The following is a 113765-nucleotide window of genomic DNA, read 5'->3' as shown; positions in this document are numbered from 1 at the left end:
TCGTCAGCGTTTCACCGAAGTAGAGGTACTTGTCGTCCGGCGAAACGGTGAGCCCACCGGGGAACGCGCCCGGGGTCGGGATCGTGTACTCGGTGAACTCGTGGGTGTAGATGTCGAACAGGGCGATCTTGTTGCCGATCGCCTCGGTGAAGGCGATCGTGTTGGCCGGGCCCTTCTCCATCGCGATCGGCCCCGACAGCGGCGTGGGAATGTCGTAACGCTCCCACTGGCCAGTGGCCGGGTCGTAGCTGCCGAAGATGTTCAGTCCGATCAGGGCGAAGTAGAGCTTGCCGTCCTTGCCGAAGCTGTTGTCGAACGGAACGCCCAGCCCGGTGTTGATGGTGGGCGTGGCGGGCAGGTTGATCGGGCCGATGTTGCCCCAGGGGAAGGGGTAGGTGTCGATGTGGAGGGTTTCCGGGTTGAGCCGACCGAGGGCGTTCCCGGTCGCCTCGACGAACCAGATGCTGCCGTCGGGCCCCTTGTTCTGCCCGCCGGGCAGGCCGGCCAGGTTCGGCAGGGGTGTTTCGCTGACCTGGCCGGTCTCGGGGTCGACCCGCCCGTAGCGGTTGCCGATGAACTGGTCCGTCCACAACTTGCCGTTGTTGTCGACGATGACCTCGCACGGGTAGCTGACCGGCGTGGGGAACGGGGCGTACTCCTTGATGGGGCCCGCCCCGCCCACCGTGCCGTCCGCCGCCGACGCCGGGATGGCGGCGGAGCTCGCGAGCAGGGCGGCACCGGCGACGGCGGTGAGGACTCTGCGTTTCTTGGTGACCGAACGTGGCACTACGGCGTCCTTCCGTGGCTTCGTTGACAGGGAGCGCAGGACCGGCGGCGTCACGTCCGGACGGCCGGTCGCGAGCACGATAGCACATTAACTTTGTAAAGATTAACTGCTTACCTGCGCGCGCGTCCGGCCCTGGTGACGCCTGTCAGAGGCGCTCGACGATGGTCGCGTTGGCCATGCCGCCGCCCTCGCACATCGTCTGCAGCCCGTACCGGGCGCCGGTGGCCTGGAGGTGGTTGACCAGCGTCGTCAGCAGTCGTGTGCCGGAGGCGCCCAGTGCGTGACCGAGTGCGATCGCGCCACCGCGCGGATTCAGCCGTTCGGGGTCCGCGCCGAACTCCTGCTGCCACATCAGTGGGACCGGTGCGAACGCTTCGTTCACCTCGTACGCGTCGATGTCCTCGATCGTGAGTCCGGAGCGGTCCAGCGCCTTACGCGTGGCCGGGACGACGCCGGTGAGCATGAGCAGGGGATCGCTTCCCGTCACCGCGAACGTGTGGAACCGCGCCGTGGGCTGGAGGCCGAGGGCGTTCGCCTTCTCCTCGCTCATGATCAGCACCGCCGACGCGCCGTCGGTGAGCGGCGAAGAGTTGCCCGGCGTGATCTTCCAGTCGATTTCCGGGAAACGCTGGGAAAGGCGTTCGTCGGCGAAGGACGGGTCGAGTCCGGCAAGACCCTCCACGGTGGTCTGCGGGCGGACCGTCTCGTCGGTGCTGATCTTCGTGTTACCTGAGACGACCGGGACGATCTCGCGGTCGAACCCGCCCGCGGACGCGGTGGCGGCCGCCCGGGCGTGGGAGCGCGCCGAGTACTCGTCCAAAGTGGCCCGGTCGAGCTTCCACCGCGCGGCGATCAGCTCGGCCGACACGCCCTGGTTCACCAGGCCCTCGGGGTAACGCGCGCCGACGGCGGGGCCGAACGGGTTCTTGCCCTGTGCGGCGAAGCCCATCGGCACCCGGCTCATCAGTTCGACACCACAGGCGATCACGACGTCGTAGGCGCCGGAGAGCACACCTTGGGCGGCGAAGTGCGCGGCCTGCTGACTGGAACCGCATTGGCGGTCGATGGTCGTGGCCGGTACGTGCTCGGGGAATCCGGCGCCGAGCACGGCGCTGCGGGTGATGTTGATCGCCTGCTCACCGGCTTGGCTCACGCAGCCGCCGATGACGTCGTCGATCAGGCCGGGGTCGATTCCGGTGCGCTCCACCAGCTGCCGCAGCACCTGGGAGAGAAGTTCGGCCGGGTGGAGTCCGGACAACTGGCCGCCGGGCTTGCCCTTCCCGGATGCGGTGCGGACCGCGTCGACGATGACAGCACTGGTCATGATGAGTCTCCTGTGGATGGTCGGCGCGAGTGCGCGCCGGGACTCCTCGACGATCGGAAGAGACGTCCGTGCTGTCAAGCGTTTCCTGGAGACGAGATGTGGCTCACGGGGTTTACGTAGCGCTCGTTCAGGGAGCTATGGTTCTCCTGGACTCGTGATCAGGAGGACTTCTGCAATGGTGCGCACGCGGTTCTGCGACGTCTTCGGAGTGGAGTACCCGATCGTGCAGGGTGGGATGCAGTGGGTGGGCCGCGCGGAGCTGACCTCGGCCGTCGCGAATGCGGGCGGGCTCGGGTTCCTCACCGCGCTCACCCAGCCGACTCCCGAGGATCTGGCGAAGGAGATCGCGCGCTGCCGGGAGATGACCGACAAGCCGTTCGGCGTCAACTTGACCATTCTGCCTTCGATCAACCCGCCGCCGTACGCCGAGTACCGCGACGTGATCGTGGAGTCCGGGGTGCCGGTGGTGGAGACCGCGGGCTTCAACCCGGCCGAGCACCTGCCGGCCTTCCGCGCGGGCGGGGTCAAGGTGCTGCACAAGTGCACCAGCGTCCGCCACGCGGTGAAGGCCCAGGAGCTGGGCGTGGACGGCATCTCGATCGACGGGTTCGAGTGCGCCGGGCACCCGGGTGAGGACGACATCCCCGGCCTGGTGCTGATCCCGGCCGCCGCGGAGAAGATCACCATCCCGATGATCGCCTCGGGCGGGTTCGGTGACGCGCGTGGTCTGGTGGCGGCGCTGGCGCTGGGCGCGGACGGCATCAACATGGGCACCCGCTTCCTCGCCACCGCCGAAGCCCCGGTGCACGACAACGTCAAGCAGCGACTGGTCGCCGCCACCGAGCGGGACACCGAGCTGATCTTCCGCCCGCTGCGCAACACCGCCCGCGTGGCGAGCAACTCCGTCTCCCGCGAGGTGGTCGGCATCCTGGACCGGGGCGGGAAGTTCGAAGACGTGCGCGACCTGGTCGCCGGCGCCCGCGGCCGCAAGGTCTTCGAAGACGGCGACCTCGAACTGGGTATCTGGTCGGCGGGCATGGTGCAGGGCATCATCAACGACGTGCCCACCGTCGCCGAGCTGATCCAGCGCATCGTCACCGAGGCGCGCGAGCTCATCGCCGGCCGGCTGGCCGGCGTGCTGAACTGAAAGGGGTGTTGTGACATGGAGGTCGGCAACGCGGTCGCGCTGGTGACCGGTGGCGCGTCGGGGCTCGGGCTGGCGACGGTCAGGGAGCTGCACGGCAAGGGCGCGAAGGTCGTCATCGTGGATCTGCCCTCGTCGCAGGGTGAGGCGGTGGCCAAGGAGTTGGGCGACGGGGTGGTGTTCGCCGCGGCCGACGTGACCGACGAGGCTCAGGTGTCCGCGGCGCTGGACGCGGCGGAGGCGCTGGGCACGCTGCGGATCGCGGTGAACTGCGCGGGCATCGGCAACGCGCACAAGACGGTGGGCAAGCAGGGGCCCTTCCCGCTGGACGGGTTCGTCAAGGTCATCAACGTCAACCTGGTGGGCACGTTCAACGTGATCCGGCTGGCCGCGGAACGGATCGCCAAGGCCGAGCCGGTGGGTGAGGAGCGCGGTGTCATCGTCAACACCGCGTCCGTGGCCGCCTTTGACGGGCAGATCGGGCAGGCGGCGTATTCGGCGTCCAAGGGCGGCATTGTCGGGATGACGTTGCCGATCGCGCGGGATCTGGCGAGCCTGCAGATCCGGGTGGTGACGATCGCGCCCGGCCTGTTCCACACGCCGCTGTTCGCGACCCTGCCGGAGGAGGCGATCGCGTCGCTGGGCGCGCAGGTCCCGCACCCGTCGCGGCTGGGCGATCCGACCGAGTTCGCGGCGCTGGCCCGGCACATCGTGGAGAACCCGATGCTCAACGGCGAGACCATCCGGCTCGACGGCGCCATCCGCATGGCCCCGCGCTGACCGTGCGCGCGCTTCAGCTCACGGAACTCACCGGGCCGGAGGGCTTGCGGCTGGTGGATTTGCCGGAGCCGCAAGCCGGTGGCGTGGTGGTGGATCTCGTCGCGGCCGGTGTGTCGTTCCCCGACCTGCTGCAGACGCAGGGGCTCTACCAGGTGAGACGGCCACTGCCGTTCGTGCCCGGGGCGGAGGGCGCGGGCGTCGTCCGCGCCGCCCCGCCAGGCAGCGGTCTGCGGGCGGGCCAGCGGGTCGCGGTGCTGTCGTTCGAAGGCACCTGGCAGCAGGTCGCGGCCGTCGACCCGGCGCGGGTGCTGCCGTTGCCGGACACCGTGTCGCCGGCGGCCGCCGCCGGGCTGCCGGTGAACTACCTGACCGGGCACTTCGCGCTGCGGCGCCGCGCGAAGGCCGAGGCGGGCGAGACGGTCCTGGTGCACGGCGCTGCGGGCGGTGTCGGCATCGCCGCGCTGCACCTGTGCCGGGCATGGGACCTGCGGAGCGTCGCGGTCGTGAGCGACGCGCGGAAGGCCGAGGTGGCCGCCGCGGCCGGTGCCGACCACGTCGTGCTCGTGGACGGCTGGCTGGACGAGGTGCGCCGGTGGACCGGCGGGCGCGGGGTCGACATCGTGCTCGACCCGGTGGGCGGTGACCGGTTCACCGACAGCCTGCGCAGCCTCGCGCCCGAGGGGCGCCTCGTGGTGCTCGGCTTCAGAGGCGGTTCGATCCCGACGGTCAAGGTGAACCGCCTGCTGCTGAACAACACCTCCGTGCTGGGTGCGGGCTGGGGCGAGATGCTCCGCCAGGAGCCCGCCTCCCTGCGGCGGCAGTGGGACGAGCTGTACCCGCTGCTCGAGCACGGCACGCTCACCGCTGCCGAGCCGACCGTGTACCCGATGGCAGAGGCCGCAGACGCGCTCGGCGCGCTGGCGGACCGGACGGCCACCGGCAAACTCGTGCTCGACCTGCGCTGAGGCGGTTCCGGCGTCGTTCGGCGGGCGGCCGTGCTGCCGGTTGCGCCGCCCTGCCGCAGCTCAGCGCTGGACGGCGCCCCGGAGGAACGAGCGGATCGACTCGGCGAACAGCTTTTCGCCGGTCCGCCACTCGTTGGCCTTCACCGCGCTCGCCAGGGCGGGCTCCTCCTCGGCGTCCACGTGCGGAGAGATCCGGTTCCGGATGTCGGCCGGCTTGACGGCCTGGGTGAGCGCCGCGCCCAGGGTCAGGTTCTCCAGCCCGTCCAGGATCAGCACGTGCACCTCCGCCGGCACACCGGCGTCTCGCATGAGTTGCGTCGCGTCGTCGTAGCGTGCGCTCAGCAGCTCGTGGCGCCGGTGGTCAGGTCGATTGCGCGGCCGGCATCGATCTCGGTGGGATCTCAGGGATGAGCGGGTGGCCGCAGTCGAGAACGTCCCCCACAGCGGCGGTGAAGGAGGTGGTCACGGCGGTATCGGTCCCTGTGCGTACCGGGCCATGCTCGAACCGCGTTCCCACCGTCCCGCCCTGACCGCGAAGGCGGCTGCCGGCGCGCTGCACGGCGAGGTCCGGGCCGGGCGTCTCGACACCGACGCCGCCCACGCTGTGCTGACCGCGGCGGGCGTGGAAGGGCGTCAGGCCCCCCGGCCCGGGCCCGCGGGCCTGACGCCGCGCGAGGTGCACCGGCGACGTGGCCGCGCGCCTGGGGATCTCCCGCAAGTCGGCGGGCACCCACATCGAGCGGATCCACGCCAAGACCGGCACGTCCTCCCGGGCCACGGCGACCCTGTTCGCGTTGCGCAACGGGCTGCTCGGCACGCTCGATCTGTCGGGAGAACACCCGACGACACGGCCTTTTCCCGCGCCTACGGTCCCCTCATCCGATTCTGACGAGGGGCCACGCCCAGCAAATCGGTCATCAGCCTGAGCGCCGGACTGGAAGATCCGGAGAAGGTCACCGTCGCGTTCCTGGGCAGGCGATCGGCGACGAGCCGGCCACCACGTTCAGCTACTGAGCCGCGCACGTTTCAGCGGTAGCAGTACGAGTCCGAGGACGCGTCGCCGCCTTGGAGGCGCACCTGGTGCGCCCGCAGCCCCCGGAAGTCGTCGCCGTGCGGGAAGACCCGGGTGTCGATCGTCAGGCCGCCCCCGGCGTCCGGGTCGGTGTCGAACTTCGCGAGCCACGCCCCGACTCCGTCGGGGTAGAACTGGTCGTCCCAGGAGCCGTACAGCGAGTTCGTGACGTAGATCCGCGACCCGTCCCGGCTCACCTCCACCATCTGCGGTCCACCGGACAGGGGCTCACCAGGAGCCGCGGGGTGCGGGACCCGTCCGGTGATCCCGCCGAGGCGTACGGACCCGGTCTCGCGCGGGTGGGCCGGATCTGTCACGTCGAACTGCTTCAGCTCACCGGTTCCCCAGCAGGACACGTACAGGAACCGGTCGTCCACGGACAGGTCGATGTCGCTGATGAGAGGCGGCACCGCCCCGAACGGTTGCAGCGCGGGCGGAAGGGTCGCGGGATCGGCCGGTTCGGCGGGAACTGTGATCACCTTGTCGGCCTGCCAGGTGCCGCCGTCGCGGTGCCAGCGCCACACCGAGGCCGACAGATCCTCCGTGCTCACCACGACTCCGACGAACCCCCAGGTCGCCTCGGGGTCGTGCGACGGCCGCAGCTCCAGCACCATCTGGTACTGCCCGCCGAGCTCGACGCGCTGCAGGTGGCGGCCTTGATCGAGGTCCCAGAAGTGCAGCGCGTGGCCGTACTCGCCGCCGAGCAGCAGTTCCGGGTTGAGCCCGTCCTCGATCATCGACGGGGTGCCCCACTCGCTCGTGACCAGCGTGTTCTGGTTCAGGTGCCACCACGCGTCGTAGGCCAGGTACTGGGGTCCGCGCTCGGTCTCCCACGCGCGCACGACGTCGAACGTGTCATGGTCGAGCAGCGCTATCCCGCCGGGGCCGTCCTCCCCGGCCCCGCCCAGGCAGGACAGGTACACCCCGTCCGGCCCGCAGTGCAGGGTGTGTGGCCGGGAGTAGCCGGCCTTCGCCGCGAGCTCGTCGGCCGCCACGGTGCGCACCAGCCTCGGATGCCGCGGGTCAGGTTGGGTGTCGTAGACATGCACGTTGGACGAACGCAGCCCGGGCAGCAGCAGGTAGCGCCGGGAAAGTCCGCCGGTGTCGTGTCCGGCGTGCGCGTACGCGCTGCTGCAGGCGTTCCACCCGAAGTGATGCAGCTCGTCGCCCCGTGTGGGCAGGTCGGCCCAGCCCACGATCGTGCCGTAGGCAGGTGATCCGGGGTCGGTGTCGAGCACGGTGAGTGCGTCCGGCCGCTGGGCACTGCGGTCGAACGCGACGATGTAGGCCAGGCGTTCGGCGGGTGCGGCGATCGCATCCGCGGGGCTGCGGTAAAAGGTGGGGTCCAGAGTCATCGGTTCCTCCACGGCCGGCGGTTGCGGAAGACCCTCCACGCTGCCACCGCGCCCGCTCGCGCAGAAGAGGCTTTCGCACCTGGTGATGAGTTTTCCGGCCCGCGGCCGTCACACCTGCAACGGGAGACCACGAGGCGGAAGGATGACGTCATGGGTGCGGACACGCGGACGGAGCTGGGCGTGACCGGGATGGGCGAGGTCGACGACGCGGCGTTCTCGGGGCTGGCGGAGCGGCACCGCCGGGAGCTGCACGTGCACTGCTACCGGATGCTCGGCTCGTTCGAGGCCGCCGAGGACACCGTGCAGGAGACGTTCCTCCGCGCGTGGCGGCGGCGGGAGACCTTCGAGGGGCGGTCGACGTTCCGGGCCTGGCTGTACCGGATCGCCACCAACGCCTGCCTGGACCTGCTCGCCAAGTGCCGCCCGGAGCCCGCGGCAGGCGGCGAGGTGCCGTGGCTGCAGCCCTACCCGGACCGGCTGCTTGACGAGCTGCCCGCCGGCGGCGCGGACGAGCCGGAGACCGTCGCCGTCGCGCGGGAGACGATCGAGCTGGCGTATCTGATCGCGGTCCAGCACCTCGCGCCGCGGCCGCGGGCCGTGCTGATCCTGCGGGACGTGCTCGGCTGGTCGGCCAAGAATGTCGCGGAGCTGCTCGGGGACTCCGTCAACTCGGTGAACAGCGCGCTGCAGCGGGCCCGCGCCGGCATGCGGGAGCACCTGCCCGCCGATCGGCAGGACTGGACCGGCGGCGACCAGGACGCCGGGACGCGCGAGCTGGTGCGCCGCTACACCGAGGCCAGCGTGGCCACCGACATCGACAAGCTCGCCGCGCTGCTGCGCGACGACGTCCGGTCCTCGATGCCCCCCACTCCGGGCGTCTACGTCGGCCGCGACACGGTGGTGAACAGCTGGGTCGAGGACGGCTTCGCGGACATGGAGCACCTGCGTGCCGTCGGCACGTCGGTGAACCGGCAGCCCGCCGTCGCCTTCTACCACTGGCGGGAGAAGGAGGGCGCGTACCTGCCGCTGACGATCGACGTCCTGCGTATCAGCGCCGGAGCGATCACGGAGATCATCACCTTCCACGACGACCAGTTCCCGCGGCTGGGACTGCCGGAGCGGCTACCGGGGGACGGCACGGAGTAGCGCGACCGGCAGCGCACAACCGGACAGCCGAGAAACCCCTTGCCGCGCGGTCGATCGTGCTGTCGGACCGGCGGTGCGCTGCTGGACCGCTGGGACCGCCGGCGGACGAGGGGGTCGTGGACGCGGCGCGTGCGGTGCTGCTCGCGCTCGGGCGGGCGGTTCCGCTACGGCTTCGGCCTGCTGCGCACCGCGGAGGCCACCGGCGGCCTGCTCGGCGCGGGCATCGCCTCCCGGCTAGGCCGGAGGCTCGGCACCGGCACCGCACTGACCGGCACGGCCGCGGTCGAAGGACTGGCCATCCTGGGCCTCGCCTCCGCCTCGAACCCGTACGTGGCCGGGTTGGCGCTCGCCGTCTGCGGGGCCGGAATGGACGCCATGATCGTGCTCCTCTATGCCGCCGCCCCCGCCGAAGGCCCGGACCACCCGGCGTCCGCGGACCACGCACCCGGCTTGGTGTGCAGGAGCCGGGCGGCATGGGTATGACGATTCGCGAGTTGCTCACGTTCTGGCTGACCGACGCCGAAATCGGGGGTAGCTCTGCCGGAATTTGGGCCTACCCTGGGCTGTGCCGGTCCGGTACCGGCCCTGACACGAGTGGTGAAGCGGAGGACGCACGACGCGGTGCGCGGCCGGGACGAGCCGTGGGACGGCGCGCACGCCGCCGGGCGTTGGGAGGGACCAAGGGCGGTTCTCCACGATGAGGGATGCGCATCGGCACGAGCCCGTGGCTGGGAACCCGGGCGGCGGCACCGTGCTCGCGGCGTGGGAACGGTTCGTGCGGGGTGAGGATCAGGTTCCCGGTGTCCGGCCCGTGGTGGCGATCTCCTGGTATCGCTGCCGGGACCAGTACCGGGTCGACCCCCACCTCAGGGAGGTCCCGGTGGCTGTCGCGAAGCCCGACCCCGCGCCCGAGCATGATGTGGTGTTCGCGGAGCTGGGTTTTCGCGCCGCCTCCGTGGCACATGAAGTGGGCAACCTCGGTGGCGTCGTCACCGTCACCGACGCGACCGGCCGGATCCTCGCGGAGTGGGGCGACCAGGCCACGCTCGCCCGGGCCACCGACGCCAACCTGGCGCCCTGGTTCTGCTGGTCCGAGTGCGCGGCCGGCACCAACGGCATGGGCACGGCGCTCGAGGCGCACGGCCCGGTGCTGATCCGGGGTGCGGAGCACTGGTGCCAGGCGTTCCACGACTGGTTCTGCGAGGGCGTCGCGGTGCGGGACGTGGTGACCAGGGAACCGATCGCGGTGCTGAACATCTCCTGCTGGCGCAGCCAGCTGCCCGCCTCCGCGGGAAGCTGGCTGGCGAACGCGGTCACCAGGACCCAGCGCATGCTGACCAGGCGGGCCCGGGACAGCGGCGCGGAACTGGTCGCGGCGTTCAGCCAGGCCAGGGCCCGCTCGACCGCGGGCCTCGCGGCGCTGGACAACGCCGGCAAGGTGGTGATCGCCGACGAGACGGCAGGCGTGCTCATGGGCGTCCCGGCCGCCACTCCGGCGGTCGACCCCACGCTGCGGTGGCGGCCCGGGCTGCCGGAACTGATCGGGGCCGTGCGGTACGCCAGCAAGCAGGCGGCCCGCAATCCCGGCTGGGTCGGCTCGACGCAGATCTTCACCCGCCTCGCCGACGAGCCGACCTCGATCACCATCCGGCCTGTCTTCACCTCCGGTCACCTGATCGGGAACCTGGTCTCCTTCGGCGATGCCGACGGGGCGCCGGTGCCCCGGGCGGACGGCGCCGCGCAGCCTCGACCGCGGCCGCGCCGCGTGGTCGCGACGCGCGACAACCGGATGGTGCTGTTGCGGCTGCCGGAGGTGTCCTTCGCCGAGTCGGAAGGCAACGACGTGTGGCTGTCCACCGACCAGGGGCGGTTGCGTGCCGCGTCCGCGGGCCTGGACAAGTTCGACGGGGAGCTGGCCGACGCCGGTTTCCTCCGGGTGCACCGCCGGTACGTGGTCAACCTCAGCCGCGTCCGCGAGGTCGAGCGGGGCGTCAAGGGTGAGCTGTCCCTGGTCATGGACGACGGGGGGAACACGATGGTGCCGGTTTCCCGGCGGAACGTGCCGGCCGTCCGCCGCGCGCTGGACATCTGAGCTCCGTACCCGGAAAGGATTCCCATGGCTGAGAGCGCGGACGCCCCCGCCGCCCCCGCGACTGCCGGCGGCGGCCTCGGCCTCTCCGTCCCGTCCGAGCCGCGCACCAACCGGGCCACGGGCGCGCGCCTGCGCGACTGGTGGCCGGAGCGGCTCGACCTGACGGGCCTGCGGCGAAACCACTCCGTGGCCGAGGACTTCGACTACGCCGCGGAGTTCCGGACGCTCGACCTCGACGCCCTGGCGCGGGACGTCGACGCGGTGCTGACGACCTCGCAGGAGTGGTGGCCCGCCGATTTCGGCCATTACGGCCCGCTCGTGATCCGGATGGTGTGGCACGCCGCGGGGACGTACCGGATCGACGACGGGCGGGGCGGCCCGGCGGCCGGCTTGCAGCGCTTCGCGCCGGTGAACAGCTGGCCGGACAACCGGAACCTCGACAAGGCGCGCCGGCTGCTGTGGCCGGTGAAGCAGAAGTACGGCCGCAAGGTGTCCTGGGCCGACCTGATGATCTTCGCGGGCAACCGCGCCCTGGAGACGATGGGCTTCACGACCTTCGGCTTCGCCGGCGGCCGTGCGGACGTGTGGGCGCCCGACGAGGACGTCGACTGGGGTCCCGAGCCCGTCTGGCTCGGCGATGGACGCCACCGCGGGGTCCGGGAGCTGGAACGCCCCCTGGCGGCCGACCAGATGGGCCTCATCTACGTCAACCCGGAGGGTCCGAACACCGTCCCGGACCCGCTCACCTCGGCGCGGGACATCCGCGAGACGTTCCGGCGCATGGGGATGAACGACGAGGAGACCGTCGCGCTGATCGCGGGAGGGCACACGTTCGGCAAGACCCACGGGGCCGCCGACCCGGAACGCCACCTCGGCCCCGAACCCGAGGGCGCGCCGATCGAGGAGCAGGGCCTGGGGTGGAAGAGCAGCTACGGCACCGGAAAGGGCGCCGACACCATCACCAGCGGGCTCGAGGGCACGTGGACACCCACGCCGACGAGATGGGACAACAGCTTCTTCGAGACGCTGTTCGGCTACGAGTGGGACCTGGTGCTCAGCCCCGCCGGTCTGTGGCAGTGGATTCCGGGGGACGGCGGCGGGGCCGGCACCGTGCCGGATGCCCACGACCCGTCGAAACGGCACGCCCCGACGGTTCTGACGACGGACCTCGCGCTGCGGTTCGACCCGGTCTACGAGCGGATTTCGCGGCGCTTCCTCGACAACCCGGACCAGCTGGCGGACGCCTTCGCCCGGGTCTGGTTCAAGCTGACGCACCTGGACATGGGCCCGATCCAGCGCTACCTCGGCCCGCTGGTGCCGCGGGAGCGGCTGCTGTGGCAGGACCCGATCCCCGTCGTGGACCACGAACTGGTCGACGCCGACGACGTCGCCGCCCTCAAGGCAACGATTCTCGGCTCCGGGCTGCCGGTGTCACGGCTGGTGTCCACCGCGTGGGCGTCGGCCTCGACGTTCCGCGTCAGCGACAAGCGTGGCGGGGCCAACGGGGCGCGCATCCGCCTCGAGCCGCAGCGCGGCTGGCAGGTCAACGACCCGGACACGCTCGCGCAGGTGCTGCGCACGTACGAGAAGATCCAGGAGTCCTTCGACAGCACCGAAACCGGAGGCAAGCGGATCTCGCTGGCCGATCTCATCGTGCTCGGCGGATGCGCCGCGGTCGAGCAGGCCGCCAGGGCCGCCGGCTTCGACGTCGAGGTCCCCTTCACCCCGGGGCGGATGGACGCCTCGCAGGAGTGGACCGACGTGGAATCCTTCGCGGCGCTCGAACCGGCCGCCGACGGGTTCCGCAACTACCGTGGGAAGGGCAGCCGGCGGCCGTCGGAGCACCTGCTCGTCGACCGGGCGAAGCTGCTGAACCTCACCGCGCTCGAAATGACCGCCCTGGTGGGGGGCCTTCGCGTGCTGGACGCGAACTCCGGGCAGTCCCCGCTGGGCGTGTTCACGTCGGCCCCGGGGACGCTGACGAACGACTTCTTCGTCAACCTGCTCGACCCGGGCATCGAGTGGACGGCGGCGGCCGGGTCCGTTCCGGGCGCGGAGACGTTCGTGGGCCGCGACTGCGCCACGGGCGGGGTCAGGTGGACCGGCAGCCGCGTCGACCTCGTGTTCGGCTCGAACGCCGAGTTGCGGGCTCTCGCCGAGATCTACGCGAGCGACGACGCCGGGGAGAGGTTCGTGCGCGACTTCGTGTCCGCGTGGGACAAGGTCATGAACCTCGACCGGTACGACCTCGCCTGAACCCGCCGGCGGCGGCGAATCGGGTACGAGCGGTAGCCGGTGGCGGACGAACGGCGTGGTGCGCCCGACTTCGCGCGTGCCCTTGTCGGTGCGATTCCCGCCGCGTAGGGTTTTTCCCGGTTGGTGATTCGCAATTCGTGAATAGTAATCGCCAGGTCGGGCTGCGTGCTTCTTGTGCTAATGATTTGCGATTCTGGATGAGGAGGTGAAGCCCGGTGACGACCACTCAGGAACGGGTCGACCTGCTGAACGAGCTCGGGTTGGACGCGCAGAACAAAGCGGCACTGGGTCAGGTGCTGGGGACCGGGAGCATCGGGAAGGCGACGGAGCGGGCGGACGGCCGGATGGAGGCGACGATCCGGATCCGGCCCGACGAGATCAGCTGGGACCCCTCCATTCTCGTCATGCCGCACGGCGGTGATATCGAACTCGAACTCGTCAACGACGACCTGAACACGCATTGCGCGCTGCTGCCGAGCAACGGCGACCGGAAATTCATCTGGCTGGTGAACCATTCGAAAGGAAAAGCGACACTCAACCTCGACGGCCCTGGCTACTACTGGTTCAGCTCGCCCACGGGCAACGACGAGGGCCGGGGACTGACCGGCGCCATCGTCGTGCTGGGAGACGTTCCGCCGGAGGCTCGCCTCGACCGTCCCGACCAGCCGCGGCCCTAGATTGGAGGAGACACGATGACGGTCGAGTACGTGGACGCGGGCGAGGCCATCGACCAGGGAAGGCTGAGCGGCAAGGTCGCCGGCGGAGAGGTCGCGCCGCCGGTGGTCCGCGACGTCGGGTACGAGCGCATCCTGAACGCCCGGTCCGAGCCCCAGAACTGGCTCACCTACTACGGCGCCTACAACGGCCAGCGGTACAGCCCGCTGGACCAGATCAACACCGAGAACGTCAAGCGGCTCGGTCCCGCGTGGGTGTTCCAGGCCGGTACGACCGGCCTCATCGCGGGCGCGTCGACCTACTCGTTCGAGGCCGCCCCGATCGTCGTCGACGGGGTCATGTTCCTCGCCGGCTGGGACGGCTGGGTCTGGGCGCTCGACGCGAAGACGGGTGTCGAGATCTGGCGGTACAAGCACGCGGTCCCGTTCGACGTGTCGCTGTGCTGCGGGAACGTCAACCGCGGGGTCGCCGTCGCGGCCGGGAAGGTGTTCTTCGTAACGGCGAACGCGCATGTGCTCGCGCTCGACGCCACCACAGGCAAACGGGTCTGGGACCAGACCTACGGTGACGTGCGGGCCGGCGAGAGCGCCACGGTCGCGCCGCTGGTCGTGAAGAACAAGGTCATCGTCGGCAGCTCCGGCGGGGAGTTCGGCGTGCGCGGCCACCTGGACGCGTTCGACCTCGAGACCGGCGAGCACCAGTGGCGCTGCTACACGGTTCCGAAGCCCGGGGAGCCCGGCTCCGACACCTGGCCCGCGGACGGCGAGGCGTGGGCGCGTGGCGGCGCGAACTGCTGGATCACCAGCACCTTCGACCCGGAGACCAACCTGCTGTACGTGGGCACGGGCAACCCGGCGCCCGACTTCGACGGAGGCGTGCGCGAGGGCGACAACCTCTACACCGACAGCATCATCGCCGTCGACGTCGACTCCGGACAGATCCGCTGGCACCACCAGTGCACCCCGCACGACGTGTGGGACTACGACAGCATCGGTGAATGCATCCTGTTCGAGTCGGAGGGGCGCAAGCTGCTCGGTCACTTCGACAAGAACGGCTACTTCTTCGTCCTGGATCGCACCGACGGCGCGCTGGTCCAGGTCACTCCCTTCGTGGACCGGATCACGTGGGGGGCGATCACGCGGGACGGCAAGGTGACGGCCAAGGTGTACCCCGACGAGGAGGGGGTGCCGGTCCACTTCTACCCGGGGCCCGCCGGCGCCAAGGAATGGACCCATGCGGCCTACAGCCCCAGGACCGAGCTGTTCTACGTCCCGGTGCAGGACGTCGGTGCCACCGCGACCCGGCGGCGCCGGGAGTTCAAGGAGAGCATTCCCTATTGGGGCGCCGGTGTTCAGGTGGACATCGAGGACATGACGGGCAGCATCAGCGCGTTCGACGCCAACGGCGAGGAGAAGTGGCGCTGGCGCAACGAACTCCCGATGTGCGCCTCGGTGCTGGTGACCGGTGGCGATCTGGTGTTCGCCGGTGAACCCTCCGGGGAGTTCAACGCCCTCGACGCCCGCACGGGGGAGCTGCTGTGGCAGTTCCAGTGCGGGAGCGGTCACCACAGCAACCCGACGACCTACATGGTCGATGGCAGGCAGTACGTCGCCGTGCCGGTCGGATGGGGCGCCTGGTCGGAGGGATTCCTCCCCGGCATGCTCGGCGCCGGTCACGGAAGCGCGCTGATCGTGTTCGCTCTCCCGGAGACGTCGTAGCGCCGTGGGACAGCTGCCGGAGTGTGGCGGAGAGGAGGTGGATCCATGGAGTCCGAGCTCGTTGTGTGGGAGACGCCCGAGTTCGAGGAGATCGGAGTCGCGCCCGAAGTGACCATGTACGTCGCGCAGATGGAGGACTGACGGGACGCGGAGTGGCGCTGGACCGCGGGTCCGGCGCCCTCCGGCGGCCCGGCCGGCGAGGAGACGGAGGGCGTGGTGTTGCTGCGGGTGCTGGGCTCGGCTGCGGGGGGCGGCTCCCCGCAGTGGAACTGCGGGTGCCCGGTGTGCACCGCGGTGCGCTCCGGGGCCGGCCCCGCGCGGACCCAGTCGTCGGTCGCGGTCAGCGCCGACCACCGGCGCTGGTTCCTGATCAACGCCTCACCCGATGTGCGAACACAGATCGAGGCGTTCCCCGCACTGCACCCGCGCGAGGACCGGACGACGCCGCTCGAGGCGGTGTTGCTCACCGATGCCGAGCTGGACCACACGCTCGGCCTGCTGATGTTGCGCGAAGCCCGCGCGGGCCTTTCGTTGTACGCCACGCCCGCGGTGCACAAGACATTGCGGGACGGCTCGGGGCTGTTGCCGGCACTCGAGCGCTACTGCCCGGTGCAGTGGCGGGCGGTGGTCCCCGGCGTGGGCATGTCCCTGGACGGCGGGCTGTCCTGCCGGGCGTTCGACGTGCCCACCACCAAGCGGAGCCGGTTCGGGCCGGGCGAGGACCACGGCCGCGTCGTGGGCTACCGCCTGACCGACGAGCGCAGCGGGGGCACGCTGGTGTACCTGCCGGGAGTGCAGGCGCTCACGCCGGAGCTCGCCGCGGAAATGCAGGGCTGCCAGTGCCTGCTGATCGACGGGACGTGCTGGCGTGACGACGAGCTGGTGCGGCTCGGGCTGGCCGGCAAGACGTCCCGGGAGATGGGGCACCTGCCGATCGACGGGCCCGACGGCAGCCTGGCGCTGCTCCCCGCACTCGGTGTGGAGCGGACGATCTTCGTGCACCTGAACAACACCAATCCGATCCTGCTGGAGGACTCGCCCGAGCGGCGCGTCGTGGAGGGCAGCGGCATGGAAGTGGCCCGGGACGGCCTCGAGGTGGAGGTGTAGGCCGTGACGGCGACGAGCGGGACGACGAGAACCGATGCCGACGGCTTCGTCGAGGCGTTGCAGGCCCATTCGCGGCGCTACCACGACCGGCACCCGTTCCACGTCCGGATGAACGCCGGCCGCCTGAGCCGCAGGCAGATCCAGGGCTGGGTGGCCAACCGCTTCTACTACCAGGAGAACATCCCGCGCAAGGACGCGGCGATCCTCGCCAACTGCCCCGACATCGAGGTCCGGCGGCGCTGGATCCGGCGGATCGTCAACCACGACGGCCGGCGCCCCGGGGAGGGCGGCGTCGAGGCGTGGCTGCGCCTCGCCGAGGCCGCCGGCCTGGCCCGCGAAGAGGTCCAGGACCACCGGCACCTGGTCCCCGGCGTGCGGTTCGCGGTCGACGCCTACGTGGATTTCGCCCGGGCCCGCCCGTGGGTGGAGGCGGTGGCCTCCTCGCTCACCGAGCTGTTCGCACCGGACCTGATGGCGGAGCGGCTGGCCGCGTTCGAGCGGTGGTACTCCTGGATCGAGCCGGCGGGCCTCGCCTATTTCCGGGCCCGTCTGGAGGAGGCCCCCCGCGACTGCGAGCACGCTCTCGAGGTGGTCACCGCGTACTGCCGGTCACCGGAATCCCGGACGCGTGCCGTCGATGCGTTGTCGTTCAAGTGCGATGTCCTGTGGAGCCTGATGGACGCCATCGACCAGGCCTATCCGGAGTGAGCGTCATGCACCCGTCGACCCGACCCGATCTGTCCACAGTAGACCGGCCGAGGCTGGCCCGCCACGTCCGGTTGTCCTTCTGCCGGACCAGGCAGCGTCCGATCCTGCTGCTCCCCGAGACGGTGGTGGTGCTCAACGGCAGCGGCGCGGACATCCTCGGGCTGTGCGACGGCAGGCACACGGTGGCCGAGATCGTCGCCGAGCTGGGCGCACGCTACCGGAGCGTCCCCGGCGACGAGGTGCGGCGGTTCCTGACGCGGCTCGTCGCCCGGCGCTGGGTGGAGGCCGGCGATGGATAGTCCCTTCGGGTTGCTCGCCGAGCTGACCTACCGCTGCCCGCTGGCTTGCCCGTACTGCTCCAACCCGGTGAACCTGGCCGGCTACTCCGGCGAGCTGACCACCGACGAGTGGCGGCGGGTGCTGGCCGAGGCCAGGGATCTGGGTGTTCTGCAGTGCCATCTGTCGGGCGGGGAACCGTTGCTGCGACGCGATCTGGTGGACCTCGTGGCGCACGCCCACGGCCTCGGCCTCTACACCAATCTGGTGACCAGCGCCTTCGGGCTCTCGCGGCCGAGGGCCGAGCAGCTGCGGGCCGCCGGTCTGGACCACGTGCAGATCAGTGTCCAGGCCGACGAGCCGGCCGTGTCCGACCGGATCGCCGGAACCCCGTCCTTCCGGCGGAAGATCGAGGCGATGGGCGTGGTGAAGGAGCTGGGCTGGCCGCTGACCGTGAACGTGGTGCTGCACCGGCACAACATCGACCGCGTCGCCGGAGTGCTCGGCCTGGCCGAGGAGGTGGGCGCCGACCGGGTGGAGCTGGCCAACACCCAGTACTACGGCTGGGCCTGGCGGAACCGGGACGCGCTGCTGCCGAGCCGGGCCCAGCTCGCGGCGGCGGAGGTCGTCGTGCGGGCGGCCCGCGAGCGGTTGCGCGACAGGATGGACGTCATCTACGTCCTGCCCGACTACTACAGCCGCTACCCGAAGCCCTGCATGGGTGGCTGGGCGTCCCGGCAGCTGACCGTGACCCCGAACGGCGACGTTCTGCCCTGCCCGGCCGCGCAGTCCCTGCCGTTGCCGCGGGCCAGTGTGCGGGAGGAGTCGCTGGAGCGGATCTGGGCCGGGTCGCCGGTGATGTCCGCGTTCCGCGGGACGGACTGGATGCCGGAGCCGTGCCGGAGCTGCGCCCGGCGGGAGCTGGATTTCGGTGGCTGCCGCTGCCAGGCCTTCCTGCTCACCGGAGACGCCGCCCGCACCGACCCGGTGTGCCACCTCTCGCCCGACCATCACCTGGTCGCCCGGGCGGTGGAGGCCGCCAACGCCGCCTCGCCCGGCGGCGATCGGTCGCTGATCCCGCGCCCGCACCGGGTTCGCCGGGTTGAGCGTTAGCCGCCGAACAGCACCGGCAGCGTCGCGGCGGCGACGATCAGGGCGAGCCCGCTCAGCAGGTCCGAGCGGATGCGGATGAGGCGCGCCGCGGCCCGCCCGAGCTGGAGCCCGACCAGCGACAGCACCGCCGTCATGACGCCGAACACCGCGGCCGAGAACCACGGTGAGAGACCGAGGATCCCCAGGCTCCCCCCGGCGAACAGGTTGTCCAGGCTCAGCGTCAGCGGGATGCCGAACAGCGCCCACGGATGGTCCAGTTCGTCCGGCTCGGGATGGCGCAGGGCGGAGACGAGGAGGTAGAGACCGTACCCGCCGAGGGCGGCGGCGCCCACTACGTTGGCAACGACCCCGAACGCGTCCCCGATCCGCTGCCCGATCAACAGCCCCAGCAGGGGCATGACCGTGTCCCAGAGCCCGAAGACCAGCGCCACCTGCACCGCGCGCTTCAGACCGAACGGGACGGTGCCGAGCGCGATCGAAACCCGGAAATTGTCGAGACTGAGCACAAAACCGAGGACGAGCACTTCCCAGATCACGGCGGCACCACCACCCGATGACGACGATCACCGATGGAGCAGACGCTGTCGCGGCGAGCATCCGCCATAGTGGGAGATGATATCGCAGCCTGGGTGCGAACTACACCTGTCGAGCTGATTTCCGGCGTTTTCCCGGCACTGGACACCCGGTATGATCCGAAGGTGTCCGGCAGTGTCCGACTTGGACATTCGCCGTGGACGTAGTGCTGTTTGCGGACGCTTGCCCCGAACCATGCTCGGCGTTTTCTCTCGATTTCGTATCCCGCGGCGGTTCCGCGATTCCGTGTCGCACCTGCGGGCGTCGAACCGCTTTTCCCGCCCGTTCTCTTGTGCAGGGCGGCTCGGAATTCTGGACGGGGTTCAGCCCGGCGAGCGGCACCCTCTCGCCCCGGCCTGACCACTGCCGATCCCGCCCGCGGCCCAGAAGCCCGTCATGCGCCCGGGCGGCGCGGTGTACACGCCGCCGGGGGAGCACTAGCACGGTGCCGCGCCGGAGCATTTCACGACGCACATCGCGATGTGGGAGGGATCGGCCGAGGACCCCGAAACCGAGTGGGGCGAACACGTCAGCGACGCCAGCCGTAGCCGGGCGGGGCATCACGCCAGGACGAGTCAGTACGGACGCGCCGGCGAACCCCCGTCGAGGAGTTGCCGTTCGGTCCATCCGGTGGGCGGCCTGGCTTCTGGCCGACGGCCAACAGCGGCTCCAGGTCTCCGGTGTTCACGATCGGCTTGGACGTTGATCGATCCACCGGAGACCTCACCAATTTGATCAACGACAGGCCGAAACCCCGGAGCCGCAACACCACCGGTCAACCCGTTGAAACACGCCCTGGTGGCAAGCCGTCGCAGAAGGTCAGCCCATCGCGCAGGGTGAACGTCCAGATTTCGGCGTCCGGCGAGGCCGTCCACCGGGTGGCGAGGTCCGGCACGTACTGGTCGTTCTGGACCCGGACGAGGCGGCCGGCCAGGAGCTGCCTCACCGAACGGATACCGCGCCTCGGGCGCGCCCGCCTGGGACCGCGGCCGGGCCGGCTTGAGTGGTGTTCCGACCACGCACACCCTCGAGCCCAGCAGGCTCGACCGGAGCCCCTCGCTGGTCACGCCGCGGTACGTCCTCCGCGACGCCGCCCAGCGTAGCTCCGGCTTGGCCCACGACTTCTCCCTGGCACGGACCTGGTGCTCCGCTCAACGGCTGCTACGCGCTGTTCCCCGCATAGATCGTCCTGGGCATCAGCGTTATGGGGCGCGAGCGCGTGCGGCGCGGCATGAGTGGTGCCGGCCTCGTCGATTTCAAGATCAACAGGGGCGTGGAGGAGCGAGTCAGGAGTGGATCACGCTTCTGGCGGCGAATGGGGTCGCCTAATCGCTCCTCCTCGGTTGCTCCATCGCCAACTGACGTGAACGAGCCTCGACCCGCGCGAAACCCGGTTCGGGTGCCGTTGCGCACAGCTGACACGCGCGCTGGACGGCTGGGTGTGCTTCGCGGTTGTCCAGCAGGCGAGCCTCGACTTCGGCGGCGACATGGGAGTAGATATCGCTGATCTCGTCGGGAATCCGGTGCCCCAGTCGCCGCGACTGCGCGACCTCGGGGATGCCGTCGGCGATCTCCAGGTCTGTGGCTGTGCCGGAGGTCGGGGAAGCGCAGCCCGGGCAGGATTGGCTGCACTCGCACCTCGGGCCGCACCCGCTGGAGATTCCCGTCCGCGGCGGGCCGCATCGCCCCTGCGCGAGAAGTTCGACCGCCGCAACAGCTGGTGCTCGGCATGCGGATGGTCATGACTGTCGAGGTAGTCCCGCAGTAGCGGAATGAGGAACGGCGGCAGCGAGATGGTGCGGGCGGAACACGCCGTCTTGGGCGGCCCGAGTTCCAGCTGTCCGTTGATTTAGTGCAGCGCACCGATTTGCGGGTCGACGACGATCTCACCGTCGTCGAGGTGGGCGTTGGGGCGTTGCAGTCCGCCGCCGCCCTCACCGCCGGGGCTGACTGGGGTTGACCGGGATGAGCCGCTCGTCCGGGGCGTCGGCCAGCATCATGGTCATCAACTTGACGATCGTGGACACCGTCGAGGTCGCATACCCCTGCCCCGCAGCTTCTTGCCCCGTGGTGTCGCTCGGGCGAGGGTAGTACAGGGCCTGCCCGGGTGCCTCGGCGCAGCTCCTCTGAGTTGCGATGTGGCGAACTCATCTTGCCTGCCATTCCGTCGCGAGGCCTACTCGAAGTTCGGCGTCAAGTAGGACGACTTGGAGGTCATCCAGGACGTAGAGTCCATGTGGAAGCCCGCCGGTGGGGGAAGCGGCTTCGCTGGCCAAAGACGTCTTGCGCGCAATGACCCCGTCCTCTCGGAACCGGGTGCTTCTGAGTCATCTATCCGACGTTCAGGGATAGCTAAGAATGCGCGGAGGACGCGAATAGTATGGGAGTTGGAATCATTGGAACCGGCTCGTATTTGCCGGGTATCGTCCTGAGTAACGACGAGTTGGGAGACCGACTCGGTGTCCAACCCGACTGGATAATGCAAAAGACGGCAATCCGGGAGCGCCGGGTCGCCGCTGCTGACGAGGCGACCTCCGATCTGGCGACCGTCGCCGCCCAGAGGGCACTGGAGTCCGCTGAGGTTCCTGCGGGAGAAGTCGACATCATTGTGCTGGCCACATCGACGCCTGATCAGCCGATGCCCGCCACGGCATGCCTCGTTCAGGCGAAACTGTCGGCCCACCGGGCGGCCGCGTTCGACGTGGACGCGGTGTGCACGGGTTTCATCTATGGCCTCGTCGTGGCTCGAGGAATGCTGCTGGCGGATCCGAGGGCCCGGACCGCGCTTGTGATCGGCGCTGACACCTATTCCCGCATCCTGAACTACGAAGATCGCCGAACGGCGGTCCTGTTCGGCGACGGAGCGGGTGCCGTTGTGCTGTCGAAGACGGAGGGCGCGACCGGGATATCGGTTGCGACACTTGGATCAGACGGCCGCCACGCTGATTACGTGCAAATTCCGGCAGGGGGAAGTCGGCGGCCCCCCAGCCCTTCGTCGATCGCCGCAGGCGAGCATTACTTCGCGATGAGAGGTGGCGATGTGCGACGGCTGGCGAACGAAGTCTTTCCGAATGTGGTGAAAGAGCTTGTCGCAGCCGATGGCACGGATCTGCAGAACCTGGATCTCATCGTTCCTCACCAAGCCAACGGAGTGATGCTCGCTGAGTGGGAACGGGAACTAGGAGTGGTTGCGGGCGTTATGCATCGCACTGTCGAACGGTATGGAAACACCGGAGCCGCATCCGTCCCGGTGACACTCGACGACGCTGTGTGCTCTGATCTCCTGCACGACGGCTCCAGGGTGCTGCTGGTCGCGTTCGGCGGTGGCATGACCTGGGGCGGGGTGGCTTTGACGTGGGGAAACGGGAAAACTCAAGGAGGTTCGGTGTGACAATGTCGGTAATGCCGAGGACCGTCAACATGTGGCCGCGACCTTTCGCGCTCAAGAACCTTGCCGCGATTCTGCGGCACCGGAGGCAGGGCGCCACTGTGAGTATGAACCAGGTTATCGTGGAATCGAGTGTCGTCGAGCGGAACGCACTGATCCTCGATCATGCCCTGGTCCGTGGCTGCTCGATCGGAGCATACTCGCTGATCGGCAGGTTCACATCGTTGTACAAGGTGGATGTCGGCCCGTTCGCCGGAATCGCCGAGAAGACCACTGTCGGTGTGTTGCCGCACTGGCCCGAGCTCCCCACCACTCACGTCTTTCCTGTGAACCACGAGTTCGGTTTCTGCGACGCGCCCTGGCCAGACGTTCCGGCCACCTCGATCGGAGCGGATGTGTGGATCGGTGCGGGCGCGACCGTGCGGGCGGGAGTACGCATCGGTCATGGTGCGATTGTCGCGGCCGGAGCCGTCGTCACCCGCGACGTGGACGACTACGAGGTCGTCGCGGGGGTGCCGGCCCGGCGAATCCGCATGCGGTTCCCAGAGGAGGTCGTTGCGCTGCTTCTGGAGCTCCGGTGGTGGGAATGGCCACCCACTACGCTCAAGGAACACATCGATCTGTTTCAGCAGCCCGCTTCGGTCGAAACGATGCGAGAACTCAAGCGCCGTACCGCCGCGGTTCCCCCTGCCCGGATGCTTCGGAGCGCCTGAGGAGGGTTGAGCAATGGACATCCCTGGTTGTGTCGCGCTCGTGACGGGTGGCAGCTCAGGCCTCGGGCTCGCGACAGTCCGGAAGCTGCATCGGGAGGGCGCGCACGTTGTCATCGTCGGACGGCCCTCGTCTCGCGGCAAGGCGGTCGCCGACCAGCTTGGAGACCGAGCGTCGTTCGCCGCTGCCGACATCACTGACGAAGACCAAGTAGCCGCCGCCGTGGACGTCGCCGCGGATGTCGGTCCTCTGCGCATCGTAGTCAATTGCGCCGGAGTTGGAAGTGCAGCTCGTGTGGTCGGTAAACGAGGCCCCTTCCCGCTCGAGGAGTTCGCCAAGGTGGTGGAGGTGAACCTCATCGGCACATTCAACGTGCTCCGCCTGAGCGCAGAGCAGATGGTGCAAGAGGACCTGGTGGGCGAGGAGCGCGGGGCTATCGTCAACACCGCGTCGATCGCCGCTTTCGACGGTCAGGTCGGGCAGGCGGCTTACGGTGCCTCGAAGGGCGGACTGGTGGCTATGACACTGCCGGTCGCCCGGGAGTTGTCACGTCACCGGATCCGGGTGAACACCATCGCGCCAGGCCTGTTCGACACTCCGTTTCTGGACGGGCTTCCTCCAGCGGTGCGATCCGCGCTCCCGGCGAACGTGCCACACCCGTCGCGTTTAGGCCGTCCGGAGGAGTTCGCGGAGCTCGTGACACACCTCATTCGCAACTCGATGCTCAACGGGGAGACGGTACGGCTGGACGGTGCGTTGCGAATGCCGGATCGATGAGAGCGGCCGCATCGGCGGGGACGGCCGCCGGTGGCGCACCGCGCCACCGGTTGGTCGTCGGCGCGGTCGTGATCGTGTTCATGATGGCCCAGCTGGATGGCAGTGTCGTGGCGGTGGCGAACCCGGTCATCGCAGCCGACCTGGGAGTCGGTGCGAGCGCACTCTCATGGACATTTTCCAGTTACCTGCTGGTGATGGCAATGATCATCGTCCCCGCGGGTGATCTGGTCGACCGAGTGGGCCCACGACGGGCTTTCCAGATCGGCGTGGCGATGTTCACTCTGGCCTCGATCGCGTGCGGATGCGCTGCTTCGTGGGTGCTGCTGGTCTGCGCTCGGGCGGTGCAGGGCGCTGGTGGTGCGCTCCTGCTCGCGAGCAGCGTTGGCGTACTGCGGCTGTGTTTCTCCCCGGGGCGCTTCGAGCGAATTTTCGGCATGGTTGCTGGACTTGCTGCCGTCGCGTTCGCCTCCGGTCCACTGGTTGGCGCGGCTCTCGTGTCCTGGCCAGGGTGGCGGTCGGTCTTCTGGATCAATGTGCCGCTTGGAATCGCTGCTTCCGGGCTTGCTGCCGTCGCTATCCCGAGGGCTTCCGCCCGTGTACGGCGTCGGCTCGATCTGGTGGGCCTGGCGCTGCTCGGTCTTGGCACCGGCGCTTTGGTGTGGGGTGTGACCGCTGCGGGCGGAAGTTCGTGGGCCGTCCCAGAAGTGCTCTGGCCGATCGTGTGTGGCATTGCCCTGGTCGTACTCTTCGTAGTTTACGAGCGGCGACACGCGGTGCGGCCACTCGTGCCCTCAGAGGCGTGGCGGACACCGGACGTTGTCGTCGCCGCTGCCGTCCTGGTTTGTTACGCGTTCATCCTGTTCGGACTGGTCTTCGCGATCACCCTGCAGAGCCAGGTTGATGGGGCAAGTCCGCTCACGCTCAGCATGGTTCTCCTGCCATTGTGCGCCTCGATCATGGTGGCCGGTCCAACCGCCGGATGGGCGACACAGCGATGGGGACCGCGACCGGTGATTCTCATGGGATTCACCTTCGCTGCGGCGGGCAGCTGTGTCCTTGGCGTGGTACCGAACCTACGCTTGTCGCCGGTGAGCGCACTTATCCTGACGGTTGCCGGAGCGGGCCTTGCAGGCGTGCAGGTGGCGTCGAACACGCTGTTGGTGATGGGCTTCGACGAGCAGCGTTCCGGGTTCGCCGGCGCACTCGCGGGGCTGGTCACTCAGGTCGGTGGCGCGTGTGGGGTGGCGGTCGTCGGATCAGTGGCCGGAGCTTCCGGCCCGTCGACGTTGCGGGTGACGGTGGTGATCATGTGCGTCGTCCTCATCCTGGGGAGCACTGTCACCGGCCCCGTCCATGCACATCTGACGCGCAAGATGGTCATGTCGTCGCACGCTCCACGAGCGTAAGTTTCAGCGTGATCTCCTGAAGGCTGCGATCAGGATTGCCGAGCTGTGCGACAAGGGTCCGTGCGGCGACCTCTCCGGATTCCAGGAGTGGCTGACGAATCGTCGTCAGCCCAAGCGCTTCGGCCACGTCACCGTCGTCGAAACCGATGACCGCCAGATCTTCCGGGATCCGCAGATCGCGCTCTCGTGCCGCCTTGAGCACGCCGGCCGCGAGCAGGTCGTCCTGGGCGAACACTGCAGTAGGGCGAGGTTCTGAGCTGAGGAGTTCGACTGCAGCTTGTCGCGCTGCTTCCAGCTGGTGCGGGACCGTGACGATCCGTTGATCCTCGAGCGGATACCCAGCGATACGCAAGGTTTCCCGGTATGCGCTCAGTCGTGATTCTGGCGGCAGCACCACATCTGACGTCAGCTTCCGCTCGCCGATGAAGGCGAACCGCGTGTGCCCGCGCTCAAGCAGGAGGCCGGCGGCAAGCCGGCCGCCCTCCGCGTGATCGATTCCCACGCTGCTGAAACCGGTGCGGGCGGCCTCCACCAGAACTGTCGCCAGGTTCTGCCGGAGCAGCCTGCGAGCCGTGGCGTCGTCGATCGGCAACGACATCACCAACAAGCCATCGAGCTTGTTGGTCAACGGGATGCTGGCCAATGTCGGGAGGGCGGACGCGGCCGACTCCTGGTCGAAGACGACCACTTCCCACCCGTGATCGCGCAGTGCCAGCAGGACGCCCTCCAACCTCCGGGCAAACGTCGGATAGGAGGTGAAAGGCGCCATGACGCCGATACGTCGTACGCCACGACGCGCACGCGCGACCGCCTCCGTTCGGGGGACGAACTCGAGCTGGTCTGCCGCCGCCAGGACGCGTTCCCGCGTCTCTGGGCGCACCCGGTTGGATCCGTTGATGGCCAGCGACACGGTCGAGATGCTCACGCCGGCCAACGCCGCCACATCCTTGATCGTTGCCGCCACGCGGCGCACCTCACAGTTTCGTCGAAGCATTTCGATGGGCTCCCGTGGACGCTACCGCGCGGTCACTCGTTGGACAACGTTCATACTCGAGATGGACAGCAACGAATCGGTTACGTCCGTCTCACGAGGGACACTGCGGCCTTGACGAGCCGATGAAACGACAGTTAGCGTCGCCGGAACCGTTATCGAAATGCTTCGATCGTAATCCTTCGGTCGAGGCGTCGGTGGAAGCGCAACGACGCGCTGGAGGTGCCGATGATCAGCAGTGGTGCACCGGAGACTGCAGTGAGCCCTGTTCGCGACCTGTACGACGTGCGGGTCGTGCGAGATGTCCGGATTCCCACCAGGGATGGCCACGGGTCGTTGGGCGCGGACCTGTTTTTGCCGATTACGGAGGCCCCGGTTCCCGCGCTCGTCACCCTTCTGCCCTATCGCAAGGACGCTTTCGCCGGCATCGGTGGCTTCTCCACGTACCGCTGGTTCGCCCGCCACGGCTATGCCACTGTCCTGGCCGATCTCCGCGGGACCGGGTCCTCTGACGGGCCACGGCACCCGCCCTTCGACCCGCGAGAAGGCGATGACGGCGCTGCCCTGGTCGAGTGGGCGGGCAGACAGGATTGGTGCTCGGGCAGTGTCGGCATGTGGGGGGTGTCCTATGGCGCGATGACTGCTCTCCGTACGGCAGAACGCGGGCCGAAAGCGCTGCGCGCCATCTTGCCGGTCATGGGGATGCTGGATCCCGAACTCGACTTCGTGCACCCTGGGGGTATACGTGGGGCGCTCGGGCCGTTGGGCATCTGGAGCCTCGATACCCTCCTCGGGCACCTATTGCCGCCGTTGTCGCCGGCTGGCGGTGTTGACCGGCGCCGTTGGCTCGAGCGCCTGGAACAAGACGAGCCCTACCTGCTGGACCTGTTCCGCCATGGACCTGGTCATCCGAGTTGGCGGTCCCGTCACATCGACGCCTCCCGCATCGAGGTGCCGACCTTCTGCGTGGCAGGTTGGCGAGATCTCTTTTGTGAGGGAACCATACGCGCGTATGAGGCGATCTCCGCGCCCAAGAAGCTGCTCGTCGGTCCGTGGATGCACACGATCCCGCACGAGTCACCGTTCGAGGCGATCGACTTCCACCGGCTCGCCCTCGACTGGTGGAGCGCCTGGCTCGGCGAGCCGGGCGCGGAGGTGGAGCGGGATGGGCGGGTGGTTCTGTACGTACAGGGGGAACAGCCCCGATGGCAGGTGCAACAGTCTTGGCCCCCGGCGGGTGACTCCCTCACCTGGTGCGCCACCGCAGACAATGGGCTGCAGCGAGTCGATGGCATTTCGTCGATGGCTGAAGCCGCACACCTCGGGGCTGGATATCGTCGGGATCCGACAGTGGGCGCTCTGAGCGGGCTGTGGGGAGTTCCCACCGCCGGGTTCGGCCTACCCCTCGACCAGCACGATGACGACCTGCGCAGCTGTCACTTCACAAGCCGGCCGCTGAGCAACCATCTCACGATCGGCGGACGAATGTCGGTCACGGTCACCCTTCCCAAGGAACCGGTGCTCGATCGGCTGGTCGTCAAGGTCACCGACGTCGACCCCCACGGCCGCTCCATACTGATTGCGGCCGGGGCTGCGGCGATCCACCGCAGTCCCGTGACCAACGGAAGTGCACGCCGCACCGTGCGGATCGAGCTGCCCCCCACGGCCTACGAGGTCGCCGCCGGTCATCGGTTGCGGCTCGTACTGGCCCACGACGATTTCCCACGCCTGTGGCCGGATGGGAGCACCGGTGATGCCTTTGTCCTCATTGGAGCCGAGCTGCGGCTACCCGTCCTCACGGATGAGGGACGAACGGTCATGCCGGCCGCACCTGCCTGCAGCGACCAGAACGAACGGCTGAGCTTGCACAACCGGTCACGCTGGGACCTCGTTCGCAGCCCAATCCAGGATGCCGTGGCTGTCACGATCGTGCACGACACATCGGCGTACACGCCGACGAAAGATCATGTGCTGACTGTTGACAGCCGAGTCACCGCGACCGCGAGCGGGCAAGACGCGAGCGCCAATGTCCACGGCGTCGCCAAGGCCGTTATCCGGTCGTCCCAGCACGAAAGTGCCACCGTACGCGTCGACCTCGTCGTCACCCCGACGTCAGCCACCGCCACTGGTGAAGTGTCGATGGACGGGGTCCGGGTGTTCGCCAAGAGCTGGACGGCATTCACCGACGAGCCAGCCACCCCGAAAGGAGCGATCCCATGACGATCCTGGCTGCCCAGCCCCACGTCAAGGCTCTGCTCGACCAGTATGACGTCCCGTCCGCATCCGCCACGGAGCTGTTGTGCGCACGGCACCCGCGGAAACACACCGCCTTCACGTTCGTGAACGCAGAACTCTCCGCGAGCTCCATCAGTTATGGAGAGCTTCTGGACTCCGCCGAGCGGCTCGCGGCGGCGTTCGCCGAACTGGGGATCGGGCCCGGAGACCGAGTGGCGACGCTGATGGGCAAGACCCGAGACTTCGTGGTCACGCTCATGGCGATATGGCATCTGGGCGCGGTTCATGTGCCGCTGTTCACAGCCTTCGCGCCTCCTCAGATCGAGCTGCGTCTCAACGGCAGCCGGGCGAAAGCTGTGGTCTGCGATGCCGCCAATCTCCCCAAACTGAAGCCCAGTGCCGACCTCCCGGCCGACGGCGGCAGGACTACAATCGTCTCTGGTGCCGCGCCCACATCCCCGGGTGAGGTCGCCCTGGACGCCCTGATGGCCTCCAGCGCGTCCCCCTCCCAGCCGGCGCGACTCGGCGGTGATGCACCGCTGGTGCAGCTCTACACCTCCGGTACCACGGGGGCGCCGAAGGGCGTGCTGGTGCCGATCCGCGCGCTGGCCGCGTTCCACGCCTACCTCCAGTTCGGTTTGGACGTCGTTCCCGGTGACGTGTACTGGAACGCAGCGGATCCGGGCTGGGCCTACGGGCTCTACTACGGGGTGCTGGCGCCGCTGGCCACTGGCGTGCCTGCCCTCATGGTGACCGCCGGATTCTCCCCGGAACTCACGTGGTCGGTATTGGCCCGCTACGGCGTGACGAACTTCGCCGCCGCGCCCACGGTCTACCGGGCACTGCGTGCCGGCACCGACCGTCAGCCCCAGGGCTTGCGGCTGCGCTGTGCCTCCAGCGCTGGCGAGCCGTTGACGCCTGAGGTGAACGAGTGGGCCGTTGAGGCACTCGGCGTCGCAGTGCACGACCACTATGGCCAAACGGAGACTGGCATGCTCGTGAACAATCACCATCATCCCAGCCTCCGAAGCAGCCTCAAGCCCGGCTCCATGGGCAGGCCGATGCCCGGCTGGAGTGTCCGGGTGCTCCGCGACGTCGAGCAGGCGGTGGCAGCGCCGCCCGGCGAGCCGGGCGTACTGGCTGTCGACACAGCCGGCAGTCCGCTTGCCTGGTTCACGGGGTACGTCGATGATCCCGCACGCAGCCGCGAGAAGTTCAGCGCTGACCGGCGCTGGTATCTCACTGGCGACCTCGCGTCCGTCGACGAGGCGGGCCGGTTTCACTTCTCCTCCCGTGAGGACGATGTGATCATCATGGCGGGCTACCGGATCGGCCCCTTCGAAGTCGAGTCGGTGATCGCACGCCACCCGGATGTCGCCGAATGCGCCGTCGTCGCCGCACCGGACGACATCCGTGGTGAAGTCCTCGAAGCCTACGTGGTCACCCGGACCGCGGTGGACAGCAGACAACTGGAAGCCGAAGTCCAAAGGCTCGTCAAGACGGAGTTCGCCGCGCACGCTTATCCCCGTGCCGTGCACGTCGTCGACCATCTACCCAAGACACCCAGCGGCAAGGTGCAGCGGTTCGCCCTGCGCCAGCAGCGGAACGCCGCCTCCGGATAGAGCGCGGCACCTTAACGCCGGTCCTCTTGTCTCGCAGGACGGCCGCTCGGGGAAAGAACCCAACGTCGTGTTCCCTCTTCCGCCGAAAGGTTGGCTCCGATGCACGGAAAGCTCCCACGCACACAACCACCACGCCGCCGCAGGCGCCACTTGTTGTCGACGTGCGCCGCGATCATGGCACTGTCGTTGGCCCTGACCGGTTGCGCCGATCGCTCCAGCGGCCAGGGAAACTCCACAGACAACAATGTCCTGAGCCTGGGTATCAGCTCGGCGCCGAACAGCCTGGATCCTGCCAAGACCGGTTCCGCCTTCCAGTGGTACGTGAACCTTGCTTACGACCCGCTCATCTATCGAGCCGCTGACGGTGCTCTGCAGCCGCGGCTGGCCACATCGTGGTCGTACATCGGCAGCGGTTCCAAGGTTTTCGAGATCAAACTCCGTCCGGATGTGAAGTTCAGCGACGGATCTCCGCTCACCGCGGAAGTGTTGCGCGAAAACCTCACCTACTTCGCCGGCGCGCCGGGTGGATCAGCGCCGTATCTCAAGCAGATCGCTTCCGTTGACATCGTGGACCCGTTGACCGTCCGGCTGAACCTTTCGGCGCCCAACCCGAATCTCCCCGACATCTTCAGCCAGTACTACCTCGCCGGTGACCTCGTCAGCGGGCAGGCGTTGCGCACACCTGACATCCTGGCGACGGAGACACGGGGAGCTGGGCCGTACGTGCTCGATCTCGCCGAGACCGTCCCTAACGACCATTACACGTATACCCCGAACCCCCACTACTGGAACAAGGGCGACGTCAGGTACGGGAAAGTCGTCGTCAAGGTCTTGTCCAACCCCAACGCTGCGCTCGCCGCGATCAAGACCGGCCAGGTCGACGTCATAGCCGGCGACCCGACGACCGCGGACGCGGCCAAGACAGCAGGACTCCAGGTGTTCCAGACACCGCAGATCATGATCGGCCTGGACCTTGTCGACCGCACAGGGAGCATGGTGCCGGCGCTCGGGGATGTCCGGGTGCGGCAGGCCCTGAACTACGCGATCGATCGCGATGCCATGGCGAAATCCCTACTCGGCGGATTCGGCATGCCGACGGAACAGATCGCCCTGCCCGGCACGGACGGGTACAACGAGCAAGTCTTCTATCGCTACGATCCGGACAAGGCCCGGCAGTTGCTTGCCGAGGCCGGGTACCCCAACGGTTTCACAATGTCCGTGATGACCCAGACAACCTATGGCATCGACCAGATCTCCCAGGCCATTGCCGCCGACTTGAAGAAGGTCGGCGTGCAGGTCGAGCTGACCAACGCGGCGGACATGACCCAGTTCGTGCAAGCTATCGCCGCGGGAAAGTACCCCGCCTACGGATTCGGATACGGTTACCAGCCGGTCTTCCTCATGGGACCCGGCCTGTACCTGCCCTCTGCTGGGTTTTTCAACCCGCTGAAGAGCACCGACCCGCAGCTGGACGCGTTGTACTCGCAGGCTGCCACGGCTGATCAGGCGTCGCTCGGGCAGGTGAACAAGCAGATCGTGGGGAGACTGGTCGAGCTGGGTTGGTTCGTGCCCGCGGTGTTCGCGCCCAACTTGTTCTTCGCCCGGTCTGGCGTGTCCGGCATCTCGATCAGTCCCAATGCCCCGATGGCCAACCCGGTGGACTTCCGTCCTGCCACCTCGTGATCCGGCCTGGCCGAAGAGGAGCTCAGTCATGACTCGCTTGGTCTTGCGCAGGCTGACGATCGCCGTGCCGCTGGTCTTCATCGTCTCGGTGCTGACGTTCGTGCTGGAATCGCTCGCGCCGGGCGACACCGCACGCACGATTCTCGGAACCAACTACACGCCCGAAGGGTATGCGCAACTCCACGAGAAACTTGGCCTCGGCGACCCCGTTCTGGTTCAGTACTGGCACTGGCTCACCGACGCTGTTCGGGGTGACTTGGGTGTTTCGCCGATCAGCGGGCTGAGCGTCGGATCCGAAATCGTGAATCGGATGGGCGTGACGTTGTCCCTCATCGTGGGCACGACGCTGGTGTCGGCATTGCTCGGTGTGGCGCTGGGAGTCCTCAGCGCGGTGCGGGGTGGCCGGCTCGGCAAAGCCATCGATGTGTTCTCACTACTGGGATTCGCGTTGCCCAACTTCTGGCTCGGCCTGGTGCTGATCACGGGCCTGGCCGTCACGGTCCGCCTCTTCCCGGCGACTGGCTACGTTCCTCTGACGGCATCACCTTCCGAATGGGTGGCCAGCCTGGTGCTGCCCGTCATCACGCTCGCGCTGGGCGGCGCGGCGGCCGTGGCCAAGCAGACCCGCGACTCGATGTCCGACGCGCTGGACGCCGAGTATGTGTACGTCCTGCGGGCCAACGGAGCATCCGAACGCTCCCTCGTCCTCCGGCACGCGCTGCGCAACGCGGCGATCCCGGTGGTGACGGTCGTCGGGCTGCTCTTTGTCGGGCTGCTCAACAGCACGGTCCTGGTGGAGGGAGTCTTCGCGATGCCCGGTCTCGGCGGTCTGGCAGTGCAGGCCACCACACAGCACGACCTGCCCATGATCCAGGGCGTGGCCGTGACGTTCACCATCGTCGTCGTGATCGTCAACCTGCTTGTCGATCTGCTGTACGGCTGGCTCAACCCGAAGGTGCGTGTGCGATGACGACAATGCCCACCACCTCGGCCCGTGGGCGCGGAGGGGACAGCGCCGGAGTGTGGCGAGCGGTCATCCGGCGCCCCCTCGGGGCCCTCTCACTAGCGTATCTGGCCGTGGTCGCGACAGCCGCGATCGCCGCGCCCTGGCTCGCCCCGTACGATCCCACCGCGACCGACCTGTCACACGTGCTTTCGATGCCCTCGGCCGACCACTGGTTGGGGACCGACCGGCTCGGCCGGGACATCCTCAGCCGGCTGATGTACGGCGGACAGGTGACGCTGCTCGGGGTCCTGCAAGCCGTGGCCACGGTACTCGTCCTGGGCGTCGCGATGGGACTCGCCAGCGGGTTCCTCGGCGGACGGGTCGACCGCGCGCTGAACTGGCTCATCGATGTGGTTCTCGCGATCCCCGTGATCATCACGTTGCTGGTCGTGCTGGCGGTGTTCGGCACCAACGAGACCGCCGCCATGGTCACACTCGGCGTGCTGGGCGCCCCCGGCCTGGCCCGGGTCGTTCGCGGAGTCACGTTGGCTGTGCGGCAGGAGCCCTACATCGCCGCGGCCAGGGTCGCCGGCCTGCCCTCGAGCTACATCGTCCTTCGCCATGTGCTGCCTCGGTGCTACGGCCCCATCATCGTCCAGGCTTCGCTGTTCGCAGGGGTCAGCCTGCTCACCGAGACGGGCCTGGGTTACCTTGGGCTCGGGGTGCAGCCCCCCACTCCGACGTGGGGAGGCATGGTCGCTGACGCATCACAGGTCATCGACCAGCAACCCTGGATGCTTGTCCCGGCGGGCGCCGTGATCGGGCTCGGCATCCTCGCGTTCGGCCTTCTCGGCGACGTCGTGCGGGATGCGACCGGACAACGCGGCAAACGCGCAGCGAGCACCCGGGCCGCCCGCCGCGGCACGTTGCGCGCGGAGCCAGCAGCTCATCCCGCCAGCGCGGAGCCGGCAGCCCTGCTGTCGGTCCGGGGGCTGTCGGTCGCACTGCCTACGGCCCAGGGAACCACCACTGTGGTCGAAGACGTCGACCTCGACATCAACCCCGGGCAAACGGTGGGGATCGTGGGCGAATCCGGGTGCGGGAAGAGCATCACCGGTCGCGCCATTCTCGGGCTCCTGCCGGCCGGGGGCACAATCGCCTCGGGAAGCATTCGCCTTGGAGGCGATGAACTCACGACGATGACCAAGGCCGAGTTGGCGCGGCTTCGCGGCCGGAAGATCGCGCTGATCTCTCAGGAGCCCCTCGCTGGGCTGGATCCCGTGTTCACGGTCGGCCAGCAGATCGACGAACTCGTGCGACGGCACGACCGCCTCCCACGCCGGCACGTGCGCGCCCGGACGCTGGAGTTGCTGACAGCCGTGCGCCTGCCCGATCCGGAGGGGGTTGCTGCCCGTTATCCGTATCAGCTTTCCGGGGGTATGGCGCAACGCGTCGTGATCGCCCTGGCCTTGGCAGGTAGGCCTGAACTGCTGATCGCCGATGAACCCACCACAGCGCTGGACGTCACGGTACAGGCGGAGATCCTCGACCTCCTGCGGCAACTCCAGGGCGAAACAGGGATGGCGATCCTGCTCATCACTCACGACTGGGGTGTGGTCGCCGACCTGTGCGATCGCGCGTACGTGATGTACGCGGGGCACATGGTGGAATCCGCACCGACGGAGGAGATGTTTGACGTCCCGCTGCACCCCTACACCGCGGGCCTCCTCCGGTCCTCACCCCGCCTGGCAGAACCCGGGCTTCCATTGCCCGCGATCGAGGGAACCGTGCCGGAGCCACGCGATTGGCCCGCGGGGTGCCACTTCGCCCCTCGCTGTCCCCTGGCCACAGCTGTCTGCCGCGAAGGAGCGATCGCAGTCGCCGAGCCTGAAGAGAACCGCCGAACCAAGTGCATTCGTTTCGATGAAGTACGACGAGGAGAAGGCCATGACGGAGCGGGAACCCTTGCTCGACGTTGACAGTCTCGTGGTGGAGTTTCCGTCCCCGAGGAAGCGCGAACCAGACTTCCGTGCGGTCGATCGAGTCAGTCTTTCAGTTCAGGCGGGGGAGACGGTGGGGCTGCTCGGTGAGTCGGGGTCCGGCAAATCCACGCTCGGCAACGCCATCCTCGGGCTCGTCCACCCCACCGCAGGCTCCATCAGGTTTCGCGGTTGCGAGCTAATGCGACTCAAGCCCCGTGAGCGACGCGAGCTCAGTGATCATCTTCAGGTCGTTTTCCAAGATCCGTACGGAACTCTCAACCCGTCGCTGACCGTCGGGCAGTCGCTGACCCAGCCGCTTCGTGTCCGCCACCGGCTCTCCCGTGGCCAAGCCCGGGAGAAGGTGGCGGAAGTGCTCGGCCAGGTGGGTTTGCCTCCCGAGGCTATGGACCGGTATCCCGCCCGGTTCTCGGGTGGCCAGCGACAGCGCATCGCCATCGCGCGCGCCCTGGTCGGCGGCCCTGACCTCATCATCTGTGACGAGCCGACCAGCGCGCTCGATCTGTCCGTCCAGGCGCAGGTACTCAACCTCCTCGTCGACCTGCAGCGCGTGCTCGGCGTGAGCTACCTGTTCATCTCCCACGACATTGACGTGGTCCGTTATGTCTCGCATCGCGTCGCGATACTCCGCCGGGGACAGATCGTCGAGCAAGGCAGCACCGAAGAGGTCATCCAGCATCCCCGGCACCCATACACTCGCACGCTGCTCGACGCGGCGCCCATCCCTGACCCGCGGCGCCAAGCTGACCGCCGCAAGGCCGCGCAGGCTTCGACGCTGGCGAGGGCCTCATGACTGTTGGGCAGCACCGGGCGGGCATTCCCGCCGACGCCCCGGTCGCCGCGTTTCCACTTGGCGGCATCGGTACCGGAACGGTATCCGTGGGTGCTCGCGGACAGTTGCAGGACTGGGAGATCTTCAACAGCCCTGGGCGCGGGAACGTCCTGCCATTCACGTTCTTCGCCATTCACGCGCAGAGAGCAGGTGCGGCACCAGTCAGTCGGGTGCTCGAGTCACGCCTCCGCCCACCCCACGGAGAACGCCCCTACGGCTACCTGTGGTGGACCGCCGCCGGGTTGCCCAGGCTGCAAGACTCGGTGATGCACGGCGAATACCCGCTGGTCCGTGTGGCCTTCCTCGACGAAAGCCTACCGGTGTCTGTTGCCTTGGAGGCGTTCACACCGCTGATTCCGCTCAACGCGAAGGAGTCCGGGATACCGGGCGCCGTCCTGCGCTACCGAGTTCACAACCCGGGCGACAAACCGGTCACGGTCACGATTGCCGGTTCATTGGCTAACGCTGTGGGGTTCGAGCCCGGGACCGACGGCCTCTTCCTGCCCAAATTCGCCGGACAGCCGCGAAACGCATATCGCGATGACGGAAACATCAGAGGCCTGTGGTACACCTCATCGTTGCCAACTCACGACATCCGGCATGGCACCATGGCCCTGGCCACGGCGGCACAGGACGTCACAGCCAAGCCCGAATGGCTATCTCAGTTCCACCACGGTTTCGAGGAGTTCTGGTCCGACTTCAGCTCTGACGGCCGCCTGTCCTGCACCGCGGACGACACCGCCGGTGAGAAGAACGGCCTCCGTGTGGGGTCACTGGCGATCACCGCGGATCTCGAACCCGGGGGTGAACGCGATTTCGAGTTCATCCTTGCCTGGCACTTCCCAGCACGCCCCAAGGGCTGGCCCCAACTCGGTGGCTTCGCCGGCGTCGATCCCTACTCCGGGCAGAGCATGCGCAACTTCTACGCCACCTGGTTGTCCGACGCGTGGGACACGGCGATGTACCTGCACCGCAACCTCCCCCGACTGGAGCGAGACACCCGCGCTTTCCACGAGAGTTTGTTCTCCAGCTCGCTTCCGCCGGAGATCCTCGACGCGGCCGCGGCAAACATCGCAGTCCTGCGCAGCAACACATGTTTCCGTCTCGAGGACGGTACGCTGGTCAGCTGGGAGGGAACCGCGGATCACGCCGGTAGCTGGCCTGGATCCTGTACGCACGTCTGGAACTACGCACAGACCGTGGCCTACTTGTTCCCCGAACTTGAACGGTCGATGCGCCGTGTCGAGTTCCAGTTGGAAACCGACCCAGACGGACGCATGAATTTCCGAGTCAACCGCGTCTTCGGTGGGCCCGCGCTGTGGGAAGTCGTCACGCAGAACCAGGAACAGCAGAAGCTCCCCGCCGTCGACGGGCAGCTGGGCACAATCGTCCGGCTGTACCGTGACTGGCGGTTCAGCGGGGACACGGCGTTGATCACCGATCTGTGGTCGCACGCAAAGCGAGCTCTCGAGTTCGCAATCGATCAGTGGGACACACAAGGTGACCACGTCCTGCGGGGACCTCAACACACGACCTACGACATCGAGCTCTACGGACCGAACTCCCTGTCCAGCTCGCTGTTCTACGCCGCCTTGCGAGCCGGCGCGGAGATGGCCGCCTACCTGGGCGAGGACGAGTCGGCTGAACGGTACCGCCAAGCGGCGGAGCGTGGCGCGGAAACCATGGACCGGATGCTCTGGAACGGCGAGTACTACATCCAAGATCTGCCTCATCCTGATGCGCAGCCCTACCAGTACGGGACTGGATGCCTCTCCGACCAGGTATTCGGCCAGATGCTCGCACACATCAGCGGCCTGGGACGGGTACTGCCCGTTTCGCACACCCGGCAAGCCCTGGCCGCGGTGTACCGCCACAACTTCCGCAAACAACTCTTCGATCACCACCACACCCAGGTCACCTACGCGCTCGACGACGAAGGTGGTCTCCTGCTGTGCAGCTGGCCCAACGGAGGCCGGCCTCGTCAACCTCTTATCTACTGCGACCAGGTGTGGACAGGTGTGGAGTACCAGGTGGCGACCCACATGATCTACGAAGGCATGATCGCGGAAGCCCTGGAAATCGTGCGCACGGCGCGTGCGCGGCACGACGGATACCGGCGCAACCCCTGGAACGAGGTCGAAGCCGGACATCACTACGTCCGCTCGATGAGCAGCTGGGGCCTGGTCCTCGCCTACACGGGCATGCGCTACGACGGCGTGACCCGCACTCTCGCTTTCGCCCCCGGCGGCGGGGAGCGGCAACTGAGAACGTTCTTCAGCACCTCGCACGGTTGGGGGACCTACTGTCAGAATGAAAGCTACGTGCGCCTGGAGGTCGCATACGGCCGGATCGCTCTACAGCGGCTCCGCTTCCCCTGTATCCCCAACGCGGCTTTCGACTGCATTGCAGTGAATGGCAGGCGATCGTCGGCAACCTCAATCGCAGATGAAAAAACCGTCAGCCTCGACATCCCGTCGATTGAACTCCGGGCCGGGGACGTCCTCGAAGCCTTCTTCGCCCCGCCGGATCAAGTTGCAGGACAGGGCACGTAGACGAAGCGGGGATCCGCATCCAGAAGCGAGACGAGCTGCGGTGCGTCACCGCGCCGAAGGTACACCGCCACCCACTGGCCGGAACCAGCCTTCTGGAAGGTCGCGATCTCGTACTCCGACAGGAAGCTGGGATTGCCGAACGGGAACCACGGAGGCGCCGGGGAAGGCGGGCGGCATGGCTGCTTGTCCTCATAAAAGTAACCTTCAAGCCGGATCAGCGCCGGTCGACGGACGTCCACCACATAGTCCCAATCAGACGATACGGCTGCGAATCCGGGCGCTGCCGTACGTGAACCACTACGAGCGATGTGCTCATCGGTCAAGCCCAGAGCGTCAACGACGACCAACTTTGGACCTGCCCGGTAGGAGAACGCGCCGTTCCCCATGGTGCTGACGACGGTGCCCTCCGGCAGTCGGGCGCCGATCCACGAGCCAACCTCACCACGATCACGCGCCTCATCCCGCTGGACATGCATGAAGTGCAGTGTCTGCGGATCGGTCACGGACACCACGAGCGACCACCCGCTGATCACCAAAGCTGTTATCGGAAGCCAACGCCCTGTGCTCCGCGGTACCGTGAAACGTGCACCTGGTGTTGCCCTGGTTCCCGAGTAGATGCCTATCGTCGCGGACGTAGCAACGGCCAGCAGTGGTGGAACCAGGGCCAGAAATCGCCAAGCCGGCATCCAGTCTCCGCCCGCGTAGACGACAAATGCGCCGTAACACAGCGCCAGGGTGTATATCAGCGACGGGACAGCGCGGCCATATCGGATCGATGGATCAAGGTCAGGAGGTGCAGCGGGGCGAGCGGCGAGGGTCGCCGCCCCAAAAACGGCGACGATGACAAGAAGAACATTCGCCAACGAGAAGTCAAGGAAATAATCCCACCCAGTCCGCAGCTGCCAGACGAGCGAGTAGCCGGTCTTGGCGGCCGCCGCGTTGGGCAGGAGATGGCCGCCGTAGTACCACAGGCGCCACGCCGTCCAAGGAATGAAGAAGATCAGCGCGGTCGTCGCGTAGGTCAAGAAGTGGTGCAACGGAAGCAGTTTCCGTGCGCGGCTGACCAGTAGCCAGATGCCGGCAACGCCGGCGATCACCAGCCCGTCCGGCCGGGTCATGGTCAAGAGCGCGGCGAGAACGCCCGCGGCGGCGAAACGCTGGGCCGCCATTGCGTGACACATAACCAAGGTGAGGAAGACGAACAACGGCGTCTCCAAGCCGGAAGGACCATATGCGGACAATCCGGTGGCGCCTGCGACCAGTACTGCCGCGATAACGCCCGGGCCGTCTGTCTTTTCAGGCCTTGCTGCGTTGACCAACTTGTTCGTCAGGCTGTATGCCACTGGCACGCAGGCGACAGCGAGGCAAGCCCCGAGCACGGTGGCGAAGGCGACAATCCCGTGGTCGAACAGAGTTTGAGGTATTGCGCAAAGTAACATCCACAGGAAGTTCGAATAGCCCTCGACATGCTCCCCGATGTTAAAAACTGGTCCGTTCCCGGACGCTAAGTTGAGAGAGTAGCGGAAAGTGATATAAGAGTCTTCCATTACTGTCGCGAAGATGAGCTGATGGGCCAGGGAGAACGCCGCTGCCGCGAACAGTAGAACCCTTCGCCAGGATTTCGAGGTGGTGAGGTTGCGCCAACGTGCGATTGTGGCGATGCCTATCGCGCCCCAGATTGTGAAGGCGACCGACGTGGCTGCGGTAGACAAGACTCAGTCCAATCATAGGTGGCGGGTTGCGAGTGGTGAAATAGGATTAGTCGGGCCCAGAGGTACGCGGACCTTGTGAGATTCAGGCAGCTGCGGTGCGCCGGAGCTGCCCTACAGGATGTTGTGCTCGTACGCGTACCGCGCAAGCTGGGTGCGGTCGCGGAGTCCGAGTTTTCGCAGCATTCTCGACACGTGAGTCTTGATTGTCGATTCCGCGAGGGTCAGCTCGCCGGCGATCTCGATATTCGATCGCCCTTGCCCGATCAGTCGGACGACGTCCAGTTCTCGCCCACTCAGGACGGCCGCACCCGGCCTCTCTTGTGTCAAGTCTGCGGTGTTTGATCGAAAGTGTTCAAGTAGAGACTTGGCGAGGGCCGGAGATACCCACGCATGACCCGAAAGTACCGCTGCGATTGCGCTCAGCAGCTCGCTCGTGCCCAATCTGTCATCCACGAACCCTACGGCGCCGGACCGGGCTGCAGCGGGAAGATCGACGAGTTCGGCCGGACCTGAGGTTAACAAAATTGACGAGGTCGAGCCAAGAAGTGGTAGAATCCGTTCATCGAGTCGGTTGTTGTGCGAGTACGTGTGCAAGTGGATGACGACGACGTCGGGGCTGGAATCATTCAATGCTGCGCTCAGCTGCTCGTAGCTGAGGTCAGTTTCGCCGATGAGGTGGAGATCGGTGGCTCCGTCTAACAGTTCTCTCAACGCCTGCCTCAACAGTGACGACTCGCTCGCTATCAGAAGTCTGCGACGAGGCTGAACACCTGCTACCGGCGAACTTTGAGTACCAACGGTTTTTTGAGTTCCAAGGGTTTTTGCAACCGCGCGCGTAGCCGATTTCATCGCGAGGCGATGACCAGTCATGTGTCAAATCTCCGACCCAGATCGTTGTCCCAGAAGTGCACATGGCGGGCAGACTGAAGATCGACGGCTGTCCGGTGCTCCAAAGCGTCGTCACCCCAGTGCGCTACACCGCGCCGAATGGTTCAATGGTGGACCCTGTAGCACGCCCGGGAATCGGCCATTCGAGTGAACTTGCAATTGGCGATACGCAAATTGCATCGGCGGTCGTCGAGGGCCGGCTTGGCGCGCGTGGGCGAGTTCGCCATGCCAGGCATGCTGGCCAATCGACGCTGGATCGGACAGCCGATCCGTATCGCCCAATCGCGGGTAGCTGGCTCCTCGAGATCGACATCTGCGTGGAACGGGTTCCGACGAGAATGGCCGATGGCCTCGGCAACACCGCCACCTATGGACTGGGCAACCAGCGCCGCAAGACCAACCGGCCCGCCCTCTACGGGCAGGCCGGCGGCAGCGCTGATGACGGCCTCTCACAGCACGCGGACCGGGCCGTCTGCGAGGGTGACGCCATGGCGGACCAAGGCAGCCCCTCCGCCATTGCCGGGCCTCGTCGACCGTCGCCGCCCGGTGTGCGGTCGCGGTGAGCAGCGTGTGCCAGATCGCCCGGTCGGGGATCTCGGGGTTGCCGACGGTGGTCAGGAGTTTGACGTCACTCTCCTCGGCTGCCGGGAGCGTGACATCGGCCGAGTGCGGCCGCGATCGCGGGTTCGCTCGAGGAGAGCGCGTCATCGGACAACACTGGCCAACCGGGATGTCCGCCATTGAGCGGTGGTGCGCTGGTCTGCCTGGGCGGACCGGTCGGCAGAGGGTCACTCCGCCCGTTGATCCTCCATTCGGTGCCGGCTACGGCGGCCGCAGCCGGGAAGACCTGTTCGCCGACCGGGACGCGATCGCCAAGGCGAGCGCTTCGAAGGGCAGGTCGCGCTCGTCACCGGTGGTGGCAGCGGAATCGGGCTGGCGGTCGCCGAGGTCCTGGCGGCAGGCGGCGCGTCTGTCGGGCTGTTCGGCCGGAACCTGGAACGCCTGCGCACGGCGGAGAAGAAGATCGTCGCAGCCGGTGGTGAGGCGACGGCCTGCGCCGGTGACGTGCGGGACCTGGATTCGGTGCAGTCCGCGGTCGCCGAGGTGGAGCAGCGGTACGGGCCGATCACCTTCGCGGTCAACGCGGCGGGTACCGGGGTGGGGCAGAAGTACCTGTGCGACGAGGACGAGGAGTCCTGGCTGCGCACGATCGACACCAACCTCAACGGGTCCTTCCGGTTCTGCCGGGCGGTGGTGCCGGGGATGATGCACCGCCGGCGCGGATCGATCGTCCTCGTCTCGAGCGCGGCCGGTAAGCGCGGAGTTCCCGCGAACACCGCGTACTCGGCCTCCAAGTGGGGCCTCAACGGCCTGGTCCGGTCGCTGGCGCTGGAGGTGGGATCCGCACACGTGCGGGTCAACGCCGTCTGCCCGGGCTTCACCGACACCGAGATGGTGCGCGGCGAAAGCCTCTAGGTGGCCGAGATTACGGCCTTCCTGCTCAGCGATCACGCCCGATCGATCACCGGCCAGTCGTACTCCATCGACGGCGGCCTGCCCTGACCCGAGCGCACTCACGAACTGGAGCCGTGATGTTCCCGACCCAAGGCGCCTGGAAACCCGTCACGGTACGGGGAGCCGGTTTCGCGTTGCCCGGTGCGGGCCGCCCGTGCCACGACTACAAGGAGTTCGCCGATTCGGTGATGGCCGGATCCTGCGCCATCACGCCGTTCGAGCTGGCGGGGACACCCATCCGGGTCGCCGGTCAGGTGCCGGGCACCGGGGCGGAGACCCTGGACCTACCCGATCGCCTGGTCTCGAGACTGCCGCGGGCGAGCAGGCTGGCGCACACCGCGGTGGCCAACGCACTCGACCACGCCGAGCTGACGGCCGCCGAGATCAGCCGCCGGGACGCGGTGCTGATCGTGACGTCGTTCCAGTTCGCCCTGCAGGAGACGGCTGTGCTGCTCGACCGGTTCGCCGATGCCGGTCCGGCGGGCGTCACCTTCGATTACTGGTCCAAGGTGGCGCCGGGCAGCATCGCTTCCGGGTTGTGCACCAACCTCGGGCTGGACATCCCCACCCTGACGCTGACGGGCGGGTGCAGCACCTCGTTGCGGGGGTTCGAGCTCGCCGCGAGCATGGTCGCGCGGGGCGAGGTCGAGTACGCGGTCGTCGTGGGTGCGGACACGATCCTGGAGCCGCTCTACCTGTCCGCGACGGGTTACGCCGGCCGGTCCGGCCACCGCGCTTCATCCATTTCGGACGATCCGGCGGACGTCCGGCCGCACGACGCGGTGCAGACGGGCAACGCGCCGGCGGAAGGTGCGGCCGCCTCCGTGCTGACGTCCATCCGGCAACCGGCGGCGGGGTGGACACCAGCGTCGAGTTCATCGGGTTCTCGTCCCGCAACGGTGGCGGCAACTCGTGCCGACGACGCGGCGCTCACGCTGTCCTCGCAGGAAGCGTGTTACGGCCACCGGCCCGGCGTGGCGGGGCGCCCCCACCGCGAACCTGGTGAACCCCTATCCCCGCTTGCCCGCGCGCGCTCTGGCTGGTAGTTCCGAGCGGATTGCCGACAATGGCCGGCGGACGGCGATGACGGTGGGCCTTTCCGGTGGCGGCGACACGACGTCGCTGCTGCTCCGGCTCGCCTGAGGTGCACTCCCGCCGGCCGGACCGAGGAGGAGGACAGCCGTGGCGGGACCGTTGTGCGGGTTGCGCGTTCTGGAGCTGGGAGGGATCGGCCCGGGGCCCCACGCGGCCATGCTCCTGGCCGATCTGGGGGCGGAGGTGGTCCGTGTCGAGCGGCCCAGGGGTGGTCTGCGTGTGGTGCCCGAGGGCGCCGCTGACTGGCTGCTGCGGGGGCGGCGCTCGATCTCGGCCGACCTGAAGCAAGCGGAGGGACGCGACCTCGTGCTCGCGCTCGCCGAGAAGGCCGATGTGCTGATCGAAGGCTTCCGGCCGGGGGTCGCCGAGCGGTTGGGCGTCGGCCCGAAGGAGTGCCTGGACCGCAATCCTGGCCTGGTCTACGGCCGCATGACCGGCTGGGGGCAGGACGGGCCACGGGCCGACCGGGCCGGGCACGACATCAACTACCTCGCCGTGACGGGCGTGTTGAACGCCATCGGCACGGCCGGCGCGCGTCCGACGCCGCCTCTGAACCTGGTCGGGGACTTCGGTGGTGGATCGCTGTACCTCGTCCTGGGCGTCCTGTCGGCGTTGTGGGAACGCGGGCGCTCGGGCAGCGGGCAGGTGGTCGACGCGGCGATCGTCGATGGCGTCACGTCGCTGGCGCAGGGGGTGTGGGCACTGCGCGGCGTCGGCCAGTGGCGGGACGAGCCGGCGTCGAACCTGGTCGACAGCGGTGCCCCCTTCTACGACACCTACCGGTGCCGCGACGGCCGGTACGTCGCGGTGGGTGCGATCGAGCCGCAGTTCTACGCCCAGCTCGTCGACGGGCTCGGACTGGGCGACGCCGATCTGCCGGAGCAGCTCGACCGCTCCGGGTGGCCGCGTCTGCGGCAAGTCTTCCAGCAGGCCTTCGAGACGCGGAGCCGTGACGAGTGGGCCGAGCGGTTCGCCGGCGTCGACGCGTGTGTCACACCGGTGCTCGACTTCGCGGAGGCGGTCGAAGAACCGCAGCTCGCCGGGCGCGGCACGATCGTCGAGCTGGGCGGGGTCCGCCAGGCCGCGCCGGCGCCGAGGTTCTCCCGCAGCGCACCGGACCTCCCAGAGGCACCGCGAAAGCCAGGGGCGGACACCGAGGCCGTGTTGCGGGCTTGGGGCGTGCGTCACCCGGCTGGGTGAATCCGATCTGAGGCGGACGAGACCCGTCACCTGTTCGAGCGGGCGGCATTGCCCCTGTCCGCCGGTTCCATTATGAACGTTCATACAGCTGAGGCCAGCCGCGCCACGTGGGCGTACTTTGCGAGCCCCACTTCGTACGCAGGCCCTCACCTGAACAGCCGTATATGAACGATCGTTGACAACGGCCGGTCTGGTCGGGTTGAGTACCCGGCCAGACCGACCCTGTCAGGAACCGGAGAGGCATCGATGAAGCTGTCACTCTCGCGCCGGTGGGCCGTGCTCGCCGGTGTGCTGACCGCGGCGCTGGTCGCGACCGCCTTCGCGGCGGTCGCTCCGGAGCGCGCCACTGCCGCGAGCGGAACCAGGTGCGCGGACGCCGGCGACCGGTACGAGACCGCGCGCCCCGAGCAGGTCGGTCTCGATCCCGTCACCCTTGGACACGCGCTGAACCTCCTCTCGGTCAACGGGTCCGAGACGGTGCAGGTCTACCGGCACAACTGCCTTGTGGGGACGGGGATCTTCGACCCGCTGCTCGGTGACGTACCGGGCAACAACTGGAGCCAGACCAAGACGATCACCGCCCTGCTCGCCGGCCGGGCCGCCACCCTCGGCCTCCTCTCCGTCGACGATCCGATCGGGAAGTACCTTCCGCCGGGCCTTGGGGACGAAGCCCACCGGGCCGTCACCGTCCGCCAGTTGCTGACCCAGACCAGCGGCATCAGGGCGAACTGGACACGCGAGCTGAACCTCGCGATGCCCGACCGCGTCCGCGAGTTCCTGTCCCTGCCGTTCGACCACCAGCCCGGAACCTTCTACCGGTACTCGCAGACCGGGCCGTCCGTGGTGGCCTACGTGGTGCAGCGCGCGGTCGGTGAGGACCTCCAGGACTTCGCGCAGCGCGAGCTCTTCGGCCCGGTCGGCATCCCCCGCGCCCACTGGTTCTGGCTGCGGGACCGCGCAGGCAACACCGACGGCTGGTCCAACCTGTTCCTGCCCGGACACGACTTCGGGCGGATCGGTCAGCTGCTGGCCAACAACGGCACCTTCCACGGAAAGCGGCTGATCTCCGAGAGCTACCTCCGCGAACTGCGCACGCCGAGCCCGACCAACCCCGGCTACGGCTACCTCACCTGGCTCAACGCCGGCCCGTACTGGATCACCCCGTCCGCGTTCGCGTCCACACGCAACCCGGCGCCGATGATCGCCAGTGCTCCCGCCGACATGTACTTCTCCTACGGGTTCTTCGGCCAGCACGTCTTCGTGATCCCCGGGCTGGACATGGTGGTGACCCGCTCGAGCGGGACGCTCAACTGGCCACCGAGCCGGCTCGACGCGGGCGATCCGCTCACTGCCGTCGCGCCGGGCCAGACCACCCGCGTCGAGTACGAGTTCTTCCGCCTCCTGACGCAGTCCGTCGTCACTCCCCGGCAGCCGGCTCCGCCGCCCTACGTCGCACCGAAGCCGGGTGCGGTCGACCCGAGCCTGTTCGTCAGCGTGCCCGACAACCTCGCGGTGGCGCAGCTGGGCCCGAACGCTCCGAAGGGCTGCACGATCTTCGGGTGCGGCGGAAAGCTGGCCGCGGCCGGCACCATCCGGTCCCTGATGGACGTTCCGCGCACCGGTTTCGCGGCGCTGACCGCTCTTCCGGCCGGCACCGCGCAACTGGCGCGGCAGGTGCCCGATCTGTTGCCGCGCCTGCTGGACGGCTGGCAACAGACGGCACGCATCGCGGGTGAGCAGCTTCCGGCGGCGCTTCCGGCGCTGCTGGCGTCCCTCCAGCAGTCGGTTGGGGGATGAACACGGGGCGCACGACGGAGTGCGTCCGAGGAAAGGAAGTCCGATGATCGGTGGTAGCTGTGCGGAAGGGTTCTCGCGCGTTCGCGAGGAGTTCGAGCGAAACTTCGCCGACCGCGGGGAGGTGGGCGCCTCGGTCTGCGTGATGATCGACGGCGAACCGGTGGTGGACCTGTGGGGTGGCGTCGCCGATCGGGAGACCGGCCGCCCGTGGGAGCAGGACACCGCGAGTGTGATCTTCTCCTGCACCAAGGGGGCGACCGCGCTGTGCGCACACGTGCTCGCGTCCCGCGGGCAGCTGGACCTGGCCGCGCCGGTCGCCCGCTACTGGCCCGAATTCGGCCAGTCGGGCAAGGAGGACATCACGGTCGGAATGCTCTTGACCCACCAAAGTGGACTTCCGGTGATCAGCACGCCGTTGCCTGACTGCGCCTTCTTCGACTGGGACCGGATGATCGCCGCTCTCGAGGTGGAGAAGCCCGCGTGGGAGCCCGGAAGCAGGCACGGTTACCACGCCCTGACCTTCGGCTGGCTGGTCGGCGAACTGGTCCGGCGCGTGTCCGGCAGGTCGCTCGGCGAGTTCTTCCAGCAGGAGGTCGCCGAGCCGCTGGGCCTCGACTTCTGGATCGGGTGCCCGGAGGAGGTCGAACCGCGGCTCGCGCCGATGATCTTCCCGGAGCCGCGGGAGGGCGACGAGCCGTCGCTCTTCATGACCATGGCGGCCACCAAGCCGGAATCCATTCCCGGTCAGATCTTCGCCAACTCCGGCGGGTACATGCTGCCCGGGCCGACCGGGTTCGACTCCCGCGAGGCGCACGCTGCCGAGATCGGGGCCGCGGGCGGGATCAGCAACGCCCGTGGCCTCGCCGGCATGTACGCGCCGCTGGCGTGCGGCGGCGGCCTCGCGGGGGTGGAACTGGTGGACCGGCGCGCGCTGACGCGGATGACGACGACCATGTCGGCGGGGCACGACGAGACGTTGCTGATCGGCAGCCGGTTCTCGGCAGGCTTCTTCCGGTCGATCGACAACCGGCACCGTCCCTACGGCTTGCGCGACAGCGTCATCCTGTCCCAGGACGCCTTCGGCCACCCCGGTTTCGGCGGCAGCATCGGCTTCGCCTCGCCTGCCGACCGCATGTCCTTCGGCTACACCATGAACAACATGGGGCCTGGCACCCTGCTCAACGAGAGGGGGCAGAGCCTGGTCGACGCCGTGTACCGCTCGCTCGGCTACACCGATGACAGCGCGGAGTTGTGGTGCTGATCCGCGTGTGCCAGGTCACAGGTCGTCGTGTCCGCGGGTTCCGGTAAGGTTGGCGACGCGGTCGATGTATGAACGATCATACATCCCGGTGGCGGGGCCCAACTGGCCCCTGCCACCGGGCGTACGGCCCATATGCACGGAAGTCGGTGGGAAGCGATGGGGACGCCGGTCAGGTCGCGGAGCAGGAACGGGCAGCACCCGCGGGTCCGGCTACAGGAGGCGGGCACGCGCCTGTTCTACAACAAGGGGTTTCACGCGACGTCCGTGCGGGACATCACGGAGGCCTGCGGCCTCACCCCCGGCGCGCTCTACAACCACTTCGGCTCCAAGGAAGAGCTGCTGTACTCGATCATCATGGACGGGCACGCCGCGCTCGACCGCATGCTCGACGCGGTCCGCGCCGACGCGCCCGCGCCCGAGCGCCTGCACGGCTTGATCGAGGCCTTCGTGCTGCACCACACGCGCTACCGCAAGGAAGCCGTGGTGGGCGACGAGTGGCGCGCGCTCGACGAGGAACACCGTGACGAAGTGCGCCGGCTTCGGCTCGGTATCCGGGCCAGGGTCTCCGATGTCATCCGCGAAGGTGCCGCGGCAGGCGCCTTCGAACTGCCCAAGGTGCCCAATGGCGACCCGGTGCGGATGGCCGCCACTGCCGCGCTCGACATGTCCTTCCGGGTGGCCGGCTGGTTCAGTCCGGACGGCCCGGTGTCGGACACCGCGTTCGCGGCCTTCTACGCCGATCTCGTCCTCCGTTCGATCAGCAAGGTTCGCTGAGACCGGTCCCGGCCTCTTCGCGAACCGGAGAGGTGATGCATGACCGTCCACCCGCACCCGATCGTCGACATGTCGGGCATGGTGCTCGACCGCGACTGCTGGCGTGCCTACCTCGGCGGGTTCGCCGAGTACGCGCCGGACTACTTCCATTTGTTCGGCCAGCGGCTCGCGGTCACCGCGGGACTCGACCCGCGGGACTTCGCGGCGGCGAGCAAGGATCCAGACGCCGCGCTCGACCTGCTCCTGGCGAGCCCCGCGTTTGATCTAGACCTCGACGCCTACGTCGCCCGGCTGGCGCGGGAAGGGGTGCGGCACCAGGTCATCCACTCGAGCATGCGGCCGCTGCCGGGCGGCGGGATGGTGAGCGACCGGATCGCGGAGTTCGCCGCGCGTCATCCCGAACGCCTGCAGGCGTGGGCGAGTGTGAACCTCGCCGATCCCGGCGCGGCGATCGCGGAGGTGCGGCGCTGCGTGCTTGAACTCGGTATGCGCGGGGTGTCGGTGACCCACTTCCTGGACGTCGCCGAGCCGTTGTCGGAGGGCGCGCACGAGTTCTACCGGACGGTGAGTGAGCTGGGTGTGCCGCTGTGGGTGCACACCGGGCACAACCTGTCGACCCGAGTGCCGATGAACTGGTGTACCTGGCGGGAGGTGGACGAGATCGCGCGGCGGCACCCCGACCTGGTGGTGATCGCCGGGCACGGCGGCTGGCCCTGGGTCCTGGAGATGATGACGCTGTGCCAGCGGCACCGCAACGTCTACCTGGAGTTCTCCACACACCGGCCGCGTCACATGACCCGGCCCGGATCCGGGTGGGAGCCGTTGCTCCTGCACGGTGCTTCCACTGTCCGGAGCAAGATCCTCTTCGGGGGGATCGAATGGGTGCACGGCATGACCACCGGTGCACTGGCCGCTGAAGTGTCCGCGCTTGCGCTCGACGAGCGCACCAAGTGCGCGTGGTTGCACGACAACGGTGCGCGCCTGCTCGACCTCGATCCGAGCTAGGCCGGCCGGGTGCCGCGTCTTGACCGGACAGGCCTGCAGTCATAAAAATGAACGTTCATACACAAGGAAGTGGAGTGGTTCATGAACCTCGCAGGACGTGCCGCGCTCGTGACCGGGGCCGGACGTGGGATCGGCGCGGCGATCGCCGAACGCCTCGCCGCGGGCGGCGCCCGGGTCGCGGTAAACGATCTGGATGCCGAGGCCGCCAAGGCGACTGTCGAGCGCATTCAGGCCGGGGGTGGTGACGGGGTGGCGCTGGCCGGCGACATCGCCGACACCTCCTTCGCCCGCGAGCTGGTCGCCACTGCCGCCGACCAGCTCGGCGGCCTGGCGGTCCTGGTCAACAACGCGGGCACCATCCACCGCCTGCCGCTGCGGGAGCAGACCGAACAGCACTGGGACCGGGTGATGGACGTCAACCTCAAGGCGCCGTTCGTGCTCAGCCAGGCCGCGGTCGATCACCTCGCCGCGTCCGGGCACGGCGCGATCGTCAACATCTGCTCGGTCGCGGTGATCGGGTTCTTCCGCCAGATCGCCTACGACGCCTCCAAGGGGGGCCTGCTCACGATGACTCGGTCGCTGGCCGTCGAACTGGGCCGGGAAGGGATCCGGGCCAACGCGATCGCGCCGGGGTTCATCGACACCGACACCGGGCACGCGGCCGATCTCGGCCGGATCGGGGAGAAGACAGTGGCGACCCTGCCGTTGAGCCGGACCGGGCAGCCGGACGAGGTCGCGGGCGCCGCGGTCTGGCTGGCGTCGGACGAGGCGCGGTACGTCACGGGCCAGGTGCTGTTCGTCGACGGCGGCTGGGTGCGGAACTAGTCATGGCGACGGGAAGGGAACCAACGAGCATGGGAAACACTGACGCTGCGCGGCTTCATGGGCGGGTCGCGCTGGTGACCGGTGGCGCCTCCGGCATCGGGCAGGCGACCGCGCGGCGTCTGAGCCGGGACGGCGCGACTGTCGTCATCGCCGACATCGACGGCGAGGGAGCCGAAGCGGTAGCCAAGGACATCCAGAACGCCGGCGGTCTGGCCGAGGCGGTGCCCTGCGATCAAACCGACCCCGACCAGGTAGCGGTGTTGTTCGAGCGGCTGCAGCGGCACGACCGGCTCGACATCTGCGTGGCCAACGCCGGCTGGGGACGCTTCGGCGCGTTCCTGGAGATCCCGGAGAAGACCTGGCGCCGCACGTTCGAAATCAACGTGACCGGGACGTTCCTCATCTGTCAGGCCGCGGCGCGCCGGATGGCCGAGCTGGGCAACGGGGGAGCGATCGTGGTGACCTCGTCGTCCGGGGCCGTCGAACCGGTAGCCCTGTTCACCGCCTACTGCTCGGCCAAAGCCGCGCTGAACATGATGGTGAAGATCATGGCTTACGAACTGGGGCAGTTCGACATCCGCGTCAACGCGGTGATGCCGGGCGTTACGGAGACGGCGATGACCGGTGGTCTGCTGGCGACCGGGGCACGCAGCTACAACGAGGCCGAGTCGCCCCTGGGCAGGCTCGGCAAGCCAGAGGACATCGCCGGTGCGGTCGCCTACCTCGTGTCCGACGACAGTGGTTACGTCAACGGCGCCGCCTTGCTGGTAGACGGCGGTGGCAGCGCGTACAACCCGGGCTGGTTCGGCACCGACTTCCGGCGGCGAGGAGAAGCGTCCTGGATCCTCCGGCACGAGCAGGTGCCGGTTCAGGAAGCCGGAAAAGCCTGACACGGCGGTACTTCCCGTCACGGCCCGCGGTTCTCAAGGGGTACTCGCGGGGCGATGACCGCGGGCCGGGACGGCCGTAGTTTCGCGATATGCGCTACTGCGGAGGTGTCCCATGACGAGTACCAGCACGGCACCGTCCCGGACGGTGTCGCTGCGGCCCTGTTCGGCGACGATCGAAATCGATGCGCCGCGCAAGACCGCTGCGCTCGGCGCGGTCAACGCGATGCTGAAGCGAGCCGGGTTCCGGACCGTCACCGCCGGCACGGGCGCGGCGGCGTTCTGTGCGGTCCAGGTGGAGAACGCGGCGTTCGGCGTGCACGGCAGCGGTGGTTGCCTGCGTCGTTCGGTCGTCCTGGAAGCTGCGACCCGGATGGCCCGGTCCGGTGGTGGCCGGATGGTGCTCGTCACCGACGCCCTACCGTGGCCGGCTGGTTCGGCTCACGTCGAGCGCTCGGCGCGGCAGAGCGCGGATCTGCACTGGTGGCAGCAACTCGCCTCCCGGGTGGCGCCGCACGGCGTGCGGATGAACGCCATCCGCATCGGCTACGCGCCCTTTCTCGGCCACTCGTTGCCCCAGCCGGCGGAGGCGGTGCTCCACGCGCACCAGGTGGTCCGCCGCCCGGTGACCGAGGCTGACCTGCAGGCGGCCCTGACACTGCTGCTCAGCCGTGGCCTGAACGCGATGGTCGGGGAGGTGCTGCCGCTCGACGGTGGACTCGAGACCGGGATCGTGCCGGTCAGTGCCACCGGTACAGCCAAAGTGGACGGAAGCACGGTACCGCCGGCGCGACCGTGGTCCCTGGACGGGCGGACGGTGCTGGTGACCGGAGGCAGCAGCGGGATCGGTGCGGAAGCCGCTCTCGAACTGGCCAGGCGGGGCGCCGACGTCGTGCTCGCGGCACGGCGGCTCCCCGAGCTGGACGAGGTGGCGGCGGCGATCCGGGAGCACCTGGGGCGGCGGGCCTGGACGGTCCGCGCCGACCTGTCCCGCGCCGGCGCCGCCGACGACCTGGTCGACGAAGCCCTGCGCCAGGCCGGCGCGGTGCACGACTTCGTGCACGCGGCCGGCGTCCTGCCGCGGGACGACCAGCCCGAGGCGCGGCGGCACCGCGAAGAGGCCTACCGGATCAACGTCCTGTCCTTCGCCGACGCCGTGGAAAGGCTCGCGCAGCGGTGGGTTTCCTCCGGTCACCGCGGCAACATCGTCGCGGTCTCGTCCACGAGCGCGCAGACCGCGCCGGTGCCGGGGTTGTACAGCTACGGCTCGGGCAAGGCCGCGGTCGCGCAGCTGAGCACGCACCTGGCGGTCACGCTGGCGCGCCACCGGATCCGGGTCAACTCCGTGCTGCCGGGCATTGTCCGCACCCCGATGACCGACACCGCCGATCCAGCGTTCGTGACCGCGTCACTGCGGCGGATCCCGTCCGGCCGGCTGTGCGATCCGGAAGACATCGCCGCGGCGGTGGCTTACCTGGTCAGCCCGGCATCCGCGATGGTGGACGGAGCCCAGCTGCGGGTGTGCGGCGGCTGGGCGACCTTGCGATCACTGCCCGCGTTCACCCCCGGAGGCGAGCAGCCCGTCTCCGCGGCGTTCGCGTGATCGGAAGCCGGTCACCCGGTGACCACGAAGCTCACCGCCGTGCTGCAACTGCCCCCGACGTTGAGGGTCGCGGCGGTGCGTGCCCCCGGTACCTGGTAGTCGCCGGCGGTTCCGGTCACCTGCCGGTGCGCGTCCAGCAGCATCCGGACTCCGGTGGCACCCACCGGGTGCCCGGCGCCGATCAGGCCGCCCGACGGGTTCACCGGCAGGCGCCCGTCGAAGTCGATGTGGCCGTCCTCGATGGCCTGCCAGGCTTTCCCGGGATCGGTGAGTCCGAAGTGGTCGATCGCGACGTACTCGGTGATCGTGAAGCAGTCGTGGGTTTCGATCACGTCGAGCTCTTCCGGTCCACGCACGCCGGCCCGGCCGTAGGCGTCGGTGATCGCTTGCCGGACGTTCGGGAACAGGTAGCGCCCCTCGTGGGTGAACTTCGCGCTCAGGGGTAGTGGTGCGGTGTGGTGGCCCCATCCGCTGATCTGGCTGGCCCTGCGGCCGGGCGACCCGCCCTGCCAGGCCTCGGTGAACCGGCTGCCGGCCAGCACGATCGCGCTCGCCCCGTCGGTGATCCGGCCGCAGTCGCTCCTCCGGGTGCGGCCGGTGACGATGGGGTTGGCGATGTCGTCGGCGTCGAAGTGGCCGGGTTCGGCCGTCCAGTCACGGGTCTGTGCCAGCGGGTTGCGGCGGGCGTTGCTGCGGTTGAGCTCGGCGATGCGGTTGAGGTGGGTTTGGTCGAGCCCGTACCGGCGGTCCACCTCCTGGCTGATGCGGTCGAAGAGGTGCGGCCAGGGCAGCTCGCCGGAATCCAGTTCCTCGGGTGTCCACGCCGCGGAGCCGAGGTTGCGTGCCGCTTCCTCACCCGCGACGTTGCGCATCAGCTCGACCCCGACGACGAGGACGACGTCGTACCGCCCGGCCTCGATCTCCGCCATCGCGGCCAGTGCCGCGGCACTACCGGACGCGCAGGCTGCTTCGTGCCTGCTGGTGGGCAGCATGGCCCAGGCCGGGGTCAGCATCGGGATCATCGCGCCGAGGTGCGACTGCCCGGCGAAGCGCTCCCCGCCGAAGTTGCCGACATGCGCGGTGTCGATGTCCACTGTGGAATCGGTGACGACGCGATCGCCATCGCGACGCTGCTCTCGGCCCGGGACGAGGCGTCCGCGGGCGGCATCTTCCGGGAGCTGGCCTCGTGAACCCGGTCAGCGAGGTCCTCGTCCCCGGGCTGACGTTCGGCAGCCTGTACGCGCTCGTCGCGATCGGGTTCAACGTGCTCTACCGGCCGACGAACGTGCTCAACTTCGCGCAGGGCGACCTGGTGATGGTCGGGGCGATGCTGATGGCCGCGACCGGCCTCGGGGGCCTGCCGTGGCCGATCGCGCTCGTCTGCGTGGTGGTGGTCGTCGGCCTGGTCGCGCTGCTCGAGGAACGGCTGGCCGTCGCGCCCGTGCTGCGCCGGTCCAGTCACGCCGCGGGCTGGGTCATCACCACGCTCGCCTTCTCGCTGGTCCTGAGCCAGGTCGCGGGCCGGATCTGGACCGCGGAACCGCGATCGGTGGCGCCACCCGAGCCGTTGTCCCTGCGGCCGATCGACTTGCTGGGGCTGCAGATCAGCAGTTACCAGCTCGTGGTGATCGGCGTGGTCGTAGTGCTCGTCGTCGCGCTCGAACTCGGGGACCGGACGCGGTTCGGGTGCGCGGTGCGGGCGGTCGCCGCGGACCGCGACGCGGCGCGGCTGCAGGGGATCCGGCCGGACCGGATCGGCCGCATCTCGTTCCTGGCCGGGGGCGCGCTGGCCGGGCTCGCCGGGGTGCTCGCCGCACCGCTGCTGCTGGCGTCGGTGACCATGGGGTTCGGCCTGCTCATCCGCGGGTTCTTCGCGGCCATCGTGGGCGGCGTCGGCGACCACCGGGGCGCGCTGGTCGCGGGCTGGCTGCTCGGCGTCGTCGAAGCTGCCGGGGCGCGTTACGTTTCGCCGGGCATGCAGACCGCGGTCCTCTTCGGAGTCGTCGTGGTCGTCCTGATGGTCCGGCCCACCGGGCTCCGGCGTGCGGGCGGGGTGCTGCGCCATGTCTGACGCGACACTGGCCGCACGACGGCCTTGGGTGGCCGGCGGGCCGCGGGCCAGGGCAGCCGGGATCGCGCTCGCCGCGGGGGCCGCGGCGGCGTTGCCCCTGGTCGCCGGTGACCCGTTCGTCGTGTACCTGGCGACGCTGGTGGGCATCTACGTCCTTGTCGCGATGGGGCTGAACCTGCTGTTCGGCTACGCCGGGCAGGTCTCGCTCGGCCACGGCGCGCTGGTCGCCGTCGGCGCCTACGTCGCGGCGGTGCTGACCACGGCGCACGAGTGGTCGTTCTGGGCCGCCCTGCCGGTCGCGATGCTCGGCGCGGGACTGGTCGGCAGCCTGATGGCGTTGCCCGCACTGCGCCTGAGCGCCTGGTACCTCGCCCTCATCACGCTGGCGTTCGGAATGGTCGTCAACGGCCTGCTGGTCGAGATGCGGGCGATCACTGGTGGCTTTTCCGGGATCTTCGGCGTGCCGCGCCCGGAGGCAGGCGGGCTGCCGCTGGACGACGCGGGCTTCTTCTGGCTCGTGCTCGCCTTCGTCGTCGTCACGTACTTGGTGCTGCGGAACCTGGTGCGCTCACGAGTCGGCCGCGCGCTCATCAGCGTTCGCGATGCCGAGGAGGCGGCCCGCTCGGCGGGCGCGAACACGGTGCGGCTCAAGGTGTTCGCGTTCTTCCTCAGCGCGGTCCTCGCCGGCGCGGCGGGCGCGTTGCTCGCGGGGCTCAAGGGCATGGTGACACCGGACGACTTCACCATCGACTTCTCGGTCTTCTTCCTGCTCGTGGTGATCGTCGGCGGGGCGGGACGGCTGGGCGGTCCGGTCGTCGGCGTGCTGGCGTTCTTCGTGCTGCCCGAGTTGCTGGGAGCGCTGGCCGAATGGCGCCTGCTTGTCTACGGCGCGGCGTTGCTCGTGGTCGCGGTCTACGCTCCGCACGGGATCGCCGGCGCCTGGTCGCGCTGGTGGCGCTCCCGCCGGCCCCCGGCCCCGGTGGCCGGGTGCTTCCCGGATCCGCCCCGGCCGCCGCGGCGGGACGCGCTCAGCCTGACGGCCCGTGGCCTGGTCAAGGGTTTCGGCGGCGTCCGTGCCCTGCGGTCCGCCGATCTGGCGGTACCCGCCGGCACCATCCACGCGGTGGTCGGGCCCAACGGGTCCGGCAAGACCACTCTGCTCAACACCATCACCGGCTACGTCCGCGCCGACGACGGCACCGTGCGGCTCGGAGGGCGGGCGATGGCCCGGCGGTCGCCCGACCGGATGGCCCGCGCCGGCGTCGGCCGCACTTTTCAGACGCCGCGCCTGCTGCCGGAACTGAGCGCGCTGGACAACGTCCTCCTCGGCGCCTACGCGCGGGAGCGGTCGGCCGCGGTGGTGATCGCGGCGGGCCTGCCGCCTGCCCGCCGGGAGGTCGCCGCGCTCACCGCAGAAGCCATGGCCTACCTGCGGTTCGTCGGGCTGGGCGACGTCGCGGGGCAGCAGGCGGGTGCGCTTCCGCACGGCAAGCAGCGGCTGCTGGAGATCGGCCGCGCGCTGATGGCCCGTCCGAGCCTGCTGCTCCTCGACGAGCCGGCCGCCGGCCTGTCGATGACCGAACTCGACGCGCTGGGACGGCTGTTGCGGGAGATCCGCGCCGACGGCGTCACCGTCGTGCTCATCGAGCACCACATCGAACTCGTCGCCGAGGTGGCCGACGCGGTCACGGTGCTGCACGAGGGCGCGACGCTGCTGTCGGCGCCGCCGGCGACGGCCCTGACCGACGACCGTGTTCTCGACGTCTACCTGGGGCGCTGATGACTCCTCTCCTCGAACTGTCCGGGGTCACCGCCGGCTACGGATCGGCACCGGTGGTCGAAGACATCACCCTGGCTGTCGAGCCGGGCCAGGTCTGCGCGCTCGTCGGCGCGAACGGGGCAGGCAAGAGCACGCTCCTCGGCACCATCTCCGGTCTGCGGCACCCCAGCCGCGGCCGGATCACCTTCGACGGAGCCGACCTGAGCCACGCGGCGCCGGAGACCGTCGTGCGACGGGGACTCGTGCACGTGGCGGAGGGACGGCGCATCTTCCGCGGGCTCACCGTGCGGGAGAACCTCGACCTCGGGCTGTGGCGGTCCGGTCTCGGCAAGCCGGAGCAACGCGACCGGCTGGACCGGGTGCTCGGGCTGTTCCCGTTCCTGCGGGCCCGCCTGTCCGCGCAGGCTGAAGTACTCAGCGGTGGTGAACAGCAGATGCTGGTCATCGGGCAGGCCCTCATGCGCGAGCCGCGGATGCTGCTGCTCGACGAACCCTCCCTCGGGCTGGCGCCGGTGATGGTCGACCGCGTTTTCGACACGATCGAGGTGCTGCGCGCCGAAGGGCTGAGCCTTCTGCTGGTCGAGCAGGTGGTCGAGCGGGCGCTGAGCATCGCCGACCGGGGTTTCGTGATGCAGAACGGACGCATCGTCGCCGAGGGGCCCGGTCCGGACCTGCTGCGCGGTCCCGGCTTGCGCCAGGCGTACCTGGGGGCGTTCGCTGGGGGGAGCCCGTCCGGCGACCCCGCTGATCCGACGGAAGCGAGGCAGTGACATGGACTGGTGGAGTTCGGCCGTGCCCGGGCCGGAGGAGTGCGTGCTGGGGCTGCTGTTGCGGCGGCACGCCCGCGAGCGCGGGGACACCGTGCACGCGGTGTTCCAGGACGGCAGCCGCTGGACCTACGGCGAGACCTGGCGGGCGGCCAACGCGGTTGCCCGTCAACTGGCCGCGCTCGGCGTCCGGCACGGCGACCGCGTGTTGTCCTGGCTGCCGAACGGTCCGGACGCGCTGCGCGTCTGGTACGGCGCCAACCTGCTCGGCGCGATCTACATGCCGCTCAACCCCGCCTACCGCGGCGGTCTGCTCCAGCACGCGATCCGCTTGTCCGGCGCCAGGGTGATGGTCGCTCATCCGGACCTGGTACCGCGTCTGGCCACGCTGGAGGGCGGGCAACTGGACCACGTGGTGCCGCTGACCAGTCGCAAGTGGACGGACGCCGGACCGGAGGTGGTTCCCGAAGCGCCGATCCAGCCCTGGGACCCCTACGCGATCATCCTGACGTCCGGGACGACCGGGCCGTCGAAGGGCGTGGTGTGCTCCTACACGCACGTCGCCACAACCGCCGCGGCGGCGTTCGACGAACGGTTCGGGGAGCAGGACCGGTACATGATCAACCTGCCGCTGTTCCACGCCGGCGGCACGATCGGCTGCTACGCGGCGTTGCTGAAGGGCGCGTCGATCGCGGTCGTCGACCGGTTCGACACCGCCCGCTTTTGGGACCTGGTGCGCACGACCGGGACCACCCACGTGACCCTGCTCGGCGTGATGGCGACCTTCCTCGCCAAGCAGCCGCCCGCGCCCGGCGACCGCGACCACCCCCTGCGGCACGTGTTCATGGTGCCGTTGAACGACGACGTGGCCGGTTTCGCCCGTCGCTTCGGCGTCCGTGTGACGGCGCTGTTCAACATGACCGAGACGTCGATCCCGATCATTTCCGAGGACGATCCGACGACCCCCGGGACCTGCGGCCGGGTTCGCCGCGGCGTGCAGGCACGGCTCGTCGACGAGTTCGACCGGGAAGTCCCCGACGGGACGCCAGGCGAGCTGGTGCTGCGCACCGACCGGCCCTGGGCGATGAACTCCGGCTACTGGGGCATGCCCGAGGCGACGGCGGGAGCGTGGCGGAACGGCTGGTTCCACACCGGGGATGCCTTCCGCCGCAGCCCCGACGGCGAGTACTTCTTCGTCGACCGCGTCAAGGACGCGATCCGGCGGCGCGGCGAGAACATCTCGTCGTTCGACGTGGAGGCGGAGATCCTGGCCCACCCGGCGGTGCGCGAAGCGGCGGTCGTCGCCGTGCCCAGCCCGCACGGCGAGGACGACGTGCTGGCCGTCGTCGCACCGGTCGAGGGGGCCGTCATCGATCCGGCGGAGCTGCTGGCGTTCCTGTCCGACCGGATGGCGCACTTCATGGTGCCGCGCTACATCCGGGTGCTCGACGAGTTGCCCAAGACGCCCACGAGCAAGATCGAAAAGCACCGGCTGCGGTCGGCCGGCGTCACCGCAGACACGTGGGACCGGGAGGCCGCCGGGCTACGGGTCAAGCAGGAGCGAATCGCTCAACACTGATGGGCGCTGCCGCACCGGCCGTGCGCAGCGCGAGCACGGCGAATTCGTCCGCGAGGTCCGGCACGCTGAGGTGGCCGCCGGGGTGGTACCAGCGGCCCACCTCGGTCCACGTGCTCAGCAGCACCTTCGCGAGCAGGGCGTTGTCGGTCGTCGGCTGGAAGACGCCGGTGCGGATGCCGCGTTCCAGCAGCCGCTCGACGAGGTGACCGAGCCGCAGACGGCTGCCCCGGATTTCGCTGATGGCCCGATCGTACAGCTTGGATAAACGCTCGTTGCCCGCAGCAGCCGCCCAAGCGCCTCGGCGGGACAGGAGCGAATCTGAAGCGCGTTCCGGTAGGTCGAAATCTTGCGGAGTCGCACGGGGGTCAAGAAGGTACAGGTTCAAAACCCTGTCCGTCACGATTGCGCTTGCTGACGGGCCGGGTTCGGCGATGAGGCCTTCCATCGTCTCGAGATCGCGTTAGGAATTCGATTCCTTGCCTGACGGCGATCAGGGCGCGTGCGGTCGACTCCGGGTCGATGTCCTCGTCGATCTCGCCGCTGTCGCGCGCTTCGGTGATCCGCCGGTTGAACAGGGTGAGCGTTTCGCTGTAGAGCCGGCACGCGCGGGTGCGCATGTCTTCGTCCTGCGCACTCAGCGCGGCGACGCTGTTGGCCATCAGGCAGCCCTGCGGAGGGCAGCTCCATGCGGCCGCCCTCGTCGAACGTGTCGGCCGATGTGACGCCGTGCCACGGGCTCGGGTTCGCGGTCACCGCCTCGCGCCGGCCATGCTCGGCGTCATGGCGACGGACCGGTACGGCGCCGCGGCCGAGGTCGCCGCCTTCGTCTCCTACCTCGCCGGACCGGAAGCCGCGTACATCACCGGCTCCAGCCTCAACATCGACGGCGGATTCACCGCGTAACCCGGCTCAGCGGGGCGGCTCGTCGTAGCCCTCCTTCCGCAGGCCCGAGCGGTAGGTGCGGTCCATCACCCGGCGCAGCAGCCGGGTCGCACCGGGGACCGCCTTGAGCAGGAAGGCGCCGCCCGCGGCCGTCGCCGAGTTCGCGGCCACGTGTTTTCCCGCCACGGCAAGGAGATCCGGCACCGGTGCCCGGTCGACGCCGGGGTTCCACGGCTGCGAGTCCACCACCGCGTTGTTGGCGGCGATCTCGACGTCCTCGACGGTGACGAGGAGTGCCGCGTGCGGCGGCTTTCCGCGCAGCGCCAGCGGCTCCAGATGCGCCGGATCGACGGTGATCGCGCCCCGTCCGCGGACGTGCAGCACCTCGTCGCGCCCCGGGACGAGCGCGGCGAACGACAGCCGGTCGTCCTGCAGCAGGTTGTGCAGCGTGTCGGCGCGCTTGTTGCCCTTCCGGTCCGGGATGACGAGCGTGCGGCCGTCCAGTATCCGCGCCACCGCCTCCCGGTCCCCGCGCGGGCTCGTGTCGCTCCCACCGGAGGAGTCCCAAGTGGACAGCGCGAGGAACGGCGCCGCGGCGAGGAAATCGGCGACCCCGCGCAGCGGACCGTCACCCCCGGGCGCGGCGGACGGCCCGGCCGGATCGCGGGGCTGCCACAGCCTGGACCGGAGGATGGCCTGCGCGCAGTGGACGTAGGCCTCCGTGACGTCGGCGAAGATCCGCTCGCCCTTCCGCTTGGCCACGGAACCGTTGACACGCAACACCTCCCCGACACCCGGCAGGAGGAAGAAGAACGAGATCGCGCCCTGCGCGTCGCCGTCCAGGGTGAACGAGATCCGGGTGGCCGAGTGGACGCGGACGAACCCCGGCGCGCCGCCGAGGAACGTCGTCCGGCTCGCGCCGTCGGCGTCCCGGTAGCCGACGGCCGCGATCGGCGAACGGGCCAGGACGGCCCGGCACCCCTCGTCGAGGGCGGAGATCTGCTTGAGCGTGATCATCGGCGCCGGGCGCCCGACGATGGACTCGACCTCGTCCGCCGTGGTGAGCTGGTGTGGTGCATCAGCGCAGGTCATGCCACTATTCTGAGCAATAGCTCAGCTTTTTGGCTACTCGCTTTTCGCGCCACGAGGAGGATGCGCGATGCCGTCGGACGACCGTCGCCTTCAAGCACGTCGCAAGCCCCGGCAGGTGCGCGCGGAGCTGACCCGCGAGCGCATCCTCACCGCCGCTGCTCACGTTTTCGCCGAGCACGGCTACGCCGCCGGCACCACCAACCGCATCGCCGAGCGCGCCGGCATCTCGATCGGCTCGCTGTACCAGTACTTCCCGAACAAGGACGCCATCCTCGCCGAACTGCTGGTGCGGCACATCGACCGCGGCCGGTGGACGTCCGCCGACCAGCTCGACCTGTCGCCGGGCACGCTGGAAGCGCTGGTCCGGGCTCTCGTCCGGGACGCGATCGACAACCACCGCGACGATCCCCAGCTGCTGCGGATCATGATCGAGCAGGCGCCGGTTTCGCGGGACCTGCTCGACACGATCGACCGGCACGGGAAGATGCGCGTCGGGCAGGTGCGCGACCTGCTGGCCCGTCACCCGGACGTGGGTGTCCGGGACCTGGATACGGCGGCGGAGCTGATCGTGTTCACCGTGGAGACGAACACGCACCGCGCGATGGCCGACCCGCGGACCACCGGGATCGAGGCGCTGGAGAACGAGCTGGTGGCCATGGTGACCCGGTACCTGCGCGGGGACCGCCCCGCACCGGGCGGTCAGGCGGACGTGCGCTGACGGCCCGCCTCCCGGCGGGCGGACTCGATGATCGTGTCCAGCAGGCCGGGGAAGGCGCGTTCCAGGTCGGCCCGGCGGAGTTCGTTCAGCTTCACCGTGCCCCGGTAGTGCTGCCGGATGATCCCGGCCTGCCGCAGGACCTTGAAGTGGTGCGTGCTGGTCGACCGGGTGACGTTGATGTCGAACGTGCCGCACGCCATGTCCTCGCCGGAATCGGCTAGTTGCCGCACGATGCTGCGCCGCACCGGGTCGGTCAGCGCGTCGAGCACGCCCTGCAGCGTGATGTCCTCCGCGGCGGGGTGGTCGTTGATCCGGTCCGTCACGGCACCCATATTACGATGATCGTCGAAGTTTGACCACCATGAAGTTTGATGGCTATCGTACTAACCGTGCGTGACTCCTCTGGTCTGAAACTCGCCGCGCTCGCCACGGGCTTCGTCATGGCCTCGCTCGACGTGACCGTCGTCAACGTCGCGGGCAGCGCGATCCAGCAGCAACTGCACGCTTCGCTGTCCGAGCTCACCTGGATCGTCGACGGCTACGTGCTGGTGTTCGCGTCGCTGCTGATGCTCGCCGGCGGCCTGGCGAACCGCTTCGGTGCGCGGGCCGTCTACCTGGCCGGCATGGCGGTCTTCTTCGCCGCCTCACTCGCCTGCGCGCTCGCCCCCACCGCCGGGGTGCTCATCGCCGCGCGGCTCGTCCAGGGCGCGGGCGCCGCGTTGTTCATGCCGAGTTCCCTGTCCCTGCTGGTGTTCTCGTTCCCCGACAAGCGCCGGCGCACTCGGATGCTGGGGCTCTGGTCGGCGATCGTCGCCACCTCGGCCGCGCTCGGGCCGACCCTCGGCGGCCTGTTGGTAAGCGCTTTCAGCTGGCCCAGCATCTTCCTGCTCAACCTGCCCATCGGCGTCGCCGGCATCCTGCTGACCCGGCGCTGCATCCCACCGGTCGACGGGCGCCGTGTCCGGCTGGCCGTGCCCGGGCACGTCCTGTGGATCGCCGCCCTCGCCGCGCTGAGCTTCGCGCTCATCGAAGGCCCGCGGCTGGGCTGGCTGGCCCGCCCGGTGCTGGCCGCGTACGTGGTGCTCGGCTTCGCCGCTGCCGCGCTCGTCACCCGCGAACGGCGGGCCGAGCACGTGGTCATGCCGTGGAACCTGTTCCGCGGCGCGGGTTTCACCGGCGCGAACCTGGTCGGCTTCGCGTTCAACTTCGCCGTCTACGGCGGCATGTTCATGCTCAGCCTGTACTTCCAGCACGCCCGCGGCGCCGGCCCGTTCCTCGCCGGGCTGGAGCTGCTGCCGATGACGATCTGGTTCCCGCTGGGCAACCTGGTCTACTCGCGCATCGCGGGCCGGATCCCGAACGGGGTGCTGCTGACAGTCTTCCTGCTGGTCGCCGGCGTCGCGTCGCTCGCCATGGCCGGAATGTCGACCGATACGCCGTACTGGGTGCTGGCCGTCGCCGTCGCGGTGGCCAACGTCGGCGCGGGCATCATCTCGCCCGGGATGACCGCCGCGCTGGTCGAGTTCGCCGGGGTGGCACACGCGAACGTGGCGGGCGCCGTGCTCAACGCCAACCGCCAGATCGGCACGCTGGTCGGCGTCGCGGCGATGAGCGTCGTGCTCGGCACCGTCACGGACTGGAACCGCGGCCCCGGCCTGTCCTTCCTGCTCCTCGGCGCCGCCTACCTCGCGGGCGCGGCCGGCGCGTGGTGGCTGATCGCCAGGTCCGAACGTCAGGCGCGGAACGTGCGGCGGTAGGTGTCCGGCGGCACCCCGACCGCGCGGTGGAAGTGGCGGCGCAGCGTCGTCGCGGTGCCCATGCCGGCCGCGGCGGCGATCGCGTCGATGCTGTCGTCCGTGCTCTCCAGCAGCTCCTGCGCGCGGCGGATCCGTTGCGCGAGCAGCCACCGCAGCGGGGTGGTGCCGGTGACGGCGCGGAAGTGCCGCGCCAGGTGCCGTGAGCTCAGGTTCGCCTGGCGGGCCAGGTCCTCCACCGTCAACGGCTGGTCCAGCCGCCGCATCACCCACGGCAGCAGCTCGGCCAGCGGATGGCCGTCGTCCTCCGGCACCGGCGTGCTGACGAACTGCGCCTGCCCGCCTTCCCGGTGCGGCGGCACGACCAGGCGGCGGGCGACCACGTTGGCGATCGCCGAACCGTGGTCGAGCCGGACCACGTGCAGGCACAGGTCCATCGCCGCCGCCTTGCCCGCGGAGGTGAGCACGCGGCCGTTGTCCACGTAGAGCACGTCCGGGTCCAGTTCGATCCGCGGGTAGCGCGCGGCGAGGTCGTCGGTGTGGGCCCAGTGGGTGGTCGCGCGCAGCCCGTCCAGCAGGCCGGCCGCCGCGAGCACGAACGCGCCGGTGCACAGGGACACCACGCGCGCGCCGGACTCGTGAGCCGCGCGCACCGCGTCGACCAGGTCGGCGGGCGGGTCCTCGTCGACGTCGGCCAGCGCGGGGACGATCACGGTGTCCGCCTCGGCCAGCCGGTCGAAACCGCCGTCCGGCTCGACCCGGAACCGGCCGGCCCGCACCGGGCGCGGGCCGCACACGCTGAGGTCGTACCACGGGACGCGCACGGCATCCGGCGGCGAGCCGAAGACCTCGCAGGCCAGCGCCAGCTCGAAGTGCAGCATGCCGTCGGTGGTGGCGACGGCGACGGAGGTCATGTCCGAAAGTGTACGGGTCGTGTCGTTCCGGACACTGGGCAGCGGCGGCCCGGCCGGACAGGATTGTCCGCAGTGGATCACTTCGAGCACGTGGGAGCAGGCATGGGACGGGTTGCGGTGTACGGGGCGTACGGGCACACCGGGCGGTTCGTGGTCGCGGAGCTGCGCGAGCGCGGGCACGTCCCGCTGCTGCTGGGCCGCGACCGGGAGAAGCTGCTGGCGGTGGCGCAGCCGGACCTCGAGGTGCGGCCGGCGCCGGTCGACGACCCGGCTGCCCTGGACCGCGCCCTCGCCGGGGCGGACGCCGTGATCAACTGCGCGGGGCCCTTCGCGACGACCGCCGCCCCGCTGGTCGAGGCGGCACTACGGGCGGGCATCCCGTACGTCGACGTGGCCGCCGAAATCGAGGCGAACGCCGACACCTTCGCGCACTTCGCGGAGCGGGCCGGGGACAACGTGGTCGTCCCGGCGATGGCGTTCTTCGGCGGTCTCGGCGACCTGCTGGTCACCGCCGCCATGGGGGACTGGACAGCGGCCGACGAGGTGCACATCGCCTACGGCCTGAGCAGCTGGCACCCCACCGCCGGAACCCTCGCCGCGGGCGCGGTGTCGCGGCAGCGCCGGGACGACCGGCGCGTCCGCTACACCGGCGGACGGCTGGAGTACCACGACGACGCCCTGCCGGCGCTGGAGTGGGAGTTCCCCGCGCCACTCGGGCCGCAGGACGTCATCGGGGAGTTCAGCATGGCCGACATCGTCGCCGTCCCCACCCACCTGGACGTGCCCGAGGTGCGCACCTACATGACGGCCAAGGCGGCGGCGGACCTGGCCGCGCCCGGCGCCACGGCCCCGTCCGCCGTCGACGAGCGGGGCCGCTCGGCACAGACCTTCGTCGTGGACGTCGTGGTCCGCCGCGGTGCCGAGGAGCGCCGGATCTCCGCCGCCGGGCAGGACATCTACGCGATCAGCGCGCCGCTCGCGGTGGAGGCCGTCGCCCGGATCCTGAGTGGACGGACCAGGGCGACCGGCGTGCTCTCCGCGGGCGCGGCATTCGACGCGCCGGACTTCCTGCGCGCGCTGGCGCCGCACCTGTCGCTGTCTCAGCCGGTGCTGTGCCGGTAGAAGGGCTCCTTGATCGGCGCGAGCGGCGTGTTGCCGAGGATCAGGTCCGCCGCCTTCTCCGCGGTCATGATCACCGGCGCGTAGATGTTGCCGTTGGTGATGTAGGGCATCACCGAGGCGTCCACGACCCGCAGGCCCGCCGTGCCGTGCACCCGCATCGAGCCGGGGTCCACGACGGACATGTCGTCGACGCCCATCTTCGCCGTGCAGGACGGGTGCAGCGCGGTCTCCGCGTCCTTCGCCACCCAGTCCAGGATCTGCTCGTCGGTCTCCACGCCGGGGCCGGGGGAGATCTCGCCGCCGTTGTAGCGGTCCAGCGCGGGCTGGTTGAGGATCTTGCGGGCCACCCGCACGGCCTCCACCCACTCGCGCCGGTCGTTCTCCGTGGACAGGTAGTTGAACCGCAGCGCCGGGTGCCGCCGCGGGTCTGTCGACGTGATCTTCACGCTGCCCCGGGTGTCGGCGTACATCGGTCCGACGTGGACCTGGTAGCCGTGCCCACCGGCGGGCACCGAGCCGTCGTAGCGGATCGCGATCGGCAGGAAGTGGAACATCAGGTTCGGGTAGGCCACGGTGTCGTTGCTGCGCACGAAACCGCCGCCCTCGAAGTGGTTCGTGGCGCCCGGACCGGACCGCAGGAACAGCCATTGCGCGCCGATCAGCGGGCGCTTCCACGTCGCCAGGTGCGGCTGCATCGACACCGGTTCCTTGCAGGCGTACTGGATGTACACCTCGAGGTGGTCCTGCAGGTTCTCACCGACTCCGGGCAGGTCGTGGACCACGTCGATGCCGAGCCGGCGCAGCTCGGCCGCGTTGCCCACGCCCGACAGCTGCAACAGTTGCGGCGTGTTGATCGCTCCGCCGCACAGCACGACCTCCTTGCCGTACACCTCGCGTGGCGCGCTCCGCCCGGTCGAGTACTCGACCCCGACGGCTCGGTTGCCGCGGAACAGGACCTGCGACACGAACGCGCGGGTCTGCACGGTCAGGTTCTTCCGGTGCCGCACCGGGTGCAGGTAGGCGCGGGCGGCGGAGAGCCTGCGGCCGCGGCGCACGTTCCGGTCGAAGGGCGCGAACCCCTCCTGCCGGTAGCCGTTCACGTCGTCCGTGCGTGGGTACCCGGCCTGCTCCGCGGCGTCGAAGAACGCCTGGAACAACGGGTTCGACGCCGGTCCGCGTTCCAGCTCCAGCGGGCCGTCGTGCCCGCGCCAGCGCCCGTCCGGCGGATCGGCGAGGCAGTTCTCCATGCGCTGGAAGTAGGGCAGGCAGTGCGCGTAGTCCCACTGGGACATCCCCGGGTCGGCGGCCCACCGTTCGTAGTCCATCGGGTTGCCCCGCTGGAAGATCATGCCGTTGATGCTGCTCGACCCGCCGAGGATCTTGCCGCGCGCGTGGTAGATGCGCCGCCGGTTCATGAACGGCTCCGGCTCGCTGCGGTAGCCCCAGTCGTAGAAGCGGCTGCCGATCGGGAAGGTGAGCGCGGCGGGCATGTGCACGAACACGTCCCACTTGGCGTCCGACCGGCCCGCCTCAAGCACCAGCACCTTCACCTTCGGATCGGCCGAGAGCCGGTTGGCCAGCACGCACCCGGCCGAGCCGCCGCCGACGATGATGAAGTCGTAGTTCTCGGTGCTCACGTTCGTCCTCCTCAGGAAAGCTCGTCGACGAGCCGGTCGCCACGGTCGGCCTGGTGTTCGGGGAGCGTGCCGAGGCGGTGGCGGCCCCGGAGCCGGAACCACGCCAGGCCGATCGCGGCGACGATCCCGATGAAGATCAGGGCCATCCAGCGCAGCACCCCGCCGCCGTAGATCTGCTCGCGCGGCCACGCCAGGTTCACGGACATCCCGGCGCCCCACAGCACGGCGACGACGTTGACCGGGAGCCCGAACCGCCCGAGCGAGAAGTGCCCGCCCGCGTCCCGGCCCGACCACCCGCCACGCAGCCGCTTGACCAGCATCGGCACCGTCACCAGCAGGTAGGCCAGGTAGATCATCACCACCGCGACGCTGGTGACCGCGGTGAAGATCTGCGGGGTGCCGATGTTGACCAGCAGGATGGCCACCGCGACCGCGCCGATGAGGATCGCCGGGACCACCGGGGTGCCGGTCTTGGCGTTGATCCGGGCCAGCCGCACCCCGAACGGCAGCGCGTTGTCGCGGGCCATCGCGAACATCAGCCGGATGCCGGCGGTGTGCACGGCCAGCGCGCACACCGTGATGGCGACGACGATGCAGCACAGGAACACCTTGCCCAGCGGCCCGCCGAGCACCTGCAGCACGATCAGCTGCAGCCCGCCCGACGACGTGCCCAGCCGCGGATCGGCCAGGTCGGGCGCGGCCATGATGGCGAACAACAGGATCAGCCCGCCGATCACGAACGACGCGATGACCGCGCGCAGGATCGCCACCGGTGCGGTGCGCCGCGGGTTGACCGTTTCCTCGCCCAGTGAGCTCGCCGTGTCGAAGCCGTACATGACGTAGGCGGAGGCGATCGCGGCCACCAGGAACACGCCGGCGTAGCCACCGGTGTGCCCCTCGCCGAGCCCGTGCGTGTCGACGAAGACACCGGGGCCGCGCACGGCGTTCACGGCGAGGATGACGACCAGCAGGACCGCCGCGATCAGCTCGATGAACACGCCGATGCTGTTGATGCGCGCCATCAGCTTCACGCCGAAGGCGTTGACCAGCGTGGTGAACAGGATCAGCACCGCGCCCCAGATCACCGCGGAGATCCCGAAGTCGTGCGCGCCGCTGCCGTCGCCGACCAGCTGGAAGCCGGACCACAGCTGCGGCAGCGTGACCTGGTAGGCCAGCACCACGCTGGCCAGGGTGACCACGGAGGCGGTGAACATCATCCAGCCCGCGAGCCACGACGTGGTGGGCCCGGCGAGTCTCTTCGACCAGTTGTAGACCGAACCGGCGACCGGGTAGCGGGCGGCCAGCTCGGCGAAGCACAGGGCCACCGCGATCTGCCCGACGAAGACCATCGGCCAGGACCACCAGTAGGCCGGCCCGCCGGTGCCGAAGCCGAAGTAGAACAGCTGGAACGTGCCGGTGAGGATGGAGATGTAGCTGACCCCGGCGGCGAAACTGGCGAACTTGCCGATGCTGCGGTCGAGGGACTGCCGGTACCCGAACTCGGACAGTCCGTGGTCGTTGCTGGTGCTCACGCGCGCCTCCTCTTCAGTACTGCGGCGTGGAGAGGGGAGTCCCGGTCAGCCCTTGAACCAGTGCTGCGGCCGGGGATCGATGTTGTGGTAGATGTGCTTGGTCTCGCGGTACTCGTGCAGGCCGGACGGGCCGAGTTCGCGGCCGATGCCGGACTTGCCGAAGCCGCCCCACTCCGCCTGCGGCAGGTACGGGTGGTAGTCGTTGATCCAGACCGTGCCGTGGCGCAGCGCCCCGGCCACGCGCTGGGCGCGGCCGGCGTCGGAGGTCCACACCGCGCCGGCGAGTCCGTAGTCGGTGTCGTTGGCCAGTTCGACGGCCTCCGCCTCGGTGCCGAACCGTTCCACCGTGACGACCGGGCCGAACACTTCCTCGCGCACCACGGCCATGTCGCGGGTGCAGTCGCTGAACACCGTGGGCCGGAGGAAGAAACCGTTGCGCAGCGCGGGATCTTCGGGTCGCGTGCCGCCGGCGCGCAGGGTGGCGCCGTCGGCGATCGCCCCGGCGATGTAGCCCTCGACCTTCGCGCGGTGCTGCTCGGAGATGAGCGGACCGCACTCGGTGTCCGGGTCGAGCCCGTTGCCCAGCCGGATCCGCTCGGCACGCCGGGCGAGCTCGCCGACGAACCGGTCGTGGATCCCGTCCTGCACGATCAGCCGCGCGCCCGCCGAACAGACCTGTCCGGAGTGGATGAACGCGGCGTTGAGGGCGTGGTCGACGGCGGTGTCGAAGTCGGCGTCGTCGAAGACCACGTTGGGGTTCTTGCCGCCGAGTTCCAGCGCCACCCGGCGGACGCCGCGCGCCGCGGCGGCCATGATCTTCTCGCCGGTCGCCAGCCCGCCGGTGAACGACACCAGGTCGACCCCGGGGTGCTCGACCATCGCCGCGCCGACCGCGCCCGGCCCGAGCACCAGGTTCACCACGCCCGGCGGCACACCGGCCTCCTCGGCGAGCGCGACGAGCCGGATGGTGGTCAGCGGGGTGAGCTCGCTCGGCTTGAGCACCATCGTGTTCCCCGCCGCCAGCGCGGGGGCGATCTTCCAGGAGATCTGCAGCAGCGGGTAGTTCCACGGGGCGATCAGCGCGCAGACACCCACCGGCTCGTGCACGACCCGGCTGATCGCGGCCGGGTTGCCGGTGTCCACCACGCGCCCGGCTTCCTGCGCGATCGCCGCTGCGTAGTAGCGGAACACGGCGACCACGTCGTCGACGTCGATGCGGCCCTCGGCGAGGGTCTTGCCGGTGTCGACGGTTTCCGTGCGGGCGATGTCCTCGCGGTCGCGGACCAGCAGGTCGGCGATGCGGCGGAGCAGTTCGGCGCGCTCGCCCGCGGTGGTGCGGCGCCACGGCGAGCCGGGGCGGAACGCCGCTCGCGCGGCGGTGACGGCCCGGTCCACGTCCTCCGGGCCGGCGAGGGCGACCGTCTGGATGACGGAGGCGTCGTAGGGGTTGCGGACGTCGGTGCGGGACCCGTCGCGGCCCTCGGTCCAGTTCCCGTCGATGTACAGGTCCTTCATGAGCCCTTTCCGATGCGGTAGCGGGCAACGCCGGCGCGGAGAATGTGATGCGCGGCACGTCAGTGCGTACATTTGTACATGAGAGTGCGTACGGATGTCCATACTCGTCGGCTACGATCGTGTTAACCGGGAGTATTCGCAGGTGAGGGGTGTGCGCGGTGGTGTCAGGGCAGGCGGCCGGATCGCGCCGGCAGCGTCCCAACGATCCCGGACGGCGCACGAAGATCGCGCGCGCCGCCATCGACGTGGTGGCCGAGCGGGGGATCGACGGGCTGACCCACCGGGCGGTCGCCGCGGCCGCGGGGGTGCCGCTGGGCTCGACGACGTACCACTTCCGGACGCTGGACGACCTGCTCGAGGTCGCGCTGAGCCAGGCGGCCGAGGACAACGTCCGCCGCCTGCGGGAGTGGGAGCGCAGCGTGCCGCCGGACACGGACTTCGCGGCCGCGCTGGCGGAGCTGGTGATGCGGTACGTGCGGGACGAGGGGCCGCACACGGTGGTCGAGTACGACCTCTACGTGGCGGCCATGCACCGCCCCCGGCTGCGCCCGGTGAGCGCGGCGTGGGACGACGCGCTGATCGAGCTGTTCGGCTCCCGGACGGACCCGCTGACCGGGCGCCTGCTCGCCGGACTGTTCTGCGGTCTGCTGATGCAGTTGGCGATCGCGGACGGCACACCCTCTACTTCGGACATCGAGGCGCTGTTCCGCCGCGCGATCGCCGGTCCTGCCTGCTGAGCCGTTACCGGCCGGCGATGAACGGGCCATTCATCGGCGCGCGACTGGCCCACCCGCGAGCCTATGAATGGACCATTCATTGGGGTGCGACATGCCTATCCGCTGGACGGCATGAGTGGACCGTTCATCCACCCGCGACAGACCCCATGGCGGCAGCATGAACGGACCATTCGTCAAGCCATGACGTGCTGACCTGCTCTCAAGGGATGAATGGACCGTTCGTCGCGGCGCCACCGGCCCGCCCGCTTGCGAAGGCGTGAACGGACCATTCATCGACGCGCGACTGGCCCACCTGCGAACCTGTGAACGTACCGTTCATCGAGGCGCGACATGCCCAGCCACACGCGAAGGCATGAACGGACCGTTCATTCACCCACCACAGACCTCGCGGTGGCAGTATGAACGGACCATTCGTCAAGCCATGACGTGCTGACCGGCTGCCAAGGGATGAATGGACCATTCATCGCGGCGCCACCGGCCCGCCCGCTTGCGAAGGCGTGAACGCGTCGTTCATCGACGCGCGACTGGGCCACCGGTGAACCGATGAACGAACCATTCATCGGGGCGCGAGATGCCCACCGGCTCGAAGGCATGAGCGGACCGTTCATCCGCCCACCACAGACCTCGCGGTGGCAGCATGAACGGACCATTCATCAAGCCATGACATGCTGACCCGCTCTCAAGGGATGAATGGACCGTTCATCGCGGCGCCACCGGCGCACCCGTTCGCGAAGGAGTGAACGGGTCATTCATCGACGCGCGACTGGCCGACCGGCGAGCCTATGAACGGACCATTCATTGGGGTGCGACATGCCTATCCGCTGGAAGGCATGAGTGGACCGTTCATCCACCCGCCACAGGCCCCATGGCGGCTGCATGAATGGACCGTTCATCGCGGCACCGCCGGCCCATCCACATGCGAAGACATGAACGCGCCGTTCATCTACCCACCACAGACCCCATCATCACGGCATGAATGGGCCGTTCATACCGGCTCCGGAGCGGCGGCGCGCAGCTCGCGGCGCCAGCGGCCGAACACACTCGGCTGGTTCATCGCGAACACGGCCACCGGGCGGTCGCCCCGCCGGAACACGGCGCTGAACCGGCGCGCGGCCGGGTCGCCGTCGACGACCTCCATCCGGTCGCCGTCGCGGCGGTGGCCCGCGAACTGCAGGCGCGCCCCGTACTGATCGGACCAGAAGTAGGGCGCGCGCGGGCTGGGCAGCTGCTCATGACCGAGCAGGGTCGCCGCGGCGGTGGCCGGTTGCTCGAGCGCGTTGGTCCAGTGTTCGAGCCTGATCTCGGCGCCGGCGAACGGGTTGTGCGCCACCGCGCAGTCGCCGACCGCCACCACCGACGGGATGCCGGTCGCGCACCGGGCGTCCGTCCGCACGCCCCGCTCCGCGTCCAAACCGGACCCGGCCAGCCACTCGGTGTTCGGCACCGCGCCGACCCCCACGACCACGACGTCCGCAGCCAGTTCGCGGCCGTCGGTCAGGTGCACCGACCGCACCCGGTCCGCGCCGGTCAGCCCGGCCACACCGACGCCGGTGATCAGCTCGACCCCGTGCTCGCCGTGCAGCGCCGCGCACACGCCGCCCAGCTCGGCGCCGAGCGGCCCGGCGAGCGGCACGGCCTGCTGCTCGACCACCGTGACCGCCAGGCCGAGCCCGCGGGCGGTCGAGGCCACCTCGGCGCCGATGAACCCGGCCCCGATCACCACCAGCCGCGCGCCCGGGACGAGCTCCGCCCGCAGTGCGATCGCATCGTCCAGGGTGCGCAGGGTGTGCACACCGGCGAGCGGTGAGCCCGGCAGGCGGCGGGCCCGCGCGCCGGTCGCCAGGACCACGCCGTCGCAGACGATCCGCTCGCCCGAGTCGAGCACGATCGTCCGCAGCGCCGGGTCCAGGGTCACGGCCCGCGCGCCCAGGCGCCAGTCCACGTCCAGGTCCTCGTCGTCGCTCTCCAGCGCCAGCTCGGCCGCGGACATCGTGCCCGCGAGGAACTCCTTCGACAGCGGCGGCCGGTCGTAGGGCCGGTGCGGCTCGTCGCCGACGACGACCACCCGCCCGTCGAAGCCGGCCTCCCGCAGCGCGCGCGCCGTGGACAGGCCGGCCAGCGACGCGCCGGCGATGGCGATCACGCGCATCAGACCCCCATCCGCTGCGGCGCGTTGACGTTGACGTAGATCTGCCCGTCGACCACGACGACCTCGTGCGTGCGCACCGGCTTCTTGGCCGGGGGCCCGCTCGGCATTCCGGTGCGCAGGTCGAAGCAGGCGGCGTGCAAGGGGCACTCCACCGCGCAGCCGTCCAGCCAGCCGTCGGCCAGCGAGGCGTCCTGGTGGGTGCAGGTGTCGTCGATCGCGTACAGCGTGCCGTCGACGTTGAACACCGCGATCGGCACTTCGGCTTCGATGCGGACGGCTTCGCCGACGGGGAGGTCCTGGAGAGCGCAGACGGGAATCATGAGGCGGCTCCGTTGTGTAATGCACAACTACACGTGCTATCCGCAACAGAGTGCGGCAGTGCGGGGGGAGCGGTCAAGGCCTGGAAGTGGGAAATTGTGTCATGTGAGTAGAGTTGCGGTATGCGGAACAACGAGCGCTCTACGAACGGGTCCGCGAGTCAGGTCCAGTCGGTGGACCGGGCGATCGCCATCCTGGACATCCTGGCCAGACGGGGCGAGGCCGGTGTCACCGAGATCGCCCAGGAACTGGACGTGCACAAATCCACCGCGTTCCGCCTCGTCGGCGCGCTCGAGGCGTGGCAGCTGGTGGAACAGGTCAGCGAGCGCGGCAAGTACCGCCTCGGGTTCGGCATCGTGCGCCTGGCCGGCGCCACCACGGCCCGGCTCGACCTGTCGCGGGAGAGCCGCGCGGTGTGCGAGCGGCTCGCCGCGGAACTCGACGAGACCGTGAACGTCGCCGTGGTGGACCAGGGTCAGGCGACCAACATCATGCAGATCTACGGCTCGGCGGCGGTGACGGCGCGGAACTGGATCGGCCAGCGCACCCCGCTGCACGCCACCTCCAGCGGCAAGGTCCTGCTGGCCTGGGCAGGCGACGACGACCGGGAGTCCGCGCTGGTCGAGCTGCCCGCGTTCACGCCGAACACCCGCACCGACCGGGACAAGCTCGCCGAGGAGCTCGAGCAGGTCCGCGAGCGCGGCTGGGCGTGCACCGTGGAGGAGCTGGAGGTCGGACTCAACGCGGTGGCCGCCCCGATCCGCGCCGCGAACGGGGACGTGATCGCGGCGCTGTCGGTCTCCGGGCCGGCGTACCGGATGGAGCCATCGTCCTATCCGGACATCGCGGAGAAGATCGTCGCCGGGGCCGAGGAGATCAGCTTTCGCGTCGGCTACCTCGGCCCGCGGTGACGGGTGGCCCGCGGGCCCGCTGTCCATAGTGCGCGGCGCGGCCGGTTCGCGGGCGTTGCCGAATGGCCACGTGCCGGCGGAATGTTCCGGGGCGTCGGCTACCTCGGCCCGCGGTGACGGGTGGTCCGCGGGTCCGTTGTCCATAGTGCGCGGCGCGGCCGGTTCGCGGGCGTCGCTGGATGGCCACGTGCCGGCGGAATGCTCGGGCGCGGCGGTGCCTCGGCATCGCGGCCCGCTCGGGTGCGGCTCGGTGGGCCCGCTGTCCACAGTGCACGGCGCGGCCGGTTCGCGGGCGTCGCGGGTCAGGGGAAGACCACGGTGCTGTTGCCGTTGAGCAGCACGCGGCGTTCGCAGTGCCAGCGGACCGCCCGGGACAGCGCCAGCGCCTCCGCGTCGCGGCCTACCGTTTGCAGTGCGCGCGGGTCGTAGGTGTGGTCGATGCGGATGACCTCCTGCTCGATGATCGGGCCCTCGTCCAGGTCGGGCGTCACGTAGTGCGCCGTCGCGCCGACGAGCTTCACTCCCCGGTCGTAGGCCTGGTGGTAGGGCTTCGCGCCCTTGAACCCGGGCAGGAACGAGTGGTGGATGTTGATCGCTCGGCCGTGCAGCGCCTTGCATAGCTGGTCGGACAGCACCTGCATGTACCGGGCGAGCACCACCAGCTCCGCCTCGTACTCCTCCACCACCTCCAGCAGCCGCGCCTCCGCCTGGGGCTTGGTTTCCGGGGTCACCGGGATGTGCAGGAACGGCAACCCGGCCGCCTCCGCCATCGGGCGCAGATCGTCGTGATTGGACACCACCGCGACGATGTCCGCGCCCAGACTGCCCGCGCGCCAGCGGAAGATGAGGTCGTTGAGGCAGTGACCCTGCTTGGACACCATCACCAGGACGCGCGCGTTGCGGTCCGGGTGGAACGCATACGACATGGCGAAGTCCGCGGCGACCGGCTCGAAACCGCGGGACAGCTCGCCGAGGTCCACCTCGGCGTCCGTGGTGACCTTGGTGCGCAGGAAAAGCCGCTTGCGCACCGGGTCGTCGAACTGCTGGTACTCCTCGATGTTGCCACCATGCTCGACGAGGTAGGCGCTGACGGCATGGACGATCCCGGTCCGGTTCGGGCAGTCCAGGGTGAGCGTGAACGAGCGCGTCATCGGTTGTCTCCTCAGCATTCCACGATGTTGAGAGCCAGCCCGCCGCGGGCGGTCTCCTTGTACTTGTCCTTCATGTCGGCGCCGGTCTCGCGCATCGTCTTGATGGCCTTGTCCAGCGACACGTGGTGGCGGCCGTCGCCGCGCACCGCCATCCGCGCGGCGGTGATCGCCTTGACCGAGGCGATCGCGTTGCGCTCGATGCACGGGATCTGCACCAGCCCGCCCACCGGATCGCAGGTCAGGCCGAGGTTGTGCTCGATGCCGATCTCGGCCGCGTTCTCCACCTGCTCCGGGGTCCCGCCGATGATCTCCGCGAGACCGGCCGCGGCCATCGAGCACGCGGACCCGACCTCGCCCTGGCACCCGACCTCGGCGCCGGAGATCGAGGCGTTCTCCTTGAACAGCGACCCGATCGCCCCGGCGGTGAGCAGGAACCGCACGGCCGCGTCGTCGTCGAAGGCGGGCAGGAACTTGTCCGCGTAGTGCAGCACCGCGGGCACGATCCCGGCCGCGCCGTTGGTGGGCGCGGTGACCACCCGGCCCCCCGCCGCGTTCTCCTCGTTCACCGCGAGGGCGAACAGGGTGACCCACTCCATGGCGTGCAGCGCGTCCGGCTCACCCGAGTCGCGTTCCAGCCGCTCCCGCAGGTCGTTGGCGCGCCGGCGCACCTTCAGCCCGCCCGGCAGCACGCCGCCGGTGTGTGTGCCGCGGTGCACGCACTCGCGCATCACCGACCAGATCCGCAGCAGCCCGGCGCGGATCTCCGCCTCGCCCCGCCAGGACAACTCGTTGGCCAGCATGAGATCGCTGATGCGCAGGCCCGTGTCGCGCGTGTGCGCGAGCAGCCCGTCGGCGGTGGTGAACGGATAGCGCACCGGGGTGGGATCGGGCACCAGCGCCCGGCGGCCGGTTTCGTCCTGGTCGAGCACGAAACCGCCGCCGACCGAGTAGTACTCCCGCCGGTCGAGCACCTCGCCGCCGTCACCGAAGGCCGTGAACACCATCCCGTTGCTGTGGAAGTCCAGCCGCTTCCGGCGGTGCAGCACGATGTCCTCGTCGACGGAGAAGGCGATCCGGTGCTTGCCGAGCAGTGAGATCGCGCCGTCCGCTCTGGCCGCGGTCACCGCGGGCTCGGCGGCGACCGGGTCGACCAGGTGCGGCTGCTCCCCGGACAGCCCCAGCACGACCGCCTTGACGCTGCCGTGCCCGTGCCCGGTCGCGCCCAGCGAGCCGAACAGCTCGCAGCGCAGCCCCGCCGTGCGGGGCAGGAGCCCGGTCTCCGCCAGGCGGGAGCCGAACAGGTACGCGGCCCGCATCGGGCCGACCGTGTGCGAACTGGACGGACCGATGCCGACCTTGAAGAGGTCGAAGACGGAGACCGTCATGGTCCCTCCTGATGTAGGGTTGATATACCAGAATGACGGATCGTGGTTTTCAGCGGATAGGATGGCGTTCGTGACCGTTCGACAGCAGGAACTCGAGGGGCCGCCGGTCTCCCTGGCCGAGCGCGCCTACACGGCGATCCAGGACCGGCTGATCATGCTGGACATTCCGCCGATGGCGCCGATCGACGACACCGCGTTGTCCGCGTCGCTCGGGCTCGGCCGCACGCCGGTGCGGGAGGCGCTCAAACGCCTGGAGGTCGACCGGCTGGTCGTGTCCTACCCGCGGCGCGGCACGTTCGCCACCGGCGTCGACATCACCGACCTGGCCTACATCTCGGAGATCCGCGTCCAGCTCGAACCCCTCGCCGCCCGGCGCGCCGCCGAGACCGCCGGCCCTGGCGTGAAGTCCGAGCTCGCCGAACTCGCCGACGAGGTCGCCGACCTGGACGTGCGGGCGCTCGAACGCACCGAGCTGATGCGCTGCGACCTGCGGGTGCACCGCGCGATCTACCGCGCGGCGGGCAACCCGCACCTGGAGGACACGCTGGTCCGCTACGACAACCTGGCGACGCGCATCTTCTGCCTGTTCCTGGACCGGATGCCGCACTTCGACCGGCACGTCGGCGAGCACACCGCCCTGCTGCGGGCGATCGCCGACGGCGACGCGGACACCGCGGCCGAGCTGGCCCTCGTGCACGTCACCGGCTTCGAGAAGGCGATCCGCGCGATCATCTGACCGGTTCACGGCAGCGCCTCCAGGACCGCGAGGCCGTCGCGCGTGGCGGCGACGTCGTGCACCCGCACGATCTTCGCGCCGCGCTGCGCGGCCAGCACCGCGGCGGTCACCGACGCGACCGTGCGCTGCCCGACCGGACGGCCGGTGACCTGACCGAGCATCGCCTTGCGGGACAGCCCCACCATCACCGGTACGCCCAGCGACCGGAAGGCAGGCAGCGCGCCGAGCAGGGCCAGGTTGTGCTCCAGCGTCTTGCCGAAGCCGAACCCCGGATCGGCGATCACGTGCTCCGCCGGGATGCCGGCCTCCAGGCAGGATTCGATGCGGGCCCGCAGGAAGTCCCGCACCTCGGCGACCACGTCGGTGTAGCGCGGATCGCGCTGCATCAGGTGCGGGGGCCGGAGCATGTGGGTCAGGCACACCGGCACGCCGAGCCCGGCCGCGGCCCGCAAAGCGCCGGGGTGCCGCAGCGCGCGCACGTCGTTGATCATCGCGGCCCCGGCGTCCACCGCGGCACGCATCACGTCGGGGCGGGACGTGTCGACCGAGATCGGCACGTCCACCACGCGGGCCAGCCGGGCGATCACCGGCACCACCCGGTCCAGCTCCTCGGCCGGGGTGGGCGGACGGGCACCGGGCCGGGTGGACTCACCACCGACGTCGAGCAGGTCGGCTCCCTCGGCCGCCAGCCGTTCCCCGTGCTCGACCGCGGCCGCGTGGGAGTGGAAGAGGCCGCCGTCGGAGAACGAATCCGGCGTCACGTTCACGATGCCGCAGACCAGGGTGCGTGGCTCGGTCAGCAGCTCCGGCACCGGTGTCCGGACGGCGAGGGGGTTCCCGGTCATGACGGTCCTAACGGGACGCTGCGGTGATGGTGTGCCGGAGGAGGAGCGCGGTGGTCACCGGCCCGACCCCGCCCGGCACCGGCGTCAGCGCCGCGACGCGGCCGGACAGCGACCGCGCGTCGGCGTCCCCGGCGAGGCCGCCGTCCGGGGTGGGGTTGGTGCCCACGTCGACGACCACCGCGTGCGGGGCGACGTGCTCGGCGGTGATCAGTCCGGCCCTGCCGACGGCCACCACGAGGACGTCGGACTCCCGCGTGCAGGCGGCGAGGTCCGCGGTGTGGCGGTGGCAGATCGTCACGGTCGCGTCCCTGGCCAGCAGCAGCTGCGCCGCGGGCTTGCCGACCACGGTGGAGCGGCCGACCACCACGGCGCGGCGCCCGGCCAGGGGTACCGCGTAGTGGTCGAGCAGCGCCAGTACCGCCGCGGCCGTCGCCGGCGGGTGCGCCGGCAGACCGGCGGTGAGACGGCCGAGCGACAGCGGATTCGCGCCGTCGACGTCCTTGGCCGGGTCGATGGCGGTGGCCAGCTCCTCCAGCCGGGCGTCGCCGGGCAGCGGGGTCTGCAGGATGATCCCGTGCACCGCCGGATCGGCGCTGAGCCGCGCCAGCTCGGCGGTGATCCCGGCCGGGGTGGCGGCCGCGCCGAGGTCCACGACATCGCACTGCACACCGCTGCGGGCCGCGGTCTTGGCGATCGAGCGCACGTACCAGGCGCTGGACTCGTCGTCGGTGGCGACCACGACGGCCAGGCGGGGGTGCACGCCCCGCTCGGACAGGGCCGCGGCCTCGGCCGAGACCTCGGCCCGGATGTGCCGACCCAGCTCGGTTCCACTGAGGACGGCCGTCATCGCATGATCCGCTTCCGCACGGCGGTGGTCACGTCCTCGGCGCGGGCGATCGCCTGGTCCACGGTGGCGATCGCCGCGGTCAGCTCGTCGCGGGCCGGGCCCTCGCCGATGCCGGACAGGTTGATCTCGACGTTCACCCTGGCCGTGGACAGCGCCGCCCGCGCCGCGTCGGCCGCCGCGGCGACGTCGCTGATCACGTTGCGGTTGCCGATCGGCTGGAGCCGTTCGGTGAGGTTGACGATCTGCTTGGCGACCGCGATGACGCGGGCCGGGACCCGCCCGGCCTCCACCAGTGCCGCGCCGATCGCCCGCGACCGGGCCACCTTCTCGCGCTCGGTGGATTTCGGCAGCGCGTAGGCGCGGGTGACGGCCTGGAAGGCGGCCGCGTCCTTTTCGGCCAGTGCCAGGGCGAGGGCGCGCAGATCGTCGGCGTTGGCCCGGATCTGCGCGATCGCGTCGGCGTCCTGCCGGTACTTTTCGCCGTCGCTGTACCGGGCCACCATCGCGACCAGCGCCGCACCCTGGGCGGCGTGCAGCGCGGCGGTCGCGCCGCCGCCCGGGGCGGGCACCCGGGCGGCGAGCGCGTCGAGGAACGCTTCGAGGGTGGATGTGCGCATCGGTGTCCGTCCTCAGCGCCGGATGCGCAGCATCTCGGGGTCGACCAGGGGTTCGGCGGCCACGGTGGCGCGCACCCGGCGGCCGAAGTAACCGATCTCGACCGCCGTGCCGGGCGTCGCGGCGGCGGGCAGCCACGCGTAGGCGATCGGCACGCCCAGGGTGTGCGCGAACGCGGCCGAGGTGACGTACCCGGCGGGTTCGTCGTCGAGGAACACCGGCTCCGCACCCAGCACCACGCTGCGGCCGTCGTCGATCGTCAGGCACGACAGCCGGCGCGTCACGGTCTCGTCGGTGACCTCGGCGATCGCGTCCCGGCCGACGAAGTCGCCCTTCTGCTTGCGCACCGCGAACCCGAGCCCGGCCTCGTACGGGTTGTGCTCGGTGGTCATGTCCGCGCCCCACGACCGGTAGCCCTTCTCCAGTCGCAGGCTGTTGAACGCGGCGCGGCCCGCGGCGATCACCCCGAGCGGGCGGCCGGCCTCGAACAGCACGTCCCACAGCCGCTGCCCGTACTCGGCGCTGGTGTAGATCTCCCAGCCGAGTTCGCCCACATAGGACAGTCGCATCGCGGTGACCGGGATCCCGGCGATGTGCGCGGGCATGCAGCGGAAGTACTTCAGCGCCTCGTGCGAGAAGTCGTCCCGGCTCAGCGGCTGCACCAGGTCGCGCGCCAGCGGACCCCACACGCCGATGCAGCAGGTGCCACCCGTGATGTCGCGGACCTGCACGTCACCGCCTGCCTCGGACCGGAAGTAGGCCAGGTCGAGGTTGCCGTTCGCGCCGACCTGGAAGCGGTCCTCGCCCAGCCGGGCCACCGTCAGGTCGCTGCGGATCCCGCCGGCTTCGTCCAGGGCGAGCGTGTAGGTCACCGAGCCGACCGACTTGTCCATCTTGCCGGTGGTGAGCCGGTCCAGGAACGCCAGCGCGCCCGGCCCGGACACCTCCAGGCGCTTGAGCGGGGTCATGTCGTAGAGGGCGACCGCGGTGCGGGTCTGCCACGCCTCGGCCGCGGCGATCGGGGAGTGGAACATCGCCGACCACGCGTCCCGCGACGGCGGCTGCCACTCCGGCGGCAGGTCCTTGACCAGGTGCGCGTTCGCCTCGTACCAGTGCGGCCGCTCCCAGCCGTGCGCTTCCAGGAAGAACGCGCCGAGTTCCTTCTGCCGCGCGTGGAACGGGCTCACCCGCAGGTCCCGCGGCGACAGCTTCGGCTGCAGCGGGTGCACCACGTCGTAGATCTCCACGAAGTTGCGCTGCGCGGTCTCGTCGACGTAGGCCTCGGTGGTCTCGATCTCGTCGAACCGGTGCACGTCGCAGCCGTGCAGGGCGATCTCGCTGCGGCCGTCGACCAGCAGCTGCGCGACCGAGCGCGCCACGCCGGAGGAGTGCGTCACCCAGACCGCCTCGGCGATCCAGAACCCGGCGACGTCGGGCGACTCGCCGATCAGCGGGCCGCCGTCCGGGGTGAAGGAGAAGATCCCGTTGAACCCGGTCTCGATCTTCGCCGACCGCAGCGACGGCAGCAGCTGCCTGCTGTGCTCCCAGGAGGGCGCGAAGTCCTCCTCGGTGAACGGCAGCATCGACGGCATCGCCGCCTCGGTCAGGTCGTCGTCGGAGACCTCGGGCAGGTCGGACAGACGCACCGGCATCGGGCGGTGCGCGTAGGAGCCGATGCCGAGGCAGTCGACGTGCTCGCGGTAGTACAGGTCGCGGTCCTGGTGCCGCAGGATCGGCAGCCCGGCCTCGGTCAGCTCGTCGTTGCGCCCCACCAGGTCCGCGACCTGGCCGGTGCGCACGTACTGGTGCGCCAGCGGCAGCAGCGGCACCCGCATGCCGACCATCTCGCCGATCGCCTGACCCCAGAACCCGGCGCAGGACACCACGATGTCGGCGGGGAAATCACCGGCGGTGGTGCGCACGCCGGTGACCCGTCCGCCGGTGTGGGAGATGCCGGTGACCCGGACGCTGCCGCGGAACTCGGCGCCGCGGGATTCGGCGCGCCGCCGCAGGGCCACGACGGCGCGCGCGGCCTTCGCGAGCCCGTCGGTCGGGGTGTGGAACCCGCCGAGGATCTGCTCGGGGTCGAGCAGCGGGTGCAGCCGCGCGCACTCCTCGGGGCCGACGACTTCGCCGGGCACGCCCCACGAGGTGGCCCAGCCCTGCTTGCGGTGCAGGTCGGCCAGGCGCTCCGGGGTGGTGGCGACCTCCAGGCCGCCGACCTGGTTGAAGCACCAGGCGCCGTCGACGTCGAGGCTCGACAGCTTGTTGACGGTATAGGTGGCGAACTCGGTCATCGTCTTCGACGGGTTCGTCTGGTACACCAGGCCCGGCGCGTGCGAGGTCGAGCCGCCGGTCAGCGGGAGCGGACCCTGGTCGAGGACCGTGATCCGGGTCCACCCGCGCTCGGTCAGCTCGTCGGCCAGGTTCGCGCCGACGATGCCGGCGCCGATGATGACAACCCGGGGTGTGGTGCTCATCGTGGTCTCCTGTCTGTGGTCTACGAGGTGGCCCCGGCGGGCTGGAACTCCAGCGCCGCGTCGAGGAGCCAGTCGGCGAGGTATCCGGCGAACGAGGGCCGCACGAACACGCGGAAGTCCTCGCCCGCGCCGAGCGCGAGCAGCAGCACCGGGGCCTGTCCGAGCGTGGTCTGCGCGGCGCTCCCGGCGGGGAACGCCAGCGGGTGCAGGTCGAGCGCGCAGCCGGTGGCCAGGACGTCCCGCGCGTGCCGCCCGCTGACGCGGATTCCGGTGCGCTGCGCGGAAACGTCGGTGGCGGCCCCGCCGCGCGGCCGCACCACGGCGCCCAGCCGCGCTTCCAGCTCATGCCCTTGCGCGGCGGTGCTGGTGACCAGCCACTCGTCCGGGCCGAGCCAGACGACCTGCCCGTCGGCGGCGTAGACCCACGTGTTGGGCTCGGTGGGCAGCGGGGTGCCGAGCACGTCCGCCGGTGGCGTGACGCGCAGGTCGACCGCGGCCACCGTCGGCTCGGCCTCCAGGTTCAGGCCGGGCACGTTGCGCGACGCGGCGGCCAGCGACGGGATCCACTGCTGCAGCGGATGCGTGGGGTAGAGGCGGGGGTCAGCCATCGCGGCGTGCTCCTTCCGGGTCGACCAGCACGATCCCGCCGATCTCGGCGGGCACCAGGGCGCCGTCGACCGGGACGTGGACGGTGTCGCCGATGCGCGACTGCCCGCCCTTGACCAGGGCCAGCGCGAACGGACGGCCCAGCTCGGCGCTGTGGTAGCTGGAGGTGACGTGGCCGAGCATCGGCACCGGCGGCGGGGGCAGGGTGCCGTCCGGGCGGAACTCCACGACCTGGGAGCCCTCCGGCAGTCTGGTCCGGGCGTCGGCAGGCAGGAGCGACACCAGCTGCTTGCGCTCCGGGTTGGTGTTCTCCGGGCGGGAGAACGAGCGCTTGCCGACGAAGTCCCGCTTCTTCTTCGACACCGCCCAGCCCAGGCCGAGATCGTGCGGGCTGACGGTGCCGTCGGTGTCCTGCCCGACGATCGGGTAGCCCTTCTCGGCGCGCAGCACGTGCATGGTTTCCGTGCCGTACGGGGTGATGTTCCAGCGCGCGCCGGCCGAGAGCAGGCGCAGCCACATCGCCCTGGCGTACCACGAGTTCACGTTGACCTCGAAGGCCAGCTCACCGGAGAACGAGATGCGGGCGATGCGCACCGGCACGCCGTCGACCTCGGTGTCCTGCCAGGACATGAACGGGAACGCCTCGTTGGACACGTCCAGGTGCGGGAAGGCCGCGGCGATCACGTCGCGCGAGCGCGGCCCGACAACCGGGAACACCGACCACTGCTCGGTCACCGAGGTCAGGTGCACGCGCAGGTCCGGCCACTCGGTCTGCAGCCACTCCTCCATCCAGTCCAGCACGCGCGCCGCGCCGCCGGTGGTGGTGACGACCAGGAACCGGTCCTCGGCCAGGCGCAGCACGGTGCCGTCGTCGAACACCATGCCGTCGTTGCCGCACATGACGCCGTAGCGCACGCGCCCGACCTTGAGCGTGCTCATCATGTTGGTGTAGAGCCGGTCGAGCAGCTCGGCGGCGTCCGGGCCCTGCACGTCGATCTTGCCCAGGGTGGAGCCGTCCAGGATGCCGACCCCGCCGCGGACCGCGGCGCACTCGCGCAGCACGGCGGTGTCCATGTTCTCGTGCGGCGCCGGGTAGTAGCGGGCCCGCTTCCACTGCCCGACGTCCTCGAACACCGCCCCGGCCGCGACGTGCCAGCTGTGCAGCGAGGTGATCCGCTCGGGGTCGAACAGCTTCCCGCGCTCGCGCCCGGCCAGCGCGGCGAACGCCACCGGGGTGTAGGGCGGGCGGAACGTCGTGGTGCCGGTGTCCTCGACCGGTTTGCCGAGCAGCTCGGCGACGATGCCGGAGGCGATCACCCCGGACGTCTTGCCCTGGTCGTGGGCGGTGCCGATGGTGGTGTAGCGCTTGATGTGCTCCACCGACCGCAGCCCGGCGCCCACCGCGCGCTCGATGTCGGCGACCGTCGCGTCGCGCTGGATGTCCACGAACTGGCGGGCCGGGTCGCCCTCGGTGCGCCACAGCACCAGCGGCGCCGTCTCCGGCTCCGCGGGCGTGGCAGGTGCGTCGTCCCCAGCGCCGTCGCGCAGACAGCCGGCGAGGTCGAACGTGCCGTTCGCGGCACCGATCACCGACACCCTGGGAACCGGCTCGGCCGGGCGGAAGGCGCCCAGCGCGGGGTCGTACCGCAACGCGCCGCGGACGTGGCTGAACAGGTGCGCGGCGGGGTTCCAGCCACCGGAGGTCAGGAGCAGGTCGCATGGCAGCGACTCGGCCTTGCCCGCGGTGACCGTGTCCACGCCGGTGATCCGGACCTCGCCGGTGGTGCCGACGACGGCGCTGCCCGGCCGCACGGCGATCGACCGTTCCCGGCACAGCGCGGCCCAGTGTTCCGGCGCGTCCGGGCGGGCGTCGAGGACGGTGACCCGCGCCCCGGCGTGCTCCAGGTCGAGCGCGGCGGCGTAGGCGGAATCGTTGGTGGTGAACACGACGACCTCGCGCCCGGCGAGCACGCCATAGCGGTGCAGGTAGTCGCGTGCGGCAGAGGCGAGCATGATGCCCGGCCGGTCGTTGTCGGCGAACACCAGCGGCCGCTCGTGTGCGCCGGTCGCGACCACGACGTGCCGGGCGCGGATCCGGTGCACCCGCTGGCGGGAGAGGTTGCGCGGCGCCGCGGTGCCGAGGTGGTCGGTGCGCCGTTCCAGCGCCAGCACGAACCCGTCGTCGTACTGCCCGAACGCCGTGGTGCGCTGCAGGTGCAGCACCTCCGGGGCGGCGGCCAGCTCGGCCACCACCTCGGCGACGAACTCGCGCGACGGCCGCCCGTCGATCACCTCGGTGCCGGTCAGCGAACCACCCGCGTCGGCCCGGTCGTCGACGAGCACGACCCGTTCCCCGCGCCGCGCCGCGGACCGCGCGGCCAGCAACCCGGCCGGGCCCGCCCCGACGACGAGCGTGTCGCAGTGCGTGTGCTTGCGGTCGTACCGGGCGGTGTCGGCCACCTCCGCGAGCCGTCCCTGCCCGGCGAGCCCGCGCGCGACGAGCCCGTCGGTCAGCTCGACGGTCGCGGCGAGCAGCATCGGCTCCGGGAACGGCTCCTCGATCTGCACCAGCCCGGTCGGGTCCTCCACCCACGCCGCGCCGATCCCGCGCGGGCGGCCGAACTTCACGCTCGTGCCCACCGCGTGCACGCCCTGCGCGAGCAGCGCCGAGGCCAGCGTGTCGCCCGGGTGGCCGGTGTAGGCAACCCCGTCGAAGGTGAACGCGACGGTGCGGGTGCGGTCGATCCGGCCGTAACCCTTGATGCGGCTCATGACGCCACCTCCGGTGCGGACTGGCCCATCGGGTACACGGCCAGGAACTCGTAGGTCCGGGTGTCGCGGACCGCGTTGAACCAGCGACGGCAGCCGGCGGCGTGGCTCCAGCGTTCGGCGAACGGGCCCTTGGGGTTGTCGCGGAAGAAGACGAAGTGCGCCCACTCCTCGTCGGACAACGCGGCGGGGTCGTCCGGGTAGGCGAGGTGGGCCTGGCCGCCGTAGTGGAACTCCACTTCCTCGCGCGGCCCGCACCACGGGCAGGTGATGAGTTGCATGCGTGGCTCCTAGTGGGCGACGGCGGCGGCGCCGTGCTCGTCGACGAGCGCGCCGGTGACGAAGCGGTCCAGGCCGAACGGCTCCACGTACGGGTGCGGCTCGCCGTTGGCGATGGTGTCGGCCAGGCACCAGCCCAGGCCCGGGGTGGCCTTGAAACCGCCGGTGCCCCAGCCGCAGTTGAGGTAGACGTTGTCGTAGGGCGTGCGGCCGACGATCGGCGAGGCGTCCGGCGTGACGTCGACGATCCCGGCCCAGGTGCGCAGCAGGTGCGCCCGGGCGAACACCGGGAACAGCTCCACCGCGGCGGCCATCTGCCGCTCGATGATGTGGAACGCGCCCCGCTGGCCGTACCCGTTGTAGGAGTCCACCCCGGCGCCCATCACCAGTTCGCCCTTGTGCGCCTGGGACACGTACACGTGCACGGCGTTGGACATCACGATCGTCGGGTGCACCGGCTCCAGCAGCTCGGACACCAGGGCCTGCAGCGGGTGCGACTGCAGCGGCGCCCGCACGCCCAGCTGGTCCAGCAGCACCGAGGTATGCCCGGCCGCGCACAGCGCGACGGTGCCGCAGCCAATGTCGCCGCGGCTGGTGCGCACCCCGGTCACCCGGTCACCGTCCACAGTGAACCCGGTGACCTCGCAGTCCTGGATCAGGTCGATCCCGGCCTCGTCGGCCCGGCGCGCGAAACCCCAGGCGACGTAGTCGTGCTTGGCGATGCCGGCGCGCGGCTGGTAGGTCGCGCCCAGCACCGGGTACCGGATGTCGCCGGAGACGTTGACGATCGGGCAGACCTTGGCGACCTCGTCGGGGGAGAGCCATTCGGCGTCGATGCCGTTGAGCTTGTTGGCCTCCACCCGCCGCACGCTGTCGCGGACGTCCTGCTCGGTGTGGGCCAGGTTCAGCACGCCGCGCTGGGAGAATAGGATCGGGTAACCGAGGTCGTCCTCGAGGCCTTCCCACAACTTCAGGGCGTGCTCGTAGATCGCCGCGGAAGCGTCCCACAGGTAGTTGGAGCGGATCAGCGTGGTGTTGCGGGCCATGTTCCCGCCGGCCAGCCAGCCGCGCTCCAGCACGGCGACGTTGGTGATGCCGTGGTTGCGCGCGAGGTAGTGCGCGGTGGCCAGGCCGTGCCCGCCGCCGCCGACGATCACGACGTCGTAGCTGCGCCTCGGTTCCGGGTTGCGCCACAGGAAGTCCGGGTGGTCGGGCAGGTGCGCGCCAGGGGGCTGGGGGGTGGTCATGCCGTCAGCTCCGGGTAGAGGGGGTGGCGGGCGGTGAGGTCGGCGACGCGGGCGGCGAGCTTGTCCAGGTCGGCGGTGGAGGCGTCCGGGCGCAGGGCCAGCGCGGCGATGTCGGCGACCTCGGCGAAGTCGTCGGGGCCGAACCCGCGGGCGGCCAGCGCGGGCGTGCCGAACCGCAGGCCCGAGCTGATCATCGGCGGGCGCGGGTCGAACGGGACGGCGTTGCGGTTGACGGTGATCCCCACCTCGTGCAGCCGGTCCTCGGCCTGCTTGCCGTCCAATTCGGACTCCCGGAGGTCGGCCAGCACCAGGTGCACGTCGGTGCCGCCGGTCAGCACCCCGATCCCGCTCTCGCGCAGGAACCGGTCGGCGAGGATCTTCGCGCCCTGCAGGGTGCGTTCCTGGCGCTCGCGGAACTCGGGCTCGGCGGCGAGCTTGAACGCCACCGCCTTGCCTGCGATCACGTGCTCCAGCGGCCCGCCCTGCTGGCCGGGGAAGACACTGCTGTTGAGCTTCTTCGCCAGCGACGGCTCGGCCAGGATCACGCCGCCGCGCGGGCCGCCGAGCGTCTTGTGCGTGGTCGAGGTGACGACGTGCGCGTGCGGCACGGGGGAGGGGTGCAGGCCCGCCGCGACCAGGCCGGCGAAGTGCGCCATGTCGACCATCAGGTACGCGCCCACCTCGTCGGCGATCCGGCGGAACGCGGCGAAGTCCAGGTGACGCGGGTAGGCCGACCAGCCGGCGACGATCAGCTTCGGCCTGCGCTCCCTGGCCAGCCGCTCGACCTCGTCCATGTCGACGCGGTGGTCCCCGGCGCGCACGTGGTAGGCGGCCACGTCGTAGAGGCGGCCGGAGAAGTTGAGCTTCATCCCGTGCGTCAGGTGCCCGCCGTGCGCGAGGTCCAGGCCGAGGATCGTGTCGCCGGGCTCCAGCAGCGCAGCCATGGCGGCGGCGTTGGCCTGGGCGCCGGAATGCGGCTGCACGTTCGCGTACTCCGCGCCGAAGAGGGCTTTGAGCCGGTTGATGGCCAGAGTCTCGATCTCGTCGACGTGTTCGCAGCCCCCGTAGTAGCGGCGGCCGGCGTAGCCCTCGGCGTACTTGTTGGTCAGCACCGACCCCTGCGCCTGCATCACCGCCAGCGGCGCGAAGTTCTCGCTCGCGATCATCTCCAGGGTGTCCCGCTGGCGGCCGAGCTCGCGCCCGATCGCCGCGTGCACCTCCGGATCGGTTTCCGGCAGGGAACGCCCGAGCACTCGCTGGGGGCTGAGTGCGCCAGCGCGGCCGATGGCCACCGACATGCTGCCTCCCGGTCTCATACCTCTGTTCGCCGACTGATATATCAACTGGCCGTCACGCTACGGCTCGGCGTCCGGCGGGGTCAAGAGCCGATTCCGGCGAACCTTTGTTACTCGTGAGTCCCTTGTGTCGCAGGGATTTCGCGCTTCGTGTTGCCGGGAGGAAAACTCCGCGCCACCCCCGGTTCAGGTCTTGACAGGGCCGGTGTGCAGGCCGCACTGTGGTCCGCGTCGCAGTTGCACATCACGCAGGTGTTGCGGAAGAAGCAACAACCAGTCCCCGGTCACTCACACCACCACGGAGCGTTCGTTGACCGAGAACACCACCACCGCGCCGTCCACCGACCAGCCCGGGCTTCCGTCGAGCCTGATCCCCACCCTCGGCGGGATCACCTACACCGACGAGACGATCTTCGCCCTGGAGCAGGAGAAGATCTTCGAGCAGATGTGGTTCTGCGCGGTCCGCAGCGCGGACCTGCCGCAACCCGGCAACTTCCGCACGGTGCAGATCGGCCGCGAGAGCGTGCTGGTGACCCGGTCGCGCGACGGTGGCCTGCGGGCCTTCCTCAACATCTGCCGCCACCGCGGCGCCCGCCTGTGCGTGGAAGAGAGCGGCACGGTCAAGCGGAACTTCCAGTGCCCCTACCACGCGTGGACCTACGGCCTGGACGGCAAGCTCGTCGCGGCGCCGAACCTGACCTCGATGCCGGACATCGACCGCACCGAGTACGGCCTCAAGCCGGTGCACCTGCGGGAGTGGCTCGGCTACGCGTGGCTGTGCCTGGCCGAGGAGCCGCCCTCGTTCGAGGAGACGGTGCAGGCGGACGTGGCAGGCCGGCTCGGGCAGCTGGACGCGATCGGCAACTACGGCATCGACGAGCTGGCCCTGGGCAGGCGGATCACCTACGACGTCAAGGCCAACTGGAAGCTCATCATCGAGAACTTCATGGAGTGCTACCACTGCGCGACGATCCACCCCGAGCTGACCGAGGTGCTGCCGGAGTTCGCCGACGGCTACGCCGCGCAGTACTACGTGGGCCACGGCGCGGAGTTCGGCGAGGACGTCAGCGGGTTCACGGTCGACGGCAGCGCCGGGTTCGACCGGCTCGGCGGGGTGGACGAGCACCAGGACCGCCGCTACTACGCGATCACCGTGCGGCCGCAGGTGTTCGTCAACCTCGTGCCCGACCACGTGATCATCCACCGGATGTTCCCGATGGCGGTCGACCGCACGATCGTCGAATGCGACTGGCTCTACGCCCGCGAAGTGGTGGACTCCGGCCGCGACGTGTCACATTCGGTCGAGCTGTTCCACCGCGTGAACCAGCAGGACTTCGACGCCTGCGAACGCTGCCAGCCCGCGATGTCCTCGCGCGCCTACGCCCGCGGCGGGGTCCTGGTGCCCTCGGAACACCACATCGGCGAATTCCACGAGTGGGTCGAGCGGACACTGGCCGGCGGGCGGTGACGCGGTGACCATCTCGCAGAGCGCAGGGGGGCAACCGGACAACCAACTCGAGCAAGAGGCGGTGAGCGTCGTGCCCAGTACGGAAGCATCGACCCGGAAACCCGCGGAACCCAGAGCGCGCGGCGGGATGGATCGCGTGGTGTTCGTCGTGGCGGCGGTGGTCGCGGCGGCGTTCCTGGCCTGGGGCGTGTTCGCGACCGACAGCCTGTCCAGTGTGTCCGCGGGGGTGCTGGACTGGCTGATCCGGAACACCGGCTGGGCGTTCCTGCTCGCCGCGACCGGGTTCGTCCTGTTCGCGATCTGGCTGGCGTTCAGCCGGTACGGCAAGATCCCGCTCGGCCACGACGGCGAGCGGCCGGAGTTCCGCACGGTGTCGTGGATCGCGATGATGTTCAGCGCGGGCATGGGCATCGGGCTCATGTTCTACGGGGTCGCCGAACCGTTGTCGCACTTCGTGGAGCCGCCGCCGGGCACGGTCGCGGGCAGCACCGACGCGGCGGTGGAGACCGCGATGGCGACCTCGCTGTTCCACTGGGCCATCCACCCGTGGTCGATGTACGCGGTGGTCGGGCTGGCCATCGCCTACGGCACTTTCCGGCGCGGCCGCAAGCAGCTGATCAGCTCGGCGTTCGCGCCCCTGTTCGGCGAGCGGGTGAGCGAGGGGCCGCTGGGCAGGCTCATCGACATCCTGGCGATCTTCGCGACGCTGTTCGGGTCCGCCGCGTCGCTCGGGCTGGGCGCGCTGCAGATCGGCAGCGGGCTCGTGCAGCGGGGCTGGCTGTCGGACAACCCGGGCACCGGCCTGCTCATCGGCGTGATCGCGGTGCTGACGGTGGCGTTCGTCGCCTCCGCGGTGTCCGGGGTGGCGAAGGGCATCCAGTGGCTGTCCAACATCAACATGGTGCTGGCCGCCGTGCTCGCGGTGTTCGTCTTCGTGGTCGGGCCGACGATCTTCATCCTCAACCTGGTGCCCTCCACGATCGGCGACTACTTCCGCGAGATGGGCGAGATGATCTCGCGGTCGGGCGCCTCCGGCGGCGAGAACATGGAGAGCTGGCTGTCCTCGTGGACGATCTTCTACTGGGCGTGGTGGATCTCGTGGACGCCGTTCGTGGGCATGTTCATCGCGCGGATCAGCCGCGGCCGCACGATCAAGCAGTTCGTGATCGGCGTGATCCTCGTTCCGTCCGTGGTGAGCCTGGTGTGGTTCAGCATCATGGGCGGTACGGCGATCACGCTCCAGCGCGGTGGCGCGGATCTGGCGAGTGCGGGCAGCGCGCAGTCGCAGATGTTCGGGGTGCTCGACCAGTTCCCGCTGGCCGCCGTGGCGAGCGTGCTGGTGATGGTGCTGGTGGCGATCTTCTTCGTCTCCGGCGCGGACGCCGCGTCGCTGGTGATGGGGTCGATGTCGCAACGCGGCGCGATCGAGCCGAAGCGGTGGCTGGTGGTGTTCTGGGGCGTGGCGACCGGTGGGGTGGCCGCGGTGATGCTGCTGGTCGGCGGCGGTGGCGACGAGGCGCTCACCGGGCTGCAGAACCTGACGATCATCGCGGCGGCGCCGTTCGCGCTGGTGATGGTGGTGCTGTGCGTGGCGCTGGCGAAGGACCTCCGCAGCGACCCGATGATCCGGCGGGAGGAGAAGAGCGCGGAGATCGTGGAGCAGGCGGTGCTGACCGGAAACCGCCACTACGACGGCGACTTCTGCCTGCAGGTGGCGCCCACGGGCGAAGGCGCGCCGAGCGGGAACGGCCGCGCGCCGACGGAGAAGGTGGACTGAGGACCGGGCGCCCGCCCCGGCGGGCGCCCGGTTCAGTCGTTCGCCGGCTTCAGGGTCAGGTTGCAGGACCGCGCGTACCGGCCGCCGCGGGACCGGAGTTCCTCGTGGGTGCCTTGTTCGGCGATGTGGCCGTCGTCCAGGAAGCCGATGTGGTCGGCGCTCCGGACGGTGCGCGGCCGGTGCGCCACCATCACCATCGTGCGGCCTGCCATCAGCCGTTCGATTCCCTCGTGCACCGCGGATTCGTTCACCGCGTCAAGCGCCGACGTCACCTCGTCCAGCCGGGCGCCGTCGCCGCGGCGCGGACCTGCACGTCCACGCCGCCGATCCGCACCGCGCCCGCGTTCACGTCGTAGAACCGCGCGATCAGCTGCAGCAGCGTGCTCTTCCCCGCACCGGACGGGCCGACGACCGCGAGCCGCTGACCGGGCGGCGGTCATCATCAGCGGGACCATCGCCACCAGCGGCACGATGAACGCGGAGACCAGCTCGCCCGGGGGTGTGGGCAATGAACGGGTGCACCGACCTGACGCGCTCGCCCACCACCTCGCGGGTGCGGCGGCGGGCGAACCAAACGATCGGCACCCGGCCCAGCTGCTCGGCCAGCAGGCGGCGGCAGGACAGCTGCGCCCGGTCGTCCAGGACGACCCCGGCCGACGCGGCGGTGCACAGCAGCCGGACGAGCAGGCCGGCCGCGCCCAGACCGTCCACACGCGACCCTCGTCGGCCGGTTCCGGGGACAGCAGCGTGCGGCCCAGTTCGACGAGCGCGAGCGGCGGAGCCAGCCCGGCGGCTGCGCCGATCACCTGCCGCACCACCACGGCGGCGAAGCTGCCGGCGTGCGGCCGCAGCAGGCGTCCGAGGCTTCCGTCATCGTGCCTCCAGCGCCGCGACGAGATGCCCGGCGAGAAAGGCGGCGATCTCCGCGCGGGCGGGCTTCGCTTGCGGGACAAGGCCGGGCATGCTGAGGAACGCGTGCGGCGCCCCGCGGTGTTCGGCGAGTTCGGCGTGGGTGCCGGCGTCGCGTAGCCGCTCGGCGTACCGGCGGCCGTGGTCGGCGACCGGGTCGATCGTGGGCACCACGACGAGCGCCGGGGCCAAGCCGCCGAGGTCGTCCGCCAGCAGCGGCGACAGCGGGCGCGGGTCGGTTCCTGCCGGCGCGGCCAGGCGGTGGAACAGCCGCATCTGCTCGATCGTCAACATCGGGCTTCGCGCGTGCTCGGTCATCGACGGGTGGTCGTAGGCGGTCTCGGTCAGGTCGAGCGCCGGGTTGACCAGCACCTGGGCCCGCAGCCGCAGGCCGGTGTCGCGGGCGCGGATCGCGGACAGCGCGGCGATCAGCCCGCCGGTGCTCTCGCCGAACACCGCGAGCCGCGTCGGATCGCCCCAGGCTTTCGCTTGCTGGAGCACGTCCCACGCGTCCTCGGCGGCGGCGGTCAGCGGGGTGCCCGGGGCGAGGAGGCGGTGCTCGACCGAGACGACGACGGCAGGCAGCCGGGCGGCAAGGTGGCTGTTGACCCAGTCGCATTGCACGGCCGTGCCGGTGAAGCCGCCGCCGTGCACGTGGATCACGACCGGCAGGTTCTCGCCGTGGCGCGGCCGGTACACGCGAACCGGGACCGTGCGGTCGGGCAGCGCCACGTCCTGCCACTCGATCGTCGCGCCGCGGTCCGGGCGCCCGGTGATCAGCCGCGCCAGGCGGGAGGCGCGCTTGCGGTTGGTGCGTTCGCTGAAGGCGGCCAGTTCCGCGTCGGTCATCGCGTCCCAGTCCGGCTCCTTGGCGAGCGCGTGCAGCAGCCGGATGCCCAGCGGTGGTCGGTCGTCCATGTGGCCTCCTCCGATTTACGCTACCGACGGTAGCGATACCGATGGTAGCGGAATTGGCTAGGGTGTCGCCATGAGTTCCGCCAAATCGCCTGGCCGCCCCCGCGCCGGCATCGATGCCGAGGTGTTCGCCGCGACGCTGCGAACGGTCCACGAACTGGGCTATGCGGGCGCGACGATGGACCGCATCGCGGCGGCGGCGGGCGTCGCGAAGACGACGATCTACCGCCGGTGGCCGTCGAAGGGCGCGTTGATCACGGACTGCCTGGTGCACGCGTTCGGCCCGGTGCCGCTGGAGGGCGAGGGACGGCAGGAGGTGCTGACCCGCGCGGTGCACTGGGCTGCGGCGAAGATCGCCGAACCCGGGGTGGGCGCGGCGTTCGCGGGGGTCTTCGTGGACGCGGTCAACGACCCGGCGCTGCGCGAGGTGCTGACGACGCGGTTGCAGGACCCGTACCGCGTGGTTCTGCAGGACGCGCTGGGGGAGCCGGAGAACCGGGTGCTGTTGTTCATCGACGTCGTGGTCGGCACGTTGCTGCACCGGATGGGCATCACGGGCGGCCCCATGGCGGAGGCCGATGTGGCCGTGCTGGCGGAGATGGTGGTGCGCCAGTTCCGCTGACGCGGCCGGGCTGCGCCCCTTTCGCCACGCTCGGCGTCCCTCTCGGATAGGACCGTTGACGTGCGGCGGCCCCGGGCCGATCCACCCAGGCCCGGGGCCGCCGCGTGGTGATCAGGGGATGTAGACCCCGTTGAACCACTGCCCGCGCGCGTCGTCGGAGTAGACGTCCACGTTGAAGTTGTAGTTGCCGTGCCTGCCTTCCCACAGGTAGCCCGGCAGGCCGGACGCCGCGTTGGCGTCGCAGATGATGTCGTCCGTGCAGAGCGTCAGGGTGGGGATGTCGCCGAAGAAGTCGTCCGCTCCGGCGAGTGGCGCGCCGACCACCGGGGCGACCAGCGGATGTGCCGCGGCGCCCGCGTTGCCCGGGCCCGCCGCCCGCTTCGGGTCGGCGATCAGCACGGCGTTCACGTTGTCGATGGTCGGCCAGTTCTCGGTCACCCAGGTGTGCACGACGGCGGCGCCGAGCGAGAACCCGACGGCCTTCACGTGCTGTCCGGGGCAGGCGTTGCGCTGGTCGCGGATCAGCCGGTTCAGCTCGTCGACGCCTTGCCGCGCGTTGATGCCGACCGGGATCGCCGGGTAGCCGACGCGCTGGCTGATGTTGCCCTGCCAGTACGGGTCGTCGGAGTCGTTGTCGCCGGTACCGCCGACGACGATGGTGTAGGTCCCCTCGCACGGGGCGGCCTGCGCGACGGGCGAGGCCACCAGGTACGCCGCCGCCCCGACCGCCAGTCCGGTCAGCAGTGCCGCGATCTTCTTCATCGAACCCTCCCGGTTCGTGTGGACGAAATCCCGGCGAACGGTAGGGGCGGGCGATGAAAAACCGGTGAAACCGCATTTCACCGGTCACCGAACGTGCCCCGCCGCGCTGCTGCTGCTCACGGCCGACCTCCTCGCGGCTGCTCCGGGTCGTGAGCTGGTTTGATGGTCACGGACATCGTCTCGATCTGGGGGATCCGTTGCCGAAGGTCAGTGTGATCACGGCTGTCCATGACGGAGGACACCACTTCCTGCGGGAGGCCTACACCTCGCTGCGCGACCAGGAACTGCCGTCCGGCTGGGAGTGGGAGTGGTGCCTGCAGGAGGACGGCGACAGCGGCGTGGTGGAGTGCCTGCCGCCCGATGAGCGTGTGTTGCCCGGTTCCGGGCTGCCCGGCCGGGCCGCGGTCGCGCGCACGATGGCGCTGGCGCGGGCGACCGGCTCGATCGTGCGCACGCTCGACGCCGACGACGTGCTGCTGCCCGGCGCGCTGGCCAGGGACATCGAGGCGCTGGGCCGGGTGGCGTGGTGCACCTCGGCGTGCGTCGACCTGCTGCCGGACGGCTCGACGCAGCCCGGCCCCTACGATCCGCCGCCCGGCCCGGTGCCGCCGGGCCGGTTCTACGCCGAGCAGCTCGACGACCGGTTGTCCGTGCAGGCCAACACGTTCGCGGCGCACACGGACCTGGTGCGCGCCCTGGGCGGCTGGCCGGCGCTGACCGGCGCGGAGACCGTCGGGCTGCTGCTGGCCGCCGAGGCGGTGGCGGCGGGGGAGTTCATCGCCGAGCCGAGCGTGCTCTACCGCAAGCACGACGCCCAGACGACGGCCGCCGACCGATACTGGGACAAGGCCGAATCCGCGGCGCGCCTGGAGAGCGTGCTGGCGCGAGCCGACGCGCTGCGCCGCTCGGGCTGGCACTGGCAGTCCGGTTAGGACGGTCTGCTGAGCCACTTCCCGACCTGGCCCAGCACGTCGCCCTCGTAGTCGGTGCTGACCATGCGGCCCAGGTCGGCCACCGACACCTGCCGCAGCGCGGCCCGCCACGCCTTGTCCGCCTCGAACATGGTGCGCGCGATCGCGCAGGGCGCCGTGCAAGCCGACGGCGGTGTCGCCATCGGGCCGCGCCGGCGGATCTCGGTGCACACGAACGTCGACTGCGGCCCTTCGACGGCCTCGACCACCTCGAGCACCGTGATCTCCTCCGGCGAGCGGGTCAGCACGTACCCGCCTGCCTTCCCCTGCACCGAGTGGACCAGCCCCGCACGCGACAACGACTGCAGCTGCTTCGCCAGGTACGTCCCGGACACCCCGTGCAGCTCGGCCAGGCGCGCGGCGGGCACCGGCTCGGCCGCCGCCGTCAGCACCACGCAACAGTGCAACGCCCACTCGACCCCACCGGACAGCTTCACACGACCAGACTAACGATCACCCTTGACTCGGACAACAGATGTCCGAGTAATGTCCCGGACAAGATCAGTCCGAGTTAGGAGTTCCTCATGAAGATCGCGGTCATCGGCACCGGCCTCATCGGCTCCCAGGTCGTCGACCGGCTCGTCGCCGCTGGTCACGACGCTGCCGGGCACTCACGGGCCACCGGCGTCGACCTGCTCACCGGGGAGGGGCTCGACCAGGCCGTCCGCGGTGCGGAGGTAGTGGTCGACGTGACGAACTCGCCGACCTTCGACGAGGCCTCCATCGACTTCTTCCGCACCTCGGTGACCAACCTGCTGGCCGCCGCCCACGCGGCGGGTGCCCGGCACGTCGTCGCGCTCTCGATCGTCGGCGTCGACCAGGTGCCCGACGTGGCCTACTACCGCGCCAAGACCCTGCAGGAGGACCTCGTCAAGGCCGGTCCCATCCCGTACACGATCGTGCGCGCCACCCAGTTCATGGAGTTCGTCCCCGCGGTGCTGGACTTCACCACCGACGGCGACGTCGTGCGCCTGCCGTCCACCCCGATCCAGCCGATCAGCTCGGCCGAGGTCGCCGCCGCGGTCGCCGAGGCCGCGACCGGAGCCCCGCTCGGCGGCACCCGCGACGTCGGAGGCCCCGAGGTCTTCCCGCTCGACGAGCTGGGCCGCATCACGCTCGCCGCGACCGGCGACGGCCGCCGGGTCGTCACCGACGAGACCGCAGGGCTGTTCGCCGCGGTCAAGGGCGACGTGCTGACCGGCGGCCGTCGCGCCACCACCCGCTACCGCGACTGGCTCCAGTCCCGCTGACGTGATCCGCGGCACCAGGGCCGCTCCGGGCGTCACAACCCGGCCGGGCCGTGTCGTCCCCAGGGCGACCGAGAGGAAAGGGGTCGTGATGCGCAGGATCCTCATCGTCGGCGGCGGTTACGCCGGCTTCTACACCGCCTGGAAACTGGAGAAGAAGCTGCGCCGGGGCGAGGCCGAGGTGACGCTCGTCGACCCGCGCCCGTACCTGACGTACCAGCCGTTCCTGCCCGAGGTGGTGGCCGGCTCGGTGGAGGCGCGTCACGCCGCGGTGTCGCTGCGGCGGCACCTGCGGCGGACGCGGATCGTCGCAGGCATGGTCACCGCGATCGACCACGGGCACCGCGTGGTCACCGTCCGGCCCGCCGAGGGCGAGGGCTTCGAGCTCGGCTACGACGTCGTCGTGGTCACCGCGGGCGCGGTGACCCGGAAGTTCCCGGTGCCGGGCATCGCCGAGCAGGCGATCGGCCTCAAGCACGTCGAGGAGGCGGTGGCGATCCGGGACCGGCTGCTCACCGCGTTCGACCGCGCCGCCACCTTGCCGCCGGGGCCGCGGCGGCAGCGGCTGCTCACCGTGACCTTCGTCGGCGGCGGGTTCTCCGGGGTCGAGGGCTTCGGCGAGCTGCTGTCGCTGGCGACCGCGTTGCTCGCGCGCTACCCGGAGCTGAGCCGGGACGAGCTGCGGTTCCACCTCGTGGAGGCGTCCGGCCGGATACTGCCGGAGGTCACCGACCGCCCCGGCCGGTGGGTCGTGCGCTCGCTCGAGCGCCGGGGCGCGCGTGTGCACCTGAACACCCGAGTCACGTCGGCGGTCGGCGGGCACGTCGTGTTGTCCAGCGGCGAGGAGTTCGACTCGGAGCTGATCGTGTGGACCGCGGGCAACGGCGCGAACCCGGTCACCGGCAGGCACACCGACCTGCCGGTGGACGAGCGCGGGCTGATCGTCGTGCGGCCGGACCTGCGGGTCGGCACGCAGGCGGCGCCGGTGCCGGACGCGTGGGCAGCCGGTGACGACGCCGCGGTGCCGGACCTGGCCTCGCCCGTGCCGGGCGCCCGCACGGTGCCCAACGCGCAGCACGCGTACCGGCAGGGCAAGCTGCTTGCGCGCAACATCATCGCCACGCTGCGCGGCCGCCCGACGAAGCCGTACGTGCACCACAGCCTCGGCGCGATCGCGACGCTCGGCCTCGGCCGCGGCATCTTCCAGTACCGGCGGATCGTCGTCACCGGGCTGCCGGCGTGGCTCATGCACCGCGGCTACCACGTGCTGGCCGTGCCCAGCTGGGAACGCAAGGTGCGGGTGCTGGCGGTCTGGATGACCGCGGCGCTGTTCGGGCGGGACATCCTTTCGCTGGCATCGGTGCAGCACCCGCGGGAGGCGTTCGTGACCGGCGGGGAGCCGGTTCGCGCGGAGTCGTGAGCGCGGCGCTCAGAGGCGCTCGTCGCGCATCACTTCCAGGTTGTGGAACACCGGGTCGCCCTCGCAAAGGGCCATCATCTCCTTCGCGAACCGGTCCGTCTCCGGCAGGGACGAGTTGCGCATGGCGTCCTCATAGGACGGGAACTCGACGAACTCCATGTAGGTGCCGGGGCGTTCCCGGTCGCTCATCAGCACCGCGTGCGTGGCGGTCCGCCTGCCCTGCGTCTCCGCCAGCCAGCGGTCCATCATGTCGTTCATCTGTTCCGGGTGCTCGGTCTTGTACTCGATAACCTGTACGAAAGTCATTTCCCGCTCCTTTTCAGACCCGGGAGAGGTCATGGTCCGCCTGCGCCGCGCGGCGGTCAACACCTACACGTCGTAGGTGAGCGCGAATTCGTACGGGTGCGGCCGCAGCCGGAGCGGGTCGATCTCCGTTTCGCGCTTGAAGTCGATCCACGTCTCGATCACGTCCTCGGTGAACACGCCGCCCGCGAGGAGGAACTCGTGATCGGATTCGAGCCGGTCGATCACCGCCTCCAGCGACGCGGGCACCTGCGCCACGTCCCGCGCCTCCTCGGGCGGCAGCTCGTACAGGTCCTTGTCGATCGGCGACGGCGGTTCCAGCTTGTTGCGCACCCCGTCCAGCCCGGCCATCAGCATCGCGGAGAACGCCAGGTACGGGTTGCCCGACGAGTCCGGGCAGCGGAACTCGATCCGCTTGGCCTTCGGCGACGAGCCGGTCACCGGGATCCGCACGCACGCCGACCGGTTCCGCTGCGAGTAGACCAGGTTGATCGGCGCCTCGAAGCCCGGCACCAGCCGGTGGTAGGAGTTCGCCGTCGGGTTGGTGAACGCGAGCAGGCTCGGCGCGTGGTGCAGGATCCCGCCGACGTAGTGCCGCGCCAGGTCGGACAGCCCGCCGTAGCCCGCCTCGTCGTAGAACAGCGGGCCGTTCTCGTCCCACAGCGACTGGTGGCAGTGCATGCCCGAGCCGTTGTCGTTGTACAGCGGCTTCGGCATGAAAGTAACCGTCTTGCCCTGCTCCCACGCCGTGTTCTTCACGACGTACTTGAACAGCTGCAGGTCGTCGGCCGCGTGCAGCAGCGTGTTGAACCGGTAGTTGATCTCGGCCTGGCCGCCGCTGCCGACCTCGTGGTGCGCCTTCTCCACCTCGATCCCGACGCCGGCCAGGTTGCGCACCATCTGGTCGCGCAGGTCCGCGAAGTGGTCGCGGGGCGACACCGGGAAGTAGCCCGCCTTGAACGGGGTCTTGTAGCCGAGGTTGCCGTGTTCCTCGTCGCGCCCGGTGTTCCACCAGCCCTCCACCGAGTCGACCTCGTAGAACGCGGTGTTCTCCACGTTGCCGAACCGCACCGAGTCGAAGATGTAGAACTCCGCCTCCGGCCCGAAGAACGCGCGGTCGGCGATGGTCGACTCGCTGATGTACTCCTCGGCCTTGCGGGCGATGTTGCGCGGGTCGCGGCTGTAGGACTCGCGGGTGAACGGGTCGTGCACGAAGAAGTTCATCAACAGCGTCTTCTCCGCGCGGAACGGGTCGACGCGCGCCGTGTAGGGGTCGGGCAGCAGCAGCATGTCGGACTCGTGGATCGACTGGAACCCGCGCACGGACGAGCCGTCGAAGGCGATCCCGTCCTCGAAGGCGTCGGCGTCGAACGCCGCCGCGGGCACCGTGAAGTGCTGCATGATGCCGGGCAGGTCGCAGAACCGGACGTCGACGAACTCCACGTTCTCGTCGGCGATGTAGCGCAGGACTTCGTCTGCGTTGGCGAACATGGCGGGCTCCTTTGCCGTCGCGGCCGTGGAATTCCCAGCGTCCTCGCGTCGGGGGTTCAATGGAAGGATGCGGGACGGCACCATCGAGACCGCGACGTGGAACCCGGCCACCGGCTGCGATCGGGTCAGCCCCGGATGCGACAACTGCTACGCGATGGCCTTCGCGCGGCGGCTGCAGGCCATGGGCAGCCCCGCCTACACCCGCGACGGCGACCCCCGCACCAGCGGACCGGGTTTCGCCCTCACCCTGCACCCCGGGCGGCTGGCGGTCCCCTCGCGCTGGCGAGCGCCCAGGCTGGTGTTCACCGGCTCGATGACCGACCTGTTCCACCCCGGCGTGCCCGAGGCCTTCCTCGCCGACGTGCTCGACGCGATGGCGCGCGCCCCGCAGCACACGTACTTCGCGCTCACCAAACGGCCGGCGCGGATGGCGGCCGTGCTGGCGCGGCTCGCGCCGGAGCCGCTGCCGCACGTGTGGTGGGGCGTGACGATCGAGAGCAACGCCCAGGCCGGGCGCGCCGACCGGCTCCGCGAAACCCCGGCCGCGGTGCGGTTTCTGTCCCTGCAACCGCTGCTCGGCCCGCTGCCGGACCTGGACCTGACGGGGCTCGACTGGGTCTACGCCGGCGGCGAGTCGGGGCCGCACGCGCGCCCGATGGCGGCCGAGTGGGGCCGGCCGGTGCGGGACCGGTGCGTCGCGGCGGGGATCCCGTTCCTGTTCAAGCAGTGGGGCGGCCGGACCCGCAACGCAGGCGGGCGGCTCCTCGACGGCCGCACCTGGGACGAGATGCCGGGAGGATGGACACCCGGCGGCCGCCGCGCCATGGTGTCGTCATGACTTCGACGAGCGTTTCCGGGTTCGTGCGCGCGCCGCGCCGGGAGGTCTACCGCGCCCTGGTCGACGGCGAGGCGATCGCGACGTGGCGGGTGCCGGACGGGATGACGGCCAGGGTGCACGAGTTCGACGCCCGCGAGGGCGGGCGGTTCCGGGTGTCGCTGGTCTACGACGACCCCGGCCGCGAGGGCAAGTCCGGCGGCGCCACCGACACCTACACCGGCCACTTCGCGGTGCTCGAGCCGGGGCGGCGCGTCGTCGAGGTGATCGAGTTCGACAGCCCCGACCCGGCTTCCCAGGGCACGATGACCATGACGACCACCCTCGCCGACGCCGAAGGCGGCACGAAGGTGGTCATCCGGCACGACGGGGTGCCGGCCTCGGTCGCCCCGGAGGACAACGAGACCGGAACCCGGATGGCGCTGGCGAAGCTGGCCGCGTTCGTCGAACGCTAGGTCAGACGACGTACTGCGCGAAGGACTTGCGCACCTTGTTCACCTTCGGCAGCGCGACCGCGAGGCAGTAGCCCTGGCCGGGGTTCTTGGCGAAGAAGTCCTGGTGGTACTCCTCGGCGCGGTAGAACTCGCCCAGCGGCTCCAGGGTGGTCACGATCTCGCCGTCCCACCAGTCGCCGGCGCGCTTGATGGCCGCTTCGAACTCGGCGCGCTGCGTGTCGTCGGCGTAGAACATCGCCGAGCGGTACTGCGTGCCGACGTCGGCGCCCTGACGGTTGAGCTGCCGCGGGTCGTGCAGCGTGAAGAAGACGTCGAGGATGACCTCGGCCGGGATGACCGTCTCGTCGAACGTCACCGCGACCGCCTCCGCGTGCCCGGTCCGCCCGGTGCACACCTGCTCGTACGACGGCTGGGCCGTGTCGCCGCCGGTGTAGCCGGACACCACGTCCTGCACCCCGCGCAGCGTCCGGTAGACCGCGTCCAGGCACCAGAAGCACCCGCCGGCCAGCACGAACGTCCGCATCTCGCATCACCTCTCACCGAGTAGTCCGGCTTGCACCGGGTCAACCCCGCGTGCCGGTCCAGTATTCCGCGCCACGTCCCTTGTGGACTCCTCAGGCCGGGGCGACGCGGAAGACCGGCCACCCGATCTCGGTCCGCCACGCCGCCGGGTCGGCGGTGTCCCGTGGGCCGCTGAGGTAGACCTCGCGCACCGGTCCGGCCACGGCGAGCGCGTGCTCCACCACCCAGCGGCCGAGCTCGCCGTAGGTGACGTCGATCGTGTCGTGGTCGCCCGGGTGGGTGGCGACCGCGAGTTCCGCGGCGGGCAGCGTCACCGGCCGCACCCGCCCGGCGGGCGCGGGTGGTTCGGTGACCGGCAGGTAGACCAGCATCCGGCCGCGGCCGTGGGTGAACAGCTCGTTGTCGTACAGACCGCCGGGCGGGCCGGCCGGGGCCGGCACCACCGCGTCCAGCTCGGCCATCGCGCCCGCGTACCAGGCGAGCACGTCGGCCTCCGCGACGGTCCCCTCGACCGCGGCGACGGTCGTGGCCGGTGTCCGGCGCAGCTCGACCGCCAGTTCGCCGGGTTCGGGGGTGAGCAGCCTGCGCAGCGACGTGACCGCCGCGCGGGTGCGTTCCAGCTGGTCCTCCAGCCGCCGCAGGTGCTCGCCGACCAGCAGCGCCCTGGCTTCCGGGTCGGGGCTGCCCAGGATGCGGCGCACCTCGGGCAGCGGCACGTCGAGCTCGCGCAGCCGGTGGATCACCTGCGCGGCCGGGATCTGCGCCGCGTCGTAGTAGCGGTAGCCGGTGGCCGGGTCGACGCGGGCGGGTTCGAGCAGTCCGGCGTCGTGGTAGCGGCGCAGCGTGCGGATGCTCAGGTGGGTCAGCTTCGCGAACTCGCCGATGGTCAGCACCAGCGGATTCTGCACCCTCTCCCCGGGGGAGGGTCGAGTGCTTGACCCTCGCGCGCGGGCACGGCGGAGTGTGCGGGGCATGAACGAATCCCTGGAGGGGCGGCGCGCCCTGGTGACCGGCGGCGGGCGGGGCACCGGCGCGGCCGTCGTCGCCCGGCTGCGTGCAGCCGGTGCTGATGTCCTGGCCACCGCCCGCACTCGCCCGGAACACGCCGACGGCCCGTTCGTCGCCGCCGACGTCACGGCGCCCGGCGGGGTCGAGACGGTGGTGCGGGAGGTGCGCGACCGGTTCGGGGCGCTGGACATCCTGGTGCACACCGTGGGCGGGTCCTCCGCGCCGGGTGGCGGGTTCGCGGCGCTGACCGACCGGCACTGGCAGGACGAGCTCGACCTCAACCTGCTCGCCGCGGTGCGCCTGGACCGGGCGCTGCTGCCGGACCTGGCCGCGGGCGGGGCGGTCGTGCACGTGTCGTCCATCCAGCGGCGGCTGCCGCTGTTCGAGGCGACGCTCGGGTACGCGGCCGCGAAGGCCGCGCTCACCACGTACAGCAAGGGGCTGGCGAAGGAGCTGGCGCCGCGCGGGGTGCGGGTGAACGTGGTCTCCCCGGGCGCGATCCGCACCTCCGCGGCGGATGCCCTGGTCGCGCGCCTGGCCGAGGCGGACGGCATCGACGAGCGGGCCGCCTGGGACCGGCTGACGGCCGCGCTCGGCGGCATCCCGCTGGGACGGCCCACGCTGCCCGAGGAGGTGGCGGAGCTGGTGGCGTTCCTGGTGTCCGACCGGGCGGCCGCCATCACGGGCGCGGAACACACGATCGACGGCGGCACGGTGCCGACCGTCTGAGGAGGAACGATGACCGAACTGCCACAGGCGATCCGCGACTACCTGGCTGGTCCGAGTGCCGCGGGCTTCACCCCTGATGCCGTGGTCACCGACGACGGCCGGACGTACCGCGGGACGGAAGAGATCGACGGGTGGCTGCACCGCGCGGCCACGGAGTACCAGTACACGGCCACGCTGACGGGAGTTTCCCGCGTGGCGGGCGAGTGGACGGTGACACAGCACCTGACCGGGAACTTTCCCGGTGGGGAGGTGGAGCTGCACTACCGGTTCCGGCTGCGCGGGGAGCGGATCGCCGCGCTGACCATCGCCCCCTGAGCTTCGAGGTGGCGCGGGGATCGCAGGCCCGGCGCCCGGTCTGCGCGGCCGGGCCCTGGGCCTGCCGCGGCGCGGCTGCGCTGGCCGTTGGGCCTGCGGCGCCGCTCTGCGGCGGCATTCAACGCTGGGGGCCGGCCCGGCGGCCGATCGCCCAGGCGCTCGGCCGCGCCGGTCAGCGGTGCCCGGCGATTCCGGGGTGGGCCGCGGTCATCGCTGCCCGGTCGGGGAATCGGCCGCGCCGGTCGAGGGAGCCTGGCGCCCCTGGGTGGCGCTGCGGCTGCCGGGAATCACCGGCTCGATCGCGGTCAGCGGCTGAGGGCCGGCCGCAGATCGCTCGACCGCGTGCCGCTCGATGCGGCCAGGCGGTCCCGGGCCCGGCAATCGCCGGTGCCATCGCGGTCAGCGGCCGAGCGCCGGCGCGGCGGCCGATCGCCCGGGCGCTCGGCCGCGCCGCTCGGTGTGGCGAGGCGGTCTCGGGTCGCGGCCGGGGATTGCCGGTGAGATTGCGGTCGGTGGCCGAGGGCCGGCAGCAGATTCGCTCGGCCGCGCCCTTCGATGCGGCGAGGGGCCCGCGGCCGGGGTCGCCGGTGCGAGCGCGGTCAGCGGTCGAGCACCAGGCCCGGCAGCAGGTCCCCCAGGCGGTCGCCCGCGTCGGGGTGGAGGGTCAGCGTTCGGCCGTCCGCGTCGACCTCCACCAGGCCCTCCGTGCGCAGCCGGGTCAGGATCGCGTGCCCGAGGGCGCCTCCCAGGTGCGGGCGGCGCAACGTGCGGTCCAGGCAGCTCGTCGCCGTCTTGCGGCGGCCCGCCGTCAGCGTGTCCGCGTCGATGCCCAGCCGCGCCAGCACCTCCGTCGCCCGCGGGCCGAGCTCCAGCTCGTCGGTGTCGGCCCGGCGGCGGAGCGCGTCTTCGGCCAGCAGGTGGTCCAGCACGGCCACCCCGAGCCGCCCGGCCGCGTGGTCGTAACACAGCCGCTCCGGTGGCGCGGCCGGGCCGGGCAGCGGGAGCGCACCGCCCGCGTAGTCGGCCAGCGCGTCCAGCACCGCGGTGATCGCGGGGTCCTTCAGCCGGTACGTGACGTGCCGCCCGCTTTGCGACGTCACCACCAGCCCGGCCTGCCGCAGCTTCGCCAGGTGGTTGCCCAAGCGCGCCGGTGTCACGCCGAGGACGTCCGCCAGCTGGGTCATCCCGTGCGGCCCCTCGTGCGCGAGCAGCTGCAGCACCGTCAGCCGGATCGGGTCGGCCAGCTCGCGCGCCAGCCCGGTCACCGTCGCCACCACCGGCTGCTCGGCGCTGGTCCATCCGAGGGAGGTCACGCCCAGACCCTACCATCGACTTTCACGTTTCACGGAGACGTGATAGGTCTATGTGATGCGTCGCTACTGGCACGAGCAGATCCCGCCGCCCGGCCCGTTCCGGGTGATGGCGCTCGGCGTGCTGGTCACCACTGCCGGCGGCGGCGCGTGGTTCACGACCTGGGCGGTCTACTTCACGTCCGTCGCCGGGCTGCCTGCCCCGGTCGTCGGCCTCGGGCTGATGCTCGCGGGCGGCGCGGGCCTGCTCGCGGCGACACCGGTCGGCGCGCTGGCGGACCGGCTCGGGCCTCGGGAGCTGCTGATCGCCCTGATCGCGGTCGAGGGCGTGTCGATGGCCGCGTTCGTGTTCGCGCACCACGTCGCGGTGTTCCTGGCCGTCGCGGTCGTCAACACGGCCGCCGACCGCGCCACCGCCGGGGTCCGCACCGCCTACGTGGCGCAGCTGGCCGACGAGGAGACCCGCGTGGCGCACCTGGCCCGGCAGCGGGTCGCCAGCCACCTCGGCTACACCGTCGGTGCGGCGGCCGGCGCGGCCTGCCTGACGTTGGGCAGCCCGGCCGCGTTCCACGTCCTGATCGCGGTCAACGCGCTCACCTCACTGGCCTACGCCGCGTTGCTCACCCGCGTTCCGAGGGTGCGGCCGGTCGCGCGGGCGCGCAAGCCGCGCACCGTGCTCGCCGACCCCGCGTTCCTCGCCGTCGTCTCGACGACCGGCCTGCTTTCGCTGTGCTGGGGCCTGGTGTCGACCGCGCTCCCGCTGTGGCTGGTCCGCGACACGCACCTGCCTGCCGGGCTGGCGGGCGTGGTCGTCATCGTCAACTCGCTCGGCGTCGCGCTCCTGCAGGTCGTCGCGAGCCGAGGCTGCACCGGCTCGCGACGCGGCGCCGCGCGGGCGGTCTGGTCGGGCGCCGCCCTCGCGCTGGCCTGCCTGCTGTTCGCTGCGACGGCCGGCGGCAGCGGCGCGATCGCCGTCGGCCTGGTGCTGCTCGCCGCGGCCGCCCACTTGGCCGGTGAGCTGTGGTTCATCGCCGCGAAGTGGGCGCTCACCCTCGACCTGACCCCGCCCGGCGCGACCGGTCGCTACCAGGGGCTGGCCGCCACGGCCCAGGCCGGCGCACAGATGCTCAGCCCGGCGCTGATGACGCTGCTCGTCGGGACCTGGGGCCGCCCCGGCTGGTTCGTGCTCGCCGCGGTGTTCCTCGCCGCCGGGCTGGGCACGGTTCCGGCGGCTCGCTGGGCCGTCCGCACCCGGGTGGAAACCGGTTCTCGTGTTTCCTGAACAGCACGCAGACCAGCAAGCTTGTCCCTGACGAGAACATGTTCTAGTTTTGGGGTGTGGAGAGCGATCTGGGCCTGGCCGGAGCCGTGGTCCTGGTGACCGGGGGTGTCCGTGGCGTGGGCCGCGGCATCACGCGGGTGTTCCAGGCCTGCGGCGCGCACGTGGTGACCTGCGCCCGGCGCGAGCCCGAGGAACCGGCGGGCGAGTTCATCGCGTGCGATGTGCGTGATCCAGATCAGGTCGCGGCGCTGATCGGTCGGGTTGTGGACGAGCACGGTCGGCTGGATGTGGTGGTGAACAACGCGGGTGGTAGTCCGTTCGCTTCCGCTGCGGAGGCGTCGCCGCGGTTTCACGACAAGATCGTGCGGTTGAACTTGTTGGCGCCGTTGCTGGTGGCGCAGCAGGCGAACGCGGTGATGCAGCGCCAGGACGGTGGCGGGTCGATCGTGATGATCTCGAGCGTGTCCGCGACTCGTCCGTCGCCGGGGACGGCCGCGTATGGGGCGGCGAAGGCTGGGTTGGACAACCTCACGGCGAGTTTGGCGGTGGAGTGGGCGCCGAAGGTGCGGGTGAACGCGCTGGATGTGGGTTTGGTGCGCACGGAGCAGGCGCATCTGCATTACGGCAGCGACGTGGCGGCGGTGGGGAAGACGGTGCCGTTGGGGCGGCTGGCCGAGCCGGAGGAGGTCGGCCGGTGTGCCGCGTTCCTGGCCTCGGGTCTGGCTTCGTATGTGTCGGGGGCGACGTTGAAGGTGCACGGCGGCGGTGAGGTGCCCGCGTTCCAGGCGGCCGCGGACGTCAACAGGGAGGGCCAGTGAGCAGGTTGTGCCAGGACCGGGTCGTCATCGTGACCGGCGCGGGCCGCGGGATCGGGCGGGCGCACGCGCTGGCGTTCGCGGCGGAGGGTGCGCGGGTGGTGGTCAACGACGTCGGTGTGGCCCTCGACGGCTCGACGACCGGCGACGGTCCGGCCGCCCAGGTGGTGGCGGAGATCGAGGCTCTCGGTGGCGAGGCCGTGGCGAACACCGATGACGTGGCGGATTGGGCGGGGGCGCGGAACCTGATCGGCACCGCGGTGGAGCGGTTCGGCCGGCTGGATGTGCTGGTGAACAACGCGGGTTTCGTGCGGGATCGGATGCTGGTCAACCTGGGTGAGGAGGAGTGGGACGCGGTGATCCGGGTCCACCTCAAGGGTCATTTCGCGCCGTTGCGGCATGCGGCGGAGTACTGGCGCGGTGAGGCGAAGGCGGGGCGGATGCCGAGTGCGCGGGTGATCAACACCAGTTCCGGCGCGGGTCTGCTGGGCAGTGTGGGGCAGTCGAACTATTCGGCGGCGAAGGCGGGGATCGCCGGGCTCACGGTGGTCGCGGCGGCGGAACTGCAGCGGTATGGCGTGACGGTGAACGCGATCGCCCCCTCAGCGCGGACCCGCATGACCGAGGAGGTGTTCGCGGCGACGATGGCCCGGCCGGATGCGGGGTTTGACGCGATGGCGCCGGAGAACGTCTCGCCGCTGGTGGTGTGGCTCGGCAGCGCCGAGTCCGCCGGTGTGACGGGCCGGGTGTTCGAGGTGGAGGGCGGGAAGGTGTCGCTGGCGCAGGCGTGGCGGCACGGCCCGTTCGTGGACAAGGGCGCCCGGTGGGAGCCGGCCGAGTTGGGGCCGGTGGTGGAGAAGTTGATCGCCGAGGCGCCCGCGCCCGAGCCTGTGTATGGAGCGTCCTGATGCCGGTGTTGACCAAACGCGACAGTCACATCGAGACGATCACGGTGGATTTTCCGCCGGTGAATGCGTTGCCGGTGCAGGGCTGGTTCGACCTTGCTGCCGCTGTGCGGGCCGCGGGGGAGGATCCGGATGTGCGCGTGGTGGTGCTGCGGGCGGAGGGCCGCGGGTTCAACGCGGGGGTGGATATCAAGGAGATCCAGCGCACCGCTGGGTATGAGGCGCTCGTGGGCGCGAACAAGGGCTGTTATGCGGCTTTTGGTGCGGTGTATGACTGTGCGGTGCCGGTGGTGGCGGCGGTGCACGGGTTCTGTCTGGGCGGCGGGATCGGCCTGGTAGGCAATGCCGATGTGATCGTCGCGTCGGAGGATGCGACGTTCGGGGTGCCGGAGGTGGAGCGTGGTGCGCTGGGTGCGGCCACGCACCTGGCGCGGTTGGTGCCGCAGCATTTGATGCGCACGTTGTATTTCACGGCGCGGCAGATCAGTGCCGCGGAGTTGCATCGGCATGGCTCGGTGTATCGGGTGGTGCCGCGGGCGGAGCTGGATGAGAGCGCGTTGGCGGTGGCGCGGGATATCGCGGCGAAGGATCCGCGGGTGATCCGGGCGGCGAAGGAGGCGTTGAACGGTATCGACACCCAGCAGGTGCACCGTAGTTACCGGTTCGAGCAGGGGTTCACCTTCGAGCTGAACCTGCTGGGCGCCTCGGATGAGGCTCGGGAGGAGTTCCTCAATGGCCGATAAGCGCATGACCGCCGACGAGGTCGCGGCGGAGGTCCGGGACGGCATGACCCTCGGCATCGGCGGCTGGGGATCCCGCCGCAAACCGATGGCCCTCATCCGCGCCCTGCTGCGCACCCCGGTGAAGGACCTGACCGTGGTCTCCTACGGCGGCCCCGATGTGGGGTTGTTGTGCGCGGCGGGGAAAGTCAAGCGGGTGGTGTTCGGGTTCGTCACCCTGGACTCGATCCCGTTCGACCCGTGGTTCGGCCGGGCCCGGGAGACCGGGGCGATCGAGGTGACCGAATACGACGAGGGCATGTTCGCGGCGGCGCTCTCGGCGGCGGCGCAGCGGTTGCCGTTCCTGCCCCTGCGCGCCGGTTTGGGCTCGGAGGTCATGCGGCTCAATCCCGAGTTACGCACGGTCCGTTCGCCCTACCCCGACGGAGAAGAACTGGTGGCAGTCCCGGCGCAGGAGCTCGATGTGGCGCTGGTGCACCTCAATCGCGCCGATGCTCGGGGTAACGCCCAGTATCTCGGGCCGGATCCGTACTTCGACGATCTGTTCTGCCTGGCCGCGAAGAAACGGTTCGTCTCGGTGGAGAAGGTGGTGGAGACGGCGGAGTTGACGGGGCCGGTGCAGTCGTTGCTGCTCAACCGCGGCTGCGTGGATGGGGTGGTGGAGGCGCCGCGGGGGGCGCATTTCACCACCGCGGTCCCCGACTACGGCCGGGACGAGCGGTTCCAGAAGCACTACGTGGCGTGCGCGAAAGACCTGGACGCGTGGCCCGGGTTCGTGGATCGGTTCCTGTCCGGCGACGAGCGGCGGTATTTGTCCGAAGTGGATCGATTCGAGGCGGCGGCATGAGCGCGACCAGGGCCGAGATCGCCGTAGTGGCGGTGGCCGAGCTGTTCCGCGGCGACGGGGAGATCGTGGCCAGCCCGATGGGCTACCTCCCGTCGCTGGGCGCGAAACTCGCCCGCCTGACCTTCGAACCCGACCTGCTGCTCTCCGACGGCGAGGCCTACTTGATCAACGCCGACGGGGTGGTGGAAGGCTGGCAGCCGTTCCGCAAGATGCTGGACACGATCGTGCCGCACGGGCGGCGACACGTGGTGATGGGCGCCAACCAGATCGATCGGTTCGGCAACCAGAACATCTCCGCCATCGGCGACCACGCCCGCCCGGCCAAGCAGCTGCTCGGGGTGCGGGGCGCGCCGGGCAACACCGCCAACCACCGCACCAGCTACTGGGTGCCCCGCCACAGCCGGCGCGTGTTCGTCGAATCCGTGGACATCGTGTCCGGTGTGGGCTACGACAACGCCGCCAAGGCCGGACTCAAGTACCACGACGTGCACCGGGTGGTGACCAACCTCGGCGTGTTCGACTTCGCCACCCCCGACCACGCCATGCGCGCCGTCTCACTGCACCCCGGCGTCACCCCCGCCGAGGTCACGGCCGCCACCTCCTTCGACATCGACCTGTCCTCGGCAGGAGTGAGCCGCGAGCCCACTGACGAGGAGCTGCGGCTGATCCGCGAGGTGCTGGACCCGAAGGGCCTGCGGGACAAGGAAGTCCCCTCATGACCCTGGACACCGCGCTCACGCGGCTGGTCGGCGTCCGCCACCCGGTGGTGCAGACCGGAATGGGCTGGGTGGCGGGGCCGCGACTGGTGTCCGCCACCGCCGAAGCCGGTGGGCTCGGCATCCTCGCCTCGGCCACCATGACCTACCCCGAACTCGAAGCCGCCATCACGGAGGTCAAACAGCGCACCGACCAGCCCTTCGGCGTCAACCTCCGCGCCGACGCGGGAGACGCAGGCGAGCGGGTCGACCTGCTCATCCGCGAAGGTGTCAAAGTCGCGTCGTTCGCGCTGGCGCCGCGCCAGGAGATGATCGCCAAACTCCGCGACCACGGCATCGTGGTAATCCCGTCCATCGGAGCCGCGCGGCACGCCGAAAAGGTCGCCGCCTGGGGAGCGGATGCCGTGATCGTGCAGGGCGGCGAGGGCGGCGGGCACACCGGCGGCGTGGCGACGACGCTGCTGCTGCCGTCGGTGCTGGACGCGGTGGACATCCCCGTCGTCGCGGCGGGTGGGTTCTTCGACGGCCGCGGACTCGCCGCCGCGCTGGCCTATGGCGCGGCCGGGGTGGCGATGGGGACACGGTTCCTGCTGAGCAAGGAAAGCACCGTGCCAGAGGAGGTCAAGCGGCTCTACCTCGCGCAGAACCTCACCGGCACCGTGGTGACACGGCGCGTCGACGGGCTGCCGCACCGCGTGTTGCGCACCGAGCTGGTCGAGAAACTGGAAGACACCGGCCGGGTCCGCGGCACCATCCACGCCGTCCGCAACGCCCTACGCTTCCGCAAGCTCACCGGCCTCTCCCTGCCCGCCATGATCCGCGAAGGCCTCGCCATGAAACACGGCAACGAGATGACCTGGAGCCAGATCATCATGGCCGCCAACACCCCGATGCTCCTCCGCGCCGGCCTCGTCGAAGGCCGCACCGACGCGGGCGTCCTCGCCTCCGGCCAAGTCGTCGGCATGATCGACGACCTCCCGACGGTGGCCGACATCATCGACACCACCGTCAGACAGGCCGAGGAGATACTTCAGCGGCTGGGTGGTTGAGGGGAGGCGCGGTGCGCCTCCCGCTCGGTCACAACCGTTCGATGATGGTGACGTTGGCGGTGCCGCCGCCTTCGCACATGGTTTGCAGGCCGTAGCGGCCGTTGCGGCGTTCGAGTTCGTGGAGGAGGGTGGCCAGCAGCTTCGTCCCGGTGGCGCCGATCGGGTGGCCGAGGGCGATGCCGCCGCCGTTGACGTTGACTCGGTCGGGGTTGGCGCCGGTTTCGTCGAGCCAGGCCAGGACGACGCTGGCGAAGGCTTCGTTGACCTCGAAGAGGTCGATGTCGTCGACGGTGAGGCCGGTTTTCTTCAGGGCGTGGGCGGTGGCGGGGATGGGTCCGGTGAGCATCCACACCGGGTCGGCCGCCCGGACGGAGATGTGGTGGATGCGGGCGCGTGGGGTGAGTCCGTGTTCCCGCACGAAGGACTCCGAGGCGATCAGCGCGGCGCTGGCGCCGTCGGAGATCTGGCTCGCCACGGCCGCGGTCAGGCGAGAACCCTCGGAGAGCGGCTTCAACCCCTGCATGCGTTCCAGGCTGGTGTCGCGGCGCGGGCCTTCGTCCACCGAGAAGTCATCGACCGGCGCGATCTCTGCGGTGAAGCGTCCGGTGTCGATGGCCTCGATCGCGCGCTGGTGGCTGCGCAGCGCATAGGCTTCCATGGCTTCGCGGGTGATGTCCCAGTGTTCGGCGATCATGTCGGCGGAGCGGAACTGCGACACCTCGACGCTGCCGTACCGCTCCTGCCAGCCCTTGGAGCCGGAGAACGGGTCGTCGAACCCGTACTCCCGCCCGGCGAGCATCGCGGCACTGATCGGGATCCGGCTCATGTTCTGCACCCCGCCGGCCACCACCAGGTCCTGCGTCCCGGACAGCACGGCCTGCGCGGCGAAGTGCACGGCCTGCTGGCTCGACCCGCACTGCCGGTCCACGGTCACCCCCGGCACGTGGTCCGGGAACCCCGCCGCCAGCCACGCGGTTCGCGCGATGTTGCCGGACTGCGGCCCGAGCGTGTCGGTGCAGCCGAGGATCACGTCGTCGACCAGGTCCGGGTCCACCCCGGCCCGCGAAACCACCGCGCGGATGATGTGCGCGCCCAGGTCAGCGGAGTGCCACCCGGACAACGCACCGCCACGCCGGCCGACGGGGGTGCGGACGGCGTCGAGGAGAAAGGCTTCAGGCACTTGGGCTCCCTAGGGGTGCTGGCTGGACACGGACACCACTTCACCGGTCATGTAGCTCGCGTAGTCGCTGGCGAGGAACACCATCACGTTGGCCACCTCCCAGGGTTCGGCCGCCCGCCCGAACGCTTCCCGGCCCTGCAACTCCTGCAGCAGTTCGTCGCTGGTCACTTTGGCGAGGAACGGGTGCATCGCCAAACTCGGCGCCACGGCGTTGATCCGCACGCCGTGCTCGGCGGCGTCCAGGGCGGAACATCGGGTCAACGCCATCACCCCGGCTTTGGCGGCGGCGTAGTGGGCCTGCCCGGCCTGCGCCCGCCATCCGATGACGGAGGCGTTGTTGACGATCGATCCGCCGCCGCCCTGGTCCACGAACTGCCGCAGCACCGCCCGGGTGCAGCGAAAGGTGCCGGTCAACGTGATGTCCAGGACCCGCGACCATTCCTCGTCGGTCATCTCCAGCACGGACCGGGTGCCGCCGAGGCCGGCGTTGTTGATCATTACGTCGATTCGGCCGAACTGCTCCACCGCCCCGGCAATCAACCCCTGCACCTGGGATTCGTCCGTGACGTCGCAGGTGATCGCGTGCACCTTGCCCAGTTCGGCCAGCTCGGCGGCCTTCTCCGCGAGGCGGCGTTCGTGCCAG

At 70.1% G+C, this 113765-nt stretch carries 109 protein-coding genes (1 of these 109 running past the window's edge); 65 read left to right on the top strand and 44 right to left on the bottom strand.

Annotation, left to right across the window (positions count from 1 at the left end; translation table 11 throughout):
- Both ACCP09_RS06630 and ACCP09_RS06625 read right to left on the bottom strand, forming a co-directional pair.
- Window positions 1-787: the 5' portion of a Vgb family protein gene (locus tag ACCP09_RS06630; protein ID WP_433744009.1), read on the bottom strand. 374 nt of this gene lie to the left of the window's left edge; only the first 787 of its 1161 coding nucleotides appear in the window; its start codon is at window positions 785-787; its stop codon lies off the left edge, out of view.
- Window positions 788-932: 145 nt separating this feature from the next.
- Window positions 933-2111 (bottom strand): thiolase family protein, encoded by a 1179-nt coding sequence (locus ACCP09_RS06625; protein ID WP_433744006.1) that lies wholly within the window; start codon window positions 2109-2111, stop codon window positions 933-935.
- A 175-nt stretch (window positions 2112-2286) separates the two neighbouring features.
- On the opposite strand from ACCP09_RS06625, the gene ACCP09_RS06620 reads away from it, so the two are divergent.
- The 3 genes from ACCP09_RS06620 to ACCP09_RS06610 are packed head-to-tail and all read left to right on the top strand — an operon-like array spanning window position 2287 to window position 5000.
- Window positions 2287-3258: an NAD(P)H-dependent flavin oxidoreductase gene (locus tag ACCP09_RS06620; protein ID WP_433744003.1), complete on the top strand. Its 972-nt coding sequence runs from the start codon at window positions 2287-2289 to the stop codon at window positions 3256-3258.
- Between the two features lie 15 nt (window positions 3259-3273).
- On the top strand, window positions 3274-4035 hold the full coding sequence (locus tag ACCP09_RS06615; protein ID WP_027930542.1) for a 3-hydroxyacyl-CoA dehydrogenase: 762 nt from the start codon (window positions 3274-3276) through the stop codon (window positions 4033-4035).
- A 53-nt stretch (window positions 4036-4088) separates the two neighbouring features.
- Window positions 4089-5000, top strand: coding sequence for an NADPH:quinone oxidoreductase family protein (locus tag ACCP09_RS06610; RefSeq protein WP_433743999.1), 912 nt, complete (start codon window positions 4089-4091; stop codon window positions 4998-5000).
- Window positions 5001-5060: 60 nt separating this feature from the next.
- Here ACCP09_RS06610 and ACCP09_RS06605 read toward each other — a convergent pair whose 3' ends face one another.
- Together ACCP09_RS06605 and ACCP09_RS06600 are read right to left on the bottom strand one after the other, a co-directional pair.
- On the bottom strand, window positions 5061-5309 hold the full coding sequence (locus tag ACCP09_RS06605; protein ID WP_433743996.1) for a hypothetical protein: 249 nt from the start codon (window positions 5307-5309) through the stop codon (window positions 5061-5063).
- A 717-nt stretch (window positions 5310-6026) separates the two neighbouring features.
- Window positions 6027-7427 (bottom strand): selenium-binding protein SBP56-related protein, encoded by a 1401-nt coding sequence (locus tag ACCP09_RS06600; RefSeq protein WP_433743993.1) that lies wholly within the window; start codon window positions 7425-7427, stop codon window positions 6027-6029.
- A gap of 150 nt (window positions 7428-7577) precedes the next feature.
- On the opposite strand from ACCP09_RS06600, the gene ACCP09_RS06595 reads away from it, so the two are divergent.
- The 11 genes from ACCP09_RS06595 to pqqE all read left to right on the top strand — a co-directional run bounded on the left by ACCP09_RS06595 (window position 7578) and on the right by pqqE (window position 18518).
- Entirely contained in the window at window positions 7578-8573 is a 996-nt protein-coding gene (locus tag ACCP09_RS06595; protein WP_433743990.1) for an RNA polymerase subunit sigma-70, read from the top strand.
- Window positions 8574-8702: 129 nt separating this feature from the next.
- Complete coding sequence (locus ACCP09_RS06590; RefSeq protein WP_433743987.1) at window positions 8703-9056, top strand: hypothetical protein; 354 nt, start codon at window positions 8703-8705, stop codon at window positions 9054-9056.
- 397 nt (window positions 9057-9453) lie between these two features.
- Window positions 9454-10665: a DNA-binding protein gene (locus tag ACCP09_RS06585; protein WP_231960788.1), complete on the top strand. Its 1212-nt coding sequence runs from the start codon at window positions 9454-9456 to the stop codon at window positions 10663-10665.
- 24 nt (window positions 10666-10689) lie between these two features.
- Window positions 10690-12921, top strand: a complete 2232-nt coding sequence (gene katG / locus ACCP09_RS06580; protein WP_433743983.1) for a catalase/peroxidase HPI — start codon at window positions 10690-10692, stop codon at window positions 12919-12921.
- 215 nt (window positions 12922-13136) lie between these two features.
- Window positions 13137-13598 (top strand): MSMEG_3727 family PQQ-associated protein, encoded by a 462-nt coding sequence (locus ACCP09_RS06575; RefSeq protein WP_123685634.1) that lies wholly within the window; start codon window positions 13137-13139, stop codon window positions 13596-13598.
- Window positions 13599-13613: 15 nt separating this feature from the next.
- Window positions 13614-15314, top strand: a complete 1701-nt coding sequence (locus ACCP09_RS06570; protein WP_433743979.1) for a PQQ-dependent dehydrogenase, methanol/ethanol family — start codon at window positions 13614-13616, stop codon at window positions 15312-15314.
- A 45-nt stretch (window positions 15315-15359) separates the two neighbouring features.
- A complete protein-coding gene (gene pqqA / locus ACCP09_RS06565; RefSeq protein ID WP_027935205.1) occupies window positions 15360-15455 on the top strand; it encodes a pyrroloquinoline quinone precursor peptide PqqA in 96 nt (31 codons plus the stop codon).
- A 72-nt stretch (window positions 15456-15527) separates the two neighbouring features.
- Window positions 15528-16421, top strand: coding sequence for a pyrroloquinoline quinone biosynthesis protein PqqB (pqqB, locus tag ACCP09_RS06560; RefSeq protein ID WP_433743975.1), 894 nt, complete (start codon window positions 15528-15530; stop codon window positions 16419-16421).
- Between the two features lie 3 nt (window positions 16422-16424).
- Complete coding sequence (gene pqqC / locus ACCP09_RS06555) at window positions 16425-17129, top strand: pyrroloquinoline-quinone synthase PqqC (protein ID WP_433743972.1); 705 nt, start codon at window positions 16425-16427, stop codon at window positions 17127-17129.
- 5 nt (window positions 17130-17134) lie between these two features.
- Window positions 17135-17428 (top strand): pyrroloquinoline quinone biosynthesis peptide chaperone PqqD, encoded by a 294-nt coding sequence (pqqD, locus tag ACCP09_RS06550; protein WP_037324349.1) that lies wholly within the window; start codon window positions 17135-17137, stop codon window positions 17426-17428.
- Entirely contained in the window at window positions 17421-18518 is a 1098-nt protein-coding gene (pqqE, locus tag ACCP09_RS06545; RefSeq protein WP_378334904.1) for a pyrroloquinoline quinone biosynthesis protein PqqE, read from the top strand. Before pqqD ends, pqqE begins: the two co-directional genes overlap by 8 nt.
- Here the strand turns inward: pqqE and ACCP09_RS06540 are convergent.
- Together ACCP09_RS06540 and ACCP09_RS06535 are read right to left on the bottom strand one after the other, a co-directional pair.
- Window positions 18515-19042, bottom strand: a complete 528-nt coding sequence (locus tag ACCP09_RS06540) for a manganese efflux pump (protein WP_208722561.1) — start codon at window positions 19040-19042, stop codon at window positions 18515-18517. The genes pqqE and ACCP09_RS06540 overlap by 4 nt on opposite strands.
- Before the next feature lie 824 nt (window positions 19043-19866).
- Window positions 19867-20037: an ABC transporter substrate-binding protein gene (locus tag ACCP09_RS06535; protein ID WP_433743966.1), complete on the bottom strand. Its 171-nt coding sequence runs from the start codon at window positions 20035-20037 to the stop codon at window positions 19867-19869.
- A gap of 1434 nt (window positions 20038-21471) precedes the next feature.
- On the opposite strand from ACCP09_RS06535, the gene ACCP09_RS06530 reads away from it, so the two are divergent.
- The 4 genes from ACCP09_RS06530 (at window position 21472) to ACCP09_RS06515 (ending at window position 25373) form a co-directional block, all read left to right on the top strand.
- A complete protein-coding gene (locus ACCP09_RS06530) occupies window positions 21472-22482 on the top strand; it encodes a 3-oxoacyl-ACP synthase III family protein (protein ID WP_433743963.1) in 1011 nt (336 codons plus the stop codon).
- Window positions 22483-22493: 11 nt separating this feature from the next.
- Window positions 22494-23192 (top strand): CatB-related O-acetyltransferase, encoded by a 699-nt coding sequence (locus ACCP09_RS06525; RefSeq protein WP_433743961.1) that lies wholly within the window; start codon window positions 22494-22496, stop codon window positions 23190-23192.
- 13 nt (window positions 23193-23205) lie between these two features.
- On the top strand, window positions 23206-23967 hold the full coding sequence (locus ACCP09_RS06520) for an SDR family NAD(P)-dependent oxidoreductase (protein ID WP_433743958.1): 762 nt from the start codon (window positions 23206-23208) through the stop codon (window positions 23965-23967).
- 68 nt (window positions 23968-24035) lie between these two features.
- Window positions 24036-25373, top strand: coding sequence for an MFS transporter (locus ACCP09_RS06515; protein WP_433743955.1), 1338 nt, complete (start codon window positions 24036-24038; stop codon window positions 25371-25373).
- Here ACCP09_RS06515 and ACCP09_RS06510 read toward each other — a convergent pair.
- Window positions 25345-26337, bottom strand: a complete 993-nt coding sequence (locus tag ACCP09_RS06510; RefSeq protein ID WP_378334898.1) for a LacI family DNA-binding transcriptional regulator — start codon at window positions 26335-26337, stop codon at window positions 25345-25347. The two genes, ACCP09_RS06515 and ACCP09_RS06510, sit on opposite strands and share 29 nt — an antisense overlap.
- Before the next feature lie 255 nt (window positions 26338-26592).
- On the opposite strand from ACCP09_RS06510, the gene ACCP09_RS06505 reads away from it, so the two are divergent.
- From ACCP09_RS06505 to ACCP09_RS06475, 7 genes are all read left to right on the top strand, one after another.
- Entirely contained in the window at window positions 26593-28584 is a 1992-nt protein-coding gene (locus ACCP09_RS06505) for a CocE/NonD family hydrolase (protein ID WP_433743951.1), read from the top strand.
- On the top strand, window positions 28581-30221 hold the full coding sequence (locus tag ACCP09_RS06500) for an AMP-binding protein (RefSeq protein WP_433743948.1): 1641 nt from the start codon (window positions 28581-28583) through the stop codon (window positions 30219-30221). Before ACCP09_RS06505 ends, ACCP09_RS06500 begins: the two co-directional genes overlap by 4 nt.
- A gap of 174 nt (window positions 30222-30395) precedes the next feature.
- Window positions 30396-31904, top strand: coding sequence for an ABC transporter substrate-binding protein (locus ACCP09_RS06495; RefSeq protein WP_433743945.1), 1509 nt, complete (start codon window positions 30396-30398; stop codon window positions 31902-31904).
- A 28-nt stretch (window positions 31905-31932) separates the two neighbouring features.
- Window positions 31933-32874, top strand: coding sequence for an ABC transporter permease (locus ACCP09_RS06490; RefSeq protein ID WP_123685643.1), 942 nt, complete (start codon window positions 31933-31935; stop codon window positions 32872-32874).
- A complete protein-coding gene (locus tag ACCP09_RS06485; RefSeq protein ID WP_433743940.1) occupies window positions 32871-34829 on the top strand; it encodes a dipeptide/oligopeptide/nickel ABC transporter permease/ATP-binding protein in 1959 nt (652 codons plus the stop codon). The genes ACCP09_RS06490 and ACCP09_RS06485 overlap by 4 nt, the downstream gene beginning before the upstream one ends.
- Window positions 34774-35643 carry an ATP-binding cassette domain-containing protein gene (locus tag ACCP09_RS06480; RefSeq protein ID WP_433743937.1) on the top strand — a complete coding sequence of 290 codons (870 nt, stop codon included), beginning with the start codon at window positions 34774-34776 and terminating at the stop codon, window positions 35641-35643. Before ACCP09_RS06485 ends, ACCP09_RS06480 begins: the two co-directional genes overlap by 56 nt.
- The gene (locus ACCP09_RS06475) at window positions 35640-38234 is read left to right on the top strand and encodes a GH116 family glycosyl-hydrolase (RefSeq protein ID WP_433743934.1); all 2595 of its coding nucleotides are present in this window, start codon (window positions 35640-35642) and stop codon (window positions 38232-38234) included. The genes ACCP09_RS06480 and ACCP09_RS06475 overlap by 4 nt, the downstream gene beginning before the upstream one ends.
- Here the strand turns inward: ACCP09_RS06475 and ACCP09_RS06470 are convergent.
- A complete protein-coding gene (locus ACCP09_RS06470) occupies window positions 38210-39946 on the bottom strand; it encodes a hypothetical protein (protein WP_433743931.1) in 1737 nt (578 codons plus the stop codon). The two genes, ACCP09_RS06475 and ACCP09_RS06470, sit on opposite strands and share 25 nt — an antisense overlap.
- 111 nt (window positions 39947-40057) lie before the next feature.
- Window positions 40058-40816 carry a LuxR C-terminal-related transcriptional regulator gene (locus ACCP09_RS06465; RefSeq protein ID WP_433743928.1) on the bottom strand — a complete coding sequence of 253 codons (759 nt, stop codon included), beginning with the start codon at window positions 40814-40816 and terminating at the stop codon, window positions 40058-40060.
- Between the two features lie 41 nt (window positions 40817-40857).
- On the opposite strand from ACCP09_RS06465, the gene ACCP09_RS06460 reads away from it, so the two are divergent.
- The 12 genes from ACCP09_RS06460 to ACCP09_RS06405 all read left to right on the top strand — a co-directional run bounded on the left by ACCP09_RS06460 (window position 40858) and on the right by ACCP09_RS06405 (window position 52796).
- Window positions 40858-41397, top strand: coding sequence for a hypothetical protein (locus ACCP09_RS06460; protein WP_433743926.1), 540 nt, complete (start codon window positions 40858-40860; stop codon window positions 41395-41397).
- A gap of 247 nt (window positions 41398-41644) precedes the next feature.
- A complete protein-coding gene (locus tag ACCP09_RS06455) occupies window positions 41645-42310 on the top strand; it encodes an SDR family NAD(P)-dependent oxidoreductase (RefSeq protein WP_433744146.1) in 666 nt (221 codons plus the stop codon).
- The gene (locus ACCP09_RS06450; protein WP_433744143.1) at window positions 42311-42397 is read left to right on the top strand and encodes a hypothetical protein; all 87 of its coding nucleotides are present in this window, start codon (window positions 42311-42313) and stop codon (window positions 42395-42397) included. It abuts the gene before it with no gap.
- A 29-nt stretch (window positions 42398-42426) separates the two neighbouring features.
- Complete coding sequence (locus ACCP09_RS06445) at window positions 42427-43395, top strand: beta-ketoacyl synthase N-terminal-like domain-containing protein (RefSeq protein ID WP_433743923.1); 969 nt, start codon at window positions 42427-42429, stop codon at window positions 43393-43395.
- A gap of 136 nt (window positions 43396-43531) precedes the next feature.
- Window positions 43532-44644, top strand: a complete 1113-nt coding sequence (locus ACCP09_RS06440) for a CaiB/BaiF CoA transferase family protein (RefSeq protein ID WP_433743920.1) — start codon at window positions 43532-43534, stop codon at window positions 44642-44644.
- Between the two features lie 246 nt (window positions 44645-44890).
- Complete coding sequence (locus ACCP09_RS06435; RefSeq protein WP_433743917.1) at window positions 44891-46441, top strand: serine hydrolase domain-containing protein; 1551 nt, start codon at window positions 44891-44893, stop codon at window positions 46439-46441.
- Window positions 46442-46484: 43 nt separating this feature from the next.
- A complete protein-coding gene (locus tag ACCP09_RS06430) occupies window positions 46485-47702 on the top strand; it encodes a serine hydrolase domain-containing protein (RefSeq protein WP_433743914.1) in 1218 nt (405 codons plus the stop codon).
- A gap of 156 nt (window positions 47703-47858) precedes the next feature.
- The gene (locus ACCP09_RS06425) at window positions 47859-48476 is read left to right on the top strand and encodes a TetR/AcrR family transcriptional regulator (protein WP_167499114.1); all 618 of its coding nucleotides are present in this window, start codon (window positions 47859-47861) and stop codon (window positions 48474-48476) included.
- 39 nt (window positions 48477-48515) lie between these two features.
- Complete coding sequence (locus ACCP09_RS06420) at window positions 48516-49481, top strand: amidohydrolase family protein (RefSeq protein WP_027935226.1); 966 nt, start codon at window positions 48516-48518, stop codon at window positions 49479-49481.
- Window positions 49482-49562: 81 nt separating this feature from the next.
- Window positions 49563-50306, top strand: a complete 744-nt coding sequence (locus ACCP09_RS06415) for an SDR family NAD(P)-dependent oxidoreductase (RefSeq protein ID WP_027935227.1) — start codon at window positions 49563-49565, stop codon at window positions 50304-50306.
- A 29-nt stretch (window positions 50307-50335) separates the two neighbouring features.
- Window positions 50336-51196, top strand: coding sequence for an SDR family NAD(P)-dependent oxidoreductase (locus ACCP09_RS06410; protein ID WP_433743909.1), 861 nt, complete (start codon window positions 50336-50338; stop codon window positions 51194-51196).
- Between the two features lie 112 nt (window positions 51197-51308).
- Window positions 51309-52796, top strand: coding sequence for an SDR family NAD(P)-dependent oxidoreductase (locus ACCP09_RS06405; RefSeq protein WP_433743906.1), 1488 nt, complete (start codon window positions 51309-51311; stop codon window positions 52794-52796).
- 11 nt (window positions 52797-52807) lie between these two features.
- On the opposite strand, the gene ACCP09_RS06400 is transcribed toward ACCP09_RS06405, so the two are convergent.
- Complete coding sequence (locus ACCP09_RS06400; protein ID WP_433743903.1) at window positions 52808-53890, bottom strand: acetyl-CoA acetyltransferase; 1083 nt, start codon at window positions 53888-53890, stop codon at window positions 52808-52810.
- A gap of 92 nt (window positions 53891-53982) precedes the next feature.
- Between ACCP09_RS06400 and ACCP09_RS06395 the strand changes: the two genes are divergently transcribed.
- From ACCP09_RS06395 to ACCP09_RS06380, 4 genes are read left to right on the top strand one after another with little or no spacing between them, the layout of a single operon-like run.
- Window positions 53983-54867, top strand: a complete 885-nt coding sequence (locus ACCP09_RS06395; RefSeq protein WP_027935230.1) for a branched-chain amino acid ABC transporter permease — start codon at window positions 53983-53985, stop codon at window positions 54865-54867.
- Entirely contained in the window at window positions 54860-56647 is a 1788-nt protein-coding gene (locus tag ACCP09_RS06390) for a branched-chain amino acid ABC transporter ATP-binding protein/permease (protein ID WP_433743900.1), read from the top strand. Before ACCP09_RS06395 ends, ACCP09_RS06390 begins: the two co-directional genes overlap by 8 nt.
- Entirely contained in the window at window positions 56647-57417 is a 771-nt protein-coding gene (locus ACCP09_RS06385) for an ABC transporter ATP-binding protein (protein ID WP_433743897.1), read from the top strand. Before ACCP09_RS06390 ends, ACCP09_RS06385 begins: the two co-directional genes overlap by 1 nt.
- Window position 57418: 1 nt before the next feature.
- Window positions 57419-58993 (top strand): AMP-binding protein, encoded by a 1575-nt coding sequence (locus tag ACCP09_RS06380; protein WP_433743894.1) that lies wholly within the window; start codon window positions 57419-57421, stop codon window positions 58991-58993.
- Here the strand turns inward: ACCP09_RS06380 and ACCP09_RS06375 are convergent.
- On the bottom strand, window positions 58965-59378 hold the full coding sequence (locus tag ACCP09_RS06375; protein WP_433743892.1) for a hypothetical protein: 414 nt from the start codon (window positions 59376-59378) through the stop codon (window positions 58965-58967). The genes ACCP09_RS06380 and ACCP09_RS06375 overlap by 29 nt on opposite strands.
- On the bottom strand, window positions 59359-59655 hold the full coding sequence (locus tag ACCP09_RS06370) for a TetR family transcriptional regulator C-terminal domain-containing protein (RefSeq protein WP_433744140.1): 297 nt from the start codon (window positions 59653-59655) through the stop codon (window positions 59359-59361). The genes ACCP09_RS06375 and ACCP09_RS06370 overlap by 20 nt, the downstream gene beginning before the upstream one ends.
- A gap of 118 nt (window positions 59656-59773) precedes the next feature.
- On the opposite strand from ACCP09_RS06370, the gene ACCP09_RS06365 reads away from it, so the two are divergent.
- Window positions 59774-59896 carry an SDR family oxidoreductase gene (locus tag ACCP09_RS06365; protein WP_433743889.1) on the top strand — a complete coding sequence of 41 codons (123 nt, stop codon included), beginning with the start codon at window positions 59774-59776 and terminating at the stop codon, window positions 59894-59896.
- A 6-nt stretch (window positions 59897-59902) separates the two neighbouring features.
- On the opposite strand, the gene ACCP09_RS06360 is transcribed toward ACCP09_RS06365, so the two are convergent.
- On the bottom strand, window positions 59903-60967 hold the full coding sequence (locus ACCP09_RS06360; RefSeq protein ID WP_433743886.1) for a pyridoxamine 5'-phosphate oxidase family protein: 1065 nt from the start codon (window positions 60965-60967) through the stop codon (window positions 59903-59905).
- A 67-nt stretch (window positions 60968-61034) separates the two neighbouring features.
- Here ACCP09_RS06360 and ACCP09_RS06355 point away from each other — a divergent pair, with 67 nt between their 5' ends.
- Window positions 61035-61685, top strand: a complete 651-nt coding sequence (locus tag ACCP09_RS06355) for a TetR/AcrR family transcriptional regulator (protein ID WP_433743883.1) — start codon at window positions 61035-61037, stop codon at window positions 61683-61685.
- Here ACCP09_RS06355 and ACCP09_RS06350 read toward each other — a convergent pair.
- Window positions 61667-62017 carry an ArsR/SmtB family transcription factor gene (locus tag ACCP09_RS06350; protein WP_431906779.1) on the bottom strand — a complete coding sequence of 117 codons (351 nt, stop codon included), beginning with the start codon at window positions 62015-62017 and terminating at the stop codon, window positions 61667-61669. The two genes, ACCP09_RS06355 and ACCP09_RS06350, sit on opposite strands and share 19 nt — an antisense overlap.
- A gap of 57 nt (window positions 62018-62074) precedes the next feature.
- On the opposite strand from ACCP09_RS06350, the gene ACCP09_RS06345 reads away from it, so the two are divergent.
- Window positions 62075-63442: an MFS transporter gene (locus ACCP09_RS06345; protein ID WP_433743878.1), complete on the top strand. Its 1368-nt coding sequence runs from the start codon at window positions 62075-62077 to the stop codon at window positions 63440-63442.
- Here ACCP09_RS06345 and ACCP09_RS06340 read toward each other — a convergent pair.
- A complete protein-coding gene (locus ACCP09_RS06340; protein ID WP_433743875.1) occupies window positions 63418-64353 on the bottom strand; it encodes a helix-turn-helix domain-containing protein in 936 nt (311 codons plus the stop codon). The genes ACCP09_RS06345 and ACCP09_RS06340 overlap by 25 nt on opposite strands.
- A 102-nt stretch (window positions 64354-64455) precedes the next feature.
- Between ACCP09_RS06340 and ACCP09_RS06335 the strand changes: the two genes are divergently transcribed.
- Complete coding sequence (locus ACCP09_RS06335; RefSeq protein ID WP_433743872.1) at window positions 64456-65475, top strand: saccharopine dehydrogenase family protein; 1020 nt, start codon at window positions 64456-64458, stop codon at window positions 65473-65475.
- On the opposite strand, the gene betA is transcribed toward ACCP09_RS06335, so the two are convergent.
- From betA to ACCP09_RS06320, 3 genes are read right to left on the bottom strand one after another with little or no spacing between them, the layout of a single operon-like run.
- Complete coding sequence (gene betA / locus ACCP09_RS06330; protein ID WP_433743869.1) at window positions 65454-67112, bottom strand: choline dehydrogenase; 1659 nt, start codon at window positions 67110-67112, stop codon at window positions 65454-65456. The two genes, ACCP09_RS06335 and betA, sit on opposite strands and share 22 nt — an antisense overlap.
- Window positions 67113-67123: 11 nt before the next feature.
- Window positions 67124-68644, bottom strand: coding sequence for an APC family permease (locus tag ACCP09_RS06325; RefSeq protein ID WP_433743866.1), 1521 nt, complete (start codon window positions 68642-68644; stop codon window positions 67124-67126).
- A gap of 45 nt (window positions 68645-68689) precedes the next feature.
- Complete coding sequence (locus ACCP09_RS06320) at window positions 68690-70159, bottom strand: aldehyde dehydrogenase family protein (RefSeq protein ID WP_433743863.1); 1470 nt, start codon at window positions 70157-70159, stop codon at window positions 68690-68692.
- 149 nt (window positions 70160-70308) lie between these two features.
- Here ACCP09_RS06320 and ACCP09_RS06315 point away from each other — a divergent pair, with 149 nt between their 5' ends.
- Window positions 70309-70896 carry a TetR/AcrR family transcriptional regulator gene (locus ACCP09_RS06315; protein WP_433743860.1) on the top strand — a complete coding sequence of 196 codons (588 nt, stop codon included), beginning with the start codon at window positions 70309-70311 and terminating at the stop codon, window positions 70894-70896.
- A 985-nt stretch (window positions 70897-71881) separates the two neighbouring features.
- Here the strand turns inward: ACCP09_RS06315 and ACCP09_RS06310 are convergent.
- Window positions 71882-73045: an NAD(P)/FAD-dependent oxidoreductase gene (locus tag ACCP09_RS06310; protein WP_433743857.1), complete on the bottom strand. Its 1164-nt coding sequence runs from the start codon at window positions 73043-73045 to the stop codon at window positions 71882-71884.
- Window positions 73045-73365: a bifunctional 3-phenylpropionate/cinnamic acid dioxygenase ferredoxin subunit gene (locus tag ACCP09_RS06305; RefSeq protein WP_020419952.1), complete on the bottom strand. Its 321-nt coding sequence runs from the start codon at window positions 73363-73365 to the stop codon at window positions 73045-73047. Before ACCP09_RS06305 ends, ACCP09_RS06310 begins: the two co-directional genes overlap by 1 nt.
- A 120-nt stretch (window positions 73366-73485) precedes the next feature.
- Here ACCP09_RS06305 and ACCP09_RS06300 point away from each other — a divergent pair, with 120 nt between their 5' ends.
- Window positions 73486-74274, top strand: coding sequence for an IclR family transcriptional regulator (locus ACCP09_RS06300; RefSeq protein ID WP_433743853.1), 789 nt, complete (start codon window positions 73486-73488; stop codon window positions 74272-74274).
- Between the two features lie 302 nt (window positions 74275-74576).
- Here the strand turns inward: ACCP09_RS06300 and purU are convergent, their stop codons facing one another.
- Both purU and ACCP09_RS06290 read right to left on the bottom strand, forming a co-directional pair.
- Window positions 74577-75425 carry a formyltetrahydrofolate deformylase gene (gene purU / locus ACCP09_RS06295; RefSeq protein WP_378365041.1) on the bottom strand — a complete coding sequence of 283 codons (849 nt, stop codon included), beginning with the start codon at window positions 75423-75425 and terminating at the stop codon, window positions 74577-74579.
- A gap of 11 nt (window positions 75426-75436) precedes the next feature.
- Window positions 75437-76810: an L-serine ammonia-lyase gene (locus tag ACCP09_RS06290; protein ID WP_433743850.1), complete on the bottom strand. Its 1374-nt coding sequence runs from the start codon at window positions 76808-76810 to the stop codon at window positions 75437-75439.
- A 61-nt stretch (window positions 76811-76871) separates the two neighbouring features.
- Here ACCP09_RS06290 and ACCP09_RS06285 point away from each other — a divergent pair, with 61 nt between their 5' ends.
- On the top strand, window positions 76872-77546 hold the full coding sequence (locus ACCP09_RS06285; protein WP_027935247.1) for a GntR family transcriptional regulator: 675 nt from the start codon (window positions 76872-76874) through the stop codon (window positions 77544-77546).
- A 5-nt stretch (window positions 77547-77551) separates the two neighbouring features.
- Here ACCP09_RS06285 and folP read toward each other — a convergent pair whose 3' ends face one another.
- The 9 genes from folP to glyA are packed head-to-tail and all read right to left on the bottom strand — an operon-like array spanning window position 77552 to window position 88532.
- Window positions 77552-78391 carry a dihydropteroate synthase gene (folP, locus tag ACCP09_RS06280; RefSeq protein WP_433743846.1) on the bottom strand — a complete coding sequence of 280 codons (840 nt, stop codon included), beginning with the start codon at window positions 78389-78391 and terminating at the stop codon, window positions 77552-77554.
- Window positions 78392-78398: 7 nt separating this feature from the next.
- Entirely contained in the window at window positions 78399-79238 is an 840-nt protein-coding gene (locus tag ACCP09_RS06275) for a bifunctional 5,10-methylenetetrahydrofolate dehydrogenase/5,10-methenyltetrahydrofolate cyclohydrolase (protein ID WP_433743843.1), read from the bottom strand.
- On the bottom strand, window positions 79235-79855 hold the full coding sequence (locus tag ACCP09_RS06270; RefSeq protein ID WP_433743840.1) for a cyclodeaminase/cyclohydrolase family protein: 621 nt from the start codon (window positions 79853-79855) through the stop codon (window positions 79235-79237). The genes ACCP09_RS06275 and ACCP09_RS06270 overlap by 4 nt, the downstream gene beginning before the upstream one ends.
- A gap of 12 nt (window positions 79856-79867) precedes the next feature.
- A complete protein-coding gene (locus tag ACCP09_RS06265; protein WP_433743837.1) occupies window positions 79868-82333 on the bottom strand; it encodes a GcvT family protein in 2466 nt (821 codons plus the stop codon).
- A 20-nt stretch (window positions 82334-82353) separates the two neighbouring features.
- On the bottom strand, window positions 82354-82941 hold the full coding sequence (locus ACCP09_RS06260) for a sarcosine oxidase subunit gamma (protein ID WP_433743834.1): 588 nt from the start codon (window positions 82939-82941) through the stop codon (window positions 82354-82356).
- Window positions 82934-85711 (bottom strand): 2Fe-2S iron-sulfur cluster-binding protein, encoded by a 2778-nt coding sequence (locus ACCP09_RS06255; protein ID WP_433743831.1) that lies wholly within the window; start codon window positions 85709-85711, stop codon window positions 82934-82936. Before ACCP09_RS06255 ends, ACCP09_RS06260 begins: the two co-directional genes overlap by 8 nt.
- On the bottom strand, window positions 85708-85989 hold the full coding sequence (locus ACCP09_RS06250) for a sarcosine oxidase subunit delta (RefSeq protein WP_017983404.1): 282 nt from the start codon (window positions 85987-85989) through the stop codon (window positions 85708-85710). The genes ACCP09_RS06255 and ACCP09_RS06250 overlap by 4 nt, the downstream gene beginning before the upstream one ends.
- A gap of 9 nt (window positions 85990-85998) precedes the next feature.
- Window positions 85999-87234: a sarcosine oxidase subunit beta family protein gene (locus tag ACCP09_RS06245; RefSeq protein WP_433743828.1), complete on the bottom strand. Its 1236-nt coding sequence runs from the start codon at window positions 87232-87234 to the stop codon at window positions 85999-86001.
- A complete protein-coding gene (gene glyA, locus ACCP09_RS06240; RefSeq protein ID WP_433743825.1) occupies window positions 87231-88532 on the bottom strand; it encodes a serine hydroxymethyltransferase in 1302 nt (433 codons plus the stop codon). The genes ACCP09_RS06245 and glyA overlap by 4 nt, the downstream gene beginning before the upstream one ends.
- A 307-nt stretch (window positions 88533-88839) precedes the next feature.
- Here glyA and ACCP09_RS06235 point away from each other — a divergent pair, with 307 nt between their 5' ends.
- Both ACCP09_RS06235 and ACCP09_RS06230 read left to right on the top strand, forming a co-directional pair.
- Window positions 88840-89997, top strand: coding sequence for an aromatic ring-hydroxylating oxygenase subunit alpha (locus ACCP09_RS06235; RefSeq protein ID WP_027935257.1), 1158 nt, complete (start codon window positions 88840-88842; stop codon window positions 89995-89997).
- A gap of 127 nt (window positions 89998-90124) precedes the next feature.
- Window positions 90125-91774 carry a BCCT family transporter gene (locus ACCP09_RS06230; RefSeq protein WP_433743822.1) on the top strand — a complete coding sequence of 550 codons (1650 nt, stop codon included), beginning with the start codon at window positions 90125-90127 and terminating at the stop codon, window positions 91772-91774.
- Between the two features lie 32 nt (window positions 91775-91806).
- Here ACCP09_RS06230 and ACCP09_RS06225 read toward each other — a convergent pair whose 3' ends face one another.
- The 4 genes from ACCP09_RS06225 to ACCP09_RS06210 all read right to left on the bottom strand — a co-directional run bounded on the left by ACCP09_RS06225 (window position 91807) and on the right by ACCP09_RS06210 (window position 93601).
- Window positions 91807-92046 (bottom strand): hypothetical protein, encoded by a 240-nt coding sequence (locus ACCP09_RS06225; protein ID WP_433743819.1) that lies wholly within the window; start codon window positions 92044-92046, stop codon window positions 91807-91809.
- Window positions 92043-92144, bottom strand: coding sequence for a hypothetical protein (locus ACCP09_RS06220; RefSeq protein ID WP_267283927.1), 102 nt, complete (start codon window positions 92142-92144; stop codon window positions 92043-92045). Before ACCP09_RS06220 ends, ACCP09_RS06225 begins: the two co-directional genes overlap by 4 nt.
- Window positions 92141-92485, bottom strand: a complete 345-nt coding sequence (locus ACCP09_RS06215) for a hypothetical protein (protein ID WP_433743816.1) — start codon at window positions 92483-92485, stop codon at window positions 92141-92143. The genes ACCP09_RS06220 and ACCP09_RS06215 overlap by 4 nt, the downstream gene beginning before the upstream one ends.
- 159 nt (window positions 92486-92644) lie before the next feature.
- Window positions 92645-93601 (bottom strand): alpha/beta hydrolase, encoded by a 957-nt coding sequence (locus ACCP09_RS06210; protein WP_433743813.1) that lies wholly within the window; start codon window positions 93599-93601, stop codon window positions 92645-92647.
- Window positions 93602-93671: 70 nt separating this feature from the next.
- Between ACCP09_RS06210 and ACCP09_RS06205 the strand changes: the two genes are divergently transcribed.
- The gene (locus tag ACCP09_RS06205) at window positions 93672-94220 is read left to right on the top strand and encodes a TetR/AcrR family transcriptional regulator (protein WP_433743810.1); all 549 of its coding nucleotides are present in this window, start codon (window positions 93672-93674) and stop codon (window positions 94218-94220) included.
- A gap of 111 nt (window positions 94221-94331) precedes the next feature.
- On the opposite strand, the gene ACCP09_RS06200 is transcribed toward ACCP09_RS06205, so the two are convergent.
- Entirely contained in the window at window positions 94332-94982 is a 651-nt protein-coding gene (locus ACCP09_RS06200) for a cutinase family protein (protein WP_027935261.1), read from the bottom strand.
- A 212-nt stretch (window positions 94983-95194) separates the two neighbouring features.
- Between ACCP09_RS06200 and ACCP09_RS06195 the strand changes: the two genes are divergently transcribed.
- On the top strand, window positions 95195-95914 hold the full coding sequence (locus tag ACCP09_RS06195; protein ID WP_433743806.1) for a glycosyltransferase family 2 protein: 720 nt from the start codon (window positions 95195-95197) through the stop codon (window positions 95912-95914).
- On the opposite strand, the gene ACCP09_RS06190 is transcribed toward ACCP09_RS06195, so the two are convergent.
- Entirely contained in the window at window positions 95911-96390 is a 480-nt protein-coding gene (locus ACCP09_RS06190) for an RrF2 family transcriptional regulator (RefSeq protein ID WP_433743803.1), read from the bottom strand. The genes ACCP09_RS06195 and ACCP09_RS06190 overlap by 4 nt on opposite strands.
- 87 nt (window positions 96391-96477) lie before the next feature.
- Here ACCP09_RS06190 and ACCP09_RS06185 point away from each other — a divergent pair, with 87 nt between their 5' ends.
- A complete protein-coding gene (locus tag ACCP09_RS06185; protein ID WP_433743800.1) occupies window positions 96478-97203 on the top strand; it encodes an SDR family oxidoreductase in 726 nt (241 codons plus the stop codon).
- An 88-nt stretch (window positions 97204-97291) separates the two neighbouring features.
- Entirely contained in the window at window positions 97292-98620 is a 1329-nt protein-coding gene (locus ACCP09_RS06180; protein WP_433743797.1) for an NAD(P)/FAD-dependent oxidoreductase, read from the top strand.
- Between the two features lie 9 nt (window positions 98621-98629).
- Here the strand turns inward: ACCP09_RS06180 and ACCP09_RS06175 are convergent, their stop codons facing one another.
- Window positions 98630-98926: a hypothetical protein gene (locus ACCP09_RS06175; protein ID WP_433743794.1), complete on the bottom strand. Its 297-nt coding sequence runs from the start codon at window positions 98924-98926 to the stop codon at window positions 98630-98632.
- A 63-nt stretch (window positions 98927-98989) separates the two neighbouring features.
- The gene (glnA, locus tag ACCP09_RS06170) at window positions 98990-100414 is read right to left on the bottom strand and encodes a type I glutamate--ammonia ligase (protein ID WP_027935267.1); all 1425 of its coding nucleotides are present in this window, start codon (window positions 100412-100414) and stop codon (window positions 98990-98992) included.
- 67 nt (window positions 100415-100481) lie between these two features.
- On the opposite strand from glnA, the gene ACCP09_RS06165 reads away from it, so the two are divergent.
- Together ACCP09_RS06165 and ACCP09_RS06160 are read left to right on the top strand one after the other, a co-directional pair.
- Window positions 100482-101252: a DUF5131 family protein gene (locus ACCP09_RS06165; RefSeq protein ID WP_433743791.1), complete on the top strand. Its 771-nt coding sequence runs from the start codon at window positions 100482-100484 to the stop codon at window positions 101250-101252.
- A complete protein-coding gene (locus tag ACCP09_RS06160; RefSeq protein ID WP_027935268.1) occupies window positions 101249-101704 on the top strand; it encodes an SRPBCC domain-containing protein in 456 nt (151 codons plus the stop codon). Before ACCP09_RS06165 ends, ACCP09_RS06160 begins: the two co-directional genes overlap by 4 nt.
- 1 nt (window position 101705) lies before the next feature.
- Here ACCP09_RS06160 and msrA read toward each other — a convergent pair whose 3' ends face one another.
- Window positions 101706-102227, bottom strand: coding sequence for a peptide-methionine (S)-S-oxide reductase MsrA (msrA, locus tag ACCP09_RS06155; protein WP_027935269.1), 522 nt, complete (start codon window positions 102225-102227; stop codon window positions 101706-101708).
- Between the two features lie 91 nt (window positions 102228-102318).
- The gene (locus tag ACCP09_RS06150; RefSeq protein ID WP_208722429.1) at window positions 102319-103134 is read right to left on the bottom strand and encodes a MerR family transcriptional regulator; all 816 of its coding nucleotides are present in this window, start codon (window positions 103132-103134) and stop codon (window positions 102319-102321) included.
- A gap of 64 nt (window positions 103135-103198) precedes the next feature.
- Here ACCP09_RS06150 and ACCP09_RS06145 point away from each other — a divergent pair, with 64 nt between their 5' ends.
- Window positions 103199-103963, top strand: coding sequence for an SDR family oxidoreductase (locus ACCP09_RS06145; RefSeq protein ID WP_433743786.1), 765 nt, complete (start codon window positions 103199-103201; stop codon window positions 103961-103963).
- A 9-nt stretch (window positions 103964-103972) separates the two neighbouring features.
- On the top strand, window positions 103973-104278 hold the full coding sequence (locus ACCP09_RS06140) for a nuclear transport factor 2 family protein (RefSeq protein WP_433743783.1): 306 nt from the start codon (window positions 103973-103975) through the stop codon (window positions 104276-104278).
- Between the two features lie 599 nt (window positions 104279-104877).
- On the opposite strand, the gene ACCP09_RS06135 is transcribed toward ACCP09_RS06140, so the two are convergent.
- Window positions 104878-105591, bottom strand: coding sequence for an ArsR/SmtB family transcription factor (locus ACCP09_RS06135; RefSeq protein ID WP_433743780.1), 714 nt, complete (start codon window positions 105589-105591; stop codon window positions 104878-104880).
- Between the two features lie 55 nt (window positions 105592-105646).
- Here ACCP09_RS06135 and ACCP09_RS06130 point away from each other — a divergent pair, with 55 nt between their 5' ends.
- From ACCP09_RS06130 to ACCP09_RS06100, 7 genes are read left to right on the top strand one after another with little or no spacing between them, the layout of a single operon-like run.
- Window positions 105647-106870, top strand: coding sequence for an MFS transporter (locus tag ACCP09_RS06130; RefSeq protein WP_433743777.1), 1224 nt, complete (start codon window positions 105647-105649; stop codon window positions 106868-106870).
- A gap of 56 nt (window positions 106871-106926) precedes the next feature.
- The gene (locus tag ACCP09_RS06125) at window positions 106927-107688 is read left to right on the top strand and encodes an SDR family oxidoreductase (protein ID WP_431906695.1); all 762 of its coding nucleotides are present in this window, start codon (window positions 106927-106929) and stop codon (window positions 107686-107688) included.
- Window positions 107685-108593 carry an SDR family oxidoreductase gene (locus ACCP09_RS06120; protein ID WP_433743774.1) on the top strand — a complete coding sequence of 303 codons (909 nt, stop codon included), beginning with the start codon at window positions 107685-107687 and terminating at the stop codon, window positions 108591-108593. The genes ACCP09_RS06125 and ACCP09_RS06120 overlap by 4 nt, the downstream gene beginning before the upstream one ends.
- Entirely contained in the window at window positions 108593-109333 is a 741-nt protein-coding gene (locus tag ACCP09_RS06115) for an enoyl-CoA hydratase family protein (RefSeq protein WP_433743771.1), read from the top strand. The genes ACCP09_RS06120 and ACCP09_RS06115 overlap by 1 nt, the downstream gene beginning before the upstream one ends.
- Window positions 109323-110177, top strand: a complete 855-nt coding sequence (locus ACCP09_RS06110; RefSeq protein WP_433744137.1) for a CoA transferase subunit A — start codon at window positions 109323-109325, stop codon at window positions 110175-110177. The genes ACCP09_RS06115 and ACCP09_RS06110 overlap by 11 nt, the downstream gene beginning before the upstream one ends.
- Window positions 110174-110896 (top strand): CoA-transferase subunit beta, encoded by a 723-nt coding sequence (locus ACCP09_RS06105; protein ID WP_433743768.1) that lies wholly within the window; start codon window positions 110174-110176, stop codon window positions 110894-110896. Before ACCP09_RS06110 ends, ACCP09_RS06105 begins: the two co-directional genes overlap by 4 nt.
- Window positions 110897-110898: 2 nt before the next feature.
- Window positions 110899-111942 carry an NAD(P)H-dependent flavin oxidoreductase gene (locus tag ACCP09_RS06100; RefSeq protein ID WP_433744134.1) on the top strand — a complete coding sequence of 348 codons (1044 nt, stop codon included), beginning with the start codon at window positions 110899-110901 and terminating at the stop codon, window positions 111940-111942.
- 28 nt (window positions 111943-111970) lie between these two features.
- Here ACCP09_RS06100 and ACCP09_RS06095 read toward each other — a convergent pair whose 3' ends face one another.
- Together ACCP09_RS06095 and ACCP09_RS06090 are read right to left on the bottom strand one after the other, a co-directional pair.
- Window positions 111971-113122, bottom strand: coding sequence for an acetyl-CoA C-acetyltransferase (locus ACCP09_RS06095; protein WP_433743765.1), 1152 nt, complete (start codon window positions 113120-113122; stop codon window positions 111971-111973).
- Between the two features lie 9 nt (window positions 113123-113131).
- Window positions 113132-113765: SDR family oxidoreductase (locus ACCP09_RS06090; RefSeq protein WP_433743762.1), on the bottom strand; the 634-nt coding region annotated here is incomplete at its 5' end.

Source organism: Amycolatopsis sp. 3B14 (assembly GCF_050958625.1).
GTDB classification, from domain to species: Bacteria; Actinomycetota; Actinomycetes; order Mycobacteriales; family Pseudonocardiaceae; genus Amycolatopsis_E; species Amycolatopsis_E thermoflava.
Note: the sequence above shows the minus strand (reverse complement) of the source record. Positions and strands in the feature narration are given on the sequence as shown.

Coding starts and splice junctions, on each gene's coding strand:
- ACCP09_RS06300 (WP_433743853.1), top strand. CDS start 73,486: ATGCGGAACAACGAGCGCTCTACGAACGGGTCCGCGAGTCAGGTCCAG.
- ACCP09_RS06185 (WP_433743800.1), top strand. CDS start 96,478: ATGAAGATCGCGGTCATCGGCACCGGCCTCATCGGCTCCCAGGTCGTC.
- ACCP09_RS06270 (WP_433743840.1), bottom strand. CDS start 79,855: ATGCGCACATCCACCCTCGAAGCGTTCCTCGACGCGCTCGCCGCCCGG.
- ACCP09_RS06275 (WP_433743843.1), bottom strand. CDS start 79,238: ATGACGGCCGTCCTCAGTGGAACCGAGCTGGGTCGGCACATCCGGGCC.
- ACCP09_RS06460 (WP_433743926.1), top strand. CDS start 40,858: ATGGCGGGCAGACTGAAGATCGACGGCTGTCCGGTGCTCCAAAGCGTC.
- ACCP09_RS06255 (WP_433743831.1), bottom strand. CDS start 85,711: ATGAGCCGCATCAAGGGTTACGGCCGGATCGACCGCACCCGCACCGTC.
- ACCP09_RS06230 (WP_433743822.1), top strand. CDS start 90,125: ATGGATCGCGTGGTGTTCGTCGTGGCGGCGGTGGTCGCGGCGGCGTTC.
- ACCP09_RS06410 (WP_433743909.1), top strand. CDS start 50,336: ATGGGAAACACTGACGCTGCGCGGCTTCATGGGCGGGTCGCGCTGGTG.
- folP (WP_433743846.1), bottom strand. CDS start 78,391: ATGACCGGGAACCCCCTCGCCGTCCGGACACCGGTGCCGGAGCTGCTG.
- ACCP09_RS06430 (WP_433743914.1), top strand. CDS start 46,485: ATGATCGGTGGTAGCTGTGCGGAAGGGTTCTCGCGCGTTCGCGAGGAG.
- ACCP09_RS06210 (WP_433743813.1), bottom strand. CDS start 93,601: ATGGACGACCGACCACCGCTGGGCATCCGGCTGCTGCACGCGCTCGCC.
- ACCP09_RS06305 (WP_020419952.1), bottom strand. CDS start 73,365: ATGATTCCCGTCTGCGCTCTCCAGGACCTCCCCGTCGGCGAAGCCGTC.
- ACCP09_RS06405 (WP_433743906.1), top strand. CDS start 51,309: ATGACGAGTACCAGCACGGCACCGTCCCGGACGGTGTCGCTGCGGCCC.
- ACCP09_RS06360 (WP_433743886.1), bottom strand. CDS start 60,967: ATGACCTGCGCTGATGCACCACACCAGCTCACCACGGCGGACGAGGTC.
- ACCP09_RS06505 (WP_433743951.1), top strand. CDS start 26,593: ATGATCAGCAGTGGTGCACCGGAGACTGCAGTGAGCCCTGTTCGCGAC.
- ACCP09_RS06320 (WP_433743863.1), bottom strand. CDS start 70,159: ATGAAGGACCTGTACATCGACGGGAACTGGACCGAGGGCCGCGACGGG.
- glnA (WP_027935267.1), bottom strand. CDS start 100,414: ATGTTCGCCAACGCAGACGAAGTCCTGCGCTACATCGCCGACGAGAAC.
- pqqA (WP_027935205.1), top strand. CDS start 15,360: ATGGAGTCCGAGCTCGTTGTGTGGGAGACGCCCGAGTTCGAGGAGATC.
- ACCP09_RS06425 (WP_167499114.1), top strand. CDS start 47,859: ATGGGGACGCCGGTCAGGTCGCGGAGCAGGAACGGGCAGCACCCGCGG.
- ACCP09_RS06495 (WP_433743945.1), top strand. CDS start 30,396: ATGGCACTGTCGTTGGCCCTGACCGGTTGCGCCGATCGCTCCAGCGGC.
- ACCP09_RS06530 (WP_433743963.1), top strand. CDS start 21,472: ATGGGAGTTGGAATCATTGGAACCGGCTCGTATTTGCCGGGTATCGTC.
- ACCP09_RS06115 (WP_433743771.1), top strand. CDS start 108,593: ATGCCGGTGTTGACCAAACGCGACAGTCACATCGAGACGATCACGGTG.
- ACCP09_RS06145 (WP_433743786.1), top strand. CDS start 103,199: ATGAACGAATCCCTGGAGGGGCGGCGCGCCCTGGTGACCGGCGGCGGG.
- ACCP09_RS06615 (WP_027930542.1), top strand. CDS start 3,274: ATGGAGGTCGGCAACGCGGTCGCGCTGGTGACCGGTGGCGCGTCGGGG.
- ACCP09_RS06175 (WP_433743794.1), bottom strand. CDS start 98,926: ATGACTTTCGTACAGGTTATCGAGTACAAGACCGAGCACCCGGAACAG.
- ACCP09_RS06140 (WP_433743783.1), top strand. CDS start 103,973: ATGACCGAACTGCCACAGGCGATCCGCGACTACCTGGCTGGTCCGAGT.
- ACCP09_RS06525 (WP_433743961.1), top strand. CDS start 22,494: ATGCCGAGGACCGTCAACATGTGGCCGCGACCTTTCGCGCTCAAGAAC.
- ACCP09_RS06620 (WP_433744003.1), top strand. CDS start 2,287: ATGGTGCGCACGCGGTTCTGCGACGTCTTCGGAGTGGAGTACCCGATC.
- ACCP09_RS06480 (WP_433743937.1), top strand. CDS start 34,774: ATGAAGTACGACGAGGAGAAGGCCATGACGGAGCGGGAACCCTTGCTC.
- ACCP09_RS06310 (WP_433743857.1), bottom strand. CDS start 73,045: ATGCGCGTGATCGCCATCGCCGGCGCGTCGCTGGCCGGCCTGTCCACG.
- ACCP09_RS06340 (WP_433743875.1), bottom strand. CDS start 64,353: ATGACCTCCGTCGCCGTCGCCACCACCGACGGCATGCTGCACTTCGAG.
- ACCP09_RS06415 (WP_027935227.1), top strand. CDS start 49,563: ATGAACCTCGCAGGACGTGCCGCGCTCGTGACCGGGGCCGGACGTGGG.
- ACCP09_RS06180 (WP_433743797.1), top strand. CDS start 97,292: ATGCGCAGGATCCTCATCGTCGGCGGCGGTTACGCCGGCTTCTACACC.
- ACCP09_RS06245 (WP_433743828.1), bottom strand. CDS start 87,234: ATGACCACCCCCCAGCCCCCTGGCGCGCACCTGCCCGACCACCCGGAC.
- ACCP09_RS06165 (WP_433743791.1), top strand. CDS start 100,482: ATGCGGGACGGCACCATCGAGACCGCGACGTGGAACCCGGCCACCGGC.
- pqqE (WP_378334904.1), top strand. CDS start 17,421: ATGGATAGTCCCTTCGGGTTGCTCGCCGAGCTGACCTACCGCTGCCCG.
- ACCP09_RS06625 (WP_433744006.1), bottom strand. CDS start 2,111: ATGACCAGTGCTGTCATCGTCGACGCGGTCCGCACCGCATCCGGGAAG.
- katG (WP_433743983.1), top strand. CDS start 10,690: ATGGCTGAGAGCGCGGACGCCCCCGCCGCCCCCGCGACTGCCGGCGGC.
- pqqD (WP_037324349.1), top strand. CDS start 17,135: ATGCACCCGTCGACCCGACCCGATCTGTCCACAGTAGACCGGCCGAGG.
- ACCP09_RS06365 (WP_433743889.1), top strand. CDS start 59,774: ATGGCGACGGACCGGTACGGCGCCGCGGCCGAGGTCGCCGCCTTCGTC.
- ACCP09_RS06490 (WP_123685643.1), top strand. CDS start 31,933: ATGACTCGCTTGGTCTTGCGCAGGCTGACGATCGCCGTGCCGCTGGTC.
- ACCP09_RS06130 (WP_433743777.1), top strand. CDS start 105,647: ATGCGTCGCTACTGGCACGAGCAGATCCCGCCGCCCGGCCCGTTCCGG.
- ACCP09_RS06285 (WP_027935247.1), top strand. CDS start 76,872: ATGGCGTTCGTGACCGTTCGACAGCAGGAACTCGAGGGGCCGCCGGTC.
- ACCP09_RS06520 (WP_433743958.1), top strand. CDS start 23,206: ATGGACATCCCTGGTTGTGTCGCGCTCGTGACGGGTGGCAGCTCAGGC.
- ACCP09_RS06265 (WP_433743837.1), bottom strand. CDS start 82,333: ATGAGCACCACACCCCGGGTTGTCATCATCGGCGCCGGCATCGTCGGC.
- ACCP09_RS06380 (WP_433743894.1), top strand. CDS start 57,419: ATGGACTGGTGGAGTTCGGCCGTGCCCGGGCCGGAGGAGTGCGTGCTG.
- ACCP09_RS06465 (WP_433743928.1), bottom strand. CDS start 40,816: ATGACTGGTCATCGCCTCGCGATGAAATCGGCTACGCGCGCGGTTGCA.
- ACCP09_RS06205 (WP_433743810.1), top strand. CDS start 93,672: ATGAGTTCCGCCAAATCGCCTGGCCGCCCCCGCGCCGGCATCGATGCC.
- ACCP09_RS06500 (WP_433743948.1), top strand. CDS start 28,581: ATGACGATCCTGGCTGCCCAGCCCCACGTCAAGGCTCTGCTCGACCAG.
- ACCP09_RS06250 (WP_017983404.1), bottom strand. CDS start 85,989: ATGCAACTCATCACCTGCCCGTGGTGCGGGCCGCGCGAGGAAGTGGAG.
- ACCP09_RS06475 (WP_433743934.1), top strand. CDS start 35,640: ATGACTGTTGGGCAGCACCGGGCGGGCATTCCCGCCGACGCCCCGGTC.
- ACCP09_RS06110 (WP_433744137.1), top strand. CDS start 109,323: ATGGCCGATAAGCGCATGACCGCCGACGAGGTCGCGGCGGAGGTCCGG.
- ACCP09_RS06335 (WP_433743872.1), top strand. CDS start 64,456: ATGGGACGGGTTGCGGTGTACGGGGCGTACGGGCACACCGGGCGGTTC.
- ACCP09_RS06600 (WP_433743993.1), bottom strand. CDS start 7,427: ATGACTCTGGACCCCACCTTTTACCGCAGCCCCGCGGATGCGATCGCC.
- ACCP09_RS06390 (WP_433743900.1), top strand. CDS start 54,860: ATGTCTGACGCGACACTGGCCGCACGACGGCCTTGGGTGGCCGGCGGG.
- ACCP09_RS06260 (WP_433743834.1), bottom strand. CDS start 82,941: ATGGCTGACCCCCGCCTCTACCCCACGCATCCGCTGCAGCAGTGGATC.
- glyA (WP_433743825.1), bottom strand. CDS start 88,532: ATGTCGGTGGCCATCGGCCGCGCTGGCGCACTCAGCCCCCAGCGAGTG.
- ACCP09_RS06200 (WP_027935261.1), bottom strand. CDS start 94,982: ATGAAGAAGATCGCGGCACTGCTGACCGGACTGGCGGTCGGGGCGGCG.
- ACCP09_RS06595 (WP_433743990.1), top strand. CDS start 7,578: ATGGGTGCGGACACGCGGACGGAGCTGGGCGTGACCGGGATGGGCGAG.
- ACCP09_RS06605 (WP_433743996.1), bottom strand. CDS start 5,309: ATGCGAGACGCCGGTGTGCCGGCGGAGGTGCACGTGCTGATCCTGGAC.
- ACCP09_RS06445 (WP_433743923.1), top strand. CDS start 42,427: ATGTTCCCGACCCAAGGCGCCTGGAAACCCGTCACGGTACGGGGAGCC.
- ACCP09_RS06160 (WP_027935268.1), top strand. CDS start 101,249: ATGACTTCGACGAGCGTTTCCGGGTTCGTGCGCGCGCCGCGCCGGGAG.
- ACCP09_RS06570 (WP_433743979.1), top strand. CDS start 13,614: ATGACGGTCGAGTACGTGGACGCGGGCGAGGCCATCGACCAGGGAAGG.
- ACCP09_RS06355 (WP_433743883.1), top strand. CDS start 61,035: ATGCCGTCGGACGACCGTCGCCTTCAAGCACGTCGCAAGCCCCGGCAG.
- purU (WP_378365041.1), bottom strand. CDS start 75,425: ATGACGCGCTCGTTCACGCTCACCCTGGACTGCCCGAACCGGACCGGG.
- ACCP09_RS06485 (WP_433743940.1), top strand. CDS start 32,871: ATGACGACAATGCCCACCACCTCGGCCCGTGGGCGCGGAGGGGACAGC.
- ACCP09_RS06420 (WP_027935226.1), top strand. CDS start 48,516: ATGACCGTCCACCCGCACCCGATCGTCGACATGTCGGGCATGGTGCTC.
- ACCP09_RS06290 (WP_433743850.1), bottom strand. CDS start 76,810: ATGACGGTCTCCGTCTTCGACCTCTTCAAGGTCGGCATCGGTCCGTCC.
- ACCP09_RS06435 (WP_433743917.1), top strand. CDS start 44,891: ATGAAGCTGTCACTCTCGCGCCGGTGGGCCGTGCTCGCCGGTGTGCTG.
- msrA (WP_027935269.1), bottom strand. CDS start 102,227: ATGCGGACGTTCGTGCTGGCCGGCGGGTGCTTCTGGTGCCTGGACGCG.
- ACCP09_RS06350 (WP_431906779.1), bottom strand. CDS start 62,017: ATGGGTGCCGTGACGGACCGGATCAACGACCACCCCGCCGCGGAGGAC.
- ACCP09_RS06105 (WP_433743768.1), top strand. CDS start 110,174: ATGAGCGCGACCAGGGCCGAGATCGCCGTAGTGGCGGTGGCCGAGCTG.
- ACCP09_RS06385 (WP_433743897.1), top strand. CDS start 56,647: ATGACTCCTCTCCTCGAACTGTCCGGGGTCACCGCCGGCTACGGATCG.